The sequence below is a fragment of the Actinopolymorpha sp. B9G3 genome, assembly GCF_040120725.1.
GTDB lineage: Bacteria > Actinomycetota > Actinomycetes > Propionibacteriales > Actinopolymorphaceae > Thermasporomyces.
Genome location: NZ_JBEEAB010000007.1, coordinates 171,125 through 286,467 on the forward strand (window position 1 = coordinate 171,125; position 115,343 = coordinate 286,467).

Consider the following 115,343-nt stretch of genomic DNA (forward strand, 5'->3'; position numbering starts at 1 on the left):
CTGTGCCTGGTCTTCGCGTGGAACGACTACGCGTTCGCGCTGGTCTTCTCCGGGCCCAGCTCCCAGACGCTGCCGATCGCCGCGAGCCAGCTGGTGACCCAGACCGGCATCGACTGGGGACAGTTGTGCGCGATCGGTACGTTCGTGGTGGTCCCGATGATGCTCGCGGGGCTCGCCGTACGCCGGTGGCTCGTCACCGGCCTGACCCTCGGAGCAGTGACAGGTGAGTAAACCGGACACGATGCGGGCTGCCGTCCTGCGGGACGTGAAGGATCTCGTGCTCGAGGAGCAGCCGGTGCCGGAGCCGGGACCGCGGGAGGTGCTCATCCAGGTCACCTCCGTCGGCACCTGCGGCTCCGACATCCACTACTACGAGCACGGCCGGATCGGGGACTTCGTCGTCCGTTCGCCCCTGGTACTCGGGCACGAGGCGGGCGGCGTGGTGGTCGCCCGCGGGTCCGAGGCGCGGCGGCACGAGATCGGGCAGCGGGTGTCGATGGAGCCGGGAGTGCCCTGCTTCACCTGCGCGCAGTGCCGCGCCGGGCGCTACAACCTGTGCCCGGACATGCGGTTCTTCGCGACACCGCCGATCGACGGCGCCTTCTGCGAGTACGTCGTGCTGCACGAGGAGTTCGCCTACGCCGTTCCCGACTCCCTCTCCGACGACGCCGCGGCCCTGCTCGAACCCCTGTCGGTCGGTGTCTGGAGCGCCCGCAAGGCCCGGATCGCCCCTGGCACAAGGGTGCTGATCACCGGCGCCGGACCGATCGGGCTGGTCGCGTTGCAGGCCGCGCGGGTGTTCGGTGCCAGCGAGGTCGTGATCTCCGACGTACGCCCGCAACGGCTGGAGATGGCCCGCGCCCTCGGTGGTACGCCGATCGACGTGAGCACGACCTCGCTCGCCGACGCGGGTGTGGAGGCCGAGGTCCTGATCGAGTGCTCGGGCTTCCCGCCGGCGATCGGCGAGGCGATCCGGCGGGTGGGCCGCGCCGGACGGGTGGTGCTGGTCGGCATGGGTGGCGACGAGATCCCGCTCCCGCTGGCGCACGTCCAGGGGTACGAGATCGAGGTCACGGGCACCTTCCGGTACGCCAACACCTGGCCGACCGCGCTGGCCCTCGCGACGTCCGGCGAGGTGGACCTCGACCGGCTGGCCACGCACCACTTCGGGCTCGCCGACACCGAGGCCGCGCTCACCGTCACCGCGAACGACCCGACCACCATCAAGCCCATGGTTCATCCTCAGCAGTGATACCTCAGCAAGGGAGTTCAGCGTGAAGGCTGCCGTCATCAGCGAACCCGGCAAGGTCAGCGTCGAGTCAGTGCCCGACCCGTCGCCAGGTCCGCGGGACGTCGTCGTCGCTGTCGCCGGCTGCGGGATCTGTGGAACCGACCTGCACATCCTCGACGGCGAGTTCGCACCCACGCTGCCGGTCGTGCCGGGGCACGAGTTCGCCGGCGAGGTCGTCGCGGTCGGGCAGGACGTCACCGAGGTCGCGACGGGCGACCAGGTAGCTGTCAACCCGTCCTTGCACTGCGGCGAGTGCCACTACTGCCGCCGCGCCCGAGGCAACCTGTGCGAGAACTGGGCCGCGATCGGCGTGACGACAGCGGGCGGCGCCGCGGACTATGCCGTCGCACCGGTGAAGAACTGCTACCAGCTCCCCGAGGGGGTGGCGACCGCGGACGCCGCACTCATCGAGCCGCTGTCGTGTGCCGTTCGCGGTTTCGACGTACTCCCCCGCGTTCTCGCCGACCACTACCTCATCTACGGCGCCGGCACGATGGGGCTGATGATGATGGAGCTGGCGAAGCGTGCGGGTGCCGGCAGCGTCAGCGTCGTCGACATCAACCCGGCCCGCCTCGAAACCGCGCGGGAGCTCGGCTGCACCGCCACCGCGACAAGCGCCGACGAGCTGGCTCCGAGCCATCCGCGCGGCTGGGAGGTCGTCATCGACTGCACCGGTGTGGCCGCCGCGATCAGGGACGGGTTGGCGCGGGTCGACCGTGGCGGGACCTTCCTGCAGTTCGGCGTCTCGTCCTACGACGCACGGGTCGAGATCGAGCCGTACAAGATCTACAACCAGGAGATCACGATCACCGGGTCGATGGCGGTGCTGCACAGCTTCGAACGTGCGGGCGACCTGTTCGCGAGCGGTGTGCTGCGGCCAGACGTCATGATCAGCGACCGTCTCCCCCTCGCCGACTACGCCACCGCACTGGAGCAGTTCAAGGCCGGCGTGGGCCGCAAGATCCAGGTAGTTCCCACCGTGGAGCCGTGACCGCCGCTGGCCCGCGGGGCGCTACTCGTCCTCGGTGGTTGGACGGTGGTCGGCGTCATCCGCCGGCCGGGTTCCGGCCTCCCGCGCGACCTGGTGGCGGAGCCGCCGGCGGAACCGCCTGTCGGCCACGATCATCGGGTCGTTGCGCAGGTCACGGGCGAGGGCGACGCACAACCCGACCATGATCACGGCGAACGGTGCGCCCGCCAGGATCGTCAGTGTCTCCAGCCCGCTGAGAGCCTTCTCGCCTCCCAACAGCAACATCACGAAGGCGACCGCGCCGACCAGGACACCCCAGAACACCACCGCCCACCTCTGGGGCCGGTGGGTGCCGCGCTGGGAGAGCGTGCCGAGGACGAGGGAGGCGGCGTCGGCCCCGGAGACGAAGAAGATCGCCACCAGGATCACGACCAACGTGCTCGTCACGCCGGCCAGCGGGAACGTCCCCAGCAGCGCGAAGAGCTGGCCCTCCGGGTCCGCGACACCGGCAATGTCGCGACCGCCGCGTTGGGCGTCGATAGCCGCGCCGCCGAAGATCGCGAACCACGCCACGCTCACCAGACTGGGGACCGCGATCACTCCGAGGACGAACTGGCGGATGCTCCGACCGCGGCTGATCCGCGCGATGAACGTCCCGACGAAGGGCGCCCACGAGATCCACCACGCCCAATAGAAGATCGTCCATGTGGTCAGCCATCGGGTCACGTCCTCCCCACCGGCCGGGGTGCGGGCGGACATCGCCGCGAAGTCGCGGAAGTAGTCGCCGACGGCGGCGGGTACCAGGTTGAGGACGAAGGCGACCGGCCCGACGACGAACACGAAGACGGCGAGCAGGATCGCCAGCACCATGTTGGTGTTGGACAGCCACTGGATTCCTTTGGCGACCCCGGAGACCGCCGACGCCACGAAGGCCACCGTCAGGACCGCGATCAAAGAGCCGAGGACGAGCGATCCCGCCGTGCCCAGCCAGCCCAGCTCGACCAGGCCGGCACCGATCTGGAGAGCGCCGAGGCCGAGCGAGGCGGCCGAGCCGAACAGCGTCGCGAAGATCGCCAGGATGTCGATCACCCGTCCCGCCGGCCCCGTCGCGCGGCGCTCGCCCAAGAGCGGCGCGAACGCCGCACTGATGAGCTGCGGCCGCCCTTTCCGGAACGTGCCGTAGGCCAGGGCGAGACCGACGACGGCGTAGATCGCCCACGGGTGCAGGGTCCAGTGGAACAGCGTGGTCGCCATCGCGGTCCCGGCGCCCGGACGGGCATCTGGTGGAGTCTCGACGAAGTGGGTCAGCGGCTCACTGACCCCGAAGAACATCAGGCCGATGCCCATGCCCGCACTGAACATCATGGCGACCCAGGAGATCGTCCGAAACTCCGGCTTCTCCCCGTCCTGGCCGAGCGGAATCCGCCCGTATCGGCTGACTGCGAGCCAGACGGAGAAGACCACGAACCCCGTCGCCGCCACGACGAAGAACCACGCGAGGTTGTCGACGAGCCAGGTCAGCGATGCGTTCGCGGCTCTTGCGAGTGAGCCGGTGCCCCGCACACCCCAGGCGACGACGGCGACCGACACCGCGGCGGAGATTCCGAACACGACCCAGTCGGTAATGGGCGGTGGGCTCGTGACTGTCGGTGGTTGGCCGTCACCCTCGGGCTGGTGAGTCCGTTCCGGCTCAGGCTCCGCGTTGCTCTCCTGCTGATCGGACACGGGATCGCGACCCCTTTTAACCTCGGCGCGGCTGGCCTCATCGGAAACCAGGTGCAGACTGTCGGAACCCACGTGCCCCGCCGGTCGGATTACAACCTTTCAGTGCATCTTCCGGACGTACGACGCATTCAGGGTGCCTGTGCGGCCGGAACCTGTCCGTCGCCCGCGCTGCGGAGAACGGGAGCACCGGCGACTTCCTCACGAGTCACCTGGCGGGTCAGTCCTTCGATCAGGAAGGTGTGCGTCTCCCCTGGCAGCAACGTGACCAGCATGTCATCCACTCTCGCCGCTGGATCGAGCCGGTCGGCAAACAATGCCAGGTCACGGACGAAGGTCCGGGCTGCCACCCGCACCTGCGTGCCGCTGGGGTTCGGGACCACCTCAACGTCGAGCTCCGGCTGCGGGTAGGCGAGGTCCTTGTCCTCTGCGAAGTACCAGGTCGTACGCCGGTCTCCGGCCGTGACGACCAGCACCTCACTCGCCGCATCCACCGGTGTCGCGACGTCGGCAGGTATGCGGACCGCTGTCGTGTCTCGTGGATCGACCTCGAGCTTCGCCGTCCACTGCGCGTACACCTCGCCACCGAACGCACGACGCTCGACGACGACCTCGGCGTTCCACGCCTCCGCTCCGTCGTTGATCCCGATGATGTCGAGTCCGCCGTCGCGGGGCTGGACGGTCACCAGGCGAGGGTCATAGACCTTCCGCAAGGCGTACCACAACGGCTTGCGCCGGGCGTCACCGTCGACCGCGGCCCACGACGTCACCGGCCAACAGTCGTTGAGCTGCCAGATGACGGTGCCCATGCAGCGACCGCGATGCGAGCGGAAGTGCTCGATGCCGTACGTCAGCGCCCTCGCCTGGTTGAGCTGCGTGACCCAGTGCCAGTCGGCCACCGTCGTCGGCTCGTCGAAGTGCGGCGCCAGCCCGCGGGCGAGCTTGCCGTTGCCGTCGGTCGCCTTCTGGTGGCTCAACACCCCTGGCGAGTCGGACGCGAGCGGCTCGTCGTGCACGGCCCTTGTCAGCGTCGCCCAGGTCGGCGGGCCCTGCCAGCCGAACTCCGCCAGGAACCTCGGCACGTAATCGCGGTAGACCGCGTAGTCCTTCTGGTTCCAGGCGTCCCAGATGTGTGTGCAGCCGTGGTCGTCGGCGTTCGGATGGATGTCGAACGAACCGGAGTAGGGGCTGCCGGGCCAGTACGGCCGGGTCGGGTCGGTCTCGGCGACCACCCGGGCGAGCACGTCGAGGTAGTAACCCTTGCCCCAGGTCCGGCCGTCGAGCCTCGCCTGCCAACCCCAGTCGAAGTAACCCCAGATGTTCTCGTTGTTGCCGTTCCACAGGACGAGACTGGGGTGCGGCATCAGCCGGGCGACGTTCTCGCGGGCTTCGGCCTCGACCTCTTCCGCGATCGGCGACTCCTCCGGGTACGCCGCGCAGGCGAAGAGGAAGTCCTGCCAGACAAGGATGCCGAGCTCGTTAGCTGCGTCGTAGAACGCCTCCTGTTCGTAGATCCCGCCGCCCCAGACCCGCAGCAGGTCGATGTGGGCGTCCTTCGCCTGCTGCAGCCGCGCGCGGTAGCGCTCCGGACCGATCCGGCTGGGGAAGCAGTCGTCGGGGATCCAGTTGGCGCCGCGGGCGAAGATCGGCACCCCGTTCACGACGATGGTGAACGCCGAACCGGTCTCGTCCGGCGTGGTGTCAAGGCGTACGTGACGAAAGCCGATCCGGTGCGACCAGCTGTCCAACGCCGTACCGTCGCCCGCGGCCAGGGCGACATCGAGGTCATAGAGCGGCTGGTCGCCGTGGCCGTGCGGCCACCAGAGCCGGGGATCGGGGACTTCGAGCGCGACTGTTGCCGACGTCTCCCCGGGCGCGACGTCAACCCGCCCCCGCACCCCGGCCACCTCAGCGGTCAGCGTCAACGGTGCATTGACATCGGCCCGGTCCACCTCGACGACCGCCCGCACCTTGCCCACGCCGCCCTCGACCGTCACCAGCGGGCGTACCTTGGCCAGTCGTGCCGTCTGCCAGGAGTGCAGCCGGATCGGCTTCCAGATTCCGGCGGTGACGAGGATCGGTCCCCAGTCCCAACCGAAGTTGCAGGCCATCTTGCGGATGAAGTTGAACGGCTCGGGGGTGGCGGAGTTGGGTCCGGGCAGGTCACCGAGCTGGTCCTTGAGGTTCTCGGCGTACGCCTGGGCGGAGGTGAACGTCACCACCAACTCGTTCGCGCCCGGGCGGAGGTGCTGCCCGACATCGAACCGGTAGGACCGGTGCATGTTCTGCGTCGTGGCGACCGGCGACCCGTTGAGCTCGATCCTGGCCACCGTGTCGAGGCCGTCGCAGACCAGGTCCACCCGATCGGTGCCGCCCGGCTGCCAGTCGAAGGTCGTCGCATAGCGCCAGTCGGTCCGACCGATCCAGCGCAACTCGTGCTCGTTCCGGTCGAGGTACGGATCAGGGATGAGGCCGGCCGCCAGCAGGTCCGTGTGCACACAACCGGGCACGCTGGCGGGAACCGTCGCCGACGCCAGCGCCGCCGGGATCTTCGGTTCACCCCCGGTGCCGCCGGAAGCGACCGCGTTGAGCACCCAGTCCTGGTGCAGATCCCGCCACTCACCCATGTACGCCTCCTGTCGCAATGCCAGCTTGCTCCTCTACCCTCTCCCACGACCGACGGCCGGCCGCCTGCGCGGTGACCCGCACGCCGATTTCCGCCAACCGAAACTTTCGCCGCATCCGATCTCATGGGGGTTGCATGGCAAGGATCGCTGTCGACAGCGCAAGCCGAACGCCGCCCTGGCGGCAGGTACGCGACCAGATCCTCGCGCAGATCGACGAGGGGCACCTGGCAGTAGGCACCCGGCTCCCACCGATCCGCCAGCTCGCCGCCGACCTGGGAGTGGCGCCTGGCACGGTCGCACGTGCGTACAAGGAGCTCGAGGCCGAAGGGGTCCTGCACACCGCGCGCCGGCACGGCACGGTCGTCGCCGCGGCCCTACCGGGCCGCGACGATCCGCTCCGTACCGCCGCCGAGACCTACGCCGCAACCGCCCGCGAACTCGGCGTCGACGTGCGTACCGCCCTCGCCACCGTGCAGTGGGCGTTCGACCTCACCGCCGGGACTCCACCCAAGCGGCCAGCTCGGTGAGCTTGAGTCCCTCGCGGGTGCCTCATCTCTGCGCGCTCGGCGCCGAACTCACCGCGGTGCCGGGCACGGTTTCGGTCTGGTGCGGTCGCCCTGGCGCGGGTCCGGCGTACTCCCTGAACGCCGATCACACCCACTACGCCGCCAGCACGATGAAGGTCGCGGTCATGATCGCGGCGTACCAGCTGGCGGAGACAGGTGAGCTCGACCTCGACGCAGAGGTGGCCGTTCACGACGAGTTCGTCTCTGCGGCCGGGGGCGGGGCGACGTACCGGTCGACCGCCGACTACGACAGCGACCCTGAGCCGTGGCGGTTCCTCGGCGGGACCGCACCGCTGCGCTGGCTTGTCCGCCGGATGATCGTCAGGTCGAGCAACCTCGCCACCAACCTCGCCCTCGAACGCGTCGGCCTCGAGCCGGTCGCGGCGGCCTGGCGCGCCGCAGGTGCACGGCACGCAGTGGTCACCCGTGGCATCCAGGACGAGCCGGCCCAGCAGGCCGGCCTCGCCAATCTCGTCACGGCCAGCGACCTCGCCGGCCTGATGGGAGCGCTGGCCCTCGGCGCGGAGGCACGGACGCGGTGGGGCCACGTCTCCCCCGCCGGGTGCCGGGAGATGCTCGATGTGCTGCTCGCCCAGGAGATCACCGAAGACGTCGTACGCGGTCTTCCTCCCGGCACGCCGGTCGCGCACAAGAACGGCTGGGTCGACGGGATCCGGCACAGCGTGGCCCTCGTTCATCCTCCCGACGCGCCGGCGTACCTCCTGGTGAGCTGCACGACGGCGCCGCTCTCCCACGACGATGGTTGTGCGCTGGCCGCACGCGTGGCGGCCGCGAGTTGGGCCGACAGGTTCAGCCTCTGACCCTGGAAGCCAGGTGGCCCGGAGGGCCGGCGGTCCGTGATCGAATCGAGTCGGGATTCTGTCCCGTTTCGGTTGCGGAGATCATGCACTCTTGGTAGTCGTATGACCACCTAAAGTGCAAGATCGAGAGGGCGTGGGGTCCGTGCCACCGGTCAGACTCCGCGGAGACAATCTGACGAACCTGGTCTCGGAGCTGATCGTTCGCGTCTCAGGACGCGTCTGGCAGATCCGGGCCGGTCACCCGTTGCACTCCGCGCTGCCTGCCGACCGGCCGAGCGACCACCTGGTCGACCGCACAACCGACCACACGTCCGACCTGGTCGGTCCGCAGGACGGGGGCGGGGCCGCGGGTGGGACGCTGTACGTGTCCGCGACGCCTGAGTCGGTGCGGACCGTCTTCACGCGGGCCATCACCATCCTCGCCCGACGGCGGGTGCCCTTCTCGTTCGCGTCGACGGTCGAACGGGTGCGCTGGCTCGGACAACCCGACTGTCCCAAGGCCGACTTCGGCCGATGTCTTGCCGTCCACGCCCGCGACGACGCGGAGTTCGCCGACCTTGCAGAAGACCTGCACCTCACGACCGCCGGGCTCGCCGGACCGCGGATTCCGGGGGCTCGGCCCGTCCGGCCACGCAGCCTGGTGGCCGTCGCGGTCACCGCCGACGGCACAGGCGCCTGCGGTGGTTCGGGCGAGTTCACCGATCCCCGCCACCACGGCCTCGACGGCGCCATCGACGGCGGCATCGGCATCGGGCAACGCGTCGGCGCTCGGTACGTCGTGCACCGGACCCTTCGGTTCGATCCGACGGGTGGTGCGTACCTCGCGACCAACGAACGCCCGACAGCCGGCAGGTCCACCGTCGTGCTCACACATGCCCGCGCCCACGCCGACGTCGACGTCCACGGGCGCGACGCCCGCGCCCGACTCCTCCATGAGGTACGGCTCGCCGCTCGTGTCCACGGCAGCAGCCCGGTGCCGCTCCCCCTCGACCTCTTCGCGGTGGCGGGCGACCTGGTGAGTGTCCAGGAGCGCATGGCCGGCGTGCCCCTGCGTCAGTGGGTACGCCAGCACACAGGTGCCGGCGCGGGCCTGCCGGCCGAGCTGGCCCTCACCATGGCCCGCCGACTCCGCCTCCTCCTCGCCTCGGTGCACGACGCCGGACTCGTCCTGCGTGACCTCAATCCCGACCGGCTCCTTGTCAGCCCCGGCGGGGAGCCGATGCTCCGCGACCTCGCCGGAGCAACCGACCGGGGATCGGTGCTGTTGCACCGAGGAACACCGGGCTACACCGCACCCGAGTCGCGTACCCGCCATCTGCCCCTTCCCGCGGCACCGTCGGAGGATCTCTACAGTCTGGGCGGGCTGCTGTTCTACCTGGCAACCGGAAACGATCCGGTGCTGGCGGCCGACGCACCGGCGCAGCGACCGGTCCGCGAACGAGTGGCCACCTGGCTGGCTCTCGTCTCGCGCTACAACGACGCGGCCAGGGTCCTGCGGCCGGCGATCATGACCCTGCTGTCCGCGCAGCCGAGCGAACGCGGTGACCTGGCTCAGCTCGACCGGCTTCTCGCCGGCAGGTTGCCTGGTGGCGAGCTCGGGTCCGGAGACCGGGTCCTGCCTCGCGGTCAGGCACTGCCACCCGCCGAGGAACTGCTCGCCGATGGGCTCGACCACCTGACCGCCGCGATGTGTCCCGACGAAGAGACACTGTGGCCGCCTGGTCCGCACGGCGCACGCACGGATTCGGCGAGCATCCAACACGGAGCGGCGGGCGTCCTCGCGGTCCTGCTGCGTGCGCACAGCCAGGACGCGACCGACGACATCGCTCCGCTCGCGGTCGAGGCGGCTGCCCGCAAGGCCGCGTCCTGGCTGTCCGCCCGGTGCACACCCGCCGACACCCAACCTCCTGGTCTCCTCCACGGCCCCGCAGGTGTCGCATGGGTCCTCACGGACGCTTCAGCGGTCCTCGGCGAACCTCACCTGCACGCGCAGGCCGAACACATCGCGCTCACGCTGCCGACGAGTTGGCCCGACCCGGGACTTGCCGACGGGCTGGCAGGCGCTGCGTTGCTCCAGCTCCGCCTCGCCCGTCTCACCGGCCAGCGGCGTTGGCGGCGGGCAGGCGCCCATCCAGCCGGTCGAATGCGTCAGGACGGCGACAGCCGCTTCTGCGACCGCGCGGCCACTTATGCAGCGGCCCTCCGCGACACCGCCGTGCCGGGACCTGGTGGACCGACCTGGCCCGTCGGGTCAGGCACCCCACCCGACGCCAACGGCGCGCCGACCTCGCAGATCTCCAGCGGACGCCTCGGACTCACTCACGGCATCGCGGGCATCGGCTATGCCCTGCTCGCCGTCGGTACTGCGCTCGGCGACTCCAGCTACGTCACGTTGGCCGGTGAGGCCGGCTACACGCTCTGCCGCTCAGCGCGGATGGACGACGACGGTTCGGCATGGTGGTGCGGAGACCTCGATGGCACCACGTCGGATCGGCCACACCGGTGTGACGGTCCCGCGGGGATCGGGACGTTCCTGCTCAGGCTCGCCATGGTGACGGGCGAGCAGAGATTCGGTGAGTACGCGAGAGCCGCCGCCGGCGCCGTCCACCGGGCCCGCTGGACGTCACGGCCAGGGACCTGCCACGGCCTTGCCGGAGACGGGGAGTTCCTCCTCGATGCCGCGGACTTCCTCGCCGACGGCACCTACCGGGTCTGGGCCGAGGACATGGTCCCGCTGCTCGCCGTACGACACTGCCGCCGCGAGGGAAGGGTCCTGCTCCCGGACGACTCGCTCCAGGACGTCTCCGCCGGCTACGGAGGCGGTCTGGCAGGGACGCTGGCGTTCCTCCTGCGGCTCCGGCACCGCGGATCGCGACTCTTCCTCGTTGACGAGCTACTGACGGAGGACACCGCTCCCCCACCCGACCTCAACCGTTGTGGATGGCCCGGCTACCTCGGCGGCGTGCCCACCATCTATCCCACCTGATCTCCCTCGTCAGCTGCGTTGACCGGCCGGGTGCCTCGCTCACCTGGTCGCGACGGTGCGGAATCGCGAAGCCGAGGCTGGGAACCACGCCAGCGGTGGTGTCTCCGGTACCGTGACGCCATGTCAGCGCCTGACCTCTCCGTCGCGACAAGCACAGCGATCTGCGTTCCGGCCACCACCCTGTGGACCGACCCGGGCGCGGTGCGAGAGATCGACGCGCACATCGTGGCCCCTCTTGCCGACCCTCGACGGTGGGCCGAGAGCCTCGACGTGCCCGCCCGGCGAGACCTGCACGACCGGGTCCTCACCCAACTCCTGCTCGGCGAGCCGGTCGAGGTCATCGAGGAGCGAGGCGACTGGCTGAAGGTCGTCGCGCTCTGGCAACCCTCTGGCCTGGACCCGCGGGGTTACCCCGGCTGGGTTCCACGCGCCCACGTCGCGGCCGCGGCAGCGCCGTCGGACCGCGAGGCCGTCGTGGCGGTCGAGGCCACGCCGGTGCGTGCCGCACCCGAAGGCACGGCCACCCTCACCGAGGCTTCGTACGCCACCATCCTCGCGGTGACCGAAGAGGCCAGCGCCGGCGTCCGGGTCCGCCTCCCTGGGAACCGAGAGGGCTGGCTGGACACCTCGGCCTGCGTCGTACGTCCGTCCGGTGCGGGTCGATCGGTCGCCGGTCAGGGCGCGCCGGCGCCAGGACAGGCCGTCCTCACCGCGGCGCGCCGATTCATCGGGCTCGACTACCTCTGGGGTGGCATGTCCGCATTCGGGCTGGATTGTTCGGGGCTGGTCCACCTCACGTTCCGCGCCCTCGGGTTGATCGTTCCCAGGGACGCCCACGACCAGGCCGCTGCCGCCAAGCGAGTCCCGGCGGAGCGGGCGGTCGCTGGCGATCTCTATTTCTTCGTACGTCCTGACAAGCCGGTCCACCATGTCGGGTTCGCCATCGGTGAGGACCGGGTCATGCTGCACGCGCCCGCCACCGGCCAGCAGGTGGTCGAGGAGCCGCTCACAGCAGACCGTCGCCGCACGCTGGTCGGCGATGCCGGCCGGGTCATCTAGGGCTTGCTCTTGGGATCAGCTCGACGCCCCGGTGTCTGACCTCGCGCGTAAGGTCGTGGCATGTGCCGGAACATCACCGTCCTGCGAGGACTCGAGCCGCCCGCGACCAACGAAGAGATCCACGCCGCGGCTCTGCAGTACGTACGCAAGGTCACAGGCGTCGGGAGTCTGAGCAACGCCACTCGGGGCCCGATCGAGAAGGCCGCCGCCGAGGTCGCCAAGATCACCGAAGCTCTGCTCGAGGAGATGCCTCCGCGTCGGGTGCCACCTCAGAAGGCCCCTCCGTTGCGTCGGCTGAGGGCCGCGCGCGACTCAGGCTGACACCCCGCGGAACACCGCTCATCTAGCGCTGGTCGCTCTTGCTGAGACTTCGGCTTCTGACGAGGCTCGCCACCGTCGTGACCGCAAGCGTGCCGATGATGACGGTCAGGGACCATCCGATGCCGATGTCGGGAACGCCCTCGAGCGGCTTTCCGCCATTGATGAACGGCAGGGTGTTGTCGTGCACGGCATGCAGGATGAGCTTGACGCCGATGAAGCCGAGGATGACCGCGAGGCCGTAGGAAAGGTAGACCAACCGGTTGATCAGCCCGCCCAGGAGAAAGTACAGCTGCCGCAACCCCATCAGCGCGAAGACATTGGCCGTGAAGACGAGATAGGGCTCTTTGGTCAGGCCGTAGATCGCGGGAATGGAGTCGAGGGCGAAGAGCAGGTCGGTCGTACCCAACGCGATCATCACGATCAACATCGGTGTCGCCAGGCGCTTGCCGCCTTCGATGAGGGTGAGCCGGACGCCGTTGTACTGGTCGGTGATGGGGAGGTTCCTCTTCGCCCAGCGGATGACCACGTTCTCCTTGTAGTCCGACTCGTCCTGCTCGCCCTGGCGTACGAACTGGACCGCCGTATAGACCAGGAACGCGCCGAAGAGGTAGAAGACCCACGAGAACGCACTGATGGCCGCGGCACCCACGGCGATGAAAAACCCTCGCATCACGAGGGCCAGGATGATGCCGATCAGCAGTGCCGTCTGTTGGTACGCGCGAGGGACCCCGAACCTCGTCAGGATCACCAGGAAGACGAAGAGGTTGTCCACCGACAGGCTGTACTCGGTGATCCAACCGGCGAAGAACTCGGCGGCATACTGGCCGCCGGAAACAACGAACACGCCCAAGCCGAAGAGCATGGCGAGCGCCACGTACATCGAGATCCACATCGTGCACTCGCGCATCGACGGCTCATGAGGTCGCCGGCCGATCACGAACACGTCGACGGCGAGGATCAAGCCGAGAACACCGACTGTGGCGATCCAGACCCAGGGATGAATGCTCACGCGTCAACCTCCGAAGAAGAAAAATGTCGCTCCCTCGGAGGTCTCTTCCGCCTGAGGCGCTGAGGCCGCCGGCACCGGGTGCCGGACAACCTGCCCGGGAAACCGTGATGACGATGCCGCCGCGAAGGAATACTCCCCTCCTGCTGCCCGGACATTCTGTCCTACGTCCGGCCCACGGGCCCAACCGGGTGTCCAGGCCCACCGTAAAGTGGGCCCATGGTGGCCACGCTGCTCGAACTCGACCTCACCCAGCCGCTCCTGGAGGCTCCGCCCCAGGATCCGATCTCCGCCGCGCTGGCCCGACGCCGGCCGTTGCTGCGGGATCTGGTCGACGGTCTCCGCCTCGCCACCCGGGACCCTGACGTGGCCGGCCTCGTCGCGCATGTCGGCGGCCACCCCGCGTCGCTCGCGCAGGTGCAGGAGCTGCGGTCGGCGGTCCGAGCGTTCGCGGCGACCGGCAAGCCCACCGTGGCATGGGCTGAGTCCTTCGGCGAGTTCGGGCCGGGAACCGTCCCCTACTATCTCGCGACGGCCTTCGACGACATCTGGGTCCAGCCGTCCGGCGATGTCGGCCTCACCGGGTTGATCGCCGAAGCGGTCTTCGTCAAGGACGCCTTGGCGAAACTGGGCGTCCTGCCACAAATGTCCCAGCGCTACGAATACAAGAACGCCGCCGACACCTTCCTCGCCAGCGAGATGACCGACGCCCACCGCGAGGCCGCCGGCCGGTTGGCCGCCTCCGCCATGGAGCAGATCGTCGCCGGTATCGCCGACGGGCGAGGACTGGAGAGCGGCCAGGTCCGCGGGCTCGTCGACCGCGCTCCACTGTCGGCATCGCAAGCCAAGGACGCCGGACTGGTGGACGAGTTGGGCTACCGGGACGAGGTGTACGCGCAGCTGCGCCGCCGGTTGGGTGGGGTACGCCTGAGGTTCGTCCACCGCTACCGCCGCGCCCGTCAGCTGGAGCCCCGGCACGCGCTGAGCCGACTGTCCAAGGGTCCGGCCGTCACCGTCGTCCATGGCACCGGCGACATCCATCTCGGGCGGTCGACCCGGCGCGGCCTTGGCGGAACCTCGATCGGTTCGGACACGATGGGCGCCGCGCTTCGGGCCGCCGCGAGCGACTCCGATGTCCGTGCCGTGGTGCTGCGCGTGGACAGCCCTGGTGGTTCCTACGTCGCCTCCGACGCTATCCGGCGGGAGGTACGCAGGGTCCGCGACGCCGGCAAGCCGGTGATCGTGTCGATGGGGAGCGCGGCCGCGTCCGGCGGCTACTTCATCGCGATGGCGTCGGACACGATCGTCGCCCAGCCCAGCACCCTGACCGGCTCCATCGGCGTCCTCGGCGGCAAGGCCGTCGTCCGGGATCTGCTCGACCGGCTCGGCATCGCCCGCGACGGGGTCGCGGAAGGGCGGAACGCCTGGATGTTCTCGGCGTACCGGCAGTTCTCCGACGACGAGTGGCAGCGCCTCGAGAGCTGGCTCGACCAGGTCTACGACGACTTCACCGCCAAGGTCGCCTCCGACCGCGGGCTCTCCCGCGAGCATGTCGAGGGAGCCGCCCGCGGGCGGGTCTGGAGCGGCGCCGACGCGCAGGCCCGCGGTCTCGTCGACGAGCTGGGCGGTTTCGAGCGCGCGCTCGAGATCGCCTGTGCACACGTCGGCATCAGCCGGGACGAGGCCGATGTGCGCATCGCTCCCCGGCTCGGCATTCTCGAACGCATGCGGAGCCCGGAGTCGAGCGAGGACCTGGCCGCGGCGGCGGCGACGTCGGTTGGTCCCGGCGCGCTGCGTGGGGCGGTCGATCTCTTGACGGCCGCGTTCGGTGTACCGAGGATCGGTGTCCTCACCACCCCGGTGCTCTGGCAGCTCCGCTGAGACAAACCCCCTGCCCCCTTCAGCGCCCCCGGCCCCGTCCCCCGACGATGGCCGTCCCGACCTGGGGTGGAGAGAGAGCGCCCCGCTCGGCGGTGGCCACAAGGGGTCGGGAAGGATGACAGGCATGGCCACCCGCAACGATCTCCGCAATGTCGCGATCATCGCTCACGTCGACCACGGCAAGACCACGCTGGTCGACGCGATGCTGTGGCAGTCCGGGGTCTTCCGGGAGAACCAGGACGTCAACGAACGGGTCATGGACTCGATGGACCTCGAGCGCGAGAAAGGCATCACGATTCTCGCCAAGAACACCGCGGTCCGATGGGAGACCCCCGACGACGGGCCGGTGACGCTCAACATCGTCGACACCCCCGGCCACGCGGACTTCGGCGGCGAGGTCGAGCGGGCCCTTGAGATGGTCGACGGCGTACTCCTGCTCGTCGACGCCTCCGAAGGACCACTCCCCCAGACGAGATTCGTCCTTCGCAAGGCGCTCCGCAAGAAGCTCCCCGTCGTCCTCGTCGTCAACAAGGTCGACCGCCCCGACGCGCGGATCGCCGAGATCGTCGACCAGACCTACGAACTGTTCCTCGACCTGCTCGACGACCCGTCGACCGACACCTCCGCGCTGGACTTCCCGATCGTCTACGCCTCGGCGCGGGCTGGCCGGGCCACGCTCGAGCAGCCCGAGGACGGCACGATTCCCGCGAGCCCCGACCTGCGACCCCTGTTCGAGACGATCCTCGCGACAGTGCCGGCTCCTTCCTACGACGAGGGCGCACCACTGCAGGCACACGTCACGAACCTCGACGCGTCGCCATATCTCGGCAGGCTGGCGCTCTGCCGCGTCCACCAGGGCGAGCTCACCCGGGGCGCCACGGTGGCCTGGTGCCGGGCAAACGGCACCGTCGAACGGGTCAAGATCACCGATCTGTTGATGACGCAGGCCCTCGACCGCGTACCCGCGGACAAGGCCGGACCAGGTGACATCGCTGCGATTGCCGGCATTCCTGACATCACCATCGGTGAGACACTCGCCGATCTCCACGACCCGCGTCCGTTGCCGGTGATCCGCGTCGACGAGCCGTCGATCTCTGTCACGGTCGGCATCAACACGAGTCCGCTGTCGGGCAAGAGCGGCGGCAAGTTGACTGCCCGACTGGTCAAGAACCGCCTCGACGCGGAGATCGTCGGCAACGTGTCGATCAGGGTCCGGAACACCGAACGTCCCGATACCTGGGAGGTTCAGGGCCGTGGCGAACTGCAGCTGGCCGTCCTCGTCGAGCTGATGCGTCGCGAAGGCTTCGAGCTCACGGTCGGCAAGCCCCAGGTCGTCACCCAGGTGGTCGACGGCAAGGTCCACGAGCCGGTCGAACGCGTCACCATCGACGTACCCGAGGACTACGTCGGCGTCGTCACCCAGATGCTCGGCCTGCGTCGTGGTCGGCTGGAACAGATGGTCAACCACGGGACCGGATGGGTACGCCTGGACTACCTCGTACCGGCGCGTGGGCTCATCGGCTTCCGTACCGAGTTCCTCACCGAGACTCGCGGCACCGGGCTCATCCACCACGTGTTCGAGGGGTACGAACCGTGGGCGGGTGACCTGAGGACCCGGCCCCGCGGTTCGCTCGTCGCGGACCGGCGCGGGAGCGTCACCGCGTACGCCTGCTTCAACATGCAGGAGCGCGGGACGCTGTTCGTGAAGCCCGGCACCGAGGTGTACGAAGGAATGATCGTCGGCGAGAACTCCCGGCCGGAGGACATGGACGTCAACGCCTGCAGGGAGAAGAAGCTCACCAACGTCCGGTCGTCGACCGCCGAGGAGCTCGAGCGGCTGGTTCCGCCGAAGGAGATGGCCCTCGAACAGGGGCTGGAGTTCTGCCGCGAGGACGAGTGCGTGGAGGTCACGCCAGCGGCGATCCGGCTGCGCAAGTCGGTGCTGGCGCAGACCGACCGGGAGAAGCTCCGCGCCCGGGCCCGGAAGGCCTGACGCACCGCCCTGCGGCTCTGCCACGCAGATGAATGACCACGCTGCCCATCCTTGTGGTAGCCGGAACAGGTACCGACACCTGTCCGGACGCCACAAGCACGGGCAGCGTGGTCATCTGCGGCACGGCGAGCCCGGTCAGGGCTCGGTCGACGGAAGGCCCTCACAGCGCGCCGACACGACCATGACCGGGCTGTGCGCGTGTTGCAGGAGCGTCTGGCTGACGGAGCCGAGCAGCATGCCGGTGAAACCTCCCCGCCCACGTGCGCCGACGACCACGAGCACGGCTCGCTGCGACAGGTCGACGAGGGACCCCGCGGCATGACCGGACAGAACCCGCTCCTCGATGGGAAGGTCCGGGTGCTTCTCCCGCCATCCGGCGAGCACGCCGTTGAGCAGCCGGAGTCCGGCGGACGTGTCGGGCGCTCCGGACCGTGCCGAAAGACCATGACGTACAACGTGGACGGCGAGCAGCCGACCGCCTCTGCGGGCGGCCTCCTCGACGCCGAGCCCGATCGCGGCAGCGCCTAGCTGGGAACCGTCGACACCCACCACGACGAGCTCCTCCTCACGTGGGGAGAGATCGCCACGGACAACCACGACCGGGCTGTGTGACCGGCCGACGAGCTGGATGGTGGTCGAGCCGACGATCGCCCTGGCGACGGCGCCGGCTTCTCTGGTGCCGACGACGACCCAGGTCGCGTTCCTGCTCTCGTCCTCCAGCATCGGCAGGGCGAAGTCGGTACGGACCGCGGTCGTGATCTCCACACCCGGGGCGGTGACCTGTGCGGCCTCGGCGGCGTCGGCGAGCAGTTGTTCCGCGTGCGCACGCAGTCCACCCTCCGGTCCCATGCGCCACATGCCAGCGGGCACGTGCATGAGCGGCCAGGCGAACGCGTGGACGAGCCGCAGCGGGAGGTTCCGCCGATGCGCTTCGGCGGCGGCCCACCGTGCGGCGTCGAGCGATCCCGTCGACTCGTCGATCCCCACGACGAGCGGGAGTTCGGAGTTCGCGTCGTTTGCCGGCATGTTCCTCACCGTCCTTGGCTGGGGACGGACGGAAGGTCATCCCCGGCGCATCCGTCGTCGCCAGGTCCATCGCCTCTGGTCGCGCTGCTGCCTGCCACGTCGCCGGACGGCCGCTGCTCGTCGTCGAGGATGAACTCCTCGACTGGTCGCCTCGGCGTCGGTGCGACCTCGGGACCGTAGCCGAACCGGATCACCACCTGAGGTTCGATCCAGCCGGACGAGGGATCCCGGACGAGCCAGCGAAGTTCGGCGTGTTCGATCGGCTGGTTCACCAGCGAGGCGGCAAGCCCGTGGGTCGTCCCCACCACCAGGACACGCTGCAACGCCTGTCCCGCGCACACCCAGGTCTGCGGGTCGTCCCGCTCGGTCCACAGGACGGCGAGGGCCGGACGTGCCTCGAAGTGGGCGGACCCGCGCAGCTGATCGTGCGGTTCGACCGCCAGGTCGCGCACCGCTGACGGTTCCGCCGGCCGTGGCCCAAGGGCACTCGAGGGCACGCCGTCCCGGTCCCGATCCCCGCCCACCCACCGCTGCCGCTCCGCCAACCGGCGCGGGTCGTCGGCTTCGGCAATCTCGGCGTCTCTGGCGAGCTCGAGCAGCCAGCGGACCCGGTGGTCGTCCTCGACCCATTCGAGCTTGGCGCCCTCGCGTTCGGCGGCGTCGGACAGCTGCTCGCGAATCTCCGCAGGGATGGGCCGGTCGGCGAACGGCCATCTGTTGGTGTGGCGCCGGGAGAGGTAGGCGAACAGTTCGGCGGGGTCGGTCAGATCGCTGGTCGGTGGCTCGATCGTCACCTCGGCCGCGAGGGTGTCGCGCTCGGGATCAGGTGCCAGCCGGGTCGTGGTCTTGTGTCCGAGCGAGGCGGCCGCGACCCGGATGTTGAAGACGGCGGCACCCACGCCGATCATCGTCATCCGGCCCTCGGGGTCCTCGGCACGCAGTTCCCGGTCGGGGTCGCGGTGCACTTCGACGGTGCGGTGCCGGAAGCGGAACCGCCATGGCTGGGTGTTGTGCATGGACGGCGCAAGGATCGCCGCCGTGACGAGGATCTCGCGCTCGAGCGGCTCGAGTTCCTGGACGAGCACGATGACACCTCCACCGGGACCGGGACCACCGAGACAACCGAGCACGAAACTCAGGGACGGCCAAGCACGAATACCAGGGCGGCCGGCCTACTTCTGCAGGGTACGACGGTCAGGACCGACCTGACCCCCGAACGGACACGGCGGCGGAGCCGCCGTTGCGACGTTTCGCCCGATCCGGCCGAATCCGTTCACTTCCGTCCGTACGGGGTCACCCGCTCCGTGCCCTCCCGTCGTCCCGCCTCATCAGCGATGGTGGACGCCTCTCAGCGTCGTTCGGCGTGACTTCCTCGTTCAGCAGGCGAAGGTCCCACCCCGCCATGACCGAAGCCTCTGCGGTCCCGTCCCAGGACCCCACCACGCTAAGAAGGTGCGAAACGAGTCCCGGGCGATGACCGCTGCCCTGACCGCGCGGCGCTGAGGTCTGCACCTATGAGCAACAACTCTCCGACCCTTCACCTGGACCGCATCGACGCCGTACTGGTCGACGCCGACGACGTGGTGGTGGATACCGCACGTCTGCACGGCGCTGCATGGCAGAAGGTCTTCGACGGCTTCTTGCACCGTTACAACCAGCGGTCGGGCCTGGAGATACCCAGTTTCGAAATGTCGGCGGACTATTGGCGTTACGCCGACGGCCGTACCGGCACCGAAGCGGTCCGCAACTTCCTGACCGCCCGCGGCATCGCTCTGCGCGAGACCTCGACCGATCGCAACGCCGACACCGTGCAGTCACTGGCCGCCCGCAAGAACGCCAGGTTCCTCGAGGAACTCCGTGAATGGGGCGTGCGTACGTACGCCTCCGCGGTCGCACTGCTGCGCGACTTCAAGGATCGCGGGGTACGCACGGCGGCCATCTCGTCCAGCCGCAACTGCGCACAGGTTCTCGCCTGCGCCCACGCCACCGGGTTGTTCGACATCCGTGTGGACGGGATCGACGCCGCTCTTGCTGGTCTGCCAGCCGCTCCCGACCCGGCGACGCTGCTCGAAGCGACGCATCGTCTCGGTGTCTCGCCGCGACGCAGCGCGGTGGTCACCACGACTCCTCTCATGGTCGAGGCGGCTTGGAACGGCTGCTTCGAACCGATCATCGGGGTCGACCGGAGGGACGAGCGCAGCGAGCTCTACCGGCTGGGTGCTCACGTCGTGGTGAACGATCTCGACGAACTCACCGTCTCCGGTCGGCGTCAGCACCAGGTGCTCGCCCACCGGTAGTTCCGTCGCCGGCGGCCCGGAGCTCCCGCCACCTGCGACTTTCCCGTCATTGACCCGGCGTGCCGGGTCGCCCTCGGGTAAGGAGCAGCCGATGACAGCTGAGCAGCCTGCCATTCCGCTCGACCGGATCAGTGCGGTGGTTTTCGACACCGACGGCGTGGTCATCGACTCGGCGCGGGTCCATGCGGCGGCCTGGAAGCGAAGCTTCGACGAGTTCCTGCGCCGGCGGAACCGTGAGGCGGGCGCACGGCTGCGACCGTTCGACATCCGTACCGACTATCTCCACCACCTCCATGGCCGGCCCCACATGGACGGGGTCCGCGCCTTCCTGGCCTCACGTGGCATCACCCTGCCCGACGGGACCGCGCGGGCGATCGCGGCGCACGCGACACGGTATTTCCTGCAGGAGATCGACCGGTACGGCGTCGCCGCGTTCCGGAGTGCGGTCACACTCGTCCGTGAGGTGCGTGGCCGAGGCGCCCGCACCGCCGCCTTCTCCCCCAGCCCACACTGCGCCCGCGTCCTCGCGGCCGCCAAGGTGCAGAAGCTGTTCGATCTCCGGGTCGACGCCAGCACCACCGTCGGTCTCGACCCGACGGGCAGGCCGGAGGCTGTGCTGCTGCTCGAAACGGCCCGCCGGCTCGACCTCCCGCCACGCCAACTGGCCGTCGTCGCGGACTCCCTCGCCGGTGTGGAAGCCGCGCGGCGCGCAGAGTACGGCTTGGTCATCGCCGTCGCCCGCGACCCCGATCCCCCACGTCGCGACTGGGCGGCCACCCTCCGGGCGCGCGGTGCGCAGATCGTCGTACGTGATCTCGCCGAGCTCGCGGTCGTCGGCAGGAGACGTGACGTGGTGGTCCTTGACCCGTGACGGCGCTGGGCGGTCGGACGCAGGTCAGGCACACAGGTCACGGGCGCAGGACGTCGCACACCGGTCGGCGGGGAGTCGGAACCGGCCAACCTCCGACCGGGCGGCCGAACCGCAGGATGAGCTGCGGGAACCCCGGCAGGCCGAGCTCGTCCCTGACACGTGAGCGGAGGTCGGGCAGCTCGAGCGGTTGGTTGAAGTACGACGCCCCGAGGCCTTCCGCGGTCGCGGTCAGGAGTACGCGCAGCAACGCCTGACCCGCCCGCAACCAGTCCGCCGGCCGGTCGCCGCCAGTGGTGAGGACCGCCACCGTCGGTTCCGGCTCTGTCGGGTCGATCGCGGGCGTGGGGTGCGGTCGACCGCCGTGGTCCACTCCGCCGCGGACGTCCTGGCCAGCGGGCGTCATGTCGCCTCCGGCCGAAGCGTCCGGTCCGGGTGCTTCCGCCGGTATGCCCGAGCCGTACCTCGGCGCCTCGCCGCCCACCCAGCGGTCGAGTTCGGCACGGATCCGGGGGTCGGCCTGCTCGCGGCGATCGGCGAGGGCGACCAGATGGGCGAGATGTCGCCGCGCCTCAGGGTCACCGACCCAGCTGAGTGTCGCCGCCTCGAGCCTGGCGGCCGCGGTGAGGCCCTCGCGTACCGGTGCCGGAACCTGAGGAGTCATGCGTTCCCGGATCGTCCGGCGGGACGACACCTGCTCGGCGAGTAGCGTCTCCGCTTCGGTCGGCCGGTGCTCCGGTCCGACCGTCACCAGCGCGGCGAGATCACCGTGTTCGGCGCCGGGGAGCAAGGCGAGGCTTGGCTCTGCGCCGAGCACGCTGATGCCGAGCCGGATCGCGAAGACCGCGGCACCGACGCCGACCAGGAGCTGGCGGTCGTCGGGGTCGAGGACCGGAATGGCGCGCGAGCGGTCCGCATAGATCTCCACCGCGTTCGACCTGACCCGGAACGTCCAGGGTTGGGCGTTGTGGAGGGACGGAGCCATCCGCGCCTTGTCCACCAGGTCCTCCGCATGCTTGCGGAGGTCGAGGCTGACGAACATGCGTTCACCATGGTCGCGGCCCGCCGCAACCCGCCAGTGCCGAAGGTCCCTCAGGGTGTGTCCGCCACGGGCGTCCTCAGGTCCTGCCGGAGCAGGCTGCCGTTCCGGTTCCGCGGCAGACGTGGCACGAACTCCACCTCCGCCGGTGCGAGCGTGCTCAGTCGTTTCGCCGCGAACTCCAGCACCTCACTGCGCATGTCGTCATCTGGCGAGCGGTCCGGGTGGAGCGTGAGGTAGGCCTTGACGGCCTCGCCGCCGGCTGGATCGGGCTTCGCGACCACGGCGGCCTCGGCGACTGCCGGATGCTCGAGCAGGATGCGTTCGATGTCGTACGCACCGATCGGCGGCCCGCCGTCCCCGCCGGTGGCAATGGCGTCAGCCACCCGGCCGGCGTACCAGAAGTAGCCGTCGTTGTCCCGGCGGGCCAGGTCACCGGTGAGGTGCCATCCCGCTGTGAGGCAGGAGTCGATGCCCTCCGGTTCGCCGTCGCCGAGATAGCCGCGGAACAGCGACGGGCAACCCGGACGTACGGCGATCTCCCCCACCTCGTACGGGTCGTTGATCTCGCGTAGCTCACCGTCGACCAGCTCCGGGCGGCCGTCACTTCCGCGGCCCAGCAAGGCGACCTTGACACCGGGCATCGGCCGGCCCATCGACCCCGGCCGGATGTCCATGCTGGCGAAGTTGCTGATGGTGATCGTGCCGGTCTCCGTCTGGCACCAGGTGTCGTGCACGGGACGGCCGAACGCGTCCTGTCCCCACAACACCAACTCCGGATCCAGCGGTTCGCCCACGCTGGCGATGAAACGTAGCGCCGACAGGTCGTAGGACCGGGCGAGGTCGCTGCCCTCGTGCCGCATCGCACGCAGCGCCCCAGGTGTGGTGTACCAGACACTCACCCGCGCCTGCTGCAACAGTTCGTACGTCCCGCGTACGTCGAACGCGGTGGCGTCGGCCACTGCCGTCGCGCCGTGGGTCAGCGGGGCGACGATGCCGTAGGACACGCTGGCCGCCTCGACGCAGTCGGCGGCGCACCACACCACGTCACCCGCGTGCAAGTCCAGGGCGTACGCAGCCGTCGCATGCTGGGCGACCACGGCCTCGTGCGGGAAGAGCGTCGCCTTCGGGGGACCGGTCGTCCCTCCGGTGAAACAGACCAGGGCCGGATCGCTCTCGTCAGTGGGGGGAATCACGAACGACTCGTCCATGTCCGCGAGTGCCGCGTGCAGGTCGATCGTCTCGACACCCTCAGACTCGCCCACGACCAGAACGTGGGTCAGGTCCGGCAGACTGTCACGCATCGGCGCGATCCTGCGCTTGTACAGCTCTGCCGTCGTCACGAGCACCCGGACACCGGCGAGCTCCATCCGTGCACGGATCGCGTCGGAGTCGGAGTCAACGGGCAACGAACCGTAGACTCCACCGACCTTGAGGGCGCCGAGCGCGGTGAGATAGGTCTCCGGAACCTTTCCCAGCAACGAGAAGACCCGATGCCCCGCTTCGACGCCGAGAGTTTCCAGCAGACTGGCGAACCGGTTGGTCGACGTCCGCAGCTCCTCGTAGGTCAGCTCGGTCAGCTGGCCATGCGCGTCCCGGCAGCGCAGCGCCGCCTGCCGGGCGCGTTGCCCGGTGGCGTGCCGATCCACCGCCTCGTAGGCGATGTTGAGTCCGCGGCCCTCGGGGAGACCGGTCAGCCAGGTACGGGCGGCATCCCAGGAGAAGTCGCGCCGAACTCGTACATAGTCGCCCAGGTTGGGTTGCAGGCGCGCGCTGGCGGCCTTCGGCGCCCGCGGTCTCGGTATGCCCTGTCGCGGGACCGCTCTCAAGGCCATCCGTCACCTCCGGCGCCCTGCCTGCGTGGCAGGCGTGTGTGGATTGTCGGCGCAGCCTGCCTGCGTGGCACTGTGGCGGACGCCAACGCCAGGGTCCGTGCTGGGAGCGGGTGTCGGTAGAGACGAAGGTCCCCACGGGCCGGGAAGAGCCCCTGGCAGTTTCTCATCGGAGCTTCCTGGTCCAGCGCGGAGCGACCCGCTGCCATTCGGCCTCCCAGGAGGCGAGCCTGCGCCGGTCGAGCAGCCAGCGCAGCAGCAGGAAGCTCACCACCACGCCCAGCTCCATCGCCATCCAACTGGTCAGTCCGGTCGCGACGGCCTTGTCCGACACCTGGTCCGTACGGGGAGGGGGCCGGACGGCCTGGCCGGACTCGTTCACCCAGACGGGCACCTTCGTCCCGGCCGCCGTACCCGCCTTCGCCGGCACCTTCGCCTCGCGGAGTGACCCGTCGGGTGCCTTCCACCGCGCGCGGGCCAAGGTGGTGAGCGTGGTCGGCGCGGCCGGTTCGGACACCGCCGTCTCCGGGACGGTCTCGACCAGCGTCGCGCGAATCCAGTGCCCCGCCGCGGTCAGCTGCGCCGACTGCCGCAGGCCGTCGTCGTACGCCGTCCGTCCGACGCCGACCGCGAGCGGGATCGCCACGAGGGCGGCGACGAGCACGGTCAACAGGAGTAACCCCTCTACCCGGTCCGACGTGCGGTACATCGGGTTGCGCGTCCATGCGAGCCGCCGGGCGAAGGCCACCGCCCACCGGCCGCTCCGTCGACGAACCCGGCGTCGGACCATGACGACCTCCCCCGTCGCGCGCCTGTCGGCACACGCCCCCGAATCCAGCATTTCCCGACCGCCCGGGGCTCGAATGGGCCCAAGGTCTGCTCTGGGCCCGCCGAGGGACCCACGGACTCGCAACCCGCTCATATGGCCGGAGGCGGGTTGCGAGGCTGGGACCGACGGCGACTGACCTTTGGTGAGAGGAACACCCACATGCCGCGTCCGAACAGCAAACCGGCGATCGTGGTCGGGGTGGACGGTTCGGACAACGGCCTCCGGGCCCTCGACTGGGCCATCGACGAAGCCGCCCGACGCGGCGTCCGGGTGCGGATGGTGCATGCGTACCAGCGCACCGGAGTCCGCCACCACCTCAGTCCGCAGGCGAACATGAGCCAGATGTACGACGAGGGCAGGGAGGTCTTCACGGCGGCCCGGGCGCATCTCGCAGGAGGGCGGAATGCTGGTCGGGTCGTGGGAACGGCGCTGTACGAAGGGCCAGCGAGCGAGGTCCTGATCGACGCATCCAACCGATCGCCGCTCTGTGTCGTGGGGCGGCGTGGCCGCGGGCGGCTCGCGTCACGTGTCCTCGGCTCGACGTCGACGACGCTCGTGGCAAAGAGCGCGATCCCGCTGGTCGTCGTCCCGCCCGAGTGGGTTCCGGGCCAGGACGAGGGACGGCATGTGCTCGTCGGCGTCGACATCCCGCCTCACGACATCGGGCCGCTGGACTTCGCGTTCGCGGCGGCCCGGCAGGCCTCCGCGCCACTCGTCGTCCTGTGTGCGTGGGACCTGGGTGCCTCCGCAAGCCGCGGGGTGCGCAGTGCACTCGGCGATGTCCTCGGCGAGATCCTCGCGCCATGGCGGGCCAGGTTCGCCGACGTGGACGTGACGGTCGTCGTCGAGCACACCCATCCCGCGCCCGCGTTGGTCGCCCACGCCGAGCATGCACGCCTGCTGGTGCTGGGCACCTCCACCCGCCCACCCCGTCCGAGGTCGAGCCTCACCGCCCGGCCCGCGAGCCACTTCGGCGACCGGCAGGGCGGCGCGGTGGCCCGAGCCGTCCTGTGCGACGCGGCCGTACCTGTCGCGGTCGTACCGGCTCCGTGCGCAGTCGCTCCAGGTGCCCTGGGACAGGATGGCGTGACCCAGGAAGCCTTCCACCGGACCGACCCGCTGGCTCAGAGGGCCGGGTACTTCGCGAGGACCTCCTTGAGCCGGTCCACGAACGCGAGCGAGTCGTCGTAGGAGCGCTGCCAGATGTTCCGGCCGAAGATCAGGCCGACCGCGCCGGCCTCCATGGCGTGACGGGCCTTCTCCAGCATCGCTTCGTCGCCGGACTTCTCGCCGCCGGAGACGAGGACATAGGTGCGGTTCGCCGACCGGACAACAGCGTCGATCGCCTCCTGGGTGGAGAAGTCGCGGGCGTACTCCTGACGGACGGCCGTGTGCAGTTCGGGCCTCGGGAAGTTCACCTTCACGATGTCAGCGCCCAACTCGCTCGCCGTTCGTGCGGCGTAGTCGACCGCGTAGAAGGAGTCCTTGCCACCCTTGGAGTCGATCGCCGACCCGCGCGGATATGCCCACACGATCAGCGGAAGCCCGTAGTGGTGGGCGTCCTCACGGACCTGGTGGTACTGCGCGAAGTCCTGTTCCTGTGCGGGAGTGCCGACGTACATCGTGTATCCCACCGCGTCCGCGCCGAGCCGGACGGCGTCCGCCACGCTCGCGTGCACCGGTGAGAGGGCCTCGGCGTCGGACGGAATCTCGGTCTTGCCGTTGAGTTTCAGGATCAGCGGCACCTCGCCCGCGTAGTCCCAGTAGAACTTCTCGGCGAGACCGATCTGAAGAGCGATTCCGTTGAACCCGCCCTTCACCGCCAGCTTCGTGATGTAGGCGGGATCACCCGCTGCCGGGTTGACGAAGAAGTCGCGTGGGCCGTGTTCAAGACCCTGGTCGTAGGGCAGAAAGATGGCCGTCCCGTTGCCGAGACCGTGCCGGAAAAGGATGCGGTGCAGACGCGCCTTCTTGCCGGTGCTCAGACCGAGCTGGCGCAGTGGTGGACGGGTTGGCATCGCGTGGGCCTCCGGGTGCGGACTCGTGGTGCGGGTGTCCCCAGGTTTGTTGTCAGACAGGACTTCCCGCCAGGGGCGAAGGTCAGTGGTTCCCGGTCGTGTGTCCGGGCCGTTCGGCCCCTTGGCCTGGATCCGCGCCACCGAGGTCCATTCGGAAGGGTGGGTACTCGTCCCGCATCAGGAGTGCGTAGCCACTGACGCGGTAGATCCAGCGCTGCATGCCCATCTGGAAGTCGAAGAGACCGTCCGGATAGCGCGCCCGGAACAACAGGACGACGCCGGCGAACAGCGCCATCAGTCCGGTCAGGCCGATGTGCGCCGGCTGCCAGGGGGCGGACCACACGTGACCGTCCTCTGCGTACATTCCGCCGCCGGACCAGCCCGAGCTCACACCGTTGGTGAAGACACCGACCACCAGGTAGTGCGGTATCGCGAGCAGCCACCACTTCACCAGGACGAGCCCACGGGAAAGGCGCTGGGGATAGTCGACCGACAGGTCGGCCGGATAGTTCGGGTCACTGCCCAGCCGGAAAGGCGGATAACGGTCTGTGCCCAGCACAAAGGCGTAGAAGGTGACCCGCCAACTCCACCGGAGAACACCTTCGTTGAAATGAAAAATCTGCCACGGATAGCGGCCAGTCACAAGAATTGCGAACCACGCAACGATGGTCAGGACCAAGAACACGAACCACAGGACGAGCAGCACGATGTAGTGCGGCAGCGCGAGCAACCACTTCACGATCCACAGCCAGCGGCTCAGATCCACGTCACGCCGGCCCGCCAGGTGCACGGGATAATTCTGCATCTCATCGTTCCTTCCAGTCACGTGTCACGTCACTATTGCGACCGGCCGGATTCGACATCACTTCTCATCCCACATGGAGACATCCCTGGTGCTGCATCAAGCTACCGGGGTAATCGTCGCGATGTGCAACTGTCTGCCTGACTCGGACTTTCGTTTGAGGACACAAGCGCATCGGGCAGCGTTGAAACGTCAGCTGGAGCTGAGAAGAAGCTGAAAGAAAAAGGAGCGACAGAGCCTATGTCCAAGAAGTTCCTCGGCAGGATGGTCGCTGGCGCCGCACTGGCCGGTGCATGTCTGCTTAGCACTGCTCCGGGTGCCGCCGCCGCAACGGCCGACGGCGGCGGAGGCGATCATCACGAGAAGGGCATCATCAAGACCTTCCCGCAATGGGCGAAGCCGGGTCACGAGGTCAAGGTCCTGCAGATCTGCAGCAAGCCGCAGCCCAAGGCCTGGGCGTGGTCGGAGGTCACCGGCAAGGTCAAGCTGTGGCCGTGGAAGGGCCCTCTCCGGCCCGAGATGGTGGAAGAGTATGCCGCGCCGCCGAACGGCGATGCGATGTCTGAGCCCCGCAACGCCGTCCCCAACGGTGAGAAGAAGTGGGACAAGAAGAAGGCTGAGGCTAACGGCCTGAAGGACGGCGTCGGTGGCGACGAGGTCGACGGGCAGAAGGACGGCGTGAAGCGCAAGCACTTCGTCTACTGGGGAAGCGCGGAGATTCCCTCCTACGCTGACCCGGGCAAGTACAAGCTCAAGGGCTCCTGTGCATACGGTCACCTCTACGTCGTTCCCAACGGCGGGGTCGACGGTGGCGACGGTGGTACGAGCGACACCAACACCAGCCTTGCCGTGAGTGGAGCGGGCGTGCTCGCAGCGGCAGGCATTGGCGGCATCGTGATGATGCGGCGGCGTAGGACAGATGGCAGCATCGCCTAGCAAGGCGGCGCACAAGGCCGGCGCCGGTCATGGGTTCCCATGGCCGGCTGCCGGCGTCGCCGTCATCATCGCCCTCGCCATGGCCGGCACCGGTCTGCTGCTGGCGGCGTTCAACGCGCCCGTCCGCCAGCCACCCCAGCCCGTATCCGAAGCCGCGCCCACCGCATCCGCTGTCGCCGACGTCAACCGCGCGAAGGCAAAGCCCGCTGCTGGACTGGCCCGATCGGTGCCCATAGAGGTCACCATCCCGTCGATCGGCCTCGAGACGAGAATCATGACCCTCGGATTGAACGACGACGGCTCCGTGCAGGTCCCGCCCAGGAGCAAGGCCAACTTCGCCGGGTGGTACCAACGAGGAGCGAGCCCGGGCGAGATCGGTAACGCGGTCCTCGTCGGTCACGTCGACACGGCCAAGATGGGTCCGGCCGCGTTCTACAACCTCGGACTGTTGGAGCCTGGCGACACAGTTGAGATCACCCGCAAGGACGGCAAGGTCGTCGAGTTCACAGTCGACGGCGCTCAGTCCTACCCCAAGGACGAGTTCCCGTCCGGACTCGTCTACGGTCCGGCCGACCGGGCCCAGCTCCGATTGGTCACCTGTGGTGGCACCTGGTCAGAAGAAACCGCGTATCCGAACAATATCGTCGTTTTCGCCACCCAGACCGACGTGACGTCGTAGCAGCGCGTCGAGGGTGTCACGGTGCGTGCAAGGCCCACCTGCTCAGTAGTGCAGGTGGGCCGGTTCGGCCGTGACACTCTCGATGTCGTCGGCGGCGGCGTGGAGTAGTTGGTGTGACAGCTCCGACAGTGCCCTCGCGGCTGCCAGCTCGTCACCGATCATGGGCACGTTCCGGTCGCTCGGGTTGAGTCGGGCGGTGCCCTTCCCGGTGCGTGCGGTCCCGTTCGTCACCAGCCGCGCCACCGCACGGGTGCGGTTCTCGTGTTCGTCGATGGAGATCTCGACAGTCCAGGTCTTCGTGGCCGTCATGGTGATCGCCTCGTCCCTTCCTGGTCGACCGTCACGTGACGGGAGCGGGGTGGGCCGGATCGACGGTACGTCGATCCCGGAAAGGGAAGCGGGTGCGGCTCCGGTGTCGAAGCCGCACCCGCTGGCGCTGGTCGCCCCCCAGTGACCGGCGCGCTCCCTGGCACGGTGCCCATGTCCCATGCCACCGGGTATCTGTCCCCGTCACCCGGTGCCATGCCCCCCATCACCAGTGCCCTCCTCATGCCACCGGGCATCTGTCCCCGTCACCCGGTGCCATGCCCCGTTCCCCCGCTTCAGCTCCCGTCGCGCACCCTGCTGGTCGGTGCCCAGCTGGGAAGTGCCGTCCGTTCAGGCTGTTCGCTGCACGGGGTCGGCACGCGGCTCCGCTCGCTCCTCGTGGACGGGAACCGACATCTCGTGAAGGGCTGCAGATACGTCGTAGTGCGGAACTTCCGGGCATCGACCCCCGAGAAGGACATCGGGAGGCCAGACAGGTTGCGCCTGCCCGGACGTCGCATCGTCGCCATCTGTCATCCCTCCTCGTTCACGTGCCAGCCGACCACGGATGCGCTACCGCCCTTCAGGGGCGACAGGCCCGTCATGGTGGGCCTTTTGCCAGTCGGGCAGCCGCGACCGCTGCCTGCCCGAAGCTGATTCCTCCGTCGTTCGTGGGGATCCGCTCGTTGAGGAAGACGTCGAAGCCCTCAGCCCGAAGCGCGCCGACCACCGACGACGCGAGAAGGCCGTTGGTGAGGCACTCCCCCGAAACGCATACCGTGTGCAGGCCGGACTCCCGTCGGGCGTCGACGCACAATGCCGCCGTCACGGTGGCGAACGTCGCGTGCAGTCCGGCGGCCATCATGCTCGTGGGCGCACCGTCGGCGACTCCGGCAAGAACGGCGGCGAGGGTCGGTACCGGGTCGTACACCCGAAGCCCCGCCGCTGACACGATCCGCCACGGGAGTTCGGGCGCTCCGCCGCGCGCGGACAGCCCCCGCGCCGCGGCCTCGACGGCCACGGAGGGTTCATCGTGATACGTCGCGTCGTCGCGCAGTCCGAGCAGACTCGCCACCGCGGCGATGAGTTGGGCAGCGCTGGACCCTACAGGGCTGGAGCCGCCGGCGTGCAGCATCCTGCGTACCGTGTCGAGCTCTCGGACCGACAGCCGTTTCGTGAAGGTGTGGACGAGCTCGGGCGCGACCTGGGCACCACCCAACTGCTCGCCGGCGAGGAGGTAACCGAGCGCGAGACGAGCCGGACGCCGTACCGCTGCCTCCCCTCCTGGCAACGGTGCGGCGCCGAACCTCCCCACCCGCCGGTAACCGGAGAGATCGGCGATCAGCACCTCGCCGCCCCAGAACGTGCCGTCGTCACCCAGCCCGAGGCCGTCGTACGCCACGCCGATGAACGGACCGTCCAGCTCGTGCTCGGCCGCACACGAGGCGACATGCGCGTGATGGTGCTGGACCGCGATCCGTCGGTCGTCGGGCCACCGAGCCGCGTACTGGCTGGACAGGTAACCGGGGTGGAGGTCGTGCGCGACGATCGTCCCAGTCCCAGTCCCAGTCCCAGTCACGTCACCCGGTTCGGGTAGAGCACGCCCGGGTCCGCCTGGGACCCCGATCTGCGCGAGCCCGTCCTCGAAGACCTGCATCGTCGAAGCGTGGGACAGGTCGCCCTGCCGGCCGCCGATCGTCACCTCGTCATCGATCGCGACGGCGAAGGTGTGTTCGCGCTGGGAGCCGACGGCGAGGACAGGTTGTCCGACACCGTGACGCAGCCTGAACCGGCCGGGGACCTGGCCGCGACCACGACGAACGACGACCGGTCGGCCACCCACGACCGCGCCGACGCTTTCCTCGTGCGGCACCAGGACCGGCAGATCGTGTAGGAGGAACCCGTCCACGAACGCCGCCAGCCGGGCGAGCGCGTCGGCATCGTCGATCGCACGCGGCTCGTCCGTCCGGTTGCCGCTCGTGATCACCAGCGGGCGGTCGACGTCATGCACCAGCAGGTGCTGCAACGGCGAGAACGGAAGCATCAACCCAAGCCGGTCCGTCCCGGGGTTGGTCCCGGCGGCGAGCGGCACGTTTCCGGGCCGCGCCCTCACCAGTACGGTGGGGCGACCGCTGGAGACCAGCAGCCGTTCCTCGGCAGAGCTCAACCAGGCAAGGGATCTCGCACTCGCCAGGTCGCCAGCTAGCACCGCCAGCGGTCTCGTCCAGCTCCCCTTGGCCGCACGCAGGCGCGCCACCGCCCGGGGCACTGTCGCCGCGCATACCAGCTGGTAGCCCCCTGGGCCCTTCACCGCCACCACACCGCCGGCTTCGATCCGCTCGACCGCTGTGGAGACGGCTTCGTGGCCCCGGGGTTGGTCCGCATCCTCGGCGCCCTCGCGCCAGGTCGGCAGCGGTCCGCAGGCGGGGCAGGCGACGAAGCCGGCCTGGAAGCGTCTGCCCGTGGCCTCGTCGTGGTCGGCCTGGCAGTCACGACACATCTGACCCTGGGTGTGGGTGGACCCGGGCAGCGACGCGGGTCCGCACCTCGCGCAGGATACGAAGGGGTAGCGGTACCTCCGATCGCGCGGATCGAACATTTCGCGTACGCAGTCGGCACAGACCGGCCGCTCGGGTGCCGCCGCCGGTGGTGCTCCGCTCTGTCGGCGAGGAGCGGGGACGCGTGGGACACCGGTCAGCCGGGACGCGGCGAGACGCAGAGACTCGTCACGGCCGGTGTCCGCTCCGGCCGACAGCACCGGACTCACCACACTCCGGAAACCTGTGCCGGGCTGCGGTCCGTCACCGTTCAGCTCCGCGACCCCGATGGTCGACACCCGCGCCGGCGCGGGCGCGTCGGTCAACAGTCGCCGGTGCAGGTCGGACAGCGCACCCGCCGGTCCGGCCGCGTCGATCAGCACCTGGTCCCCGACCGTACGGACAGTCCCGTCGAGACCAAGCTCTCGAGCCAGCCGGCAGGTGAACGGGTGAAATCCCACGCCGTGCACGATCCCGCCGACCTCCAGCCGGGCATGCCGGCGAGGTTCGCTGCCGTTGGATGCCGCCCTGGATGACTCCTCGCAGGTCCCGCCCGCCTCGCCCGCCGTGCGCGCCTCGTCTGCCGGAGCCCCTCGGTGGCGCGGAGGTGGATGCACCGTGAAACCGCTCATCGCGACCGCACCGCCCCTGCCGGGTTGTGGGCGGCCTCGCGGACGAGGACGACCGGTCCAGCCGACTGGCAGAGCACCTCGTGCCCCACCTCTCCCAACCGTCCGAGGCGCCAGCCGGCCGTCCAGCCATCACCTGGTCCCAGCACCAGGAGGCTCGCCGTCACCGACTCCTTGACGAGGATCTCGGCCGGCTCCCCGTCGACGATCTCGGCAGTCATCGCCACAGACGGGAATGCCGCACGATAGGGCGTGAGGGCGTCGACCATCGCCAGCCAGCGCTCTCCTGTTGCCGCGCCCGGACCGTGACAGTGCAGGAACCGCAACGGAGCACCACGCACCAGAGCCTCGGCGAACACGAAGCCGAGGGTCTCGGGAGCGGGCCCTTCCGCATCCACCCCGACGACGATCGGTGCTCCCGGCGCCGCGTGCCCGCCCCCACGCGCCGGAACGGCGACCACCGGGCTCGACGGCTCCCGGGGACACCCGGCCGCCACCGAGCCGAGGACAGCCTGGGCGACCCGGCCGTGGGAGTGTCGACCCACGACGAGGAGCGCCGCGTCGCCGGCGATGTCGCTCAGCACCGCCACCGTCGCGCCGCACCGCGCGAACATGGCCACGGACAGCTCCGGGTACTCAGCCGCCAGCTGGGACGCCACCTGCTCCAGGCAACGCACCGCGCGATGCGCCGCCGCCCCCAACTCGTCGCCGTCAGCCCGGATCGAGCCCGAGGTGCCGGTCCAGCCCGTTCCTCCGGTCGACAAAGCACTCCCGTACGACGGCAGGAACGCATGGACCAACCACAACGGAACGCCGCGGATGAGCGCCTCCCTCGCCGCCCAACGCACCGGGGCGTCCAGCGTGGTCGGGCGCGACGCTCCGCCCGGAACGCCCACCACGATCGGCGTCCGAGCCCGTTCTCCGATCATCGACCAGGCCTCCCTGTCGCCGCGGCCTGTGCGGTCGTCCGTCGAGGCGCCCGGGCGATGTCGTGACGTGGGTAGCCGAGCCGCAGGACGATCTGCGGATGGTCGACGCCCATCGGCGTGCCGTGTACCCGTGCCCGCTCGCACAGTGGTTCGGCGGCGGAATCGAGGAAGACTCCGACGACTCCGTACAACAGTGCGGTGAGGAGTACGTGCTCGAGCGCCATGCCGGCGCGTACCCAGTCCGTGCGCGAATTGCCGGGCGTGGTGAGGACGGCCAGCGTGAGCTGCTGTTCGGCGCCCAGTTCGGCGAGCCGGGTTCCCGGCTGGGCGGGAATGAGGTGGTCACGCCCGGAGCGCGCGGTTTCGCCGGCCGACGCTGCTCCCGCAGCCTGTACCTCACCACCGGCAGATACGTCACCACCGGCCTTCGCGACCAGCTGGCGGACCCGCTCGAGCTCGGTCGAGGTGAGCACGCGGAAGTAGCCACCTTCGGCCTCTGCCGCGTCCTCGAGCCGAGTGATCAGCGAGAACGGCAGTCGCCAGTCGCGGTACGGCCCGGGATCGATCGGACGTTCCCGGATCGCGTCGTACAACGTGAGGTCCTCCGGCGCGGGCGGACGCCGGACACCGATGTGGACGACAGCGGCAAGATCGGCGACGGCCGGGGACGGCTGGACCTGGACCCACGCCTCGTGCCCGGCGGCCCGGATCGCGAGCGTCGCGTCGTATGTCGCGGCTCCGCACGAGATCGACCGGACGCGGCCGCTGGGATCGTCGCCTTTCGTGGGACCCTCCTGCCCCCATACCTCGAGGCGGTCATCGGCGAAGGCGAACCGCCACGGCGGGGGCGACTGGATCGGGGGTGTTCGGGAGGCGGCGTCAGTCGCCAGCTGTTCTTCCTGCGCGGTCAGGACATGGCGCCGAGGCATGTCTAGAAGCGTCCTCGGCGGACACGTCGAGCCCCCAGAGTCCCGAGGCTCTTGCCACCGGGGCGAAAGGCCCTCCTCAAGCCACTGCGACAGAGCCCCCAAGACGTACCTTCCGCCAGTGGTGATCAGGCTTCGTACGCCGGCGACAACGTCGCGTTGTGTGCCACCGCCCGGATCGCCGCTTCGAGCTCCTCGGCATCGCGTCCGTCGAGGTCAGCCTCCAACAGGGGCAGCACAATCTCGTCCTCGACCATGAAGTGCAGGCGAGCGACGGCATAGAGGCCGTAGAGGATGCGCCGCAGGTTGGTCCACGTGCCGTCGTTGTCACCGAGGGGCAACGCGCGTCGTGCCTCGTCCAGCTCCGCCGTCATCCGCGCCAAGCTGACATGCTCGGCCCGGAGGACGTCGACCGGTGTCGATGCCTCGGCCGCAACCTCCAACGCGGGATACAGGATCTCGTCCTCGACAGCAGTGAAGGGCAACAGCTCATGGGTGAGAAATCCGACGGCACACGTAAGTCGATCCCAGAGCTCCAGGACGGACCCGCTCTCCATCTGGTCGGCAGTATGGCGCAAGGCGTCCAAAGAGGCCGCGAACTCCGCATGCTTGCGGCGTAGCTCCATCAGCTGCACCATGGGTTCCTCCTTCGGGACCGGCCTTCGATCACTCTCAGCATCCGCCGTCACCGCACAGGCTTGCCGTGGTCGATGGTCCTGGTACGCCGGGCGATGGTCCTCCCCGAGGCGCCGATGGTCCCGTGTCAGGGCCGGATTGCCGGGTTCGCCAGATACCCCCCGGTCCCGTCCCCGGCTACGCTCCGCGACCGCGGCCGGAGCTGGCTGGGCCCGAGGGAGCCGTCAGGGACGTACAACGGCGACCGGGGAGGTGGCGTGATGCAGCACACCCTGGCTCACCGAGCCGAGCAGGAATCCGGGATGACCAAGACCGCCTCGGGCGCCTACGACGATCAGGCTCGCCTGCAGCCCTTCCTCGAGGAGACCGTCCACGGCATGGGACGGGCGGATGACCCGCTCGACCGGAACGTCGGGATACTTGTCCTGCCAGCTGGCCACGGCATCGAGCATCGCCGTCGTGGCCCGGTCACGGCAGTCGCCGGCGGGGCCCGGCTCGCGCAGCCGGCCGGGCGGCGGCCGGCGACACCACACCGCCCGCAGCGGCAGCCCGTACCGGCTCGCATGGTCGAACGCGTACTCGAGCACGCGGTCGGACTCCTCGCCACCGTCGATCCCCACCACCACGTGGCCTTCTGGATAGCCCGCCCTGCCGCGGACGACAATCACCGGACAGCACGCCGCGGCGGCGACCGCCGAACTGACCGAGCCCAGGACGGCACCCGTCAGCCGGCCGAGGCCGCGGGTACCCACCACCATGAGATCGGCGCGTGCGGACTCCATGAGCAGCGTGGGGACGCGCTCACCCTCGATCGTCGCGCCGCTGACGGACAGGTCTTCGGCGCGTCCGGCGGTCCTCGCGAGCGCGTCGGCCAGGATCTCGCCCGCCGCGGCCGCCAGCGCGTAGGGGCCGTAGGCCACGGGGACGTCCCACCCGTCCATCGCGGCGGGCCGGCCATAGACGTGGACAAGGCGCAGCGGCGCCCGCCGTGTCCGTGCCTCAGCGAGTCCCCAGCGAATCGCGGCCGCCGTTGCCGGCCCTCCGTCGACGCCCACCGTCACCGGCCGTTGCTGGCCCCCCATGGTGACTCCCCCCGTCCGGACAGCGCTTCAGTCCGAATGCCTGTGAACGCTACGAACGACAGGCGAGGGGATGGCAGGGGCGAAGGATGCCCGGGCGAGGGCCGGACGACCCGGCGCGCCGACGGGAGGGTCCGACGCGCCGATGCGGAGCAGTGGCCGTGCCTACTCAGGCGGGCCGAGAGCGCGGTCCTTCCGGCTGCGTTCCACAGCGAACACGGCCGCCTCGGTACGGCGTTCCATGCCAAGCTTGCGCAGCATCCCCGACACGTAGTTCTTCACCGTCTTCTCGGCCAGGAACATCGACTGGGCGATCTGCCGGTTGGTCATGCCGGCCGCGATCAGGTCGAGGATGCGGCGCTCCTGATCGGTGAGCGCGGCATAACGCGGGTCCTCCTGTTCCGGCCCCCTGCGCAGCCGCTCGAGCACGGCGGCGGTCAGTGCCGGATCGACCATCGACTCACCCGTGGCCAACCGGCGTACGGCACCCACCAGGTCGTTGCTGCTCACCTGCTTCAGCAGATAGCCCGCGGCCCCCGCCATGATCGCGTCGAAGAGCGCCTCGTCGTCGGAGAACGACGTGAGCATGAGACATGCCGGCGGCGGGTCCATGGACGACCGGATGTCCCGGCACACCGTCACGCCGTCACCATCTGGCAGGCGCACGTCGAGCACGGCGACGTCGGGACGCAGAGCCGGGACCCGGGCGCGCGCCTGTGACGCGGTCGACGCCTCGCCGACCACCTCGATGTCGTGCTCCTCTTCCAGGAGTTGGCGCAGCCCGACCCGAACCACCTCATGGTCGTCCAAGAGGAAGACCTTGATGGTCATCCGGTACCTCTTTTCTCCGTGTCCACGTCGTACCTCCGCTGCGACCGTTCCGCCGACCGCGTCGTCACCATGGCGCCACCGGGCTGATGGCCGGCAGGTCGTCACCGGGACGACGTGCCTGCGGCAGCCGTGGAGCGCCTTCGGCCGCCGGGTCGGCGGGTCGGACGCCGGTCCTGCGGACGGCGCCCGGCGCTCCCGCGGGCACCATCGTCGCCGGTCTTGGGGCGGCGGGTACGACGGCGATCGGCGCAGTGAGCCGTCGCATCGCACCGTACCCCAATGCCGCACCAAGACTCGCGATCGGCGGAGATTCCACCTGCTCTCCACCACCGCGCGCGATCTTCGGCTGGCGCAGCGGCGCGGAGGTGATCGGCATGCCCACGACGAGCAGCTCGGCATCCCGGGCGAGTGCCGTCAACGGTTCACCGACGTCGAGACCGGTCCCTGCCGTCGTGGCCGCGCCCACCGCCGGCCGACGCCTGTTTCGCTCGTCCATCACCGGTTGGGGAACGGGGCCCTCCCACACGTCCGCGCCCGACCGGGCAGCCTCGGACGTGGCGAACCGCCTCACGTCGGTGGCCGTCTCGCCGGTCACACTGGCAACGACGACTCGGCCTCCCCTTCGCCCCTGGTCACGGCGGCGGCCATTCCCCACACAACGGCGGAACACCCCGGTCCGGGACGGAACAGCCACGACCGGGCAGATCGGCATCGCGTCGGCGCGTGCCCACAGGCTCGCCAGCAGATCGCCGGCCAGCCGCCCATGCGCACGGAATCCGACCACGATGAGCTCGGGTTCGGCGACGGCGTCGGCAAGGACCATTGCTGGTGCTCCGGAGGCCACCCACGCCGTCGCCGCGACACCAGGCACCTCAGCTTTGGCGGTCCGGACCCAGTCCTGCGCCGTACGCCAGGCGCGGTTGCGTTCCGCGCACTCCAGCTCCCGCCCGGTGTGAGCCCTCCCGGGCTGGTAGGCGTGGCAGACGACGAGAGGACACCGGCGGTCCCGGGCCGCGCGTGCCGCCCAGATCACCGCTCCTCGTGCAGACGAACCGTCGTGGACACCGACGACGATCGCTCCCGGAGGCGGAAGCCCGCGACTGCCCATCGACTGCACCTCCTCCGACCGATACGTAGTCCTGGTGCCGTCGGTTCCTCGTACGCTCCTCGAGCGGGCTCGTTCCTCGCCGAGCACCCCGCTCACTCGGTCACCGACCGACACAACGGCCCAGCCGAAAGGCTTTCGTGAGAGAGTTCCCACCAATAGAGACCAAAGTCCCGCCGGCCGAGGCCATTGCGCGGTACCACGCGCGGGACCATCGCGGCGAGCGTTGGTCGCCAGACCTGGCGGGCGGCAGGAGCGTCGCTCGGCACCCGGTCACCGACTCACCTGGCTCCGCCAGGCGCGGCACGCGGTAGTTGGACCTTTTTCTCCCGCCCGGTGACCTTGGTCCCTGCGTTACCAGGACATCGGGGCGCACCGTGGAGAGCGAGATCGCCCGACATTTCTGGCGGTGACGAAGGAGCCGAATGTTCGAAAGCGCAGGGCTCGAGGTCCTCGAGCCCTCAGAGAGTCTCCGGCTGTTGGGTGACGTACCCATCGGCCGGATCGTCTTCACCGACCAGGCGATGCCTGCCGTCCAGCCGGTGAATTTCATCATCGACGGCGACGCCGTGCTCATTCGGACCGCTCCGGGCTCGAAGCTCGATGCCGCCGCCCGCAACGCCATCGTCGCGTTCGAGGTCGACGACATCGACCAGGACAACGAGCGTGGATGGAGTGTCACGGTGATCGGTCACGCTGAGATGGTGACCGACGAGGCGGAACTCGCACGGGTGTCGGGTCTGCCCCTGCGCAGCTGGTCGCCTGATGAGCGGAACCACCTGATCCGGATCCGGATGGAGATCATCCAGGGCCGCCGGATCGTGACCATGCCCGCGCGGCTGGTGCGATAGGCCGCCGACCACCTAGGGGCGTCGGGCTTGCGGGTACGGACTCAGACCAGCCAGCGCCGACCGCAGACGAACGGCTGCGCGGTCCACAGTCTGCCGACACCCCAGATCTCGCCGGCACCCGTGCTGGCCAGCACGACCAGCGCCAGCGGGTACACGAAGGGGAAGCCGCCGAACGGGCTGTCCCAGCCGGTCGCCCAGGCGTACATCGTGAAGGTCACGACGAGGAACGTCCCGACAGCCGCCGAGATCCGTAGCCCGATGCCGAGGGCAATGGCGATGCCCAGCGTCACGACCAGCCCGACCGCGACCACGGCAAGCAGACCCCACGCCACCGTGACCAGCCGGCTGTCCTCGGCGAACGCGTTGGCCGCCTGGAACCCTGCCCAGGCGAAAGCCCCACCAGTTGCCAGCCGAAGACCGGCGAGACCATGAGCCGCCGCGCCGCCGGGCCTGGTCAGCCATCCGATCGACGCACGACGCGACGCCGGAACGAAGACGCGGGTCGCCGAACGCTGCGCCGGTATGTGCGGCGTCGTCGGCATTTCCGCCGGCCGGTCGCGAAGCGACATGTGCCCTCTCCCTGCGAGAGACTCCTTTTCGTACCAGACCACTCTGGGGACCTCGACGTCACCGGCACCGCTGCCAGAGGTCACACGGGATCCGCCGATGGTCCATGAGGACAAGGACCGGCGCCCCAGGACGAACTTGGCATCCGTGCCGGACCCGACGAGATCAACAGGGAGGTATTTGTTCCTAAATGGGATGTTCGGCGAAGTCGTCAGGCCGGACAAGCGCGGGCGAGACGCTTTTCATCTTCGCCATTGCCGCACCTGGTACCGATACCAGAATTAGCGCGATGGTGCCCTGAACTGCGCGAATACGTTCATGGGACAGCACCGGGAACCTTTCTGTGCAATGGAAACCTGGGGTGCCCCAATTGGGCGTAGGTTTACGCACCGCGATCCTGCGGCGTGGTCTAGCCTGATGGTTGATTTAAGTCGTAGGAGGCTCCCATGGACTCCGACTCCTCGCCGGGTCCTGACCCCAGGGAGGCCCGGACCCTGCACGACCTGGTGCTGCCCGACCTGAGCCGGCTTCGCCTCGAGACGTTGTTGCGCGAGCTGGTCGATCGGGCTGACCAGTTGGTCGAGAATGAACGCCGCGTGCACCGGCTGCTCGACGCCGTGGTCTCGGTGTCGAGCAACCTCGCCTTGCCTGAGGTTCTCCACCGCATCGTGCGGTCCGCCTGCGATCTGGTCGGCGCCCAGTACGGAGCAATCGGGGTCATCGGCCCGGACCGGACGCTCATCGAGTTCACCACCACGGGAATCAGCGAGCAGAAGCGCGAGGAGATCGGCCATCTGCCGACCGGCAAGGGAATACTCGGCCTGCTGATCAACGAGCCGCATCCCTTGCGGCTGCACGACCTCACCCACCATCCCCATTCGTCGGGGTTCCCCGCGAACCATCCGCCGATGCGCTCGTTTCTCGGCGTACCAGTCCTCGTCCGCGGCGAGGCGTTCGGCAACCTCTACCTGACAGAGAAGCAGGGTGGCGGCGACTTCACCGACGAGGATGAGGAAGTCGTCATCGCGCTCGCCGCCGCGGCCGGCATCGCGATCGAGAACGCGCGGCTCTACGACGTGTCCCGGCGCCGCGAGAGCTGGCTTCTCGCCTCGACCGAGATCACCGCCCAGCTGCTGAGCGGCGCCTCACCCGGCGAGACGCTCGACCTGATCGTCGAGCGTGCCCGGGCGGTCGCGGGCGCGGAGTTGGCCATGCTCGCGCTCGTCGACGAGCAGGGCGGCGACCTCGTCCTGGAAGCCGTTGCCGGACCACAGGCGGAGCGCCTCCGCAAGGAACGGGTGCAGACGGTAGGGACCCCGATCGGCGACGTCATGCGCACCAGCCGGCCCTACGTCTTCGACGGAGATGCCGCCGCCTTCGGCTGGGACCATGACGGCGGCCGGGCATCCCAGCTCAAGGGCGGCTCCATGCTGCTCGTCCCACTGGCCTCAGGGCCGCACATGCTGGGCGTCCTGATCGTGACCCGGCCCGACATCCAGGGCGCGTTCGACCCGTCCGACATGCACATGGTCACGACGTTCGCCGGCCACGCCGCCCTTGCACTCGAGTTCGCCCGCGCGCAGGAGGACCGGGGCAGGCTCGCCGTCTTCGAAGACCGCGACCGGATCGCCCGCGACCTGCACGACCACGTGATCCAGCGACTCTTCGCCGTCGGGCTCGGCCTGCAGGGCATTTCCCGCCAGGTCGTACGCGTCGACCTGGCCGACCGGGTGAGCGGATACGTGCGCGACCTCGACACGACCATCCAGGAGATCCGGCGGACCATCTTCTCCCTCCAGGAACGCGCCGGTGACCGCCGCAGTCTCCGCGGGCAGGTGCTGGAGATCGCCCAGGACGCCGCGACGTCGCTGGGCTTCGAGCCGCGGGTTGCCCTCGAGGGCCCGCTCGACTCTGCGGTTCCCGACCCGATGCGCCCGGAAGTGCTGGCGACCCTGCGCGAGGCGCTCACCAACGTCGTTCGGCATGCGCACGCCAGCCACGCTGACGTGCTGATCCGAGCGGACGTCCTGCACCGGGTCTTCCAACTGCATGTGACCGACAACGGTGTCGGTGTGCCCACCGACCCGCCGCGCCGGAGCGGCCTCACGAACATGACAGAGCGTGCGACCCGACTCGGTGGTTATCTCACCATCGAGCCTCGCCCGCAGGGTGGCACCGTCCTCGTGTGGCAGGTTCCGCTGGAACCGTGAACACGGCCAACGGGCACCTCCGCGGATACGACTCACTTCCGCTGATACGACTGGAGCCGTGAGTAGCCCGGTCCGACCTACGCCGGTCGCCGGCGGGGCGGCGGGATGAGCACGACCGGGCAGTTCGCGCTCCGTGCGCATTCCTGTGCCACGTCGCCGAGCAGTAGACCTCGGTGGCGACCGGTCCCCTCCGCCCCGAGCACGAGCAGGTCCGCCCCCCGTGACACCTCGATCAACACCTGGTCGGGGCTTCCGTCACCCACCCGGCCGACCACGTCGATCTTCTGTTCCTGCAGGGCCGTCACCTGCTGCCAGAGCAGGCCCACCGTGTCCCTCAACGCCAGCGCGCCGTAGCGGCGGGAGTCGACGGTCATCACCGAGCCTTCAGGCTGTCGTACGTGCAGCAGCACCAGCTGGGCGCCGCGCCGGCGCGCCTCATCGGCCGCCCACTGGACCGCGGCATCTGAGGACTCCGATCCGTCGATCCCGACGACGATCGTCGCGCGTCGCGCTTCAGTGCCCCTGGATGACTCGCGAGTCATGGTCGCCTCAGACATGTCGTCAGGTCCTCCCACGAGGGACCATCGTTGGTGATACGTCTCTAATCTCCCGCACGCTCCGCTCCACCGCGAGTGACGAAGTACCTGCACGCCGAAGCCGATGGTCGTCCGTCCCACGGAGTTCGTCCGGTCCGCCGGCAATGGCGGAGTCCGACCAGAGTGTGCCGAGAATGCCAGGGCAGAACGGCAAATTCCGGCCGACAGGATCGTAGGTCCGAATTTCCTCCCCAGCGGTTCGAGCGCCGGGCGATGGCGTGGGTATAACCAGGATCGCGGGTGCACGTAATGCGTTGACGGAGGTGACCTGGCCCATGCTGTCGTCGAAAAGACTCTCAGATCCAACAGGCCGGGGCGCTCAGGGATTTCACTGGTGCCGAAGAGTGCTGGCGGGACTCTGCGTTCTGTTGCTGCTCGCTGCGTGCACCCGAGGGACAACTCCGTCGGTCAACGGCAACAGACCCGGCCAACCCGAGCGGGGCGGCACCCTGAACATGCTGGGGTCGGGGGATGTCGACTACATGGACCCCAACGTCAGCTACTACTCGATCGGCTATCTCGGTCTACGGATGTGGAGCCGACAGTTCTTCACCTATCCGGCGAAGGAAGGCCGGTCCACGTCGGCGGTTCCGGACCTTGCCACAACCCTGCCGAGCAAGGCGAACGGCGGCATCAGCGGCGACGGGAGGACCTACACCATCACCATCCGCGACGGCGCCAAGTGGAACACCGACCCGCAGCGGCAGGTGACCGCCGCCGATGCCGTACGCGGACTGAAGCGCACCTGCAACCCGATTCAGCCGTTCGGAGGAATACCGAACTTCAGAGACCTGATCGTCGGTTACGCGGCATTCTGCGATGGATTAGCCCGGGTACCGCAGAATGCCAAAGCCATTTCCGACTACATCAACAAGAATGACATTTCCGGCGTCACGGCAAAGGCCGAGCGCACAATTGTCTTCACGCTCACCCATCCAGCGACCTATTTCGTCGACATGCTCACGCTTCCCGCCTTCTCGCCGGCTCCGGTCGAATTCCTGCGGTATGCACCGGCCAGCCGGCAGTTGGCCCAGAACACCATCTCCAACGGGCCGTACCAGATCACGTCCTACACCCCGACCAAGCGGATCGAGTTCGAACGCAATCCGGCGTGGGATCCAGCCTCCGACCCCGTCCGCAAGGCCTATGTCGACCAGATAGTGGTCGACCAGACCGTGAGTCAGGAGTCCACCCAGCAACAACTGCAGACCGCCAGCGCCGGCGCGGACATGGAGTGGGACAACTACCCGCCGCCGTCAGCCCTGCCGGGACTCATCGCGAGGCAGGACCCCAACCTGCACCTGGGACCCACCGGCTCGACAAACCCGTACCTCGTCTTCAACACCCTCTCCCCCAACAACGGCAAGGCCCTCACCAAGCCCGTGGTCCGCCAGGCGATCGCGTACGCCATCCATCGGGGCAACCTCATCCAGGCCCTCGGCGGACCGAAGGTCAACAGGCCACTCACGCACGTCTTACCGTCGACAATCCTGGGGAGTACGAACTTCAACCTCTATCCGTACAACCCGGGCAACACCAGAAAGCTGTTCGAGAAGGCCAAGGTCCCACCGGGGATCACCCTGAAGATGCTGTACCGCAACGAGTCCGAGGGAGGCCGCAAGGTCTTCGCGACCCTCCAGCAGAATCTTCAGGAGGTCGGGATCCGCCTCGTCGGCGTCGCCGTGCCCAACGCCGACTTCTACACGAAGTACGTTCAGGTGCCGACGGTCGCACGGCGCGGCGTGTGGGACATCGCGCTCGCCAGCTGGGGACCGGACTGGTACGGCAACGCCGCACTGTCGTTCTTCGGGCCGCTGTTCGCCGGCGCCACGTCGTACCCGCCGACGGGCAGCAACTTCGGCTTCTACACCAGCAAGGCGACCAACCGGTTGGTCCAGCTGGCGGCCACCGCCACGACACCCGAGGCGGCGGCACAGCTGTGGGCGCAGGCGGATCGTCAGGTGATGAAGGAAGCTCCGGTCTATCCGATCACCAATCCACTGCAGCCCAACTACCACGCCTCCCAGGTGCGCAACGCGGTCTACATCCCGGCCCTGCAGAACTTCGACCCGACGAACGTCTGGCTGGAGCCGGGCAGGCGAGGTGGTTGACCCCGCTCCGCACCGCGAGGGTGTCGGTCCACTCCTTGCGGTGACGGACCTGCGGGTGGCGTTCCGTACCTCCGACGGGGTGCTCCACGCCGTGCGCGGGATCTCCTTCGACGTCGCCGCCGGACAGACGCTCGCGATCGTGGGCGAGTCGGGATCGGGGAAGAGTGTCGCGACCCAGGCCCTCGTCGGGCTCACTCGTGGCGCCGAGGTCAGTGGGCGGGCACTGTTCGCGGGAAGAGACATGGCGACGCGCGAGGATCGGTTGACAGCGGGCGACGGCGATCAGGGGGCCGGCAGGGACCTTCTGGCGATGGGCAAGGATGAGCTGCGGGATGTCCGGGGAGCCGAGATCGGCATGATCTTCCAGGACTCCCAGTCCAGCCTGCATCCGTACTATCGGGTCGGCTGGCAGATCGCGGAGATGGTCCGCGCACACGACCGGTCGGTGTCGCGGGCGGACGCACGCGAGCGCGCGATCCATCTGCTCGCCCGGGTAGGGATCCCCCGACCCGAACGACGGGTCGACGACTTCCCGCACCAGTTCTCCGGCGGCATGCGGCAGCGGGTCATGATCGCGATGGCCATGGCGCTCGGACCCGTCCTGCTCATCGCCGACGAACCCACCACGGCCCTGGACGTCACCGTGCAGGCACAGGTCCTGGAGGTGATCGCCGGACTGCGGCGCGAGTCCGGTATGGCGGTCCTCCTCATCACCCACGATCTCGGCGTCGTGGCCGAGGTCGCCGACGAGATCGTCGTGATGTACGCCGGTGCGGTCATGGAGCGCGCGGGCCGAAGGGATCTGTTCTACCGGTTCCACCACCCCTACACCGAGGGGCTGTTGAACTCGCTGCCCTCCGACCAGGCCGTACACCGGCGGCTGCGGCCGATCCCCGGCACGCCGCCGAGCCTGATCCAGATACCGGGAGGGTGCCCGTTCCATCCCCGTTGTCCGTACGTCTTCGACCGCTGTCGTACCGACGTCCCTCCGCTGCGCCCGGTCTACGGCGTGGACGCCCACCGGTCCGCGTGCTGGTTGCCTGTCGACGAGGCCGCAAGAGTCGCCGCCCGATCAGACCTGGAGAGCAGCGGCCATGGCAACTGACGGCCAACCGCCGCTCACGGACACACCGGCGCCAGCGAGCGATGCCGACGCCCTGCTGCGGTTGGAGAACGTCGTGAAGTGGTTTCCCCTGCGGTCGGACCGGTTCCTACGCCGGAGCACTGACCATGTGCAGGCGGTCGACGGCGTGAGCGTCTCGGTCCGACCCGGCGAGACCCTCGGCCTGGTCGGAGAGACCGGGTGCGGCAAGTCCACGCTCGCCCGCTGCATGGCCCGGCTGTACGACGTCACGTCGGGGCGGGTGGTCTTCGACGGCGACGAGATCACCACGATGGCGCGCCGAGATGTCCGCCGGCTGCGTCGGGAGATGCAGCTGGTCTTCCAGGATCCCTACGGTTCGCTCAACCCGAGGCGCCGGGTCGGCTCCATCATCGGCGACCCGTTCGCGATCCACCGGGTTGCGCGAGGGGCCGAACGCCGGCGCCGGGTCAGGGAGCTGATGAGGCTCGTGGGGCTCAACCCAGAGCACTACAACCGGTTCCCCGCGGAGTTCTCTGGTGGACAACGGCAGCGGATCGGGGTCGCCCGCGCCCTCGCTCTGCGGCCGAAGTTGCTCATCTGCGACGAACCCGTCTCTGCGCTCGACGTCTCGATCCAGGCGCAGATCATCAACCTGCTCGCCGACCTGCAGGCCGAACTCGCCCTCACCTACGTCTTCATCGCCCACGATCTCGCCGTCGTACGCCATGTCAGCGACCGGATCGCGGTGATGTACCTGGGCAGGATCGTCGAGATCGCCGACGCCGAGGGCTTGCACGCGCGGCCCCGGCATCCGTACACCGCGGCCCTGCTGTCGGCGGTGCCTGTGCCCGATCCTGACCTGGCCGACCAGCGGGAGCGGGTGATCCTGCGGGGCGACGTGCCCTCGCCGATCAACCCGCCGACCGGGTGCAGGTTCCACCCGCGTTGCCCCAAGGCGCGGGACCTCTGCGTGACCGAAGTGCCAGCGCTCATCCGCCGGGCCGGTGACCCGGCCAGCCACCTCACCGCCTGCCACTACCCGGTCGAGGCTGGGGAGCGGCTTGCGGCCGAGCGACCCCGACTCGCGGCCGAGCACACCGAATGGCGTGGCGACCCGAACGGTGGAGGTCCACCGTGACCGTCCCGGGTCAGCTCGACTTCGAGCTCGACGCGAACGAGCCCGCGGGCACGATCCAGGCCCGCAACCCGTGGCGGCTCGCGTGGGAGCGGCTGCGCCGGGACCGGGTGGCGATCGGGTCCGCCGTGGTCATCCTGCTCATCGTGGCGGTCGCGGCCGGAGCCCCCGTGTTCGCCCTGCTCACCGGGCACGGCGTCGACACGCAGTACCGGACGACCGGGCTCACGCCCGACGGACTGCCCACGCCGCCGAGCCGCGAGTTCTGGCTGGGAACCGACGATCTCGGGCGTGACCTCGTGGTCCGGATCGCGTACGGCGCCCGCATCTCGCTGCTCGTCGGCGTGGTCGCGACCCTGCTCACCGTGGCGACCGGCGTCGTGGTCGGGCTGGCGGCCGGCTACTTCGGCGGGGTCGTCGACACCGTGCTCGCCCGGCTGGTCGACGTGGTGCTGTCGTTCCCGTTCCTGCTCTTCGCGATCTCCCTGGTGTCGCTCACCGGGCCGAGCCTCGCCGTCGCTGTCCTGGCGATCAGCGCGTTCAGCTGGGCCGCGGTCGCGCGCATCGTGAGGGGCCAGGTGCTGTCCGTCCGCGAGCGGGAGTTCGTCGAGGCGGCGCGTTCGCTGGGGGCGAGCGACTGGCGGATCATCTTCGTCGACGTCCTGCCGAACGTCCTCGCGCCGATCATCGTCTACACCACCCTGCTCGTCCCGACCGTCATCGTGGTCGAGGCCACGCTGTCGTTCCTCGGTCTCGGCGTACCACCCCCGACCCCGACCTGGGGCGGCATGCTGAGCGACGCCGTGAACTACTACCAGGTGGCGTGGTGGTACATCGTCTTCCCAGGTGCCGCGCTCGTCCTCACCACTTTGGCGTTCAACCTGCTGGGGGACGGTGTCCGTGACGCCTTCGGGGGGACGGACCGCTGATGACGCGGTTCCTGATGCGGCGCATCTCCCACGGCGTACTCGTCCTGGTGCTCATCACCATGATGGTCTTCGCCCTCTTCTACGTCGCGCCCAACAACGTCGCGCGGACACTGGCTGGTCGGCAGGCGACTCCTGAGACCATCGCCCTGATCGAGCGGCGTCTCGGCCTCGACCAGCCCGTGTGGCGGCAGTACCTCGACTTCTGCTGGAACGCCCTGCACGGCGACCTCGGCTTCGACTACTACCACCAGGTCCCGGTCACCACGATCATCGCGCAGGCCCTACCTGCCACCCTGTCCCTGGCGCTCGGTGCGGCCGTCATCTGGATCCTGCTCGGCGTGGTCGGCGGTGTCCTGGCGGCCGTGCGCGCGCGATCGTGGGTCGACCGGGCGATCACCGGGTCCGCGCTCTTCTTCTACTCGATGCCGACGTTCCTGCTCGGGCTGCTGTTGCTCTTCGTCTGCTACTACGAGCTGACACTCGCGGGTCTCACGATCTTTCCGCCAGGCGGCTACTTTCCGTTCACCGAGAACCCGCTGGAATGGATGCGGCATCTGGTCCTGCCCTGGCTCACACTCGCGCTTGTCCTCGCCGCCACCTACACCCGGCTCACCCGCGGCTCGATGCTCGACGTCATGGACGAGGACTACATCAGAACCGCGCGGTCCAAGGGACTTCGCGAGCATCGGGTCATCTACCGACACGGGCTGCGCAGCGCGCTCACGCCGGTCGTCACGCAGTTCGGGATCGATCTCGGCCAGCTTGTCGGCGGCGTCATCGTCACCGAGACGGTGTTCAGCATCGACGGCCTCGGCAAGACCGCCATCGACGCGATCACCCAACAGGATCTACCGGTCATCATCGGGATCGTGATGTTCGCGGCGGTGGCGGTGGTCGTCGCCAACGTTCTGGTCGACCTCGCCTACGCCGTCCTCGACCCGCGGGTACGCCTGCACTGACCTCGACACCTGTTGTGCTCCGCGCTCGCGCGTGCCCCGACCATCCCGTGATCATGATCGTGATCATGAAGGATTCGCGGACCGATAGCCCCGTTTCCCTTCCTGGCCCGGATCCACTTCATGATCATGCGATGGGGCGACCAAGGTCCCGTGATCATGAAAGAGAACAGAACTGTGAAGCCAAAGAGGGCCATACGTCCGGCGAACCTTCGTGATCACGATCATGATCACCAGGATTTGGTCAGGCGTCGAGGGCGGGACGGATCTTCTGCTCGTACCAGGAGCGGAAGACGCCGTCGTAGAACTCCGGCGCGTTCTGCTGCCAGAACGCGTCGTGTGCCTCGTAGAACTTGCGCGCACCGGCCGTGAACTCCTCGTCCGCGATACTCGAGGTGAAGCTCTTCGCCTGGGTGTTGCGGACGTTCTCCGTACGCAACAGGTCGGCAGCGATGTCGACGTCGCCTCGTTCGTACCACCACTTCGAGAAGGCGTCGTCGACGGCTTCGGACGTCGGCCCGACCTGTTCCTCGACGGGGATGTACCACGCCGTGTTCGGCATCAGCTCGTGGTCGCCGGCCGCCCGGACCGCCTCCATGAACTCCGTGCCCCACGCCTCCTCCGGCGAGCCTGGCATCCCGTCGAGTGTGTCCTTCAACACCGGCGTGATCTTGTCGAAGTTGTAGACCTGCTTGAGATCGTTGGTCTCTTCGTACAGCATGTTCTTCTGCTTGACGAAGCCTTCGCCGATCATGTACACGTGCAGGTCGAAGATGGCCGACAGCTCGTCGTCGTCGAGGTCCGGGCTGAACGACACCGCGTCGATCTGGCCCTGGGACAGGTCCGGGCGGTACCCGTTGCGGCCCGTCGGCGGCGGTGCCCAGCCGACGACGTCCTCCAGTGGCTTGTCGAGCTTCTTCGCCAACGCCATGTGGGTCGTGTCGGCGGTCGGTTCGGCCGTGTAGAAGACGACGGTGTTCATGTGCATGCAGGCGTCACCACGGACGAAAGCGTTCCAGATCTCGCCGTCGCCGAAGGTGACGTCGGCCATCACCGACTCGTCCTCGAACCGCATGTCGCGCATCTCACCGATGATCCGCGCCCAGTGGTCGACGTTCGACGAATAGTCCCATGTCCAGTTCCACGGCGTCTCTGGCGCGGGAATCTCCGACAGCAGACCAAGCCCTTCCGCGGAGACACCACCCTGCAGCCCCCAGCTCTGCAGCGCGATGCCCTTACGTTTGCCCTCGGTCATGCCCTTGGCCAGCTCGCGGACGTCGGCCCAGGTCCATCCCGGCGCGGGCATCTTCAGACCCAGCTCGTTGACCAGGTCCTTGCGATAGTGGATGCCGACGCCGACGTTGTACGACGAAGGGGCTGCGTAGTAGCTGCCGTTGACGGTCCAGATCTTCTCCCAGATCGGCCGGGCATAGTCGGCGAGCCGCGGCAACAGCTTGCTTTCGTCGACGTGCTCGGTGACGTCGGCGGCAAGGCCCTGCAGGAAGGCAGACCGGATACCCGCCGCGTCCCAGCTCCCGATCACGTTGCTGACGAAAGCCGCCGGCGCCGTCCCACCGGTCAGGGCGGTGGTGATGGCTTCCTGGTCCCAGACGTTGACGCTCACCTTCTTGAACTGCACGCCAGGGTTCTTCTTGAGCCACGCCTGCAGTGATTCGGCGTAGGCAAGGCTGCCGATCGAGGCCTTCTGCTCCTTCTTCGTCGGCATCGGGCCGTAGGGCCCGTCCGCACTGACGTTCAGGGTCACGTCGCTCGATGACCCGCCGGGCCCGTCGCTGTTGCAGGCGCTGAGCACCGCGCCGCCGCCGAGCAACGCGCCGGCAGCACCGACGGCCTTGAGAAAGTTGCGCCGTGACGTGAATCCCGACCAGCTCGTCGCCGCACTCTCTGGCCCTGACTCGCCCATGGACTCACTCCTTCGCAGGAAACCTCACCGAAGGTGAGGAATCGTCCTCAGCTGTCCGGGATGGACACGACCACGCCGAAGGGGAAAGGTCCCCGATTGTCTTGGAGGTCACGCCTGTCACCGATGCACCCGGACGGTACCAGTTGGACCAGGCTCGTTCCATACCACGCATGACCAGTGCCGGTCGTCGCATCCGAAGCCGTACGAAGCGAACCCGCGGTCATCGTCGGGGGTCGACCGGGAAGGTCCGACGGCATCGCCTCGGAACTGATCCGGCCTGCCCCGGTTCCGGTCGATTCCCCCCATCTGCGCAGGCCCGTTCCTGCTCCCCGAGGCCAGTTCTTGACTACGGTCGTGAGTGGGGCACGCCCGCAGAGCAGGTGAGCTATGGATGCGTGGATCGTCTGGCTGGTCATCGCGCTGCTGCTCGGAGTCGCCGAGCTTCGCAGCCTCACCCTCTATCCCGCTATGGGCGCTGGAGCCGCCCTCACGACCATGATGGTGGCGGCGTTCGGTGCCTCGGCACCGTTCCAATTGGTCGCGTTCACGGTGAGTGCGCTGCTGCTTGTCGTATTCGTACGCCCGCTCGGACAGCACGCACTCCGCAAGGCTCCCCTCATTCGCTCCGGGGCGGCCGCACTGGTCGGCAAGGAGGCCCTGGTCCTGCACGAGATCACCCGGCACGCCGGACGGGTGCGAATCGGGGGCGAGGAGTGGACCGCCCGTCCGTACGACTCGTCCCTCGTCATCCCGGAAGGGACCACTGTCGAGATCTTCGCGATCGAGGGGGCCACCGCCCTCGTCCACCCGAACGAAGAGACCGTCCTCGACCAGTGACCAGCTTGCCTCTGACCCTGCTGGACGCAGGACGGTCCAGCCGTGGGGCGGCCGCCCTGTCGGCGATAAACCCGTCCGAGGCGACCGGCCAATGATGCGGTGAGGTCCGGGCCGCAGGAGCGGCCGGCGTCAACGATGTGGGCAGATCGAGTCCAGGCTTTCCCGCAGGTTCGCCGCGTTCGTCTCCACCTCGTTCACGGCGGACCTGACCTGCGGCCAGATCTCGGTCGGGCTCTCCCCATCCCGCACGCGCCGCACCGCGCTCCCGAGGTCGGCAACGCTGGCGGACAGGGCAGCGGCCTGCTGCCTGACCTCCCCGGAAGCCGACGCGCGCAGGCGGCGAAGGTCGGCCTGGAGGCGCTTGACCGCCGCCTCAGCGCCATTGATCCCGGTGAAGTCCCGACTCAGCAGGGAGTTCAGAGACTTCCAGACCGCCTCGGCATTCGCGCAGACGGCGTGTGTTCCGCTCGGCCTTGCCGTCGGCGTCACCATGGCACTCGCCGGACTCGCGGGACTCGAACGCTCGGTCGGCTCGGGGCCTTCGCAGGCCATCATCCCCGACCCCAACAAGGTCACCGCGGCAACTCCGGCGACAAGTCGTCGTCGGACACTCCGCGTGTCGTTCGTACCGCCGCCCGTACGACGCACCTCGTAGCCCATGCCACGCTCTCCCTCCACGAGACAGCGCCAGCGTCGAGGCGATCGACGCCGAAGTCGCCCTCCGCAGCGGGTGAGATGGGTCAGGACGTCGTGGCTACCACCGGTCGTGCACCTGTGGGCGGATCAGCTCGTCGTAGACAGCACGGACCGCCCCGTGCGTCGCCGTTGGCAGGGGGGCGAGTCCGGCCGCCCGCGCATTCGACCCGACCTGGGCAGGGTTGCGAGCCCCAGGGATGACGACGCTCACACCGGGCTGGTCGAGAATCCAGCGGAGTGCGAACTCCGCCATCGTGGTCTCGGGCGGCACCAGCGGCAGCAGCCGCGCCACGGCGGCGAGCCCCACCTCGAAGTCGACGCCGGAGAACGTCTCGCCGACATCGAACGCCGCGCCCTGCCGGTTGTAGGTACGGTGATCATCGGCGCCGAACCGGGTCGTTGTGTCGTACCTCCCCGACAGCAGTCCGCTGGCGAGCGGTACCCGGGCGATGATGCCGACGCCCGCTTCCCGCGCCGCCGGCAGCACCGCGTCGAGCGGTTTGAGGCGGAAGGCGTTGAGGATGATCTGGACACTCGCGACTCCCGGCCGCGCGATCGCGGCGAGTGCTTCCGCACACGTCTCCACGCTGACGCCGTACGCCGAGATCCGCCGTTCGGCGACCAGGGTGTCGAGGTCGTCGTAGACCCGCTGGGAGGAGAAGACCGGCGTTGGCGGACAGTGCAGCTGGACCAGGTCCAGGGTGTCCATGCGGAGGTTCTCCCGGGACCGGTCCGTCCAGGCCCGGAAGTTCGCCAACGTGTAGTGCGCCGGATCCTGGGCGACGCGGCGGCCCATCTTCGTCGCCACGGTGACGCCGGCATCAGGACGTTCCGCGAGAAACTGACCGATCAGTCGCTCGCTGCGCCCATCGCCATAGACATCCGCCGTGTCGATGAAGGTGATGCCCGCCTCAACCGCCGCCGCCAGCGTCGCCTGCGCGTCGGCGGTGCTGACGTCGCCCCAGCCACCACCGAGCTGCCACGCGCCCATGCCGACGACGCCGACCTTGCGACCGGTACGCCCGAGAATGCGTTCGTCCATGGTCGGAGCCTAGAGGACCCGGCGATACCGGCCCGCGGCACGGGTCAGGCCGCCCCGAGACGCCTCCGGCACGCCGTGTAGAGCCCCTTGACCAGAACGTCCACCAGAGCGGCCAACGCCGCGCCGGCCAGTGCGTACAAGACGGTTTCCACTGCGTGGCCTCCCTCGGCCTCTTCTGTCGTCTTCGGCCGTCGACACAGTGCTCGACGACAACGCTTGACGCTAAGGAGTGTGGGCGGCGAGCAAGGAGCCTTCAGGTGAACGGCAGGAGAATCCGGGTCGAACACAACTCGCCATCTCGGCTTCGAGGACCTTCGGCTCTACAGCATCGCGAACCGACCGTTGAGACTCGTGACGCGAAGGGGGCGGTCATGGCAGATACAACCACGCGTACGGCCAAGCGCTCGGCGAAGCGTCCGACCAAGAAGAGCGCGAACGGACGCACGGCACGGCGTACACCCGCGAAGCGGACCACAGCGAAGCGCGCGGGAGGTCAGCGTGTGGGAGCGAAGCGGGTAGGTGCGAAGCGCACCACCGCGAAGCGCACGACCGCGAAGCGACAGCCCGCCAAACGGGCCACGACCGGTAGAACGGCGAAGACCACGGCCAAAAAGTCCAGTGGGCGTCGCGGCGCCGCGAAACGAGCACAGCGGTTGTCCCCGAAGACATCGGGCAGACGGCCTTCTACAACGGTCGACGTGCCGGTTCCCCATCCGACCATGCCGCATCTGGACTTCTGGCACTTTCCGCTACCACGCTCCCTCGCAGGCTCGCTCGCCCGACTGCCACGTCCCTCGATGCCACGGATGCCACAGATGCCACGGATGCAGGTTCCGCGGATGCCGGACGGTAAGCCGAACGGGCGGGCCGGTCAGATGCTGTGGTACGGCGGGCTCGCGGCAGTCGCGGCCATGGGGGTCGTCGAGTGGCCGGTGGCCGCCGTGGTGGCGGCTGGCTCGTACGTCGTCGACCGGCGGATGAAGGCGGCTCGGCGGACGAAGCCGGCGGACGCCCAGAGAACTGGTAGGCGGAAAGAGTCCGGGACCCGAACGCGCACGCGCGCGGCGACTGGCAGGTCACGTCGTCCGCAGTAAGAACGGCCCGTCCCGGTATACAAGCATTGTCGCTGTCAACACACCGGGCAAACCTGGTCGGGATATTTTTGGACACGAGATGTTCATGTGTCCGTTTCTGATCCATCCCTCGAACTGGCTAATTGTCTCGCCTATTCTCCAGGGCTGTGATCACCCGGGGTCGGTGGTATCTCGTCGTCGTCGCCATGGCCTGTGCCGTGTGCGCGCCCACGTCCGCACTCGCTCATGTGCGTTCGTCAGAAGGGACCTCCGTCATCCGTCAGGATGGCGAGCACGTGCGGTTCGTCACGACTTTGGAGTACGACGTGCTCGCCGCGGCCGCCGGCCTGGCCGCTCCGGCGAGGGGCGACACCGACGCCGGACGTGCTCAGCGAATGGTGGATCGGCGCGAGGAGTTGGCGCGCTATCTCTCCGGTCGGGTGACAGTTTCACTGGACGGAGTTGAGTGCGAGGGCGAGTTCGAGAACGCCGGCCTGGTCCATCGCCAAGGGACGCCGTACATCGAAAGTGCCCTAGTATATCAGTGTCCCGGCAAGCCAGACGGCAGCTATCGCGTGCGTTACGGAGTCTTCTCCACCGAGGACGCTGTGGTCGACAATCACACCAATGTCGTCGACTACCAGATCGGTGGCACGAGCGGGGTGTTCGTCTTCGACCAGGGGCACCGGGAGCTCGAAGCGGGGCGTACTGCCGTCCTCACCGCACTCGGCCGGTTCGTCGTCATGGGGGTCGAGCACATTCTCGGTGGCTTCGACCATGTGCTCTTCCTCGCCGTCCTGCTGATCGGCGCGCGCGGCCTGGGCAGTGTCGTCAAGGTAGCCACCAGTTTCACCGTCGCCCACAGCCTCACCCTCGCGCTCGGCGCGGTCGGCCTGGTCGAGGTCCCGGGTCAGGTCGTCGAACCGCTGATCGCGTTGTCCATCGCCTACGTCGCGGCCGAGAACATTCTCGGTGGTGAGTCGCGCCATCGGCTGGGCATCGTGTTCGGGTTCGGGCTGCTGCACGGCCTCGGCTTCTCCAGCACCCTGAACTTCACCGACGGGTTGACGCCACGACTCATCGGTTCCCTCGCGAGCTTCAACCTCGGCATCGAGCTCGGCCAGGTCCTGCTCATCTGCGTTCTCTTTCCGCTGCTGCTGTTCATCCGTCGTTTCGCCTGGTCTTCCATCGCCCACACCGTCGCGACCACGGTGGCCGCGATGCTCGCCATGACCTGGTTCTTCCAGCGTCTCCTCACCTGATCGGAGCACCAGACATGGGAACGACAAACGGTCTCGGTGGCGTGCGCGGCGCGCCTGCGTCGGCGCGACTCGTGCTCGGAGCCAGCACAGGCATTCTGGCTGCGCTGGTCCTCGCCCCACCACTCACACCCGTGATCGCGCAAGCGGTCGACCCGACCGCCGCAGGGGTGACCGGCGTCGTCTACCGCGACAGCAACGGCAACGGCCAAAGGGACGCGGGCGAGCCCGGAATCCCGGACGTGAGCGTTTCCGACGGTGCCAGGACGGTCCAGACCGACGACCAGGGCGGCTACTCGCTCGATGTGGACGTCGACCGGCGGATCACCGACATCATCTACCTCAGCAAGCCGGCCGGCTACGCCGTGGCGACCGACGAGTTCAAGACACCGCAGTTCTACCGGACCCTCGGTGAGCTCGCCGACGGCGCGAGTGTCGAGGCGGACTTCGCGCTACGTCCCGACCCGAACTCGCGCCAAGGTGACTTCACCTTCGCCAACGTCGCGGACACCCACGTCAACCCCAACGTCGCCGCCCAACTCCAGCAGATCAACGACACCGCGCAGGACCTGGCGTTCGTCCAGATCAGTGGCGACCTCACCAACAACGCCACCGACGCGGAGTTCGAGTCCTACCTGCGGTCCACGGCCGCGTCGGCTCTACCGGTGTGGCCAGCGGTCGGCAACCACGAGTACTTCAACGGCGGCGAGCCGACCTACCCGGCGCGGATCGACAACTACCGCAGGCACGTCGGCCCGGAGTGGTACTCCTTCGGCTACGGCGACCGGCACTTCGTGGTGCTCGAGAACAACGGCGCAGCCCCGTTCGAGGAGCAGCACGCCTGGTTGCTGCAGGACCTCCAGACCCACGCGGAGGACAAGCGTGTCGTGGTGCTCATGCACCAGCCGATGAACGTGCCGTTCGGCTCGCCGACCGCCTACGACGCCTTCCAGCAGCTCTTCGAGTCCTACGACACCGAACTGGTCCTGGTCGGCCACGAGCACTCCAACCAGGCCGACCTGACCTGGGTCAAGGGCGCCCGCCACGTGCAGACGAACTCCAGCTCCTACACGATCGACCACAGCCCGCGTGGGTTCCGTTACGTCCACATGCGCGGGAAGGGCTCGGACAACCCGTTCCGGATGTACGGAGTGGACCGCGCGCTGACGGTCACCAACCCGGGGCCGGACAGTGAGGTGTCGGCGAGGGCGCTGAAGGAGATCCAGGTCAACGCGTACCACACCGCCGACGAGGTGCGGCAGGTCCGCTACCGGCTCGACGGCGGAGGCCAGTGGCGCGACCTCGCGCGCTCCGGCGATTTCACGTGGTACGGCGGCTACCCGTCCAGTGCTCGTTCGCCAGGCAAGCACCGGGTGGACGTCGAGGCCGTCGCGTCCGGTGGCGCACGGTGGAAGACAACGACGACGTACACGGTGACCGACGCGGCACCGCCCACGATCCAGGCGGGTGCCGACTGGCCGCAGTTCCATGGCGACCCGAGTCACAGCGGGGTCGCCTCCGAGGTGCTGGCACCGGGGCTCGACCTTGCCTGGACCTATCGCACGCCGGGCGCGATCCTCACCGGTTCCCCGGTCATCGCCGGGGGAATCGCCTATGTCGGCACGCGCGATGAGAACGACGTCAAGACCAACGCCGTCCATGCGGTCGACATGACGACGGGTAAGCGGGTCTGGTCCGCGCGCACCGATGCCTCGGTGCACGGCACTCCCGCGGTCGCCGACGGGTTGGTGTTCGTACCGACCCTGAATGCCACGCTGTACGCCTTCGATGCAAAGACCGGTGCGCTCCGGTGGAAGCGGGAGGCGGAGGCCGCGGATCCGCCGGCCATCCAGCGGAAGTACTCCTACTACTCCCCCGCGGTCGCCGACGGGAAGGTCTACTGGCCCTACCAGACGCGACACGGTGCGGCGAGCCGTGGCCTGCTGGCCGCCCTCGACACGAAGACCGGCACTCCGGTCTGGGAGTCACCGATGACCGGAGCGACGATGAGCGACGGGACCCCGGCGGTGGCGGACGGGCGCGTCTACGTCGGCAACGAGACCGCCGACCGCGTGATCGCCTACGACGCCGCCACCGGGCAGCAGTTGTGGGTCGCCACGGCCCGCCTCGGCGGCTGGCAGGACGGAACGCCGATGGTGGCCGGCAACCGGCTTTTCATCGGCTCGAACAACGGCCTCATCGCACGAGACGCGACGACGGGCGCCGACCTGTGGACCTACCGGAGCCCGGGGCCGTCGTTCATTCCACAGAACGCGACACCGGCGACACCGGCAGTTGTCGAGGACACTGCCTATGTCGGCTTCCCGGACGGCCGGGTGACGGCACTCGACGTCAGTACGGGTGCGGTCGTGTGGAGTGTTCTGCTGCCGGGCAAGCCGTACCTCGGTGGCGTCCTGTCGGCTCCCGCGGTCAGCGGTGACACGGTGTACGTCGGGTCCAACGGCGGACACGTCTACGCCCTCGACCGGGCGACGGGCAGTGAACAGTGGAGCTACGAGATCGGCACCTGGGTGGCGTCCGGTCCCGCGATCTCCGGAAACGCGCTGCTGGTCGGTGCCTGGGACGGCAACCTCTACGCCTTCGCGGCCAGGAAGTAGGCCAGGAAGCAAGCCAGGAAGCAAGCCAGGAAGCAAGCCAGGAAGTAAGCAGATCAGGAAGCCTCTCGTGCCCTGAATGACCACGTTCAGCATGCTTCTGCCCGTCTACACCGGTCTCGAACACCACGGTCAGATTACGTACGCATGCTGAACGTGGTCATGTGCACGCCGGTCCGAGCCGGTTCGCCGGGTGGGTGCCGGAGTGGTTGTCGGAGGTGGCGGTTAGCGTTTCGGGATGACGCCCAGAGCCGCGGTCGACGCTGCGTCGACCGCACCCGTCAATCAACGCAATCGGCACGAGTCCGCAAACGCTGCGTTAGCCGGACCGCTCAAGGGGCAAGCTGTGCAGGGATCCCGTCGGGAGGTTCAGCAGATGAACGGGTCGACGCAGGTCGCGTCCTGTGACGCCGTACACGGATATGTCGCCGCGATCTGTTTCAAGACCGGCCCTCCGGTGACTGTCGGCGCAGAGCTGGAATGGTGTGTCATCGACGCCACCGACCCCACCCGCGTGATCCCCCTCGACCGACTCCGGAACATCCTCGAGCAGGCCGGCCCCACCCCCGGTGGGAGCACGGTCACCTATGAACCCGGTGGGCAGCTGGAGCTCAGCTCGCCGCCCGCCTTCGGCGTCACCGCCTGCTGGCAAGGTCTTCGGGCCGACATCAGTCACATCGAGCGCATCCTGGCCGACGACGGCCTCACGCTCCTGTGGACCGGCATCGATCCGTACCGGCCACCCGTCCGCCAGATCTCTGACCTCCGCTACGACGCGATGGAGTCCTACTTCGACCGACGCGGCCCCGAAGGTCGGTTGATGATGTGCAGCACCGCGGCCGTCCAGGTCAATCTCGACGCGGGGACGGACGCCGCCGACATCGCTCGTCGCTGGCGCCTGCTCCATGCGGTCGGCCCACCACTCGTCGCGGCGTTCGCCAACTCCTCATGGCATGCCGGCCGGTCCGCCGGGTGCAGGTCGATGCGGCAGGTCGTCTGGCAACGCATCGACCCTGGCAGGACCCGCCCGCCCGTCGGTCCGGATCCGGTCACGGCGTGGGCTGACTACGCCCTCGACGCGGGTGTCATGGTGCGGCGAGGGGGTCCGGACCAGTGGGTCACCAATCCCGGGCACACCTTCCGGCAGTGGCTGACCGGGACGAACGGCAACGGCCACGTCAGCGGCGCGAGCAACGGTCACGGTGCGGGCAGTGTCAACGACAAGGGCCGTCTCAGCGACAAGGGCCGTCTGAGCGACAACGGCCGCGTCAGCGGCGCCAGCAACGGACACGTCCGTGCCGCGCCCACGATCGACGACCTCGACTATCACCTCACGACTCTCTTCCCGCCCGTACGCCCACGCGGCTGGTTCGAGGTGCGCTACATCGACGCGCAGCCGGCGGCGTACTGGCCCGTTCCGGTCGCTGTCCTCTCCGCACTGGTCAATACTCCGCGCGCAGGTGACGAGGTCATGGCAGCAGCGGAGCCCGTCGCCGACGCGTGGTGGGACGCCGCCCACCGGGGCCTGGCACATCCAGGGCTTTTCCGCGCCGCCACTGCCTGCTTCGAGACCGCGATCGACAGCCTGCGTGCTGACGGCACCGACACCGCACTCGTCGCTCTCGTCGAGTCCTATCTCGACCGTTACGTCGCGCGCCGCCGATGTCCCGCCGACGACGCCCACCCGTTCGCCCTCGCCCCCGCGAAGGAGTTCCGATGAGCCTGTCCGCCCGCCAGCCCGAGGTCCGTCCCGCGACACCTGCCGACGCGTCGGAGGATGCGTTCAAGGAACTCGTCGCGACCGAGCTCGAACGCGTCCGCACCCGCAGCTACGGACTCACCACCAGCGTCCTCGACGATGCGGAGCTGGTCCGGCAGCACTCCCGGCTGATGTCTCCCCTGGTGTGGGACCTCGCCCATGTCGGCAACTACGAAGAGCTGTGGCTCTTGCGCGAGGCCGCCGGCATCGATCCGATGCGACCGGAGATCGACACGCTGTACGACGCGTTCGAACATCCCCGCGCGGCCCGACCGTCGCTACCGTTGCTCGACCCGGCCGAAGCGCATGACTACATCGGCCTCGTCCGCCGCAAGGTGCTCGACTCGCTGGAGACCGTCCGCCTTCCCGGTGACTCCCCCGGCCAGACGCTGCTCTCCGACGGATTCGTCTACCGCATGGTGATCCAGCACGAGCATCAACACGACGAGACGATGCTGGCGACCCATCAGCTGCGGAAGGGCGATCCGGTTCTCCCGGCGACCGATGCCGAACCCGCACCTGTCGACGGCGGCCCGTTCCCGGAGGAAGTGTTCGTCGACGCCGGCGAGTTCGTCATGGGAACGTCGACCGACCCCTGGGCCTACGACAACGAACGTCCTGCGCACACCGTCGACCAACCGGCGTTCTGGATCGACACCACGCCGGTCTGCAACCGCGAGTTCCTCGCGTTCATCGTCGACGGCGGCTATGACGAACCGCGTTGGTGGACGGACACAGGGTGGGAGTGGCGGTGTCGGTCGGGCAAGCGGACTCCGGCGTTCTGGGTGCACGACGGTGACACGTGGCTGCGTCGCCGCTTCGGACACGCCGAGCTCCTGCCCATGGACGAACCCGTGCAGCACGTCTGCTGGTACGAAGCGGACGCCTACGCACGCTGGGCCGGCAAGCGGCTCCCCACTGAGGCGGAGTGGGAGAAGGCCGCCTCATGGGATCCGGTGCACGCGACGAAACGGCGCTTTCCTTGGGGCGACGACCCGGCCGGGAACGAACACGCCAACCTCGGTCAGGTCCGGTTCCACCCCGCGCCCGTCGGGTCCTACCCACGCGGCGCGTCACCGGTGGGTGCCCGGCAGATGCTGGGTGACGTGTGGGAGTGGACCTCGACGCAGTTCACCGGACACCCGGGCTTCTGTGTCTTTCCGTACCGCGAATACTCCGAAGCCTTCTTCGGTACGGACTACATGGTGTTGCGCGGCGGATCCTGGGCAACGGATCCGACCGCCTGCCGGGCCACGTTCCGCAACTGGGACTATCCGATCCGCCGGCAGATCTTCGCCGGCTTCCGTTGCGCACGCGACGCCTGACGAACAGAGGACCACCTCATGTGTCGACATCTCGGCTACCTCGGACGCCCAACGGCTCTGCACGACCTTCTCCTCGCGCCACCGCATTCGCTGTCCACACAGGCGTACGCACCCCGCCACCAGGAACACGGACTCGTCAACGTCGACGGCTTCGGTGCCGGTTGGTACGTTCCGGGCCGGACACCGCCCGTGCGCTACCGTCGTGCGGTGCCGATCTGGAGTGACCAGTCCTTCGCCAGCCTCGCACCGACGATCGAGTCCCGCTGCGTCGTTGCGGCCGTGCGTTCGGCCACACCGGGATTTCCGAGCGACGAATCCGGCGCCGCACCGTTCACGCATGACCGGTGGCTGTTCAGCCACAATGGCGCGCTCGCGGACTTTCGTCTTGCCCACAAGGTGTTTCGTGACTCTGCAAGCTGGGTGACCGACGCTCTCGCGCCGATGGACTCGGCCCTGCTGTTCGGTCTCGCGGTCGCACACTGGGAGGCCGGTGCCAGCCTCGGCGCGGGCCTCGCGCAGGTCGTGCACGACATCAGCGCACACGGCGGCGGTGGTCGGCTCAACCTCCTGGCAAGTGACGGCGAGCGCCTGGCGGCGACGACGTCGGGCGACAGCCTTTTCGCGCGTACAGACAACGGATCGGTGCTTCTCGCATCCGAACCGTGCGACACGCGTTCGGACTGGCATCAGGTGCCACCAAGCAGCCTGGTCGAGGCGGACGACGACGGGCTACGCATCATGCCGCTCTAGAAGGGGCACACGTCAACCAGGACCACCAAGAAGACATCCAGATCTGGACCTGTCCGGCAGCTGGCCCGACGATGGAGGATCGTGTGACAGCAATGGGCACCACCGATCGCATCAGCCGCTATCTCACAGCGCACGACCTTGCCGAGAACCTCGCCCGCGATGTCCGGCAGGGGTTGCGGAAGCGACCCAAGGTCCTCCCGCCGAAATACTTCTACGACGCACGCGGCAGTGCGATGTTCGAAGAGATCACCCGACTCGCCGAGTACTACCCGACGCGTGCCGAAGAAGCGATCCTGACCAACTGGGCCACGGAGATCGCCGAGCTTGCCGAGGGTGAGATGCTCGTCGAGCTCGGTTCGGGATCATCGACCAAGACCCGGCTGCTCCTGGACGCGATGCGCACGACCGGGCGCCTGCGGTGGTACGTACCCGTCGACGTCAGTGACACCGCCTTGCAGGGTGCCATGGAGGCCCTTGGCGCCGACTACCCCGACCTGCAGATGCACGGGGTCGTCGCCGATTTCGAGCAACATCTGGAGCACCTGCCGCAGGGCAGTCATCGGATGATCGCGTTCCTCGGCGGCACGATCGGCAACCTCGAACCCGCGCAGCGGGCGGCGTTCCTCGCCGCGGTCCGTGCCGGTCTCAACGACAGCGACCGACTCCTGCTCGGCACCGATCTCGTGAAAGACCCCGACCGCCTGGTCGCCGCCTACGACGATGCCGCGGGAGTCACGGCCAACTTCAACCGCAATGTCCTCTACGTCATCAACCGCGCGCTACGGGCGGATTTCGTTCCGTCCGCGTTCGAGCACGTCGCCGTCTGGGACACCAAGCACGAGTGGATCGAGATGCGGCTGCGTTCCACTTCGGCACAGACCGTCCGGATCCGCGACCTCGATCTCGAAGTCGTCTTCGAGGCGGGCGAGGAGATGCGAACGGAGGTCTCGGCGAAATTCCGCCAGGAGGGCGTTGAGAAGGAGCTGGCGGCCGCTGGGTTCGCCGTTGAGTCCTGGTGGACCGATCCGGGCAACGACTTCGCCGTGTCGCTTGCCGTGCCCGTGTGAGCCCCTTGCGGGACTCTCCCAGGTGTCCCACTGGTGCCCTGCTGTGGCCGGCCCGGCCACACCCCCGACCGCGACCGTGGGCGCCGCGACCGTGGCCGCTGCCGCCGTGAGGAGTGATCACGTTTACGTGATCATTCAACCGAAACGCGGCAAATCGGCCGCGCATCGTTGGTCATTGCTCGTGCACCGTGCCTCAGGCGTACCGGAGCAGACCCTCGGTTTCTCCGCGATCCGGGTCCATGCGCGCCGGTCGGTCAGGCGGCCTCGTCGATCTCACCGAGCCACTGCGAGAACCCGTCGTCACGTTCCTCCCAGTGGGAGAGCCCGCGGGCGAGTTCGGAGTCGGTCATGAGCACCCCGTCGAACGCCTCCCGCAGCCGCTCGCGCCCGTCGTCGATACCGGTGACAACGATCCGCGTCTGCGGGCTGGTCGCCGACCACCGTCCCACCGTGCCGATGCTGAGCTGGCCGCCGGCACTGTCCCAGCCGCAGACCGCGCGGGGACGGGTGGGCAGCCAGAACCAGCCCCGGCTGCGCTGCTGACCGCCGGCCAGGTCGACGATCCGGTCGTGGAGCCGGGCCGGGTGGACGGGTCGCCACGACGCGAGATCGAGCGTCCATACGCCGTTGTTCTCCCCAGCACCAGACAGCTCCGCCCGCCGGTAGTCCCCGCGGTGCGGGCCACGCGCACCGTGCGCCCGCGCCATCGCCTTCGCGACGTCGAGATCGTGCAGATCGGCGAGCTCCGCCGAGGTCGGGGCGAGGTGCCTGACGACCGTCGCCTCACGGCTGTCCGGGGACGGGCTGCCGGCACTGGCCACGATGTCGGCGCACTCGATCTGGTGGGCGATCACCTCACCCACCGCACGCCGGTCGTCGGTGGTCATCGCAAGGCCGCGCTCGACCAGCAGATCGTCGCCGAACAGATCGTCGACGAGCGAGGTGAGGTCGACAGTCGCGAGCACACCTGCCGGGCTGACCACTGACGCTGCGGACTGTCCGTCGACCACGGCGCCGTGGAGCGCGCTCAGGACCAGGTCCGGCTCCGCCGTGACGGGGAGCGCGAGGACCAGCCGGTCCCAGCGTCCGCTCCGCGCGAGCCGGACGAGCGTGGGCACGACGTCCTCGCGGAGGGCGCAGCTCAGGCAGGCGTGCTCGAGCGGGACAGCGGTGTTCTCCACCACGCCGTCCAGGTCGTAGACCACCCGCCGCAGCGCGTCGTCGCTCGCCAGCCCGTGAAGATCGTGCTGGACGACGACTGAGCGCGGCAGGTCGCAGAGCACGGCGGAGGCCGCGGTGCGCCGGAGTACGTCGTCCATGGACGCGACGACGGTGACTGGCAGCGGAGAAGCCATGAACACCTCCCGCCCGGGATGGAGAACCGGACGACCTCGACCGCTTCAGTCTCCAGTCCGGAACGCCTTCTGCGCAAGACATAAGAGTCCCGATCAACGGTGCCACACGTTGCGTACGCGTGGCTCAGTCGAAGAGGCGGCGGACGAGCGAGTGGAGCGCGGCCTTTCCCTCGATGCCGACGCCGGCACGCTCAGACAGGCGTACGCGCCCGGCCTCCACCGGAGCGTCGTCCGCGAACCCGCCGAAGGGTTCGAACACGCGGGGGTACGACTCGCACCCGCCGAGCCCGAACGCGCTCGCCACGGCGAGGTTGAACAGGTGCCCCCCGTGCGGCCAGCAGCGGTCAGCGCTCCAGCCGTGCGCGGCGAGGCAGTCGAGCATCGCGGCGTACTCCCCCGCGCCGTAGGAGAGCGACGGATCCATCTGGAGGACATCTCGGTCAGACCGGAGCCCGCCGTGGCGAAGGAGATTTCGTACGTCCTGGACCGCGAAGAGGTTCTCGCCCGTCGCGATCGTGCCGGGGTACGCCTCGGCGGCCACCGCATGGCCGAGATAGTCGAGCGGGTCGCAGGGCTCCTCGTACCACGCGAGGTCGTACGCCGACAACGCCTCCGCGTAGCGGAGCGCCGTGGCCAGGTCGAACCGTCCGTTGGCGTCGACGGCGAGGCGGCAGCCGGCGGGCAGGATCGCGAGGACACCCTCGATCCGGGCGAGGTCCTCGGCCAGCGGGGCCCCGCCGATCTTGACCTTCACCGTGCGGTAGCCAAGGTCGAGGTAGCTCTGGATCTCCTCCCGCAGCGAGCCCAGCGTGCTGTCGGGGTAGTAGTAGCCACCCGCGGCGTAGACCGCCACGTCCTGCGCCGGCGGACCGGGCAGCGCGAAGCGTTGGCGCAGGGCCCGGTGCAGCGGCTGACGGTCCGCCTTCGCGGCGGCGTCCCACAGCGCCATGTCGACGATCCCGGCCGCCACCGCCCGGTCGCCGTGTCCGCCGGGCTTCTCGTTGCTCCTCATGACCGCCCCAGCGGACCGGGTCGAGGGTGCCCGACTTGGCGTCGACGAGATCGCCAGGTGCGGCCGCACGGAGGCGCGGGAGCAGCCGCTCGGTGATGATCCCGGTCTGGGCGTAACGTCCGTTCGAGTTGAAGCCGTAGCCCACGACCCGTTCGCCGTCGACGATGGCATCGGTCTCCACCGCGACCACCGACACGGTCATGCGGGAGAAGTCGATCACCGCGTTGCTGAACTGCGAACCGATCGGAGCCTCGGCCACCTTGACATCAAGGATCTTCATGCTTGCATTCTCGGTGGTGCGCGTGTCGTGAACCGAGCGCGTGGGTGGCTGTCGGCGCTGACCGGCCACCCCCTCCGGCCGTCCACACCGGCGATTTCCGAGAGGGTGTCCGACCATGGCCATCTCCGCGACTGACAGCGACCTGACCGTCCGGGCCGAACGCGACGGGTTCTTCCTCGTCGAAGACCTCCTGGACAACGACGAATGCGAACAGTTCGCCAGCAGGCTGCACGACTACGCCGCTGGCGAGCGCCCCTTGCCGGGCGGCGTCTCGCTGCAGCGGGAGCCAGCGGTCGTCAGGAGCGGTTGCGACACCGAGCCCGGCGGCGACGTCCGGAAGATCAGTGGGCTGTTCGGCGACGATCTGTTCCGTACGCTCATCTCTCACCCGTCGGTGACGACCCGCCTGAACACCCTTCTCGGTGCGCCCCTTCGCCTGTTCCGGGCGGACGCCTTGATGAAGCCGGCGGCTGTGGGGTCGCAGAAGGGGGTCCACCAGGATTCGCCGTACTGGCCGATCGAGCCCATGTCGCTGTGGTCGTGCTGGGTTCCGTTCGATGACGCGGCGGCCGACAACGGTTGCCTCGTGGTCGCGCCGGGCAGCCACCGGGGCGGGCCGGCGCCGCACGTCTCCACGCAGGACGACTTCGTGATCCCCACCGAGCACCACGACCCGGCGAGGCTGGTCGAGGTACCGATGAGGCGCGGGACCGGGCTGTTCTTCCACAGCCTGCTCGTCCACGGCAGCGCCGCCAACACCTCCGGCCGCCCACGCAGGGCGGCGACGATGAGCTACTTCGGGCCGGGGCACAGGTTCACCGGCGAGGGCGAGGCACCGTCGTATCCGCTGATCGGCTGAGACCGGCACCCAGCCCGGCCGCCGCACGCCGTCTACCGGTACGAGCTCGCCTGCAGCGTGTAGAGGTCGGCGTACAAGCCGCCCGCGTCGATCAGCTCGTCATGGCTGCCCGCTTCGCTCACGGACGCGTCCTGGATGACGAGGATGAGGTCGGCCGTACGCACCGTGGAGAACCGGTGGGACACCAGGACGGTGATCATCCCGTTCGCCGCCCCGGCCCGGGCGGTCGTGGCGTAGCTCTCGAACAACGCGTGCTCGGTCGGCGCGTCCAGGCTCGCGGTCGGTTCGTCGAAGAACACCACCAACGGGTCGGTACGCATCAGAGCCCGGCCGAGGGCCAGCTTCTGCCACTGCCCGGTGGAGAGGTCGACGCCATCGGCCCAGCTCGACCCGAGCTGCGTGTCGATACCGCCGGGCAGGGTGGGTACGACGTCGGCGGCACCGGCTCTGCTCAGGGCCGAGGTCACCGCCGCGTCGTCGTCGCGGTGCGCCAGGTCGCCCAGCCCCACGGCCTCGCGGGCAACCAGCTCGAACCGGGCGAAGTCCTGGAACGCCGCCGAGAGGCGGGCCCGCCACTTCCGCACGTCGAGGGTGGCGAGGTCGGCACCGTCGACGAGGATCCGGCCCCGGGTCGGTTCGTACATCCGGGTGAGGAGTTTGACCAGGGTGGTCTTGCCGGCGCCGTTCTCGCCGACGACGGCGACGACGGAGCCCGCCGGCAGCGTCAAGGAGACGTTGCGCAGGACCCACGCCTCGGTGCCGGGATACCGGAACCACACGTCCTCGAACACGATGCCGGCGGTCAGGCGTTCCGGCGCGGGCTCGGCACCGGCCCGTCTCGCCTCGTGGCTCTCGGCGAAGTCCTGCAGCCACAGCAGCCGCCCGGCCGCGCGCAGCGTCGCGCCGAACCTCGCGGCCATGTTGATCGGCCACATCACGTAGGTCTGCAGCTGCTGGCAGAGCACGATCGTCGCCGCGACCTCCCCCAGGCTGGCCTCGCCGCGGGTCGCCCGCCACACCATGAAGAGCAACGCCGCGCCGAAGCCCACCGCGAAGACGAGGTCACGGAAGCTGACCGCCAGGCCCCAGCGTCGTGCCGCCCGCAGGACAGGTCCACGGGCCGAGACCCAGGTGTCACGCACCCGCCGAGCGATCTCGTCCTGGAGGCCGAAGACCCGGATCTCCATGCCCGCGTTCCGGTCGTAGGAAAGCCTCCGAAGGTGTCGGGCGAGTCGGCTGGGGGTCGCGGAGCGCTCCTCCGCGGTGCGCTGCCAGCGCTGGTTCCACACGGCGAGCGGCAACCCCGGGAGGACGAAGAGCACGAGGACCAGCAGCAACGGATGGAGGTAGAGCAGGACCACCAGGCTCGACACGCCCACGACGAAGGCGTTGGCGGCGTTGACGAGGCTGTTCATCGAGGCGCCGAGCACACCCTGGTTCTGGCGCAGCAGCTCGAGCCGGTCCTGGTAGTCCGCGCGTTCGTGGTGGTCCAGCCCCGGCAACGCCGCAGTGAGTCTCGCGATCTCCCGGTCGAAGGCGAACCCGACCCGCTCGGACAGGACCAGGCGCAGCTCGTTTCCGACCGAGGTCAGCCCCTGGAACATCGCCTGTGAGGCCACGATCGCGGTAAGGGCCACCACGGCCTGGGCCGCGTCCTTGTCGACCACCGCGTCGACGAGGAGCCCGATCAACAGGGCGAGGAACGCGTTGGCTACCTGACCGAGCGGCTCCAGCAAGGCACCGACCGACAGCCACCGGCCGGCCCGGAAGGCCGTACGCACCAGCAGGACGAAGCCCCGCCACCTATCCCGCATCACTCGCCACCTCCTCCCCCTGCGGCTGGCCGTCGGGGTCGGGCGCGGCGGCGAAACGCTGCGCCTGCAGGGCGAACATCCGTGCGTACCGTCCACCCGAGGCGAGCAGCTCGTCATGCGTACCGTCCTCGCACACCCTGCCGCCGGCGATGACGACGATCCGGTCGGCATGCCGCACGCTGGCGAGCCGGTGCGACACGAGGATGGTCGTGACGTCGCGCGTCAGGTCCAGGAAGCGGTCGAAGAGCTCGGTCTCGGCGCGGACGTCGAGGGCCGCCGTGGGTTCGTCGAGGACGAGCAGGCCGGCGCCGCCCTGGATCGCGAGCAGGGCACGGGCGAGGGCGACCTTCTGCCACTGCCCGCCCGACAGATCCTGGCCGTTGTCGTAGCCCCTGGACAGCACCGTGTCCCAGCCGACCGGCAGCTGGTCGGGGAGTTCGCCCCCGCCGGCCGCGGAAAGGGCGTCGTCCAGGGCCTGCTGGTCTGTTGTCAAGGCGAGGTTGCCGAAACCGACGTTGGCGCGCAGCGGCAGTTCGTAGCGTACGAAGTCCTGGAAGATCACGCCGATCCTGCCCACGCCGGCGGGATCGCTCGGAGCGACGCCGGAGGAGTCCACGCGGGCCCGAGTGTTCGTCAGCATGATCCGGCCGGCATCGGGGTCGTACAACCCACAGAGGAGTTTGATCAGCGTGGTCTTACCGGCGCCGTTCTCGCCGACGATCGCGAGCGACTGGCCGGCCGGGATCTCCAGATCCAGGCCGTCAAGGACGGGTTGCGTCCGGGCGCGGTAGGTGAAGCGCACACCCTCGAACCGCACTCCCACCGGACCGCGCCGAGCGGCGCCACGCGCAGGCGCCCCGCCTGGTTCGAGACCTCCGCCAGCGAGCTGGTCCTCGAGATCCTTGACCTGCCGGGCTGCCACCGCGGCGCGCCCGATGGCCCACTGCGGATCGCCGACCACGCCCACGCCGTCTGAGTTCATGATCGCCTGGGCGTACACCACCACGAGTGCCACCGAAACCCCACCATGGAACGCCGACCAACCGAGCCAGCCGTAGGCGGCCGCCTGGGCCACGACCAACGCGGCAAGGGGTGGCAGGATCTCGCGCATCGAGGCCCGGCGGCAACGCCACACGTCACCCATCGCCGCCAGCCAGGTCTCGGCATACCGTCCGACCAGCCAGTCGGCGAGGCCGAAGATCCTGATCTCCTTGGCCGGTGCGGGTTCGATCGCCAGGCTCCTCAGGTAGCGCGACCGGCGCATGCTCGTGCTCGCGATCGCCGCGCCGAGCTCCCCTCCGTGGGCGACCCAGGAGACGAAGCCCGCATTGAGGATCCGCCAGCCGACCAGCAGGACCAAGGGCACCCACCAGGCAAGACCGAACAACAGCGCCAGTGCGGCCGCACCCGTGACGCGGTACTGCACGACGAACCGGAGGTTCTGCACTGTGGTCAGGTGACCGTCCGCGCGTTCGACCTCCTCGAGCGCCGCGATCTCGCCCGCGACCGTCGGGTCCTCCAACCCGGCGATCCCGCGTACTCGCAGGGTGGCGCGAGCAACCGTCTCGTGGACGGCCAGGGCGTAGCGGTCGTCCAGCGTCTTCGCGCGGTACTCCGCGAGCGCACCGACCACCGAGCCCGCCGCGAACGCCGCCACCACCAGTGCGATGGCGAGCACGACGCGAGCACCGGCCGGCGAGTTCAGGCCCTCCCGAACCGCACCGGGCACGGCGTCGACGAGCAGGCCCGTCGCGAGCATGACCGCGATGGGCAGCAGGCCCTGCAGGACCGTCAGCAGGCCGAGGGCGACGGTACGCCCGCGTCCAGCCCGCCACAGCAGACCGAGCAGCGCCTGCCAGCGTCGCCGGCGGTCGAGTCTCACAACCCACCAGTCGTGCATTCGGCGCCGCATCGCCGATCCTCCTCACCAGCTGGGCACCCGCCGCGCCAGCCTTTCAGCGTTGCGGCATGCCAGGACAGTGTTGGTCCTCGGCCGAGCCGTCCATATCCGGTCACCGGACCGTCCGGACGACTTACCGTGGGCTGAGGCACACCGCGGCGGATCGAGGGTTCGCGCGGGTGAGGGGGTCCGGTGGTACACGGTCGGGGCACGTTGGCCTGGATGCTGGGCGCCTTCCTCGTGACGTTCATCCTGACCCGTGTCGTCACGCGGCTGATCAGGGCCGGACGCGGCCCCTTCGGCAACGCCAAGATCGGCAACGTCCACGTCCACCACGACGTGTACGGCATCTTCCTGATGATGTGTGCCGGCGCCGGAGAGTTCGTCTACCGGCCACCGCCGCCGTGGCTGCAGGTTCTCGCCGTCGCCTTCGCGTGCGGCGCCGCTCTCACGCTCGACGAGCTGGCGTTGTGGCTCTACGTGAAGGACGTCTACTGGGCGCGGGAAGGGCGTACGTCCGTCGATGCGGTCCTCGTCGCCGCCTGCGTAGGTGGCCTGCTGCTCCTTGGCGCCAACCCCTTGAGCGACGAAGCCGAGACCCACCCGAGCGTCTGGGCCGCGACGACGACCATCGTCGGCAATCTCGCGTTCTCGTTCGTTGCCCTCATGAAGGGAAAGATCAGCACCGGCCTGATCGGCATCGTCGTACCGCTGATCGCTCTGGTCGGAGCGATTCGCGTCGCGAAACCGCACTCGCCGTGGGCACGGAAGTGGTACCACGCGGGCTCGAGCCGACTGTCCAGATCGCGGGAGCGGTTCCCGGCGGACGAACGGACGTGGTGGGAGTCGGTCAAGGACAAGATCGGCGGCTTCACCCAGACCTGACATGGGAAGCGCGACCTAGGCCGTGGCTGGGTCGAGTTCACGGTCTCCGGCTTGTCGGAGCGGCACTGGTGATCGCCGGATTCCACGTCGGCCGAGCTATCCAACTCACCGACCGAGCCGCCGTCGAGATCGGCGCGCTACTCTCCGAAGCGGCCCAGACCATCCGTGCCAGCGGAGTTCACACTGTCGTGGCAGAGGCCGGCCCGACATTTCGCGTGGAACCTGACCTTGTACTCGAGGTCAGCGCGGACGCCGCCAGGGGCCTGCATGCGAGGGCGGCCAGACGTGCGCCGCGTCACGCCGCCTTGATTCTCATAGCGAGGCAGTTCCCAGAACCGTGGCCGGCCAGCGGGGGCCTGTTCTTCACGTACGGGGTGACGCCGAAGTCGTCCATACGCGGCAGGTGCAGCAGCATCGTGTACCTGCTGGTGCGTTCGACCACGTGATTGGGTGGCCGATTTTCAAAGAGCGCCAGTGGCCTGCTCTTCAAAGAGTCCTGACAGCTTCGGGGCTGGGCCGGTAGATGCGCGGATGACTAGTTCGCTGGCGACATGTGTCTGGTTGGGGACTTGGCCGCCGTCGATGATTTCCAGCAGTGCGCGCGTGGCGGTTTGACCCCACACTTCGAGGTCGCGTCGGACGGTAGTGAGCCCGGGCGAGGAGTAGGCGGCGAGGTTGATCTCGCTGTATCCAGTGATCGAGACGTCGCCTGGTACTGCCAGGTTGTTGTCGGTGAGGGCTGACATTCCGCCGATGGCCATCAGGTCGTTGCCGTAGAAGATGGCGGTGGGTGGATCGTCCGCGCGAAGCAGCCGTACGGTGGCGGCCGCACCACTAGCGGCAGTGAAGTCTCCCTCCACTTCCGCCTCCGGTTGGAGGCCGGCTTGGCGAAGTGCGGCGCGCCAGGCCGTCCGCCGGACGCGGGAGTGGATGTAGGCCAGTGGTCCGGATACGTGGGCGATTCGGGTGTGTCCCAGGTCGATGAGATGTTGGACGAGTTCCGTCGTCATGCGGCGGTCGTCGGGGCCTACGACGGGGAAAGGGCAGGAGCGGCCGGCCGGGCCCAGGGCGACAGTGGGGACACCCAGCTGCGACAGCAGCGAAATCCGCGGATCCTTCCATCGAGTGTCGGTGAGGATGAATCCGTCGACTCTCCGACCTCCGACTAGACTGCGGTAGGCGTGATCCTCCTGCTCTGCACTCTCGACGACACGGAGCAGGAGTGCGTAGTCGTGGCGGGCGAGGACGTGCTCCACTCCGGCGATGAACCCGGCGAAGAAAGGGTCGGCAGCCAGCAGGTGGGCTGGCCGACTGAGGACGATCCCCACCGCGTACGAACGCATACTGGACAGGCTCCGGGCACCAGCGTTGGGAACCCACCCGAGCTCGGCTGCTGCCGCGCGGATGCGTTCCGCGGTGGCGCGCCCGACCCCTGGACGGTCACCGAAAACCAGGGAGACGGCGCCATTCGATACCCCGGCACGCCGCGCAACATCCCCGATGGTCGGTCGCCGACCGCGGGTGCCGGTGATTACGGCCGATCCGGTGTGCGCCTTCTGTGGCGCCGCCCCCTCGGGTCCGACGACCTGGTTCATGGCCACCCACCCACTTCCCCGATGCACTGAAGGGTCTAGCCCTTTTCACTGTAGACGGCGGCCAAGGTCATTGGCGGGGGTGGCATCCGACGCGCTGACAGCCTCGGCTCGATTGCCGGGTTAACGAATGGGAAGTCACCGGCCGGACGCCGTGGTCTTCACTTTCGCCCGATCCGTGAGGTCGTCGGAGTAAGCGATGAGATCTGTCCCCTCAAAACGCTGCGGAGCCACAGCTAAGTGGGAGGGGCACGGTTTCGCCGACTGCGACCGCAACTTCCCGACAATCGGGAATCTCGCGTACGAGGCTGCCGCCGCACCGCACCGTACCTGACTCTGGTTCGACACGGAGGTTCAGTGTTCGGCCGCGAAGGCGCAGGTTCGACACGCCACCTTCACCGGAGTGGAATCGGACCAGGTGCGGCCAGCCTTGGTCCATTCGGTAGCCGTTGTTCATCATCACCATGTCCATGGCGAAGCCGGCACCGAAGAAGGATGGCCTTACACCGCGCGGTTCGGGGAACTCCCATTCGAAATACACCTCGGCGAACATGTTCGCTCTGGTGGTGTCACGTACCGCCACGTTGGCCAGCTGAAGAGCCTCACCGTGCATGCCTTGGTCGAGCAAACCGTAGATGGTGTAGCTGATGTCGGAGTACTTGGGGTAGGCGAAGTTGCCGAATGGCTCCTGCGGTTTGAACTCGGCGGTGAACCGTCGCTTGAGCCCATCGAGTTGGCGCTGGCTGTTGTCGTTCCATAGGTCCAGATGCAGTCCGCTGGTGATCCACAACGTACCGCCGCGGTTCCGCGCCCCGGTGTCTGTGTAGTAGTACTCGACCGGTTCGCTATCGGGAGTCTCCCAGAACCATGCAAGGTACTCGTTGAAGTACTCTCGTCGCTGGCTCTCCCAGAACTCGATGTCCTCATCGAATTCCAGTATGTCCGCGATGTCACGAGCATACTTCATGTCGATGAGAACGGAAACGACGAAACCGGCGTCCTTCTCATGTGGGTTGTCGTGGTCGCCGTGGATCCAGCGGGGGTTATCCTTCTTCCAAATAAGGTGTCGCTTCAGTGAGGGGTAGATGTCCCTCAACCTGTTCTGGTCGCCGCTCAGGTGGTAGAGAACCATCGCCGTCTGCGCGGCGCGAGTAGGTAGCACCTCACCCGCCAGGGCCCCTGTTTCGTCGACGAGGGACATCAAACCGCGGAAGGCGTTCCACGCCACTGCAGGGTCTGCATAACCGTAGAACTGTATCTGCAGCATGCTCTCCCAGGTTGCGGACGCGCTCGCTTGAGGAGCGCCAAAGGCCCACATAGACGGCTTCCCCGTTGCGAGCTGGGGGTATGGGAAGTCGACCTCTGGCATGGGTGGCAGCACGTTGGCTGCGGCGAAGATCCATGCTTTGTAGTAGGTGTCTCGGACCTGATCAGGGGTAACCTCTGGGCAGCCTTCTCGTGGGCAGCCCGCAGGTGCGGCCACGAGGTCAAAGACGGCGGGATGCGGCACCTGGCACTGCAGGTACCTGGTCCAGGAACGCTCCTGCATAGCGCGCAGGATGGTCCAGTCACCGCGGCGAGCTGTCGCAGTAGCTCGCCCTACCGCCACGTCGGCACCTTCCTGGCTTGTCGCGAAGCCCAGCGCTATGGGAAGCGGTCCATCGGACGCCGCCGTCAGCTCCACCGCCCAGTATCCCTCACTGCCTGGGGAATCCACGGCACCTGTGTCGCTGAGAAAGTCAACCAGGCGCGGGTAGTACTCGAGCTTCCCCGACGACGCGTCAGGAAGTGCCACTGCATAGGTGTAAGCGTCGGCCGCCACGGTGAGCACGCGGGCACTCCCGTCCCAGGACACATCACCCTTGTACCGGCCACCAATCAACCAACCCAGATCCGTCGGGTCTGCGAGATCGAATGACAGTGACCGAAGTAGCGTGTTCTCATCAGCGAAGTAGTCGTGCAACTCGACCGAGGCGCCACTTTCGTACTCTGCGGTGGCGGGAAGCTCATGCGGCAGCCAGGCGGTCTCGAACGACTGAGCGTCCTCAACGGCACTGCGTACGCCGACGATTCGGACGTAGTCGAACTTCGCAGGCTTCTCCCATACGGCGACGACCAGGCGGACTCGGAACCGTTTCGTGCCCCGCCATCCGGTGAGCTTACGTAGGTCATAGGTGAATTGGCCTTGGTCGTTGGTGTCGCCTTGGATGGTGATGTCGGCGCCGCCGTCGTTGACACGCAGCGCCCAAGCGTCGGCCAGTTCAGTGATCGATACCTCGATATACGGGCTCTCGTCCAGGTCAACCTCGACCCAGCGCTGAACTGAGCCCCACCAGTTGCTGGCATCCGCACTGAGATTGAGGCGCAACTGACCGTCTGAGACAGTCGCCTCCAGATCCGGATCGGCGATCCAGTCCTCGCTAAGGCTCTCAAACTCGTCCGCCCAGGCCACGTCGAGTCCGCCGGTGCGTCCTTCCGGCTTCCGGTACAACATCAGCGTGTCGAGGAGGCGGTGCGCACGAGCGGCCGCGTAGTAGCCCACATGAAGTGGAAGGTGTGAGCCGTTGTTGTACTCCGCCGGCCGAAGGCTCGTGTTGAAGTCGAACGGATTGACCACCAGGCGGCTGCCGGAAAGGCTCATCCATCGCCTTTGCAGGTCGCCCGTCTCACGAAGGTCCGCACTGCGCGGCGGCTTCGACAGTGAACCCGCAGACGTCGCATCGGCATCCGCCCAGGCGGACCATGGACGCGCCAGACCACCCAAGGCCAACAAGGCAGAAGCTGCACCGGTCCGCGCCACGAAGGTCCGTCGCGTGGTGCGCGCTCGTCCGCCTGCTGTTGGTGAAGTCACGTCAGCTCCTAGCCGTGGTAGCTGCGGCAGGCGGCGGCTCAAGCACGGCTCCGCACCGGCGCACAACTGGCTCACTTAAGCGTTTTAGTAGTTGGTGTTTAGGGAACGTAGAAGGGCTTTCAGCCACTGTCAACGGCCGCCGCGTCAACGTCCAACAACGGACGCGAGGCAACACCCCGGCCAGCTGCCTCAGCGGCTGACAATCGGCAGCGAGCGCGAGCAGTCTCCCTCCCGCAACGACGCTCTCGCACGCAAGGATGCCGTCAGGAACCGACAGGTAGGCCTGCCGCAAGATCTGGCTAGACCGCCGCCACTGAAGGGAACGGCGGTCATGGGACCGAGCAGCCAGAGCAACCACTGGCAACGCAGAGATGACAAGCACGTCGTGATCGCCACGATCAAGCAGTCATGTTCCGTCTGTGGCTGGGCGATCGGCCCAGGGGACCAGATCGTGCGGATCTCGTTCGGAGAATGGGTGCATACCGACCGCAGGGGCTGGGACGCCACCGTCGAGTCGGACCCGGCTGGGTCATCGCACAAGAGCCCGCTCCGCCGCAGAGTCACACCTGGCCGGGATAACAGGCTGACTTGACTCGCCATCGACCTCACGAGACCGCCCTCGCCGCGGTTGGGATGCCCTCGGGGTCGCTCAACTCGCCAACGAGGACGATCGGAGCGACCTCGTCGCCTGCCACGTACGCGCGGACGTGAACGAACCCGCCGTACTCGCCTCCGAATGGCAGCACGCCGTCGTGCTTGAAAGTCCATGTCTCTGACATGGCCGATCCCCTGATGGGCGCGTCTAGTCATCGTGATCGGTTTCTGCGACGGTCGAGTTTCCATGGATGAAGCCACAGCCGTCGCGCTCCCTCCCGAGGACCACGGCGCCGACTGAGGTTATGACGGCTACGCCCCAGCCCGTCGAGACGTGCTGGCCCGCTAGGACCCGGCTGAGCATGAGTACGCCCGAGCAGTCCCCGGCATCGGCTGCCCTGGCACGACAGCGATGTGGTGGCCGGGCTCGACCGGCGGGCTCCTGCGTACCTCGCGGCTGCCGAGCTCACCTTCCGTTACTACCGCATCGGGCACATCCTTGCCTTCGAGCCGCCCGTTGCTGCACGTCCCGGCATCTTCCGGCCTCGTGTGCTCGGCGTACACCCATATCCGTGGGTGATCTGGCTGGGCTGGGAGCTCGAGGAGCGTTGGCGCGTGCTGGCGTCCGCCGCACGTCGCGCCGACACCACGATGCCGGCGTACGACGAAGCCTTGGCCACCGAGTTCGCCGGACTCGCCGGTTGGGACAGCCACGACGCCGTATACGGCGGCGCCGGCCTGGTCACGCCCGCCCTCGCGGCCGGAGTCGCGGATGTCGTCGGCCACGCCAGTCGGCACGACCGGCAACGGTTGAAGCCGCACGCGCCGCCGAGCGGATCGTCAACAGCAGTGTCTGGCCGTGGTTCGAAACCGCTTGGCAGAAACATCGCCTGACCCGGCGCGCAGGACCTGCACAACATCCGCAGAGCAGTGAACGTGGCTGCCAGGTCTATACCGGGTGACGTTCGACGGTCGTGGCTAGTTCACCCGAGGCGTTCACGGATATGAAAGGTCCTTGACCCCTGGGTCCCGCTCATCAAAGCTCCGCGTCAATCGGGGTGAGGAAGCGCCTTTCAAGGGGGGCTCATGAAGCGCCGTACGTTCCTCTCCGGTGTCGCCGCGGCTGGCATTCTTGCATGTGAGATACCTGCCGTGCACGCATCCGACAGTGTGGAGTTATCGGCAGCACTCTTCGATGACTCACGGCTCGTCGGCCTGACAGCCGATGGGGACGGGTACGAAAGCGCGGCGAAGCGCCTGATCCGTTGCCACGATGGCGGGCTGTGGTTGGAGGCGATGGCTAGTGCGGAGTACGACCGGCCACGCCAGCCGGGTGAACCATGGCCACACCTTCTCGTGGAACAGGTGTGGGGCGCCGCTGGAGTCCGGCTGGTCGACCTGGCCAAGCTGCAGTTCGGGTTGACCGCTCGTGTGGACCACGTCGTCAACTGCATGAGCCCGGCGGAGTACGACCCTGGCCTGCATGCCGCCCAGGTCACGGCGTACTTCACGCTCCAGAATCGCAACGAGAGTTCACCTGACTACGGGAACCTGGTGTGGTTCGGCGTGCCCGTCGTCGACAACCGGTACGACATCCCACCGGCCCATTACGCCGAGGACGCGGGCCACACCGGCCCGACCAACCAGTTCATCGCAGTGATGCCTGGCAGCGAGTTCTGGGATCGCAGCATCAAGGACGGCCGTTGGCACTCGATCCGAACCGATCTATTGCCGTTTCTGCACCATGCCTTTTCTGTCGCCCAGCAAGGTGGATATCTCCCGCGTACCCGTGTCGAGGAACTGAGGATCACCACGTTCAATTTCGGTTGGGAGCTTCCTGGCGCATTCGACGTCGCCCTGCAAGTGAAGCCACTGACCGCCGTCGCCGTGGTGCGGTAACACCTATCGGAGGTCTCTCATGTCCGTACCATCGACGTTCCCGCCTGACGTCCGGTCACCGAGTCGACGCGGCGTGCTCCGCTGGCCCGGTCCGTTCGGTCTAGCGGTGCTGGTCAGCATACTCGTCAGCGCGATGACCAGCCCTGGTCTTGGCGCCGCGGCGTCGACATCTCCGGAACGACGTGTCAGCGAGGCCCCAGTGATCGAGAACATCGACGCGACGCCGGGGCCTTTCGAATTCGGCTACCTAGCTGGCACCGACGACCTCGGACGAGAGTTGTCGCACCACGGCGAGGTGCCTGCTCCGCGCGAGGATCGGCACGTCGGACTCTTCTACTTCCTCTGGCTCGGACAGCACACTCGCACCGGGCCGTACAACATCACAAAGATCCTCGCCGAGACCCCTGAGGCGGCATACGACCCCGACCACCCGGCGTGGGGGCCGCGCGGGGCGTTCCACCACTGGGGGGAGTCACTGTTCGACTACTACTTCAGCGATGACGCGTGGGTGTTACGCAAGCACGCCCAAATGCTGGCCATCGCCCAGGTCGACTTCCTGGTCTTCGACACGACGAACGCATTCACCTACAAAGGCGTGTACGACAAGCTGTTGGGTGTCTTCGACGACGTTCGCCGCCAGGGCTGGGACGTGCCACAGGTCGTCTTCTACACGAACGCCCGCTCCGGAGAGACGATCGAGAACATCTACGCGGACCTGTACGAGCCGCGGCGCTATCCGGAACTGTGGTTCGAGTTGGACGGCAAACCGTTGATCATCGGTGATCCCGATCAGGTGTCCGACGAGGTCCGCGAATTCTTTACCTTCCGGCGCAACCAGTGGCCGATCGAGCCGATGAAGCCGTACGGCTTCCCATGGATCAGCTTCACCCGACCGCAGGAGGTGTTCTACGTCGACGGCGAGCCGGACGTGGTCAACGTCGCCGTCGGCATTCACAACAACCTTCCGTTCAGTGACCAGCCATTCTACGGCTACGGCAACAACTGGTCGCGCAGCTTCCACGACGGCGCGCTCGACCCGGACCCCAACGCCTACCTGCATGGCTACAACTTCACCGAACAGTGGGAGCACGCCCTCGCGGTCGATCCGAGGATGGTAATGGTCACCGGCTGGAACGAGTGGGTGGCACAACGCTTCGACGGACCGCCGGAACGACCGATCTTCTTCGTCGACCAGGCAACCGTCGAGTTCAGCCGCGACGCAGAACCGATGAAGGGCGGCTACAACGACAACTATTACCTGCAACTGGTCGACTTCATCCGGCAGTACAAGGGCCTCGGCACCCAGGCGTCACCAGGCAATGAGCGTTCGATCGACATCGATGGTCCGTTCTCGCAGTGGAACGACGTGCAGCCCGCCTACCGCGACTTCACCGGAGATACCGTGGAGCGTAACCACCCTGGATTCGGCGGCGCGACATATACCAACGACACCGGCCGTAACGACTTCGCGGAGCTCAAGGTTGCCCGCGACGACCGATACGTCTACTTCTACGCGCGCGCCGCTGAAGCGATCACCGGTGCGGACGCGAACCGGAACTGGATGACCTTGCTCGTCAATGTCGATGGCGACGGAACCAACGGATGGAAGGGCTTCGACGTTGCGGTCAACCGCATCGGCGCCGACCGCCACCGAACCTGGCTCGAACGAACCAATCGCGGCTGGGCCTGGCAGAAGGTCGAGAAGGTCGACGTCCGCGTCTCCGGCAGCGAGATTCAGATCGCAGTGCCACGACGGTTCCTCCGGCTCGCTGTAGACGACCACGGACGGCTGCAGCTCGAGTTCAAGTGGGCGGACAACATGCAGAACGATGGCGACGTCATGGACTTCTACCTGCACGGTGACGCCGCACCCGACGGCCGGTTCAGCTACGTCTACACCGAGGACCCACACCTGCTGCCTCGACCATGAGTCGGCGAAACGCCACGCACAATTGCCGACACCATGTCTCGCCCCACCGCAGGGGCCGTCGCAGCAGTCACTGGCGAGCGCCGGCACTGTCGCGGCGCGGAATTCACTGCCGCGTGCCACAAGTGCGTAGATCGCGAGGATGCCTCTACCGATCATGATCAACGACCAGATCGGCATCGCGGGGTGAGGAAGTTCGCCAACACCAAAACCGACGCCAGGAAGATGCCGGCGTACCGAGCCGGAGCCACACGGCCGAGACCTGCCAGACCGGTCAGCCCGGTCAGCCCGGTCAGAACTGCCATTCCGATGAGGATCCAGCTCCAGACGGTGTAGTTCCAGGTGATGCCCAAGCCGGTCGACGCCACCAGGAACATCGTGGTTCTGAGCAGACCGGCGAGTCCCCAGATCAGCTGCAGTCCAGCCAACACGACCAGGAGGGTGCCGGCGAACATCGACCCCATCAGCCCGACGCCGCCTACGCCCTGCAGGGCACGCAAGCCGATCAACTCCAGCGTCGACCGGGACTCGCCCGCACAGGACCGAACCCACGAGGAAGATCACGATGGCGCCCTTGAACAGGCGCTTGCGACCGTACTGGTCACCGAGCTTGCCCCAGCACGACACCGGCCTGGGGCTGGACCGGGGCGTGAACGGCATCGGCACGAAACTCCTTCACATCGGAGTCGGATCCGCGACCGACAGTACTAATGCAAGCCCTCGACGCGCCGTAAGCCCTCGGGCCTTTACGAAGCGTAGGTGTCGCTCCCGGTTTCAGGCACAGAGGCCGCCAGGGTGAGGACGGACAGCACCAAGGCACCGGCCGCGCGTAGCTCCCGTACGGCGCGATCTATCAGCGCTCGGCCGAGACCGCGCCGACGGAATCCCGCCCGCACGGCCATCCAGGTGATTTCAGGAGCCGATGGCAGCGGATAGTCCACAACGAGGAAAACGTTCACTTGCCCGCACTCTTCGGCGACCCAACCGCGCTGGGTCCTGACGGCCCGCGCACAGGCAACCACGCCCACGTCGCTGCCGAAGAAGTACGGCAGGCTCTGCACGATGTCGTCACAGGCCCTGAAATCCCCTGAGCGAAGATGTCGTACAACGGTCTCGGTGTTGGGGGTACGCACACGCGCGCAGCGTAACGCGATCCCTGACACTTCTCTCCTTGAGACTCTGGTCAACCACGTGTGCGAAACCCAAGGCCGGTGTCACGGAGAGGACTGGCCCGCCTCTGCGCGCATCGCGTCGATGGTGCGCAGAATCTCCGCGGCCGCGAGTTCGTGCCCCGCCTTGTTGGGGTGGTAGTAGTGGCTGAGGAGCGACTCCTTCGGCGTCCCCGAGTCCAGCGCCTCCTGCCACCGGGCGCTCACGTCCGCGACGGGGATGTCGTAGTCCCCGCCCAGGCGCCGAATCAACTCAGCCCGGATGCTGAGCGGGTCGTCCGGGTTGCTGAGGTCATGGGGCACGGTTCCGGTCGGGGTGAGGAGCACGAGGGGGACGTGGTTCCTACGCGCCACCGTGATCATGTCGCGCCAGGCTCTCTCCACCTCGTCGAGAGGGAGGTTTGTGTCGTTGATGGCGTAGTCGATCAGCAGCAGATCCGGCTGGTGCCTCAGAACGTCGCGGCGGAAGCGCGCTGCTCCCTGCACGGAGTTTTCGCCACCGATCGACGTGGTGATGGTGTTCATCACTGCGGTCGGGAACCGCGCGTTCAGGCCCTGGTACACCATGAAGGGGTAGGACTCGAAGGGCTTGACCTGCGGTGTCTGGTGATAGCCGGACGGGACGCTGTGGCCGTGAACAACGACATTGATGGTCCGGTTGGCCGGCCACTCCTTGGTCAGCTCTGTGAAGAGTCGCCGCACATCCGCAGTGTGGTCCGGCAGGGCGCCTTCGGGCTCGGTTGCTCCCGCCGCCGTCGTGTGATCCGCTCGGGCCTGCGCCCCCGCCACACCAATCGAGCCGATGAGTACGGCGAGCATCGTCAGCATGGTGATCGCCAGGGTGCGACTTGAGACAGTGATAGTCACCTTCGCTCCTTCTCAGCTGCCAACTCGACCACCAAAGACGCGAGTGGACGAGTGAGTCCTCTTCGCAGATACATGGGCACGTTCGGTCCGTTCGCGCCGTGACACCCTTCGCGTATTGTCATACTTAATGGAGGGTAAGTTGTCATACTTATCCGCGCTTGGCAACGCCGGCGCGCGAAACCGGTGACCAGGGTCGGTCAGAGAGCCAGAACCGCCCCACGCGCACGCACTCCATCGCACCCACCGCAACCTCGGGCACCCGGAGGCTCAACCGCTCACTTCTCAGGGAGAGGTCGACCGCCGCAGCTTCCCCGCCGAGGGCGCGGAACCCGTACCGCCGCGCCAAGCGTTGCCCAGACGTCGTACCAACCAGAGGAGGCATTGTGGCGTCATCGCTACTCGACCGGATCGTGCAGCTGTTCCGAAGTCGCCAGGGCGAGAAGGTGATGGCAGAGGCGCAGCGGCTGGTGCGTCACCCTCGTACGCAGAGCTACCTCCATACCGCGCAGGCCAGGGTGGAGCAGGTCGCAAAGGACCCGCGAATCCAGCAGGCGGTCACGAAGGCGCAGGACCGGCTGCAGGCAGCAGCCAGCGACCCACGTACTCAGGCAAAGATCCGCGCCATCGTGTCGAAACTCAACAAGCGCTAGATGGCCATCTAGATCGCCTGACCGGATCATCCCGGACATTGGCGTACGCTCGGGTCATGCTAGAGATGCTCGTTGGCGCCGGCATCTTCGCGGCAGGGGTGGCCATTGGTCGGTTCCTACCCAATCGGCGACGCCGCGGCGAACTTGGCGAGCGCAAGCCCGTCTGCGCGTGTGGACACGCCGTGTCGTTCCACGGCGAGGACGGCTGCTGCCGAGCGACCAAAGAGGTCAGCAAGTGGGACGGCGGCCGTTGGGTCGGGAACGTGCAAGAGCCCTGCGAGTGTCAGAGGTACACGGGGCCGCAGCCCCTGCCGAGTTTCTACGCCCCGGAAATCAGCGACTGAAGCGGCACCAGCCACCGGGCCGCAGGGGGCCAGGCCGTCCTCGCCCTCAACACCGCGATCCGGCACGACTGGACCGTCGACGCACCTGTCAAGCGATCCCTCATCGCCTACGATCACCGAGCTGATTGCCAGCCCGAATTTCCGATTCAACGATCTAGGGGTCCGTCGTCGCGCTGCCGGCGTGGCTCGCGTGGGTCCGTCACGGGCCAGGATCCTCGCGGTTCCCGGCCGCCCCTGCCTGGACCCTCGTCCGGACAGGGCGCCGCCAGATAGCCGCCGGAGCGTGGCCGCGCCTCATGCAACGCGTCAGGCAGCTCGTGTCCGCGAAGGCGCTGGGTGAGCCACTGGGACCGGGTGTGGATCAACAGGATTCCGCCAGCGACGACGAGCAATGAGACCACCTCGCCGACGGTCGCCGCGGGGCCACCACGGATCGACTCCCCCAACCACGCGATACCGACCCCGATCGAGACCGCCGGGTCCCCCACCGTGATGGTCGCGACCGCGAGGGTGCCGAGGAGGCCCTTCTGGTAGGCCTGCTGGTTGAGTGAGAACCCCGCCACACCGACAACAGCAAGGGCGTAGAGTTGCCATCTCCCCGCCAGGGCGAACAGGTCGCCGTCGAACTCGGAGGCGAGACTGCGCAGCAGGCCGGCCGCGACGCCGTAACAGACCGCCGTCGCGACGGCGAGGGGAAGGACCCGCGCATCACCGCTCAGCCGCGTCGCCAACACCAGGCACACGCCGACGACGGCGACCATGCCCACCGCGAACGGCAAGGCGCCGGCGGTGTCGAAGTGGGCCGCGCCGGTCTCCGGCCGGGCCACGAGGATGAACGCCGTCAACCCGGCGAGCGCGAGCGATGCCGCCAGCACCAGGACGACATCCACCGGACGTCGATTCAGATAGCAGGCGAACCCGATGAAGAACAGCGTTCCGGTGATCAGCAACGGCTGGACCAGCGTCAGCGGGCCGAACGCCAACGCCATGCCCTGCAGGACGAAACCCATCGCCGCCAGGCCGATGCTGGGGACGAACCCCTCCTGCCGGAGCAGGTCCCGCAGGAGTCGGGTACTCGTCAGGCGGGCTTCGGGGACCCGTCGGGCCGCCCGTTGCTGCAGGGCCGCCGCCGCACCGAACGACGCCGCCGCACAGATCGCCAGAGGCACAGAGATGGCGACGCTTGTGTGCGGCATGTCAGGACTCCACCAGCTCCGCGTAGGCCTGCCCCAAGGTCTTGGCCACGGTCGCGCGGTCGAGGCCCAGAGCCGGGTCGGCGAGGATGCCCACACCCGCCGTCTCGTCGGTCGTGATCACCCCGATCGACAGCGGAACCCTGCGGGTCAGCGGGGCCACCGGATAGAGGGCGTGCACGCGCGCGCCGGCCATCCGGTGCGTACCCCTCGGGCCGGGGAGGTAGGACACCACGAGGTTGAGATACCGATCGGAGTACGTCGTACGTGCGAACCATCCATGAAGAGCACCCGGGAGCAGGCCCACCGCACGCATGACGAGTCCGGCGGCGAGGGCTTCGCCGCGTGACACGCCCAGGCGTAGTTCGCTCCGGATCCGTGCGAGGCGCTCGGCCGGCCGCATCGGACCCATCGCAAGCTCCACCGGGACCGCCGTCGTCCAGTTGCCGAAGATCCGTTCGTCCGACCGCGGCCGGCCACTGAGCGGGACGAACGCCCGCAGCGGTCCACTGCCGAGCAGGCCCGCCGGACGCAGAAGGCGGTCGAGGGTCTCGGCCACGAGGGCGAGAACGAGTTCGAACGTACGGACATCGAGGCGACGCGCGGCCTTGCGGAGCTCGGCGGCGGGCAGTGGGACAGTCAGCACCGCGCGATGGGACGGGTGCCGGTTGAGCGGGTGCCGGGGGGCACGACCGCGCGTCGCGAGGTGCCAGAGTCCATGCAGAGCATCGACCGCGTTGGTGGTCGGTCGGTCTGCGTGCCGGTCGCCTGGTGTGGCACCCGCACCTGCACCCGGGTCCGTGTCGAACAGCCAGGTGAGGAGCCCGAGGGCCGACAACCCGTCGCCGAGGCTGTGATGGACCTTCATCACCAGCGTGCTCCGTCCGCCCGCCGGCGGGTGGATCAGGACCATCCGCCAGACCGGCCGGTCGCGTGGCAACCTCGTGGAGAAGACCTCGTCGAGAATGTCCGCGACGTCCTCGTCCGACCGGGCGTACCGCTCTGTGATGAGTGCGGCGACGTCGACGTCTCTGCGTACCGCCCAACCCCACTGATGACCGCGGCGCATCGGCTGCCACTGGAGCGGCGGAAGATGCGGGACCCGCGCCGCGACCGTCGCCCTGATCTGGTCGAGCGTCACCGCCCGCCCGTCGGAGAGACGGTCCAGTTCGACGACGACGCCGATCTCCTGGGGTGGCCCGCCGTCCTCGACCCGGGCAAAGAATGCGTCCGCCGGGCGCATCGGCCACGGCCGCGACGGTGCCGCGCAGAAGGACGTCGCCGAGGGCTCATCGGTCAATTCGGCGGTCAGCTCACCGGTCACGGCAGTGCCGCGTACACCGGTCGCTGGCATGTCGTTCGTCGGCGGGTCGGCGTGGGACCGGCCGGCGTCGGCCGCCGGACCAACTCCGGGCGGCCCACTCCAGCCGGTGAGAGCCGCACGTACGCGGGCCGCGAGCTGCTCCTGCGACATGCACAGTTCGGCGAGTCCGGCGACCGTCATCAGGCTCGCGTTCGCGATGCCGTGTGCGGGAATCGGCTCGGCCATGATCACCGGCCTACCGCTCGCGACGGCTTCGAGTGCTGTCACGCCTCCGGCGTTCGTCACCACCACGTCGGCCGCCTGGTTGAGCCGGGGCATGTCGTCCACCCAGCCGAGGGGCAGCAGTTGGTCGTGCGGATAGCCGAGGCTTCGCAGCCGGGTCAACACCGTGTCGTTGCGCCCACACACCGCGACGACCTGGACCCGTGGGTCCGCCGCGAGCAGCGTCCGCAGCATCGAGTCGCGCATACCGAAGGCGAACGTGCCACAGGCGATGAGGACGACGAACGCGTCCGCGCGTAGCCCGAAATGCTGCCGGGCGCTCGCCGCGTCACCGGGCCGGAACGCCTTCTCCACGGGCAGCGCCGACACCGCGACGCGGGCGGAGGCGTCGGCAAGGCGGGCACCCGCGACCGCCGCCTCGTGGACAACGTACGTCGTGTCGATCCCGCCGTGGACCCAGAACGGGTGTGGTGCGAAGTCGCTCACCCACGCCGCTGTGGGCGCCGCGAGCCCGCGATGATGACGAAGCCAGGACAGGCCGGCGCTGCCCAGCGGGTAGGTGCTGAGGATGATGCCGGGAACGAACGCATCGATCTCGCCGGCCAACCTTCGCCCCGCCCAGCTACCGGTGAAGCGCTTGGAGCCGCGCGCCAGAAAGCGAAGGCGCCAGCTCGCGCCGTAGAAGAAGTCGTACAGCCAGGGTGCGCGCTCGACGCTGGAGGTGTAGATCCAGCAGAAGCCCGGGCCGACGCCCGGCCCCATCCGGTCGAGGGTGTCGACCCAGCGGATCTCGCTGCCCGGCCAGCGCTGGAGCACCGCTTCACGAAGCGCCCGGCCGGCGGCATCGTGCCCGCCGCCGATCTTCGCCGACACGATCATGACGCGGCGCCGCGTGAACCCTCCGCCGTCCATGCCGGTGTGGGCAGGAGCGACACCGATCACGTTGGCCCCCCTCAGCCGAGATCACGCCTCGTGCGTGGGCTGCCCTGCGGCAGCGGCACCAGGAACGTCGCGCAGGCGCCCTGCTACCTGGGGATCTCCTGCCGTGATGTGCGGCATATGAAACCAACCGCCTACGGCGACAACCGGCCTGCAGTCTACCCGCGCACCCCTCCTCGGCCCTGACAAAAGGGTAAAGCGCGCGATTCCCCCAACCCATGCCTTCGAGGAGAGTTTTCTCATCACGGGCAAGGGATTCCCACTCTCCTCCCCAACGGATTCGTACACTCCGCGCTCCGAGGTTCGCGCTCACCTGCGTGTGCAACGGCGCCAGCAGGTGCAGGACGACGAACGGCACTCCCCTGACGCCGAGCAGAGCCTCGAACGGGTGTCCGTGGTCCAGGAACATCGCGGGATCCGCCTTTGGCGGCCCTATAGTGGCCGGGCATGCTGGAGCCATACCTGTCACCGTCGCGCGGCGCGTCCTTGCTGAGGCCTCGGCCATGACCGAGCGGGTCAATCACATCGCAGACTCCCTCGACCTGCAGGTGGTCGAACAGCTGGCCGGTGGATACTTCGGGGCTTTCCACATCCACACCACGGCAGGAGCCTGTGCGGTGTTGAAAGTGCTTCCTGCCTGGCCCGAACTGGCTCTGGACAAGGTGCAGTGCGCGGTGGGTCTCGTTGCCCTGTTGAGAGAGCGTGGCTACCCGGCGCCGCGCTACCTGGATGTGGGAGTCGTCGATGCCGACGTCTACACCGTGCAGGAGTTCCTCTCCGGGAGCGTTCCCGATCGACTCACGCCAACGACGGCCAGCGAGTTGGTCCGCCTCTGGCGTACGCACGAGGGCGCGGCACCACCCGTGGCCGACAACCAGTGGGGCAGGGCACTGATCGCCAGAGTCCAGAGGGGCGAGGAGCTACGCTCGGCGACCAACGACCCTCAGGTGCTCGCGGTCCTCGACCGGGCGCTCGAAGTGGCCGCTGCTGCCGATCCCGAGGTATTCCGCGTCGGCGACATCGTGCATGGCGACTTCCATCTCGGCAACCTGCTCGTCCGCGACGGTGGGATAGCTGCCGTGTTCGACTGGGAAGGGGCGCGGGCGGGCGACTCGCGCGCAGACCTGCTCCGGATGTACGCCGTCGCCGCGACCTGGGAGCGGGCCGACTCGGAGGTCGTCGCCCTGCTTCGCAAGGAGCTTGACGATACGACGCCGCCCGACGTCCGGCTTCCGATCGGGGCCGAGATCGCGGTCGAACACCTCCGCTATGGCCTCTTCGCCAGGCCGAGCGAGATGGGCTGGGTGCTCCGCGAGGCGAGGGTCCTCCTCTCCGCCGCGGGGTAGCCGCCGGTTGGCTTGGGCCCGACTTGGCGGCGACGTCAGTGCGCACGTTGCGGCAGTTCCGTGGCGATCTCCTCGACGATCGCCGGATCGTACGCGCCGTGCGGATGGCGCAGGCAATCCTGGCTCGGTCCGAGGCTGTCGCCGGTCAGGTGCCGGTCGCAACTTCGCTGGTGAGTGCGGTGGCGAACGGTTCGATGATCGAGTCGTTGACGGGACGCCACATGAGGGCGAGTTCGAGGCGGGGTGCCGCCAGGAGCGGGACGGCGGTGACGGTACGCGGAAGCGGTGGCAAGGGACCCGGAAGGATCGCGATGCCGGCACCGGCACCAGCGAGCGCGGCGGCCGAGGGCGCGTCCCAGGCGTCGTAGATGCGGACCGGCCAGCGGGCAAGGCTGAGACGCTCTCGTGCGAGCCACCCGTCCAACAGGCTCCGAAGCCCGGGCCCCTCCTGCTCCGGATAGAGCACCAGGTGTTCACCGGCAAGGTCGGAGGGTTCGACGGCATCCGACCTGGCTGCCGAGTGCCGCCTGGGGACCACGGCGTGGAGGGTGTCTCGCGACAGGACGGCGGATCGTAGTCCGACCGGATTGGCCGTAGCGGAGGACGGGCGCACCACACCGGCGTCGAGCCGGTGGTCGTGAAGGGCCTCGAGCTGGCGGATCGTCGGTGCCGCCTGCAGCTCGACGTCGACCTTCCGTCGCCGTGCCACAGCCAGCAGACGGGCCACCCATCCGAAGGTCGCGGACTGGACGTATCCGATCCGGATCGTCCCACCCTGTCCGTCGAGGAGCGCCCGCACCTGTCGCGTAGCGCGATCGGCGGTCCCGACGACGGTCCGCGCATGCTCGGCGATGATCCGGCCGGCGGCAGAAGGAGCGATCGGACGGGCGGAACGGTCGAGGAGCTGACAGTCCAGCTCCGCCTCGAGGCGCTGGATCCGGCGAGTGAGCGTCGACTGCGGAATCCGGAGGCTGGTCGCCGCCATTCCGAGGTGCCCGTGCTCCACGACCGCGACGAAACCGCGCAGGTTCTCGATCTCCATTCGTGTCCCTCCGATGCTGGAAGTGCATCGGATTCCACCACATCATCCACAATGTTCGACAGCCGAGTAGCGGCCTGCGAACGTTCAGCGCCATGACAACCGAGCCCTCGCGCGTCGCGGACGAGCTCCGCGTGCTCTTCTGCATCGGCGTACTCCCGGACTTCTGTGCCCAGCCGGCCGTGGACTTCGACTGGTTGCTCGAACCGTTCGCCACGCGTGTCGGCCCACCGCTGGACTTCGTGAGCGCGTGATGTCGGTGCCGACGTTCGGGATCCTGCACGACTTCCGGCAGCCTCTCCCTCACAGGCAGACCACGGCCGCCTACCTCGCCGAGTGTCTGGAGGAAGTGGCCGAGGCGGATCGACTCGGCTTCGACGCTGTCTGGATGTCAGAACATCACCTCACCCCGGACGGACTCCTCCCGTCACCGCTGGTCATGGCCGGGGCCATCGCGGCACGGACGACGAAGATCCAGATCGGAACCAACATCCTCGTCCTCCCGCTGCATCATCCGCTCCGCGTCGCGGAGGATGCCGCCGTCGTCGATCTGATCTCGGGCGGTCGGTTGGTCCTGGGGGTCGGGCAAGGCTACGCAGAACGCGAGTTCGCCGCGTTCTGCGTCAACCGTCGCTTTCGACCGTCCCTGCTCGAGGAGGGCCTGGAGGTGGTCCGGCAGGCCCTCACCGACGGGCGCGTACGCATGCGGGGCAGGCGTTGGTCGATCGACGACGTTCCGATCACGCCGAGCCCGCGGCGCCCCGTGCCCATCCTCGTCGGCGGAGTGAGCCAGCAAGCGCTCGCACGGGCCGCCCACCTCGGCGACGGCGTTCTCCTCTACTGCGCGACTCCCCGCGATCTGCGGGCCCGATGTCGTGTCCTCGACCGGGTGCTGGGCGAGAGCGATCCGACCAGCTCTCCGGATGGGACTCGACGCGGGGCCCGGCGCCGCCTCGCCCGCGTGTGCACCGGGATACTCCACGTGGCTGAGGATGCCGAGCAGGCCTGGGCAGAAGCCGGAGCGGGAATCGCCTACATGGAGCGCAGCATCGCCTCCTACTCCACGCCGGACGCCGGGACCGACCTCTGGTCGACGACGTCGCTCGACCCATCGGACTATCTGGTCGGCACTCCCGAACAGGTGGCCGACAGGCTGGTCGACCTTCATGCGGAGACGGGCTTCGACCACTTCGCCCACTGGGTACGTCTCCCCGGGATCTCCCATACCCGCGCGATGGAGTCCCTTCACCTCATCAACTCAAGGCTCCTCCCCGCGGTACGCGAACGGATCACGCGACGTCAGGCATCGACGGGTCGGGTCCCGCCGCCGACGACGCCTACTCGGCGTCCTCCGGGCAGTGCTCCTTGAGCCAACCACGCAGGGGCACGTCCTCGTCGGTCGGCGAGTAGTAGCCGTTCGCATTGACACCGGCACCAAGCAACTGCTGGCGGATCGGGCCGCTCGTCGGCCACAGGTCCTGGACGGTCATGTCGTCCTTCGTACGGATCCACCGGAAGCCGTAGCCGTAGAAGAGCACCTTGCGGGTGACGTCGGACCAGTTCGGGCTGGCCGCGTGCCACATCCGCCGGTCGAAGAACACGGCGGTCCCTGGCTTGGCCAGAACGGGAACCGCACCCGCGGGCTGGCCCTGCCCATCGGGGATGTCCATGTCGTCGTGCTTGTGGCTGCCCGGGATCACCCAGAAGTTGCCGCGACCCTCGACGCTGGTGTCGGAGAGGAAGTACGCCACCTTGATCGACAGGCGCGGACGTGGATGGGAGTCGATGTCCCGGTTGACCCGGCCAGAGTCCTGGTGCCATCCGAACGTCTTGTCCGTGCGAGCCTGCCCCGACTGCGGCGTCACGATGAGGTGGGCGTGGTAGAGCGAGATGTTCCAGCCGAGGATCCCCCACACCTTGGGCAGGATCGGCGCATAGTCGACGAGGTCGGTGAACGCCGGGTCCTCCGGAATGAAGTTCGGGTAGAACATCGCCTTGTCCGCGGGCTTGCCGGCCGCGAGATGATCCGCGTGCAGGCGGTCGGCTGCCGCGGTGAGCTGTTCGACCTGCTGCGGGCTCAGTGCGTCCTCGATCTGCAACAGGCCATGTTCGTCGAAGGTCTGCCGTTCCTCATCCGTAAGCCGGTGTTTCAGGCACGACGGATCCATGTCAGTTCTCTCCTTGAGGCGTTGCGGCTTGGGGCATGGACCTCGACCGGCTCCTTCGACAGACGACATCCTCATCCAAGATGCGGAATCATTGTTCGCCTGTACGGAAAGTAGTCGGACACCGAAACACCGTCAAGGAGACGGCCGGCGCAGGACACCCGTCGCCCGGTGCCGGCACTCAGGCAACGCCGGCGGGCCTGAACGCCCGCAGCGACGGCAGCGCCCGTCCGGAGAAGTCCCACATGGTGAGGTTGTCGTTCGGCGTGCCAGCTCCTGGTTCCCAGCCCACTCCCGGGAGCCATCCCGGTTCCCAGTCGATGAAGCCAAGGCCGTGGCCACCTGGCACACCCAGCAGGATCTCGCGCAGCGCGTCGAAGAACGCGGCCTGCCCTTGCGGCGTGGCGGGGTAGGTGTCCTCGTCCGGCAGAGGCTCGGCAAGTGGGTAGAAGTTCGGTAGGTCGTCGCCGTTGTCCGCGGTCCACGGGTAGGCGGTCTCGACCACCACGATGTCCTTGTCGTAGCGGGGGGCGAGATCGCCCAGGTTTGCCTCGAGGTCGGCTAGCGATCCGTGCCAGATCGGGTAGTACGACTCGCCGATCAGGTCGAAGGGCACCTCGAACTCGAGCATGTGGTCGAAGAACCACACCGAGCCACCGTTGTCGCCTCCACGGTCGATGTGCAGCATGATCTTCGGCTGTCGGACACCGTGCGCACCCTGCCGCGCGCCGGTGGCTCCCGCCTTGAGCAGGGTGGTGAACGCCTCCCACTGCTGCGGTCGCCCGTCGGTCGGATACAGCTCCCCGATGGGATGGAGCATGCCGGAGGTGACCTCGTTGCCGATCTGCACCATGTCGACCGGTGAACCCTGCGCCGCGAACGCCGCGACCGCATGGGTGGTGTAGCGCCGGACCGTGTCGGCAAGCGTGGGCAGATCCTGTCCCTGCCAGGCCTCGGGGGTCGGCTGCTTTCCCGGGTCGGCCCAGAAGTCGGAGTAGTGCAGGTTGAGCAGGATCTTCAGGCCCGCCCGATGAGCGCGTCGCCCAAGCTCCAGCGCCGAGTCCAGGGTGCTGTAACCGGCCGGCGGGTTCGTCCACACCCGCAACCGGACGTGCGTCGCGCCCTGGCCCTCGAGGATCTTCTCGATCGGACGCACCTTCCCCCGCGGGTCGCGAAGCTGGTTGCCGATCGCCTCCTCCTGCAGGGTGAACCCGATGTCGGCGCCGCGCACGCTCAGCGCACGTCCCATTCCTCCATGGGCATGGGCCACTGGCACTCCGAGAGCACCGACAACAGGGGCCGTGACCGCCGAGGCAAGCAGGAACCGCCGTGGAAACAACGCCCGCATGGTCATACCTCATCCTCATCCGGACCAGGAATCTGTGAGCGGTCACACTAACTGTCCACAGAGTCGCGAGGCAGCTCCTCACGCAACCGGCGGCCAAAGTGGCCACCACTGGCGGAGCTTCGCAGGAATTGACAGGAAGGACGCAGGCCGGCGACCCTGTGATCGCTCACAGACCGCGGATGCCGACCGTCCATTCCCACTGGAGACCTCCGTGACCGGACCCGACCTTCGGCGCGGCCCGAACGAGACGTTGGGCGCCGCGGGCCCCACGCCGACGCACCGCAGGATGCCGACGATCGACGACGTGGCGAAGCTTGCCGGGGTCTCCAGGGGCACCGTGTCGCGGGTACTCAACGGCGGGCACTACGTGAGTCCGGGCGCGCTCGCCGCGGTCCAGCGGGCGGTCCGCGACTCCGGCTACATGGTCAACGCCAGCGCCCGGAGCCTCGTGACCAAGCGGTCGAACGCGGTCGCCTTCGTACTCTCCGAACCGCAGGAGCGGCTGTTCACCGACCCGAACTTCAGCGTCCTGCTCCCGGCGTGCACCCAGGCACTCGCCGCGGAGGGCCTCAGCCTCATCCTCATGGTCGCCGCCGACGAGGAGGAGCGGAACCGCGTCCTCCGCTATGTCCACAGCCGCCATGTCGACGGAGTCCTGCTGGTCTCCACCCACGGCGGCGACCCGGTCTTCGGCGCTCTCCAGCGGAGTCAGATCCCGGCCGTGGCCTGTGGCCGTCCGCTCGACCATGAGGTGACGATTCCCTTCGTCTCAGCCGACGATCGGGAAGGCGGCCGGCAGATGACCCGCTACCTCCGTGAACGCGGGCACCAGCACATCGCCATCATCGGCGGCCCACAGGACACCGCTGGCGGTTACGACCGGCTCCAGGGTTACCGCGACATCCTTGGGCGCAGGGCGCTGAAACGGTTGACGGTCTGCACTCCCGACTTCGGCTACGAGGCCGGCAAGCGCGCGATGCGTGAGCTGATCGGTGCCAATCCGGACATCGACGCGGTGTTCGCGGCGTCCGACCTGCTTGCCTCGGGCGCCCTCACGACCCTGCGCCGGTCGGGTCGCCGGGTGCCAGACGACGTAGCGGTCGGCGGGTTCGACGACTCGAGCATCGCGGCCACCTCGGATCCGCCGTTGACGACGATCCGGCAGCCGCTGGAACAGGTGGCGAAGGAGATGGTCGAGGTCCTTCTCGCACTCATCCGCCACGAGCCTGCGTCGTCACGGGTCCTGCCGACGCAACTGGTCGTACGATCCTCGGCGTGAGTGGCCGCCCATGAGCGGCGGTGTCGACGGAGCCGTCGGGCCCTACCGCGACTGTGCTCGCCGGGTGGCAGCTGGCCCGGAGCTACTTCTTCGTCCGGTGTCCGAAGCCGAGCCGTTCACGCAGACCGCCGGCCTCCTCGCCCGCGGTCCGCTGCCTCGGTGGACCCTCGGCGGCGGGCCTGTCTGCGCCTGCTTCCCCGGTGTCGCCTCTCTCCGCCCCTTCACCGGTGCCACGGCCCGTGTCCGCGCCGGCGGCGCCAGCCGTGCCGGATGCGGCCTCGAGCCGTTCACGCTCGGCGCGTTCCTTCTCCAGCTCACCGGAGAGCTTCTCTTCCCGCTCCCGGAACTCCTTCGCCTCGCGACGCCTGCCCCGGAGTTCGCGGCGCCGCGTCCGCTGCCTGGCGAGGCTGCGGACCATGATCCCGAGCCCGATCAGCCCCACCGCACCCACGACGACACCGAACAGGAACAGCCAGCCGGTGTAAGCGCCCACGGAAAAGCCAAAGATGGTGAAATCGCCGGTCATCGCTGCCGCGGAACCGAGATTCGTCACGACACCGACCACCGCGACGATGGCGGCAATGACGAGAAGAACCAATCCGATGACGAACATGGCGTCGCCTCCACACGTACGGGAAACCCCTTTACCCGTAGGACTGCTGCAAGCGAGGCAACGGATGCCAGTGCCACCGTGTCACGTCGCCGCGGACCTACGGCGCGTCTAGAAGTCAACGCCGCAGCGCAGGTGAGCGTCAAGGCGTGTCAGTCCCTAATGAGGTCCCGACATTTCCTGCCAGCCAACAACCGATGATTTTTCGTTATTTCGTGGGCTTTTCGGCATCAGCGCCATGTCGCGGCTCGCGCTCGATCCTCTCGACACTCCTACGTCAACCGCGCACGGCGCCGGCGACTCCTTCGACGAAGTAGCGCTGCAGGAGTAGGAAGATGACGACGATCGGCAGCAGGCTGATCGTCGACGCCGCCGCCATTCCCGACCAGTCGGTCATGTTCTCCCCCTGGAACGAATAGACGCCGACGGCGAGGGTCCGCAGCTCCGGCCTGGCCAGTGTGAGGACAAGCGGGATGAGGAAGCTGTTCCAGACCCGCATCAGCGACAGGATGATGGCGGTGGCGATCGCCGGCTTGGCGAGCGGAAGCATGACCTGCCAGAAGATCCGGAAGAATCCCGCGCCGTCGATCCGTGCGGCCTCCTCCAGCTCCTTCGGTAGCTGGCGGAAGTAGCCGGCGAAAAGGAAGACCATGATGACGTGGGCGCCGCCGGACTCAGCCAGGATGATTCCCCAGATCGAGCCGGACAGTCCGAGCCTGTTGATCAGCTCGAACACCGGGATGATGGTGTAGCCCTCCGGCAGGAACAGCGTCGCGACGAAAGCGATGACGAGGACCTTCTTGCCAGGAAAGCTGTAGCGGCCGAGTACGTAGCCGATCATCGCCGTCGTCACGGTCACTATGGCGATGGAGGCGATCGTGATGATGACCGTGTTCCAGAAGTACGGCCCGATGTTGGCTTCGTACCACGCCCGCGTGTAGTTCTCCCACTGGACTTCTTCGGGAATCAGTCCGACCGTCCCGAAGATCTCGTTGTCGGTCTTCAACGAGGCGCTGACCATCCACAGGAACGGATAGATCCAGACCAGGCACACCGGCAGGAGGGCGAGGGTGACGACGACCTCGCGGACGTAGCCCCGTCGTCTCCGTCGGAGTGACGCCGGCCCCGGCTCGGGCGCGTCGAGCTCACGGGTCGCGACCTGCGGGACAGCGGTCACCGGCGCCCACTCCTCAACTCGCGTTGGGTCGCCGCTGCCCGGCGCAGCCCCCATGCCTGGGCGAGCGTGAGCGCAAGGACCGTGAGGCCGAAGAAGACCGCGACCGCCGACGCGTATCCCAGGCGGGGTTGGTGTTCCGCGGCGAACGCCAGGCGGAAGATGTAGACCTCGACGAGCTCGGTCGAGAACGCCGGCCCACCTCCGGTCATCGCCTGCACCAGCGGGAAGGTCTGTAACGCACCGACGAATCCGATCAGTGTGATGATGATCGCGAACGGCATGATCAGCGGAATGGTGATGTGCCGATGGACCTTCGACCGCGAGGCACCGTCGACCTGGGCGGCTTCGTACAACTCCGGTGGCACGGTCTGCAACGCGACCAGCCAGTAGATCATCGAGATCCCCATCCACTTCCAGACATAGACGCCCGCGACCGCCCACAACGACAGATCCGGGTCACCGAGGAAGTCGACGGGTGCGTCGATGAGCCCGAGCGTCAACAGGGCGGCGTTGAGCGGACCGTCGAACGGATTCAGGACGAGCGACATGACGATGCCGACGATCGCCGTCGTCGTCACGACCGGCAGGAAGAACATCGTCCGGAACACCGCCCGCATCCGCAGCGACTGGTCGTTGAGCAACAGCGCGGCGAAGAGCGCGAGGATGATCGTGCCGGGAACCGTCACCGCCGCGAACGCGAAGGTCCGGCCGAACGCCTGCCAGAAGTAGGGATCCCGAACCGCCTCGGCGTAGTTGGCGAAGCCGACCCATTCCCGGTCCGAGTCCAGACCTGACCAGTCGAGGAAGGAGATGTACCACGACGCGACCAGCGGATAGAACGTGAAGAGCAGGGCAAGCAGCAGGGTCGGCGCCATGAACAGGTAGCACCAGCGCGCCGCCCAGATGCGTTCGCGCAGCGTTCCAGCGTGCGGACCGTCACTTCGATCGGTGCCGAGCCGACCGAGCCGCGGGCTCTGGCCGAGTACCGCCAACGTCAACCTCCGCTTTCGCTGCCGCCTGGCCTCCCCCGCGTCAGCGCGCCTGGTAGTCCTCCGACGTGTAGTCCTTGAACGGATCCCAGTTGGGGAATGCCCAGTCGTCGGTGGAGACCTTCGCGCCCTTCTTCACCGCTGCGGCGATCGCCTGGTCCCGCGTACGCATTGCCCTGTCCTTGAGGTCGCGCAAGGCCTCCTTGACGTCGGGGGTCTTGCCGACCAGCGCCGACTGGATGATCTGACCGAAGTCCGGCGACAGCGGCTTGAGCTCGCGGTTGACGAGCTCGATGTCGGGGTTGCCGACCAGCAGGTTGGGCGCGGCGACCATGCCCGCTGCCAGCTTCTGGCACATCGTGGCCTCTCGGCTGAGACCGGACTCGATGGCCTTGTTCGCCCCTTCGAGAATGGGTGGGTTTCCCACACCGACGATCTTTCCCCACGCCGTCTGACCGGCCATGCTCGTGACGTAGGACAGGACGTCGCCCGCGACCTCCTTGACCTTGCTCTTCGAGAAGACGACCACGCCGTCGGTCCCGGTGAGGGCGTAGCCCTGCGGTTTCGGGTTCGAGCCATCCATCGGGACCTCGGCGACACCGAACTCGAAGTCGGGTTCCTGGGTGTTCCACGCCACGGTGACCCACGGCCCCGCGAAGACCGTTCCGGCGTTGCCCCGCACCACCCGCGGCCACGACTCGGGCGCGGTCAGCGAAGCGGATCCGGGGAAGATGCTGCCGTCACTCTGCAGCGCCATCAGGAGCTCGATCGCACCGGCGATCTCGTCGGCGTCGTAGATGTACTCCCCCGTCTTCGGGTCGAAGTCACCGACCGCCGCGAGCCCTGCCGAAACCGCGAGGTAGCGCACGATGCCGGTCAGGCGGGGCGGCTGCCCGATCTCGAGGACGAGTCCGTACGCACGACCCCGGCCGTTCTTGGTGATCTTCTTGGCCGCGTCGCGGTAGTCGTCCCACGTGAGCGGTTTGGCCTGGGGGTCGTACCCAGCGTCGCCCATGAGCTCGGTGCTGTAGTGGAGCGCCGAGATGTAGCGGCGGTCGCTCGCGAGCGGCACGGAGTAGAGCTTGTCGTCGAAGACCTGGACGCCTTCGACGAAGGTGCCTTCGGGAAAGGACGCCTTCCAGGCGTCGAAGTCCGGGATCAGGTCGTCGACCGGCGACACCCAGCCCTCGGCCACCGCCTGGGTCAGCGGAATCGTCGGCGGAAGCTGCAGCACGTCGTGTGCGGTGCCGTTGCGGATACCGAGAGGGGCGACCTCCTCGATCCGGTTCCAGGGAAGTCCGTCGTAGGTGCACTCGATGTTGGAGTGCTTCTCCTGGTAGGCGGTGAAGAACTCCTCCCAGAAGGGAGCCTTGGTGTCGTTGGAGTCCATCAACCGGAACTGCACGTCGTCCTTCGGCAAGGCGACCTTCGAATCCGGGATCTTCATTCCCGCCTCGGGCACGCCACCATCGCCAGAGCCGGTGCCGCCGTCGCCGCCTCCAGGGTCACCGCACCCCGCCAGAGCGCCGACCGCGGCTCCCGCCACGATGCCGCCAGTCCCCGCCAGCAGTCGGCGCCGGCTCAGTCCTGCAGGGGTGGACGTGAACGAGCTCCTCGCCATCCGGCTTCCCTTCTCACACCAGGAATCAGGTCTCACCAGGGCTCAGTCGGACTTTCAGACCGGCTCGGCTTTCGGCACAGGTGGTCCAGAAGTGGTAAGAGGTTAGACGACTGGACTTCGCACGGTCAACGGAATGGAAGGTCAGTCCACAGTGGTCTGCGCATTTGTAGGATGGGCTGAGCCATAGCATCGCGATCGGGCGGTCGCCGCGGTTGACGCGTCGGCAGTGCCCGGACGGTGCTCGAAGCGAGGAGGGCCAGCGGATGTGGCAACCGGTTGCACAACAAGGCAGCCTTTCTGAACGCATCGTCGCCCAGGTCGAACTGCTACTGCGCGACGAGCGACTCAAGGTCGGCGACCGGTTACCCCCCGAACGCGAGATGGCCCAACTGCTCGGAGTGAGTCGGCCCTCACTGCGCGAGGCGGTCCGGATCCTGCAGGCCCGCGGCCGGCTCGTGGTCAAGCATGGCCAGGGCGTGTTCGTGGCCGAGCCCCAGTCCGGCAAGGATCTGCGGGCCGCGCTCCACCGTGCGGAGGTCAACCTCCACGAACTCTTTGCCATGCGGGAGGTCCTCGAGGTTCCGGCGGCGAGCTGGGCCGCGGAGCGGATCACGCCCGAAGAGCTCAGCGACCTGCGGACCACCCTCGACGAGCTCGACGCGGCTTTCGACGAGGAGACACCGGACTTCGAACGTCTCGCCAACCTCGACGCGGCGTTTCATCTCGGCATCGCGCGCTCGGCGGGCAACCAGTTCCTGCAGCAGACCAGCAACGTCCTCCACGACATCCTGCTGTCGGGCATGGAGACCACGCTGCTCATTCCCGGCCGGCGGGAGAAGTCACGACGCGAGCACCAGAAGATTCTCGAGTCCCTGACGGCCGGCAACGCGCCGGCGGCCGGGCGCGCGGCACGGGCACACGTCCGCAGTGCTCGTGGGGCCGCACTGGCCCGGATGGCCACCGACCAGGCCCGTGCCGAGTCCTGACGACGTGGGCCCATCTGACCAGCCGGACCAGCCGAGCGAGGGAGCCGGCCGTCCGTCCGCGGATCTCGACCTGGCCGGGCGGCGCGCCGTGGTCACCGGCGCGGGCATCGGCATCGGCCGCGCGACCGCGCGACTGTTCGCTCTGCGTGGCGCCCGCGTGTGGGCCGTCGACGTCTCGCCCGAGGTCATGCGCCTCTCCGACGATCTCCCCGAACTGGTCCGCGCGCGGATCGAGCCTCGCATCGTCGACCTCGCTGACAGCACCGAAGCCGACCGGCTCGCCCGTGACATCGCCGACCGAGCGCCGTACGACGCCATCGACACACTCGTCAACTGCGCCGCGGCGTATCCCCCCGGCGGTCTGCTCGACAGCCAGGACGCTGACTGGGTACGCGTCCTGGCTGTCAACGTGGTCGCCGCGTCGGCGCTCTGTCGGGCGATGGCGCGGCGCCTCATCGACCTCGGGCGTACGAACGACCCTCGTCGTACGGCGTCGATCGTCAACGTCGGAAGCGTCCAGGAAGGGTTGCCCCTGCCCGGCCACGCGGCCTATGTCGCGTCCAAGGGCGCGCTCACCGCGCTGACGTACGCACTGGCCGTCGAACTCGGTGACCATCAGATCAGGGTCAACGAGGTCGCGCCCGGCGTGGTGGACAGCCCGTCGGCACGAACGAAGCTGGGTGGCACGGGCTGGGCGGACGGCCCTCCGCCTCCCAGCCTGCTCGGGCGTTCCGGCACCGTCGACGAGGTGGCCGACGCGATCGCCTACCTCGCCTCCGACGCCGCGTCGTTCATCACCGGCGCGGTGCTCGCGGTCGACGGTGGTCGCCGGCTGAGCCGACGGCGGGACATACAGGTCGAGAAGGTGCTTCCCACCGATCCCCGCACGGCCACGGCACCCGTGTCCACCCTGCACGTCGTGTCTCCCGACGCGACCGCGTCGGAGACCTGATGCGCGTCACCGAGGTCCGGCCGTTCTGCGTACCACCGCGGTGGATCTTCGTCCGGCTCACGACCGACGACGGCGGCGTCGGATGGGGCGAGGCGATCGTCCCCAAACGCCGGAACGCCGTGCTCGGCGCGCTGGCCGACCTCGCCGCGAACCTCGACGGCGCCGATGCCAACCTCATCGAGGAACTCTGGCATCGCATGCGCCGCGGCGCGTTCTTCCGCGGCGGGCCGGTGCTCGCGACCGCGACCGCGGCCGTCGAGCAGGCACTGTGGGACGTCAAGGCACGCCGGCTCGGCGTTCCCGTCCACGAGCTCCTCGGCGGCCGCGTCCGCGACCACATCCCGGTGTACGCCTGGATCGGCGGCGACCGGCCGCGCGACGTCGTGGAGGGCGCGAGGTCGCGGCTGGAGCAGGGCTTCCGGGTCGTGAAGCTGAACGCGACCGAGGAGCTGGACCATGTGGCGAGCACGGCGGACGTCGATGCCGTGGTCGCCCGCGTGGCGGCGCTGCGGGACACGTTCGGCGACCAACTCGACATCGCGCTCGACTTCCACGGTCGGGTACACCGGGCGATGGCCCGACCCCTGCTGCTCGAGCTCGAACAGTTCCGGGTGCTCTGGGTCGAGGAACCGCTCGCGCCGGGCCACGAGGACCTGCTGCCCGACCTCGCGCGGGTGGCGGGCCGCACCAGGATCGCCACCGGTGAACGGCTGCTGTCCCGGTGGGACTTCCGCAAGCTCCTCGACACCGGCGGTGTCGACATCCTGCAGGCGGACGTGTCACTCACCGGACTCTTCGAGCTGGAGAAGATCTGCCGGATGGCGGAGGCGTACGACCTGCCGGTGGTACCGCACTGCCCCAACGGGCCTGTCTCGTTGGCGGCCTCCCTCCAGGTGGCGAGCGCCTGTCTCAACGTACCGATGCACGAGCAGAGCCTCGGACTCCACTACCACCGCGACGCAGCCGGGAGGCCGGCCGGTGAGCTGGGTGACTATCTCGTCGACGCAAGCGTGCTGACCCCCGTCAACGGTGCCTTGACAGTGCCGGCGGCACCGGGGCTCGGGATCGAGCTCGACGCCGATCTCGTGCGTACGCGGGAAAGCGACTGGCGGGTCGCCGATCCCGACTGGCGCCATCCCGACGGCCGCATCGCCGAGTGGTGAGCGGCGGAGCTCCGCCGCAGCCGGCCGGCTCAGGTGACCAGCAGGATCCCGACCAGGCCCACCACCGCGGCGAACGTGGTGGACACCGCCCCGAGGGCGAGTGAGATCGGCGCCGCCGCCCGGAGGTTGCCGAACTTGACGCCTGTCCCCAGGCCGAACAGTGCCGCCGTGAGCAGCAGCATCGAGACGAGACGGGCGGCGTTCAACACCTCCGTCGGTACCACTCCCGCGCTCCGGAGCGCCGCCATCGCCAGGAAGCCGATCACGAACAACGGGACAACGTGCTCATGCCGCCGAGCCGTGGCCCCGTGGGTACGCCGCCTCCTGCGGAGCAGGAGCGAGGTTCCGGCGACAAGTGGGGCCAACATCGCGACCCGGGTGAGCTTGACGACGAGCGCGGCGGTGCCCGCCGCAGGCCCCGCCGGAGCCGCGGCCGCCACCACCTGGGCCACCTCGTGGACACTCACGCCCACCCACTGGCCGTACGCCACGGCCGCGAGGCCCAGCGGTTCGCGCAGGAGAGGCAGCGCGACGATGCACACCGTCCCGAAGATCGTGACGAGAGCGACGGCCGCGGCGACATCCTCGTCGTCGTTGTCGGCCACGCGGTCCATGGCGGCCACGGCTGAGGCCCCGCAGACCGCGAATCCGGCCGCCACGAGGAGTGACTGGCCTTCACCGACCCCCATGCGGACGCCCGCCCACCAGGTGAACGCGAACGTCGCACCCACGGTCGCCACCACGACGACCAGCACAGGACCGCCGAGCCGCGCGAGGTCGACGATCGAGAGCTGGAGTCCGAGCAGGACGACACCCGCGCGCAGGAGTCGCCGTGACGCGAGCCGGGTGCCGGGGTGGAGGGCCGGTCGGTTCCATGGACTGTTCGCCAGGAGGACGCCGAGCGCCAAGGCGATGATGAGTGCACTCACCGCAGGAAGCAACCGGTTCACCGCAGCGGCGACGGCGATCGCGAGCGCGGTGACCGCGAGACCGGGAACAACCCGGACAGGGCCTGTGCGGACCGTCCGCTCGCCGGAATCGATGAGAACCTCTTCCTGGATCAGTGGTCAGTCCTCTGGACACTATGGTCGCGTGGGCGGGCGCGCGTCAATCATGATCGGAGCACTTTGACCGGAGCGGACCCGATCACCTACGCTCCCTTCGCAGTTAGGTCAGACCTCTGGGGTCAGGAGTCCGAGCCATGGTGACGGCAGCGACCACTCCGGCACGCGATGCCGAGAAGACCCTGATCGCGGGCAGGTGGACCGACTCGCCCGACCCGCGTGAGGTGCGCAACCCCGCCGACGGATCGGTGGTGGCCACGATCGGCTACGGCGGCGCACGCGAAGCCCGTGCCGCCGGCGACGCTGCCGCCGATGCGTTCGGATCATGGAGTCGTACGACGGGACGCGAACGGGCCGAGGTCCTCGCCCGGTGCGCCGAGTTCCTGCACGCGGACGCCGAGCCGATCGGGCGGCTGCTCTGCCTCGAGACCGGCAAGCTGCTGGCCGAGGCGGTCGCCGAGATCCGGTTCGCCGCGGAGTACTTCCGCTACTTCGCCGAGCGCGCCCGCGACCCGCAGGGCGAGGTCCTGACTCCCGAGGCACCGGACCGTCGGCAGCGCACGTTCCGCCGTCCCGCTGGCGTCGTCGCGTGCCTGACCCCCTGGAACTTCCCTGTCTCCATCCAGGCCCGCAAGGTCGCTCCCGCCCTCGCCGCTGGATGCACAGTGGTGTCGCGCCCGTCGGAGAAGGCACCGCTCGCCGTCGCGAAGATGTTCCGCTGCCTCGTCGCCGCCGGATTCCCACCTGGCGTGGTGAACCTCGTCCACGGTGCGGCGGCGGAGGTCACCGAGGCTCTGCTGGCGCACCCCGCCGTCCGCGTGGTCTCCTTCACCGGATCGACCGAGGTCGGGCGCCGGGTCATGCGACTCGCCTCGGAGCGCATCGTGCGTCCCGCCCTCGAACTCGGTGGGGACGCGCCGTTCGTGGTCTTCGACGACGCCGACCTCGACCAGGCGGTGGCGGGGGCGATGGTGGCGAAGTTCAGGAACAACGGGCAGTCCTGCATCGCGGCCAACCGGTTCCTCGTTCACGACCGCGTCCGTACAGAGTTCGTCGACCGACTCACCGCCGCGATCGACGAGCTGACCGTCGGCGACCCGCTAGGCACTCCGGCTCCCACCCTGGGGCCGCTGATCGACGAGGCCCGCGTCAACGCCGTCAACGGGATCGTCGACGAGGCGCTGAGTGCAGGTGCGCGGCGCACGACCAGGCACGACTTCCCGCTCCCCCGGTCCGGGACCTACGCCCCACCGGCGCTCCTCGTCGACGTACCCGACCACGTGGCTCTCGCGCGCTCCGAGGTCTTCGGCCCGGTGGCAGGGGTCTTCGGGTTCGAAAGCGACGAGGACCTGCTCGCCCGCGCGAACGCGACCGAGATGGGCCTCGCGGCCTACGTCTACACCCGCGACCTCGGCCGGGCCGAGCGGATACCGGAATGTCTCGAGGCCGGAATCGTCGGCGTCAACACACCCTTGCCTTCGGTGGCGTACGCACCCCTGGGTGGCGTCAAGCAGAGCGGCCTCGGCCGCGAAGGCGGCCCACACGGCCTGGAGGAGTTCCAGCAGACCCGCTACGTCGCGGTCAACATCTAGCGCAGGTGAGGATGCCACCACCCGACTACGCCCTGGCCGTCGTCGAGGACGTCTGGGGCGAGCCCTTCGACGCCTTCGCGGCCGAACATCCGGTGTTGCGCCGCCCGGACGCCTGGTCCGACCGAGACGCGCTCCGCTTCGCGTCCAGGGCCGCACGGGCGCTCGCGATCCGCAACCGGACCCGGGTCGACGCCGCGCTGATGGACAGCGCACCCCACCTGCGGGTCCTGCTACGGGCCGGTGTCGGACTGGACAACATCGACCTCGACGCCGCCGACGCGCGGGGGGTCGTCGTCGTCTCGCCCCGTTCGGCGAACGCACAGAGCGTCGCCGAACACACGCTCGCGCTCGCCCTCTGCCTCGCCCGTGACCTCGTCCGACATGACACCTCGATCCGGGACGGACGGTGGGAACGTACGCCGGGCAGCGAAATCGGCGGCGGCGTCTGGGGGCTGCTCGGCGCGGGAGCCACCGCCCGGGCGGTTGCCCGGCTCGCCCGAGGGCTGGACATGCACATTCGTGCGTACGATCCGTTCATCGACTCCGCTACGGCGGAGCGGGCCGGCATCGAACTCTGCGACCTCGCCGAGGTCGCCGCGACCGCCGACGTCCTGAGCATCCACCTTCCCGCTGATGACGGCACCCGCGGGATCGTCGGTGAGGATCTGCTGGCGCGGCTGCGGCCGACCTGCCTCCTGGTCAACGTCGGGCGCGGTGAGACCGTCGACGAGGAGGCGCTCGCCTCGGCGCTTCACCGTCGCCAGCTCGCGGGTGCCGCGCTCGACGTCCGCGCCACCGAGCCACCAGGTCCCGGACCGCTGGACGACGCGCCGAACCTCGTCCTGTCACCACATGTCGCGGGGATCACCCGGCAGAGCCAGAATCGGATTGCCCACGCGCTCATCGCGAACCTGCGTGCGCTGCTGCGGGGTGAAGGCGCACCGGACGCCGTCGGCGCCGTGCGTCGGGTCACGGACTGGGCCGCCCGCTGAGGGGCCGAGGCGATCCACGGCTTCCCGGTGTCACTCGCCTCGAGTCTGGTACGCGGGATGGTCCGGCGACAACGGCAGATCGACGCCCGAGGATGTCCGCGCGGAGTGGTAGACCGCCGCGGCGAGTGAGATCGCTGCGTGCGCGTCGGCAAGGCTCACCGGTGGGTCCGCATCGCCGGACAGGGCTGGCGCAAGCGCCTCGAACAAGCCCGCGAAGCCGTTCCGGCGGGGACGGTCACCTGTCTTGACGAGGGCGTCGAGCTCACCTTGCCGGGCGGGATCGCGTGCCGTGAAGGTCCAGGGGTCCTCACCCGGCGCATAGGGTGCCGTACCGCTCTGTGCGGTGAGGCCGGCGAAGACGAACCGGTAGCGACTGGTGTTGCCCGCCGCGCCGATCGTCGCCGATGACGACACGAGGGCGCCGTTTTCGAGGCGCATCGTCACCGCGGCGGTGTCCTCGACCTCGACCTGATGGACGAGCGTCGCGACCTCGGCCTGGACGCGGACGACCGGGCCCGCGAGGTAGGTCAACAGGTCGTGGGCATGGATCAGGTGGCTCATCACCGTTCCACCGAGCTCGGTCTCCCGCCGGCCCCGCCACGGCACCGCGTAGTAGTCGGCGCCGCGGTCCCAGTGCACCTCGAGCGAGGCGGCGACCGGAGGGCCCGCCAGGTCAGCGGCGATCAGCCGCCGCAGCAGCCGCGGCCCCCGCGCGAAGCGGTACTGGAACACCGGGACCACCACCCGCCCCGCCGCCGTCCCCGCGGCCGCCAGCTGGTCGACCTCGGCCGGCGACGCCGCGACGGGTTTCTCGACGACCACATGCTTGCCCGCCTCGAGCGCGCGCAGGGCAAGGTCGAGATGGGTGAACGGCGGGGTGCACACCGACACCAGGTCGATCGTGGGATCGGCCAGGACCTGGTCGACGTCTGTCGCCGATCGCGCCGTCGACACCATGCCAGCCAGGCCCTCGCCGCGCTGCCGGTCGAGGTCGCAGATCGTGGTGACGTCGTACGCACGCGGATTCAGCAGGTAACCGACCAGGTGCTCGGCACCGACGCCCGCGCCGATGATCGCGACCCGGAGGCGGCGCTTCACCGGAGGTTCCCCAACCTGGCCGCGTCGCTCTGGGCCGTGAGCGCGAGCTCGGTCGCCGTGAGAACCAGGTCCTGCGGGATCGCGGTCAACGGCGTGCGGCGATGCCGGACGTCGTCGACGACAGCGCGGAAGTAGGGCAGTTCGACGTCGAAGCTTTCCAGGTGACGCGTGCCCTGGCCGTCGACCAGGAAGAGATGGTCGCCACCTTCGCGGGCGCCGCCGAGGTCGATGTTCTTGCGGATCTCGATGTAGCCTTCGGTGCCCAGGATCGTGAGCCGGACGTCGCCCCAGACGCCGAGCCCGTCCGGGGTGTACCAGTCGACGCGGGCGTAACCCTGCGCGTGGTCACTGCGCAGGAGCATCTCGCCGAAGTCCTCGAACCCCGGCCGGTCGGGATGTGCGAAGTTGCCGACCGACGACGAGACGACCTCCGCCGACGTCGAACCGGTGAGGTACAGGAACTGGTCGACCTGATGGGAGGCGAGGTCGGCGAGGATCCCGCCGGCCAGCGCAGGGTCGAAGGTCCATGCCGGCCGGGTCTGCGGACGCAGGTGGTGGGGGCCGAGTCCAATGGTCTGGACGACCTGCCCGATCGCGCCGTCCTCGATCAGTCGCCGGGCATGGAGCGTGGCCCGCGATGCCGTGCGTTCGGAGAAGGCCACCGACCAGAACCGACCGCTCTCGGCGACCGCGACGCGGACCTGCGCCAGCTGGTCGAGGGTGATCGCTCCCGGCTTGTCGGCCACGACGTCCTTGCCGTGCCGCAACGCTTCGACGGCGATCTCGGCGCGGCGCGCCGGTACGGCCGCGGTGACGATCAGGTCAATGGCAGGATTCTCCAGCAGCTCGGCAGACTCGGAGACCCGCGGGAGGTACGGTGCCTGTTGGGCGACGACGTCGGTCCAGGGGGTGTCGGTCTCGCTCCAGTAGCCCGCGCACTCAGCGCCCGCGCCCAGCAGTCCGAGGACCAGGCTGACCACGTGGCCGTGGTCGAGGCCCACGACTCCGAACGTCACCGCGGTGCCATTCTCGTCAGTGCTCGTCATGCGCTCAGTCTGGCGTACCGCCGGCCGCCTGGCTTCCTCGCCGGGACACGGAGCGTCGAGGGTGGATTGCCGGATGCCACCCGGGGTAGTTCATCGTCCATGTCGGGGGATGTGAAGGTCACCGTTGTCGTGCCGGTCTTCAACGCGCGTACCTGTCTGGACGCGTGCCTGCAGTCCGTGCTCGGGCAGACGCTCGCGCCGCATGCGTACGACGTGGTGTTCGTCGACGACGGTTCGACCGACGGAACGTCGCAACGTCTCGACGGTCTCGCCGCCGAGCACGCCCACATTCGCGTCCTCCACCTCAGCAGGAGCGGCGGTCCAGGCAGGCCGCGCAACGTCGGCGCCGACAACGCCCGCGGGGAGTACATCTACTTCCTCGACCAGGACGACTGGCTCGCCCCGAACGCCCTCGAACGACTGCACGCCATGGCGGTCCGCTGCGGCTCCGACATCGTCATCGGCAAGGTCGTCGGCCACGGCGGCAGAGGCGTGCCGGCAAGCATGTTCACCCGCTCACGCGACCGCGCCGACATCCTGGCCGACCGGCTTCTCGGCTTCCTCACACCGCACAAGCTGTTCCGGACGGCTTTCCTGCGCGAGCATGGCCTGCGGTTTCCCGAAGGTCCGGCCTGGTTGGAAGACCACCGGATGGTCGTTCGTGCGTACTTCCTGGCAAGGACGATCAGCGTGCTCGCCGACGACGTGTGCTGCCACTGGGTCAAGCTGCCGCGCCGTGCCCACCACTCCGCGCGCCGCTTCGACCCGGTGGCGTACTACCGGGCGTTGCGCGAGGTCCTGGACATCGTCGACGCGCACACCTCGCCGGGCGACGACCGGGACCGGATGTACGCGTCGTGGTACCACGCCAAGATGCTCCGCCTCATTACTGGGCACTCGCTCGCCAACCTGCCGCTGCGGTGGAGCCGGTACGTCCACCATCGCGAGATCCGCCGGCTGGCCGACGAACGCTTTGCCGTCGGTGTCGACAGGTTCCTGCCGGTGTCGATGCGGGTGCGGTCGCGGTTGTTGCGAGCCGGTGCGTACGGCGCCATCACCAGGCTGGCGGCCGCGGAATGCGGACTCACCATCGTCGCGGCCCTCGACGATGTCGACTGGGACGGCACGGACCTCGTCGTGCGGGCGAGCGCCCGCCTGGTGTACGCGGACGGCAGGCCGGTGACCCTCCGGCGTACTGGTGGTCGGCTGCACTGGATCCCGCCGTGCCGCCTGCGGACCACGCTGCCCGACAACGCGTACGACGTGACCGACCTGATCGCGGACAGCCGTCTCGACGTCTACGTACAGAACCGCGAGGACAGGGGCGCCTACCCGCTGCCGACCCGCAGCCACCTCGTCCCCGACGGCGAAGGTTCCGTCGAACGCATCCGGCTGCGGGCCACAGCGCGGCTCGACGCGCGTACCGCGAAGCTGGGCCGGCCGCTCGACCCGGGCGTCTGGGACTGCTTCGTCCGCGCCGAGACCTGCGGATGGGGTCCCCAACGGCGGCTGGCCCGGCCGACCACCTGGCCAGACCGCCCGCCCGCGGACAAGCGCATTCTGGCCGACGACGGGAGCGGGCCTGACCGGACCGTCGAGCCGTACTGGACGGCGCTCGGCAACCTCAGCCTCCGGATTTGCCGGAAGCCGTCCCGACGTGGCGTAGCGTCGGAAGAGTGGGGAGCCCAGAGTCCGGCATGAGGGTCGTGTCGTTGCTGCCGTCTGCTACGGAGATCCTGTTCGCGCTCGGCGCCGGCGACGACGTGGTGGGTGTGACGTTCGAATGCGACCACCCGCCGCAGGCCCGGACCCGCCGGGTCGTCTCGACCAGCGCACTGCCGGAGGGGCTGCCACCGGCGGAGATCGACGCCCTGGTGTCGGCGCGGATGGCGGCCGGCGAGGACCTCTACCACCTCGACGAGGGAGCGTTGCGCGACCTCGACGCCGACCTGGTGGTGACGCAGGACCTGTGCGCGGTGTGTGCGGTCGACGTCTCCGTCGTCGACGACGCCCTGGCCTACCTCGGCAGCCGCGCCGACGTCCTCACCCTCGACCCGCAGGACCTCGGTCAGGTGCTCAACTCGGTCACCCTTCTCGGCCGCGCGGTGGGGTGTGAGGCGGCTGCGGTACGCCTCCTCGCCGGCCTCCGCACCCGCCTCGACGCCGTAGCGACAGCCGTACGCGACCGGCCGCCCGTCCCGACGATGGTTCTCGAGTGGACCGATCCGCCGTTCGCGCCGGGGCACTGGGTACCCGAGATGGTCACCACCGCAGGCGGGACACCGGTCATCGGGACGGCAGGGAAGCGGTCCGAACGCATCACCTGGCAGGAGGTCGCGGCGTCCGCTCCGGAGGTGATCGTGTGCGCGCCCTGCGGGTTCGACCTCGCCGGGTCCGTACCGCTGGCGGAGGCCGTCGTCACCAGCGGGCGGCTGCCACCGGGGCTGCCGGTGTGGGCCGTGGACGCGAACGCCTCTTTCGCGCGACCCGGCCCGCGTCTGGTCGACGGGGTGGAAGCGCTCGCGGCGATCCTGCACCCGGACGCCGGGGTGCCGCTGGACACCCGCCTGGCCCGCCGAATCGCCTGACGGGGAATCCTCAGGCGCAACTCCGGCGGCCGAGCAACTGGTCCATCACCCACGCCGTGCGCGCGCCGGTCTCCCCCGTGCTCCGGCACCGGCCCGTACCGTTCAGCTCGTCCACGATCGTCTGCACGAGCGGCTGGTGGACGTGCGGAGGGTCCGCGATCGGTAGCTCCCGCTGCTCGCCGTCGCAGGTCAGCCGGAGCGGGACCGGCCTCGAGGTCGAGAAGGCCAGCTGACCTTTCGAACCGACGATCACGGTCGTGTCCTCGTCACCGTCGGAGGCGTAGCACCACAATCCGCTGCCAAGGACCCCGCTCTCGTACCGGAACGTCGCGCAGATCGTGTCCACGACGTCGTTCGCCCGGCTCCGGTTGGTGGCCCCGCTGACCTCGACGACCGGGCCGAGGAGCAGGTCGAGGAAGTCCAGCGTGTGACACGCGCTGTCGAAGAACACACCGCCCTTGGACAGGCTGGGGTCCAGCTGCCACGGCGCGGGACCTGCGGTGGAGCCGGAGGGCCGGGCATACCGTTCGGTACGTACGGCATAGATCTCACCGATCACGCCTTCTCCCAGCAGTTTCTCGACCGCGGTGAACCGCGGCAGCTCCCGCCGGTAGTAGCCCACCCACAGCGGTACGCCCGCCGACCGGCATGCCGCGATCATGTCCAGGCATTCCTCGTGGTCGATGGCCATGGGCTTCTCGACGTAGACGGGCTTGCCGGCTTCGGCGCAGCGCAGGACGTACTCGTGGTGGGAGTTGGGGTGGGTGGCGACGTACACCGCGTCGATGTCGTCGGCGTGGATGATCGCGTCCGCGTCGTCATGCCACCGCGGTACGCCGTGCCGCCGGGCGTAGTCCTCGGCGAGCGAGCCGGTCCTGCGCATCACCGCGACCAGGCAGGAGTTGTCGGCCCGCTGGAAGGCCGGCCCGCTCTTGACCTCAGTGACATCGCCGCAGCCGATGATGCCCCATCGAATCGTCGCCATGACGGGCAGCGTGCCAGCCGGTTCGCCGTCCTCGCAAACCCGCGCGCGGACTCAGATGCCGCCGAGGGCGGAGGCGGTGATGCCCTCGACGAACCTGCGGCTGCAGGGCGAGGAACACGATCAACATCGGCATGAGCATCATCAATCCTGCCGCCCCGATCAGGTAGATCTGGCTGAACCCCTGCTGGAACGAGAAGAATCCGGTGGCCACCGGAAGGTACTCGGGGCTCTGGATGAAAGGTCACCGCGAGCAGGAACTCGTTGTAGGCCGCCAGTGCCGTCGTGAGCGCGATGGTGAGGAAGCCGGGCCACGACAGCGGCAGCGCCACCCGTACCAGCACCACTCCGATGGCCCACAGGCACGAGCGCGACGGGGACTGGTGACCTCGTTCCCGAATCGACCCATGCGACACGACCACGCACCGCACCGGGGCATGTCGGTGCAGCACAGGTCGGGCGAACCCACCAGGACCTCGATAGGTGATTTCCGGCCGGACAGGTGCACCTTCCTACCATGGTGTCGTGACCCTCCCGCCGCCGATGCATACTCAGCCGCCGGACCTTGCGCGCGACTACGGGCTCGTCGCCACTGAACTCCACCCGCATCCCGGTGGGTTCGAGAGCGACTGCTGGGTCGCCGACGGCTTGTGGTTCGTCAAGGTGTGGCGAGGCAGTGCGCCGCCCGCCCGTCTGGATCTACTGAACGATCTCGGCGCTGCTGGCCTGCCCGTACCAGCGCCGGTTCCGACCGTCACCGGCGAGCTCTACGCGACGTTGGGTGCGAGGCCGTACGCGCTCTTCCCGTTCGTCCAGGGGCGGAGGTGTCACGGTGATGATTGGCGCGAGACGGCACGGGCTCTGAGACGTGTCCACGAACTCGACGGCATCCGCCTGCCGCGAAGCACGATGGACGAGCCGGAGATCTGGCAGCTGAGAGAGCGGCTCGACCATGGGTGGATCAAGGACCGCCGACGCGAAGTGGCCGACAGCATCCTCCGACTGGAACGAACGATCGACCGAGCGAGCCTGAAGGCCGTGCGGCACGTTGTCTGCCACCGGGATTTCGGCGGCTCCAACCTCATCGTCGACGACGGCGAGGTCGTGGCCATGCTGGACTGGGAACAGGCCGTCCTCGGTCCTCGGGAACACGACCTGTGGATCGCGGCGGAAAGCACGAACACGGAGTCGTTCCTCGCTGAGTACGGCGCTCGCGACCTCGACCTGGATCACATCGAGTACGCCCTCCTGGCGCGAGCGTTGCGCGACATGGCGGCTCGCGTCCTGGGCGAGACAGATCGGCCAGGCGTGGAAACCTGGGGGTTCCAGCGCATCGCCAGACTCGAGCGCGACCTCGAGTTGTTCCATCCGTTCTGCACGTAACTGGCGCCCTCGACGGCAATCTCACGGCGGTTTGCAGACGTCCCAGAGCCGTGCGAAAACCTGATCAGCAGGTAAAACCGGTTGCTGTCGGCAAGTGCCCACGATGGGGTTGACCGTATGGCTGACCGGAGTGCCGACGAATTGCCGGAGCACGCGCGTCGCAACCGAGAGGTGTGGGATTCAGAGCTCAGCGCGGGGTTCGCTGCGCGGGCACGAAAGCAGTGGGCCGCCGATCCACACTGGGGTATCTGGGCGGTACCGCAGACCGACCTGCCCCTCCTTCCCTCCGACCTCGCCGGTAAAGACGTGGTCGAGCTCGGCTGCGGCACGGCGTACGTCTCCTCATGGATCGCCCGGTCCGGTGGGCAACCCGTCGGGATCGACAACTCTGAGCGACAGCTGGCTGCGGCCCGCGCCATGCAGAATGAGTTCAACGTCCATTTCCCGCTGCTGCATGGCAATGCTGAGCAGGTTCCATATCCGGACTCAAGCTTCGACCTAGCCATAAGCGAGCACGGCGCTGCTGCATGGTGTGACCCCTACAGGTGGATTCCCGAGGCCGCTCGACTTCTCCGTCCTGGTGGTGAGCTGGTCTTCCTGCGCAGTTCGGAGTTGCTCGTCCTGTGCATGCCCGACGAGGGACGAGCCGACAGAGTGCTCCGGCGACCTCAGTTCGGGCTGTCCCGGATCGAACATTCGAACGGCGCCGTTACCTTTCACCTGCCGCACGGTCCCATGATCCAGCTGCTACGCCAGTGCGGCTTTGTCGTCGAAGACCTGCAAGAGGTTCGGCCAGCGCAGAACGCCCCGACCGAGTTCGACTACGTTGACCTGGACTGGGCACACCAGTGGCCAAGCGAAGAGGTCTGGAAAGCACGCCGCATCGACGCAGGATGACCGATCCATCGCATGAGTGACCCCCTCCGCCGCGTGACCGGGCGTCTGCCAAAGCCGACAATGAGTGGACGTCGGGTGAAGCTCGTGACTCCGCGGCGGCCCTGCGTTTGCGGGCTTGGGCACTCAGCCGTCCACCGTCGTAGGGCGAGTTGCCTCTCCCTCAGCGGTACCGGAAGCCGTCGATGAACCGGCGGAAGAGCCCGCCTTTTCGGGGCAGGGGCGGGGCGGGCCGGGGCGCGGTGGGCCGCTGTGAGGCGATCGGCTTGTCGTAATCGGTCCGGAGGATTGCGTCGATGATCTGCTGCTCGGTGTAGGTCTCGGAGCCTTCGATAGCAGGGACGTACCCGACCAGTACGCCATCGCGCATCACCTGGGCTTCGAGCGCGGCCGTGCCGTCGGAGTCCCACGTCGCCTCACGACCATCGGAGAGCTTGACGCTGACCCCGAACTGGTAGAGGCCAACCCGGGCCAGGTCGGCGTCTGTGCCACGATCGCGTAGGGCGTCGACGACGCGGCGTGCCTTGTTCTCCTCCATCGCGATCGAGAGTACTCGCTGTGTGGAGTGAGCTGGACCGGTTGGCTCAGTTCGTCTGGTTGGCCCAGCCAGGAACCGACCGATCACCCTCTTTGGCATGGGGCTATCGGGTCAGCCGCTGGGCAGACTCGGTGGTTCGACAGCGGCCGTTGGGAGAGCACGCTTGAGGAGACCATCTGAACATGATCGGGAGGGCAACTTCCGCGGTGATCCGAACCAGTTGATGGAGCGCTATGACGACGCGCACCTGTCCGTGACTAACTGGGGCACACCGGGTGATGTTCCGCCTGCCATGTGCTCTGCTCGATTCCGATGTCGTCGAGGACTACTGCGTCGACGACCAGTTGAGCGACTGGACCGCCGCCGAGTTCATCGTGCTCGACTTCACCTGCGAGGACCACACCGGTGAGCCTGACTTCGACTACGACGCCGAAGCGTGGCTGTTGGCGATCGTCGCTGCCCTGCTCCACCGAGGTGGCAAGCCGAACACCTGGGAGCGTGCACACCATGGACGCACTGCGCACCGAGTTCGCTCGACCGTCGACCCGCCTGACCCCGAGGTCTGCGAGTTCGCCCGCTGCTAAGCAACGGGAACAACTGCAGTCCAGTACCTACCTCGACGAGGCGCCCGTGCGGCAAACCTGGTGACGAATCGAGTCTGGTTTTGCCACAGTGTCCGGATGAACTCGGAGTTCGACACCCGCGACCGGACGGGGCCGCGCCTGGTCATGCTCTCCGGATCCTGTGCGGGCGTCGGCAAGTCGACCCTCGCCGAAGGGCTCGCACACAGACTCGAGGAAGCAGGTGCGACCGTCGACCTGTTCGGCGAGCACCAGATCTTCACCCGAGCCGACTTCGCCGACGTCGCGGAAGCCTTCCGCAGCAGGGAGTTTCCGACACCCGAGCGATTCCTGCCCACGTATGCGCGGATCTTCGACGGCTTCCGGTCCACGAGCGCCTGGGGCGTGTTCGACTGGGACTGCGCAGGCATGGCGGCCGACCTTCCGTGGGCCATGCGGGACCACGGTCGGCTCACGCGACTCTGCCTGGACGTACGCGAGCTCGCAGACGACATGGATCCCGTCCTCCTGGACCTGGTCGGTGACGTACGGACGGCGACCGAACGCGCGCTTGCCCAACGCGGTGACGTCTGGGCGAAGCGCTACGCTCGCATCGCCAGCGACGCGGGTCACACCACCGGAAGCATCGCCGAGCGGATCGCGGCGTGGTCGCGAGATCAGCTGGGCGCACTGAGGGAACAGGAGCTCACGGCCATGCGGTCGGCAGGCTGGCCGATCATCGAGCTGGACGCGATGGCATCGGCCGCCGAGGTCCTGGAGCAGGCGTTGGATGCTCTGGGGCTCGACCGGCCCACAGCGCTACCGTCCACGCCCGGAACAAGATAGGGCTCCGAGCGGTGTAGAGAGAACGGGCGACTCTGGCTCTAGCAGAAGTGGCCCGCTGACCTGGGCTTTTGCCCGG

General features: G+C 68.4%; 98 protein-coding genes (1 of these 98 cut by a window edge). 51 read left to right on the plus strand and 47 right to left on the minus strand.

Annotated features, from left to right (window positions below; genetic code table 11):
- The 3 genes in view from ABNF93_RS14975 to ABNF93_RS14985 are tightly spaced (at most 22 nt apart) and all read left to right on the plus strand, a layout consistent with a single transcriptional unit that may run on beyond the window.
- Positions 1–231, plus strand: partial view of a carbohydrate ABC transporter permease gene (locus ABNF93_RS14975; RefSeq protein ID WP_349328629.1) — the 3' portion only. It extends 684 nt beyond the left edge of the window; only the last 231 of its 915 coding nucleotides appear in the window; its start codon lies off the left edge, out of view; its stop codon occupies positions 229–231.
- Positions 224–1,252, plus strand: coding sequence for an NAD(P)-dependent alcohol dehydrogenase (locus ABNF93_RS14980; RefSeq protein ID WP_349328630.1), 1,029 nt, complete (start codon positions 224–226; stop codon positions 1,250–1,252). Before ABNF93_RS14975 ends, ABNF93_RS14980 begins: the two co-directional genes overlap by 8 nt.
- A 22-nt stretch (positions 1,253–1,274) precedes the next feature.
- The gene (locus ABNF93_RS14985) at positions 1,275–2,282 is read left to right on the plus strand and encodes a zinc-dependent alcohol dehydrogenase family protein (protein ID WP_349328631.1); all 1,008 of its coding nucleotides are present in this window, start codon (positions 1,275–1,277) and stop codon (positions 2,280–2,282) included.
- Positions 2,283–2,303: 21 nt separating this feature from the next.
- Here the strand turns inward: ABNF93_RS14985 and ABNF93_RS14990 are convergent, their stop codons facing one another.
- Together ABNF93_RS14990 and ABNF93_RS14995 are read right to left on the minus strand one after the other, a co-directional pair.
- Positions 2,304–3,986, minus strand: a complete 1,683-nt coding sequence (locus ABNF93_RS14990) for a BCCT family transporter (protein ID WP_349328632.1) — start codon at positions 3,984–3,986, stop codon at positions 2,304–2,306.
- A gap of 128 nt (positions 3,987–4,114) precedes the next feature.
- Positions 4,115–6,610: a glycoside hydrolase family 2 protein gene (locus tag ABNF93_RS14995; protein WP_349328633.1), complete on the minus strand. Its 2,496-nt coding sequence runs from the start codon at positions 6,608–6,610 to the stop codon at positions 4,115–4,117.
- Between the two features lie 134 nt (positions 6,611–6,744).
- Between ABNF93_RS14995 and ABNF93_RS15000 the strand changes: the two genes are divergently transcribed.
- From ABNF93_RS15000 to ABNF93_RS15020, 5 genes are all read left to right on the plus strand, one after another.
- On the plus strand, positions 6,745–7,137 hold the full coding sequence (locus ABNF93_RS15000) for a GntR family transcriptional regulator (protein ID WP_349328634.1): 393 nt from the start codon (positions 6,745–6,747) through the stop codon (positions 7,135–7,137).
- Positions 7,138–7,154: 17 nt separating this feature from the next.
- Positions 7,155–7,997, plus strand: a complete 843-nt coding sequence (locus ABNF93_RS15005) for a serine hydrolase (protein ID WP_349328635.1) — start codon at positions 7,155–7,157, stop codon at positions 7,995–7,997.
- A 142-nt stretch (positions 7,998–8,139) separates the two neighbouring features.
- Positions 8,140–10,983, plus strand: a complete 2,844-nt coding sequence (locus ABNF93_RS15010) for a protein kinase/lanthionine synthetase C family protein (protein ID WP_349328636.1) — start codon at positions 8,140–8,142, stop codon at positions 10,981–10,983.
- 120 nt (positions 10,984–11,103) lie between these two features.
- On the plus strand, positions 11,104–12,042 hold the full coding sequence (locus tag ABNF93_RS15015; RefSeq protein ID WP_349328637.1) for a C40 family peptidase: 939 nt from the start codon (positions 11,104–11,106) through the stop codon (positions 12,040–12,042).
- A 60-nt stretch (positions 12,043–12,102) separates the two neighbouring features.
- On the plus strand, positions 12,103–12,363 hold the full coding sequence (locus ABNF93_RS15020; RefSeq protein WP_349328638.1) for a DUF2277 domain-containing protein: 261 nt from the start codon (positions 12,103–12,105) through the stop codon (positions 12,361–12,363).
- A 22-nt stretch (positions 12,364–12,385) separates the two neighbouring features.
- Here ABNF93_RS15020 and ABNF93_RS15025 read toward each other — a convergent pair whose 3' ends face one another.
- Positions 12,386–13,372: a TerC family protein gene (locus ABNF93_RS15025; protein ID WP_349328639.1), complete on the minus strand. Its 987-nt coding sequence runs from the start codon at positions 13,370–13,372 to the stop codon at positions 12,386–12,388.
- Positions 13,373–13,588: 216 nt separating this feature from the next.
- On the opposite strand from ABNF93_RS15025, the gene sppA reads away from it, so the two are divergent.
- Entirely contained in the window at positions 13,589–15,250 is a 1,662-nt protein-coding gene (sppA, locus tag ABNF93_RS15030) for a signal peptide peptidase SppA (RefSeq protein ID WP_349328640.1), read from the plus strand.
- A 124-nt stretch (positions 15,251–15,374) separates the two neighbouring features.
- On the plus strand, positions 15,375–17,243 hold the full coding sequence (gene typA / locus ABNF93_RS15035; RefSeq protein ID WP_349328641.1) for a translational GTPase TypA: 1,869 nt from the start codon (positions 15,375–15,377) through the stop codon (positions 17,241–17,243).
- 135 nt (positions 17,244–17,378) lie between these two features.
- Here the strand turns inward: typA and ABNF93_RS15040 are convergent, their stop codons facing one another.
- Together ABNF93_RS15040 and ABNF93_RS15045 are read right to left on the minus strand one after the other, a co-directional pair.
- Positions 17,379–18,269, minus strand: coding sequence for a universal stress protein (locus ABNF93_RS15040; RefSeq protein WP_349328642.1), 891 nt, complete (start codon positions 18,267–18,269; stop codon positions 17,379–17,381).
- Between the two features lie 5 nt (positions 18,270–18,274).
- Positions 18,275–19,354 carry an Acg family FMN-binding oxidoreductase gene (locus ABNF93_RS15045; RefSeq protein WP_349328643.1) on the minus strand — a complete coding sequence of 360 codons (1,080 nt, stop codon included), beginning with the start codon at positions 19,352–19,354 and terminating at the stop codon, positions 18,275–18,277.
- Between the two features lie 429 nt (positions 19,355–19,783).
- On the opposite strand from ABNF93_RS15045, the gene ABNF93_RS15050 reads away from it, so the two are divergent.
- Complete coding sequence (locus tag ABNF93_RS15050) at positions 19,784–20,566, plus strand: HAD family hydrolase (RefSeq protein ID WP_349328644.1); 783 nt, start codon at positions 19,784–19,786, stop codon at positions 20,564–20,566.
- Positions 20,567–20,657: 91 nt separating this feature from the next.
- A complete protein-coding gene (locus ABNF93_RS15055; RefSeq protein WP_349328645.1) occupies positions 20,658–21,437 on the plus strand; it encodes an HAD family hydrolase in 780 nt (259 codons plus the stop codon).
- Positions 21,438–21,474: 37 nt separating this feature from the next.
- Here ABNF93_RS15055 and ABNF93_RS15060 read toward each other — a convergent pair whose 3' ends face one another.
- The 3 genes from ABNF93_RS15060 to ABNF93_RS15070 form a co-directional block, all read right to left on the minus strand.
- Entirely contained in the window at positions 21,475–22,476 is a 1,002-nt protein-coding gene (locus tag ABNF93_RS15060; RefSeq protein WP_349328647.1) for an Acg family FMN-binding oxidoreductase, read from the minus strand.
- Positions 22,477–22,526: 50 nt separating this feature from the next.
- Entirely contained in the window at positions 22,527–24,308 is a 1,782-nt protein-coding gene (locus ABNF93_RS15065; protein ID WP_349328648.1) for an AMP-binding protein, read from the minus strand.
- A 163-nt stretch (positions 24,309–24,471) separates the two neighbouring features.
- Positions 24,472–25,095, minus strand: coding sequence for an Rv1733c family protein (locus tag ABNF93_RS15070; RefSeq protein ID WP_349328649.1), 624 nt, complete (start codon positions 25,093–25,095; stop codon positions 24,472–24,474).
- A 198-nt stretch (positions 25,096–25,293) separates the two neighbouring features.
- Here ABNF93_RS15070 and ABNF93_RS15075 point away from each other — a divergent pair, with 198 nt between their 5' ends.
- Entirely contained in the window at positions 25,294–26,325 is a 1,032-nt protein-coding gene (locus tag ABNF93_RS15075; RefSeq protein ID WP_349328650.1) for a universal stress protein, read from the plus strand.
- On the opposite strand, the gene ABNF93_RS15080 is transcribed toward ABNF93_RS15075, so the two are convergent.
- Positions 26,259–27,152, minus strand: a complete 894-nt coding sequence (locus ABNF93_RS15080; RefSeq protein WP_349328651.1) for a class I fructose-bisphosphate aldolase — start codon at positions 27,150–27,152, stop codon at positions 26,259–26,261. The two genes, ABNF93_RS15075 and ABNF93_RS15080, sit on opposite strands and share 67 nt — an antisense overlap.
- Positions 27,153–27,234: 82 nt before the next feature.
- Complete coding sequence (locus ABNF93_RS15085; protein WP_349328652.1) at positions 27,235–27,957, minus strand: DUF4389 domain-containing protein; 723 nt, start codon at positions 27,955–27,957, stop codon at positions 27,235–27,237.
- A gap of 237 nt (positions 27,958–28,194) precedes the next feature.
- Between ABNF93_RS15085 and ABNF93_RS15090 the strand changes: the two genes are divergently transcribed.
- A complete protein-coding gene (locus tag ABNF93_RS15090) occupies positions 28,195–28,890 on the plus strand; it encodes a GVDTG sorting domain-containing protein (protein WP_349328653.1) in 696 nt (231 codons plus the stop codon).
- Positions 28,874–29,569 carry a class F sortase gene (locus ABNF93_RS15095; RefSeq protein ID WP_349328654.1) on the plus strand — a complete coding sequence of 232 codons (696 nt, stop codon included), beginning with the start codon at positions 28,874–28,876 and terminating at the stop codon, positions 29,567–29,569. The genes ABNF93_RS15090 and ABNF93_RS15095 overlap by 17 nt, the downstream gene beginning before the upstream one ends.
- A gap of 42 nt (positions 29,570–29,611) precedes the next feature.
- Here the strand turns inward: ABNF93_RS15095 and ABNF93_RS15100 are convergent, their stop codons facing one another.
- From ABNF93_RS15100 to ABNF93_RS15135, 8 genes are all read right to left on the minus strand, one after another.
- A complete protein-coding gene (locus tag ABNF93_RS15100) occupies positions 29,612–29,878 on the minus strand; it encodes a DUF1876 domain-containing protein (RefSeq protein WP_349328655.1) in 267 nt (88 codons plus the stop codon).
- A 598-nt stretch (positions 29,879–30,476) separates the two neighbouring features.
- Positions 30,477–33,044: a Kae1-like domain-containing protein gene (locus ABNF93_RS15105; protein ID WP_349328656.1), complete on the minus strand. Its 2,568-nt coding sequence runs from the start codon at positions 33,042–33,044 to the stop codon at positions 30,477–30,479.
- Entirely contained in the window at positions 33,041–33,970 is a 930-nt protein-coding gene (locus ABNF93_RS15110; RefSeq protein WP_349328657.1) for a universal stress protein, read from the minus strand. The genes ABNF93_RS15105 and ABNF93_RS15110 overlap by 4 nt, the downstream gene beginning before the upstream one ends.
- Positions 33,967–34,899 (minus strand): nitroreductase family protein, encoded by a 933-nt coding sequence (locus ABNF93_RS15115; RefSeq protein ID WP_349328658.1) that lies wholly within the window; start codon positions 34,897–34,899, stop codon positions 33,967–33,969. Before ABNF93_RS15115 ends, ABNF93_RS15110 begins: the two co-directional genes overlap by 4 nt.
- A 125-nt stretch (positions 34,900–35,024) precedes the next feature.
- Positions 35,025–35,534 (minus strand): hemerythrin domain-containing protein, encoded by a 510-nt coding sequence (locus tag ABNF93_RS15120; RefSeq protein ID WP_349328659.1) that lies wholly within the window; start codon positions 35,532–35,534, stop codon positions 35,025–35,027.
- A gap of 222 nt (positions 35,535–35,756) precedes the next feature.
- Positions 35,757–36,614 (minus strand): universal stress protein, encoded by an 858-nt coding sequence (locus tag ABNF93_RS15125; RefSeq protein WP_349328660.1) that lies wholly within the window; start codon positions 36,612–36,614, stop codon positions 35,757–35,759.
- A 162-nt stretch (positions 36,615–36,776) separates the two neighbouring features.
- Positions 36,777–37,442, minus strand: coding sequence for a response regulator (locus ABNF93_RS15130; RefSeq protein WP_349328661.1), 666 nt, complete (start codon positions 37,440–37,442; stop codon positions 36,777–36,779).
- A gap of 64 nt (positions 37,443–37,506) precedes the next feature.
- Positions 37,507–38,550 (minus strand): universal stress protein, encoded by a 1,044-nt coding sequence (locus ABNF93_RS15135; protein WP_349328662.1) that lies wholly within the window; start codon positions 38,548–38,550, stop codon positions 37,507–37,509.
- Positions 38,551–38,972: 422 nt separating this feature from the next.
- Here ABNF93_RS15135 and ABNF93_RS15140 point away from each other — a divergent pair, with 422 nt between their 5' ends.
- The gene (locus ABNF93_RS15140) at positions 38,973–39,398 is read left to right on the plus strand and encodes a pyridoxamine 5'-phosphate oxidase family protein (RefSeq protein WP_349328663.1); all 426 of its coding nucleotides are present in this window, start codon (positions 38,973–38,975) and stop codon (positions 39,396–39,398) included.
- A 41-nt stretch (positions 39,399–39,439) separates the two neighbouring features.
- Here ABNF93_RS15140 and ABNF93_RS15145 read toward each other — a convergent pair whose 3' ends face one another.
- Positions 39,440–39,967, minus strand: a complete 528-nt coding sequence (locus tag ABNF93_RS15145; RefSeq protein WP_349328664.1) for a hypothetical protein — start codon at positions 39,965–39,967, stop codon at positions 39,440–39,442.
- Between the two features lie 444 nt (positions 39,968–40,411).
- On the opposite strand from ABNF93_RS15145, the gene ABNF93_RS15150 reads away from it, so the two are divergent.
- Positions 40,412–42,175 carry a GAF domain-containing sensor histidine kinase gene (locus ABNF93_RS15150; protein WP_349328665.1) on the plus strand — a complete coding sequence of 588 codons (1,764 nt, stop codon included), beginning with the start codon at positions 40,412–40,414 and terminating at the stop codon, positions 42,173–42,175.
- A gap of 77 nt (positions 42,176–42,252) precedes the next feature.
- Here ABNF93_RS15150 and ABNF93_RS15155 read toward each other — a convergent pair whose 3' ends face one another.
- Entirely contained in the window at positions 42,253–42,732 is a 480-nt protein-coding gene (locus ABNF93_RS15155) for a universal stress protein (protein ID WP_349328666.1), read from the minus strand.
- Positions 42,733–43,115: 383 nt separating this feature from the next.
- Between ABNF93_RS15155 and ABNF93_RS15160 the strand changes: the two genes are divergently transcribed.
- Genes ABNF93_RS15160 through ABNF93_RS15180 form a run of 5 tightly spaced genes read left to right on the plus strand, consistent with a single transcriptional unit; the run spans position 43,116 to position 48,989 of the window.
- Positions 43,116–44,882: an ABC transporter substrate-binding protein gene (locus ABNF93_RS15160; RefSeq protein WP_349328668.1), complete on the plus strand. Its 1,767-nt coding sequence runs from the start codon at positions 43,116–43,118 to the stop codon at positions 44,880–44,882.
- Between the two features lie 40 nt (positions 44,883–44,922).
- Positions 44,923–45,987 (plus strand): ABC transporter ATP-binding protein, encoded by a 1,065-nt coding sequence (locus tag ABNF93_RS15165; protein WP_349328669.1) that lies wholly within the window; start codon positions 44,923–44,925, stop codon positions 45,985–45,987.
- Positions 45,977–47,104, plus strand: coding sequence for an ABC transporter ATP-binding protein (locus ABNF93_RS15170; protein WP_349328671.1), 1,128 nt, complete (start codon positions 45,977–45,979; stop codon positions 47,102–47,104). Before ABNF93_RS15165 ends, ABNF93_RS15170 begins: the two co-directional genes overlap by 11 nt.
- A complete protein-coding gene (locus ABNF93_RS15175; protein WP_349328672.1) occupies positions 47,101–48,030 on the plus strand; it encodes an ABC transporter permease in 930 nt (309 codons plus the stop codon). Before ABNF93_RS15170 ends, ABNF93_RS15175 begins: the two co-directional genes overlap by 4 nt.
- Positions 48,030–48,989 carry an ABC transporter permease gene (locus ABNF93_RS15180; protein ID WP_349328673.1) on the plus strand — a complete coding sequence of 320 codons (960 nt, stop codon included), beginning with the start codon at positions 48,030–48,032 and terminating at the stop codon, positions 48,987–48,989. Before ABNF93_RS15175 ends, ABNF93_RS15180 begins: the two co-directional genes overlap by 1 nt.
- Positions 48,990–49,230: 241 nt before the next feature.
- Here ABNF93_RS15180 and ABNF93_RS15185 read toward each other — a convergent pair whose 3' ends face one another.
- Positions 49,231–50,910, minus strand: coding sequence for an ABC transporter substrate-binding protein (locus ABNF93_RS15185; RefSeq protein WP_349328674.1), 1,680 nt, complete (start codon positions 50,908–50,910; stop codon positions 49,231–49,233).
- Between the two features lie 387 nt (positions 50,911–51,297).
- Between ABNF93_RS15185 and ABNF93_RS15190 the strand changes: the two genes are divergently transcribed.
- Positions 51,298–51,747, plus strand: coding sequence for an NfeD family protein (locus tag ABNF93_RS15190; protein ID WP_349328676.1), 450 nt, complete (start codon positions 51,298–51,300; stop codon positions 51,745–51,747).
- Positions 51,748–51,876: 129 nt separating this feature from the next.
- On the opposite strand, the gene ABNF93_RS15195 is transcribed toward ABNF93_RS15190, so the two are convergent.
- Positions 51,877–52,407, minus strand: a complete 531-nt coding sequence (locus ABNF93_RS15195) for a hypothetical protein (protein WP_349328677.1) — start codon at positions 52,405–52,407, stop codon at positions 51,877–51,879.
- Between the two features lie 94 nt (positions 52,408–52,501).
- Positions 52,502–53,485 carry an aldo/keto reductase gene (locus ABNF93_RS15200; RefSeq protein WP_349328678.1) on the minus strand — a complete coding sequence of 328 codons (984 nt, stop codon included), beginning with the start codon at positions 53,483–53,485 and terminating at the stop codon, positions 52,502–52,504.
- 815 nt (positions 53,486–54,300) lie between these two features.
- Between ABNF93_RS15200 and ABNF93_RS15205 the strand changes: the two genes are divergently transcribed.
- From ABNF93_RS15205 to egtD, 7 genes are all read left to right on the plus strand, one after another.
- The gene (locus tag ABNF93_RS15205; RefSeq protein ID WP_349328680.1) at positions 54,301–54,579 is read left to right on the plus strand and encodes a hypothetical protein; all 279 of its coding nucleotides are present in this window, start codon (positions 54,301–54,303) and stop codon (positions 54,577–54,579) included.
- A 146-nt stretch (positions 54,580–54,725) separates the two neighbouring features.
- On the plus strand, positions 54,726–55,820 hold the full coding sequence (locus ABNF93_RS15210; protein ID WP_349328681.1) for a HupE/UreJ family protein: 1,095 nt from the start codon (positions 54,726–54,728) through the stop codon (positions 55,818–55,820).
- A 14-nt stretch (positions 55,821–55,834) separates the two neighbouring features.
- The gene (locus ABNF93_RS15215; RefSeq protein ID WP_349328682.1) at positions 55,835–58,435 is read left to right on the plus strand and encodes an outer membrane protein assembly factor BamB family protein; all 2,601 of its coding nucleotides are present in this window, start codon (positions 55,835–55,837) and stop codon (positions 58,433–58,435) included.
- Between the two features lie 373 nt (positions 58,436–58,808).
- A complete protein-coding gene (locus tag ABNF93_RS15220; RefSeq protein WP_349328684.1) occupies positions 58,809–60,152 on the plus strand; it encodes a glutamate-cysteine ligase family protein in 1,344 nt (447 codons plus the stop codon).
- Positions 60,149–61,516: an ergothioneine biosynthesis protein EgtB gene (gene egtB / locus ABNF93_RS15225; RefSeq protein WP_349328685.1), complete on the plus strand. Its 1,368-nt coding sequence runs from the start codon at positions 60,149–60,151 to the stop codon at positions 61,514–61,516. The genes ABNF93_RS15220 and egtB overlap by 4 nt, the downstream gene beginning before the upstream one ends.
- A gap of 18 nt (positions 61,517–61,534) precedes the next feature.
- Complete coding sequence (gene egtC, locus ABNF93_RS15230; protein ID WP_349328686.1) at positions 61,535–62,266, plus strand: ergothioneine biosynthesis protein EgtC; 732 nt, start codon at positions 61,535–61,537, stop codon at positions 62,264–62,266.
- Positions 62,267–62,358: 92 nt separating this feature from the next.
- Complete coding sequence (gene egtD, locus ABNF93_RS15235; protein ID WP_349328688.1) at positions 62,359–63,333, plus strand: L-histidine N(alpha)-methyltransferase; 975 nt, start codon at positions 62,359–62,361, stop codon at positions 63,331–63,333.
- A gap of 254 nt (positions 63,334–63,587) precedes the next feature.
- Here egtD and ABNF93_RS15240 read toward each other — a convergent pair whose 3' ends face one another.
- Positions 63,588–64,688 (minus strand): CobW family GTP-binding protein, encoded by a 1,101-nt coding sequence (locus ABNF93_RS15240; protein WP_349328689.1) that lies wholly within the window; start codon positions 64,686–64,688, stop codon positions 63,588–63,590.
- A gap of 124 nt (positions 64,689–64,812) precedes the next feature.
- Complete coding sequence (locus tag ABNF93_RS15245) at positions 64,813–65,700, minus strand: enolase C-terminal domain-like protein (RefSeq protein WP_349328691.1); 888 nt, start codon at positions 65,698–65,700, stop codon at positions 64,813–64,815.
- Between the two features lie 395 nt (positions 65,701–66,095).
- Here ABNF93_RS15245 and ABNF93_RS15250 point away from each other — a divergent pair, with 395 nt between their 5' ends.
- A complete protein-coding gene (locus ABNF93_RS15250) occupies positions 66,096–66,839 on the plus strand; it encodes a phytanoyl-CoA dioxygenase family protein (RefSeq protein WP_349328692.1) in 744 nt (247 codons plus the stop codon).
- Between the two features lie 32 nt (positions 66,840–66,871).
- On the opposite strand, the gene ABNF93_RS15255 is transcribed toward ABNF93_RS15250, so the two are convergent.
- The gene (locus tag ABNF93_RS15255; protein ID WP_349328693.1) at positions 66,872–68,653 is read right to left on the minus strand and encodes an ABC transporter ATP-binding protein; all 1,782 of its coding nucleotides are present in this window, start codon (positions 68,651–68,653) and stop codon (positions 66,872–66,874) included.
- On the minus strand, positions 68,643–70,565 hold the full coding sequence (locus tag ABNF93_RS15260; protein ID WP_349328695.1) for an ABC transporter ATP-binding protein: 1,923 nt from the start codon (positions 70,563–70,565) through the stop codon (positions 68,643–68,645). The genes ABNF93_RS15255 and ABNF93_RS15260 overlap by 11 nt, the downstream gene beginning before the upstream one ends.
- 210 nt (positions 70,566–70,775) lie before the next feature.
- Here ABNF93_RS15260 and ABNF93_RS15265 point away from each other — a divergent pair, with 210 nt between their 5' ends.
- Positions 70,776–71,438, plus strand: coding sequence for a hypothetical protein (locus ABNF93_RS15265; RefSeq protein WP_349328696.1), 663 nt, complete (start codon positions 70,776–70,778; stop codon positions 71,436–71,438).
- A gap of 461 nt (positions 71,439–71,899) precedes the next feature.
- On the opposite strand, the gene ABNF93_RS15270 is transcribed toward ABNF93_RS15265, so the two are convergent.
- The 3 genes from ABNF93_RS15270 to ABNF93_RS15280 all read right to left on the minus strand — a co-directional run bounded on the left by ABNF93_RS15270 (position 71,900) and on the right by ABNF93_RS15280 (position 76,660).
- On the minus strand, positions 71,900–73,033 hold the full coding sequence (locus ABNF93_RS15270) for a LacI family DNA-binding transcriptional regulator (protein ID WP_349328698.1): 1,134 nt from the start codon (positions 73,031–73,033) through the stop codon (positions 71,900–71,902).
- 211 nt (positions 73,034–73,244) lie between these two features.
- Positions 73,245–75,881, minus strand: a complete 2,637-nt coding sequence (locus tag ABNF93_RS15275; protein WP_349328699.1) for a hypothetical protein — start codon at positions 75,879–75,881, stop codon at positions 73,245–73,247.
- 605 nt (positions 75,882–76,486) lie between these two features.
- The gene (locus ABNF93_RS15280; RefSeq protein WP_349328700.1) at positions 76,487–76,660 is read right to left on the minus strand and encodes a hypothetical protein; all 174 of its coding nucleotides are present in this window, start codon (positions 76,658–76,660) and stop codon (positions 76,487–76,489) included.
- A 232-nt stretch (positions 76,661–76,892) separates the two neighbouring features.
- Between ABNF93_RS15280 and ABNF93_RS15285 the strand changes: the two genes are divergently transcribed.
- The 3 genes from ABNF93_RS15285 (at position 76,893) to ABNF93_RS15295 (ending at position 80,304) form a co-directional block, all read left to right on the plus strand.
- On the plus strand, positions 76,893–77,369 hold the full coding sequence (locus ABNF93_RS15285; protein WP_349328702.1) for a hypothetical protein: 477 nt from the start codon (positions 76,893–76,895) through the stop codon (positions 77,367–77,369).
- Positions 77,370–77,561: 192 nt separating this feature from the next.
- Positions 77,562–78,374 carry a hypothetical protein gene (locus ABNF93_RS15290; protein ID WP_349328703.1) on the plus strand — a complete coding sequence of 271 codons (813 nt, stop codon included), beginning with the start codon at positions 77,562–77,564 and terminating at the stop codon, positions 78,372–78,374.
- 199 nt (positions 78,375–78,573) lie between these two features.
- Positions 78,574–80,304, plus strand: a complete 1,731-nt coding sequence (locus ABNF93_RS15295) for a hypothetical protein (protein ID WP_349328704.1) — start codon at positions 78,574–78,576, stop codon at positions 80,302–80,304.
- A 158-nt stretch (positions 80,305–80,462) separates the two neighbouring features.
- On the opposite strand, the gene ABNF93_RS15300 is transcribed toward ABNF93_RS15295, so the two are convergent.
- The 3 genes from ABNF93_RS15300 to ABNF93_RS15310 all read right to left on the minus strand — a co-directional run bounded on the left by ABNF93_RS15300 (position 80,463) and on the right by ABNF93_RS15310 (position 82,337).
- Positions 80,463–80,801 carry a DUF7144 family membrane protein gene (locus ABNF93_RS15300; RefSeq protein ID WP_349328705.1) on the minus strand — a complete coding sequence of 113 codons (339 nt, stop codon included), beginning with the start codon at positions 80,799–80,801 and terminating at the stop codon, positions 80,463–80,465.
- A gap of 246 nt (positions 80,802–81,047) precedes the next feature.
- Positions 81,048–81,464, minus strand: a complete 417-nt coding sequence (locus ABNF93_RS15305) for a GNAT family N-acetyltransferase (protein ID WP_349328707.1) — start codon at positions 81,462–81,464, stop codon at positions 81,048–81,050.
- Positions 81,465–81,515: 51 nt separating this feature from the next.
- Positions 81,516–82,337 carry an SGNH/GDSL hydrolase family protein gene (locus ABNF93_RS15310; RefSeq protein ID WP_349328708.1) on the minus strand — a complete coding sequence of 274 codons (822 nt, stop codon included), beginning with the start codon at positions 82,335–82,337 and terminating at the stop codon, positions 81,516–81,518.
- A gap of 383 nt (positions 82,338–82,720) precedes the next feature.
- On the opposite strand from ABNF93_RS15310, the gene ABNF93_RS15315 reads away from it, so the two are divergent.
- A complete protein-coding gene (locus tag ABNF93_RS15315) occupies positions 82,721–82,987 on the plus strand; it encodes a hypothetical protein (protein WP_349328709.1) in 267 nt (88 codons plus the stop codon).
- 490 nt (positions 82,988–83,477) lie between these two features.
- Here the strand turns inward: ABNF93_RS15315 and ABNF93_RS15320 are convergent, their stop codons facing one another.
- Together ABNF93_RS15320 and ABNF93_RS15325 are read right to left on the minus strand one after the other, a co-directional pair.
- Positions 83,478–84,527: a DMT family transporter gene (locus ABNF93_RS15320; RefSeq protein ID WP_349328711.1), complete on the minus strand. Its 1,050-nt coding sequence runs from the start codon at positions 84,525–84,527 to the stop codon at positions 83,478–83,480.
- Position 84,528: 1 nt separating this feature from the next.
- Positions 84,529–87,012, minus strand: coding sequence for a wax ester/triacylglycerol synthase domain-containing protein (locus ABNF93_RS15325; RefSeq protein WP_349328712.1), 2,484 nt, complete (start codon positions 87,010–87,012; stop codon positions 84,529–84,531).
- A 500-nt stretch (positions 87,013–87,512) separates the two neighbouring features.
- Here ABNF93_RS15325 and ABNF93_RS15330 point away from each other — a divergent pair, with 500 nt between their 5' ends.
- Positions 87,513–88,355, plus strand: coding sequence for a phosphotransferase family protein (locus ABNF93_RS15330; protein WP_349328713.1), 843 nt, complete (start codon positions 87,513–87,515; stop codon positions 88,353–88,355).
- 145 nt (positions 88,356–88,500) lie between these two features.
- Here ABNF93_RS15330 and ABNF93_RS15335 read toward each other — a convergent pair whose 3' ends face one another.
- Positions 88,501–89,397, minus strand: coding sequence for a LysR family transcriptional regulator (locus tag ABNF93_RS15335; protein WP_349328715.1), 897 nt, complete (start codon positions 89,395–89,397; stop codon positions 88,501–88,503).
- Positions 89,398–89,489: 92 nt separating this feature from the next.
- On the opposite strand from ABNF93_RS15335, the gene ABNF93_RS15340 reads away from it, so the two are divergent.
- Both ABNF93_RS15340 and ABNF93_RS15345 read left to right on the plus strand, forming a co-directional pair.
- Positions 89,490–89,648 carry a hypothetical protein gene (locus ABNF93_RS15340; protein WP_349328716.1) on the plus strand — a complete coding sequence of 53 codons (159 nt, stop codon included), beginning with the start codon at positions 89,490–89,492 and terminating at the stop codon, positions 89,646–89,648.
- Positions 89,648–90,763, plus strand: a complete 1,116-nt coding sequence (locus ABNF93_RS15345) for an LLM class flavin-dependent oxidoreductase (RefSeq protein WP_349328718.1) — start codon at positions 89,648–89,650, stop codon at positions 90,761–90,763. Before ABNF93_RS15340 ends, ABNF93_RS15345 begins: the two co-directional genes overlap by 1 nt.
- On the opposite strand, the gene ABNF93_RS15350 is transcribed toward ABNF93_RS15345, so the two are convergent.
- Together ABNF93_RS15350 and ABNF93_RS15355 are read right to left on the minus strand one after the other, a co-directional pair.
- Positions 90,732–91,562 (minus strand): phytanoyl-CoA dioxygenase family protein, encoded by an 831-nt coding sequence (locus ABNF93_RS15350; protein ID WP_349328719.1) that lies wholly within the window; start codon positions 91,560–91,562, stop codon positions 90,732–90,734. The genes ABNF93_RS15345 and ABNF93_RS15350 overlap by 32 nt on opposite strands.
- 178 nt (positions 91,563–91,740) lie before the next feature.
- Positions 91,741–92,808, minus strand: a complete 1,068-nt coding sequence (locus tag ABNF93_RS15355) for a glycoside hydrolase family 53 protein (RefSeq protein WP_349328721.1) — start codon at positions 92,806–92,808, stop codon at positions 91,741–91,743.
- Between the two features lie 310 nt (positions 92,809–93,118).
- Here ABNF93_RS15355 and ABNF93_RS15360 point away from each other — a divergent pair, with 310 nt between their 5' ends.
- Positions 93,119–94,186: a LacI family DNA-binding transcriptional regulator gene (locus ABNF93_RS15360; protein WP_349328722.1), complete on the plus strand. Its 1,068-nt coding sequence runs from the start codon at positions 93,119–93,121 to the stop codon at positions 94,184–94,186.
- A gap of 82 nt (positions 94,187–94,268) precedes the next feature.
- On the opposite strand, the gene ABNF93_RS15365 is transcribed toward ABNF93_RS15360, so the two are convergent.
- From ABNF93_RS15365 to ABNF93_RS15380, 4 genes are all read right to left on the minus strand, one after another.
- Positions 94,269–94,799 (minus strand): hypothetical protein, encoded by a 531-nt coding sequence (locus ABNF93_RS15365; RefSeq protein ID WP_349328724.1) that lies wholly within the window; start codon positions 94,797–94,799, stop codon positions 94,269–94,271.
- Positions 94,800–95,073: 274 nt separating this feature from the next.
- The gene (locus tag ABNF93_RS15370) at positions 95,074–95,973 is read right to left on the minus strand and encodes a carbohydrate ABC transporter permease (protein ID WP_349328726.1); all 900 of its coding nucleotides are present in this window, start codon (positions 95,971–95,973) and stop codon (positions 95,074–95,076) included.
- Positions 95,970–96,965, minus strand: a complete 996-nt coding sequence (locus tag ABNF93_RS15375; RefSeq protein ID WP_349328728.1) for a carbohydrate ABC transporter permease — start codon at positions 96,963–96,965, stop codon at positions 95,970–95,972. The genes ABNF93_RS15370 and ABNF93_RS15375 overlap by 4 nt, the downstream gene beginning before the upstream one ends.
- Before the next feature lie 40 nt (positions 96,966–97,005).
- Positions 97,006–98,583, minus strand: coding sequence for an ABC transporter substrate-binding protein (locus ABNF93_RS15380; RefSeq protein WP_349328729.1), 1,578 nt, complete (start codon positions 98,581–98,583; stop codon positions 97,006–97,008).
- Positions 98,584–98,846: 263 nt separating this feature from the next.
- On the opposite strand from ABNF93_RS15380, the gene ABNF93_RS15385 reads away from it, so the two are divergent.
- From ABNF93_RS15385 to dgoD, 3 genes are read left to right on the plus strand one after another with little or no spacing between them, the layout of a single operon-like run.
- Entirely contained in the window at positions 98,847–99,569 is a 723-nt protein-coding gene (locus ABNF93_RS15385) for a FadR/GntR family transcriptional regulator (RefSeq protein ID WP_349328731.1), read from the plus strand.
- Positions 99,556–100,521: an SDR family NAD(P)-dependent oxidoreductase gene (locus ABNF93_RS15390; protein WP_349328733.1), complete on the plus strand. Its 966-nt coding sequence runs from the start codon at positions 99,556–99,558 to the stop codon at positions 100,519–100,521. Before ABNF93_RS15385 ends, ABNF93_RS15390 begins: the two co-directional genes overlap by 14 nt.
- Entirely contained in the window at positions 100,521–101,684 is a 1,164-nt protein-coding gene (gene dgoD / locus ABNF93_RS15395; RefSeq protein WP_349328735.1) for a galactonate dehydratase, read from the plus strand. Before ABNF93_RS15390 ends, dgoD begins: the two co-directional genes overlap by 1 nt.
- Positions 101,685–101,713: 29 nt before the next feature.
- On the opposite strand, the gene ABNF93_RS15400 is transcribed toward dgoD, so the two are convergent.
- A complete protein-coding gene (locus tag ABNF93_RS15400; protein ID WP_349328772.1) occupies positions 101,714–102,748 on the minus strand; it encodes a YeiH family protein in 1,035 nt (344 codons plus the stop codon).
- A 137-nt stretch (positions 102,749–102,885) separates the two neighbouring features.
- Here ABNF93_RS15400 and ABNF93_RS15405 point away from each other — a divergent pair, with 137 nt between their 5' ends.
- Entirely contained in the window at positions 102,886–104,340 is a 1,455-nt protein-coding gene (locus ABNF93_RS15405) for an NAD-dependent succinate-semialdehyde dehydrogenase (RefSeq protein ID WP_349328737.1), read from the plus strand.
- Positions 104,341–104,351: 11 nt separating this feature from the next.
- Complete coding sequence (locus ABNF93_RS15410) at positions 104,352–105,332, plus strand: NAD(P)-dependent oxidoreductase (RefSeq protein WP_349328773.1); 981 nt, start codon at positions 104,352–104,354, stop codon at positions 105,330–105,332.
- 30 nt (positions 105,333–105,362) lie between these two features.
- On the opposite strand, the gene ABNF93_RS15415 is transcribed toward ABNF93_RS15410, so the two are convergent.
- Positions 105,363–106,430 (minus strand): Gfo/Idh/MocA family protein, encoded by a 1,068-nt coding sequence (locus tag ABNF93_RS15415; RefSeq protein ID WP_349328738.1) that lies wholly within the window; start codon positions 106,428–106,430, stop codon positions 105,363–105,365.
- The gene (locus ABNF93_RS15420) at positions 106,427–107,476 is read right to left on the minus strand and encodes a Gfo/Idh/MocA family protein (protein ID WP_349328740.1); all 1,050 of its coding nucleotides are present in this window, start codon (positions 107,474–107,476) and stop codon (positions 106,427–106,429) included. Before ABNF93_RS15420 ends, ABNF93_RS15415 begins: the two co-directional genes overlap by 4 nt.
- A 99-nt stretch (positions 107,477–107,575) precedes the next feature.
- Here ABNF93_RS15420 and ABNF93_RS15425 point away from each other — a divergent pair, with 99 nt between their 5' ends.
- Both ABNF93_RS15425 and ABNF93_RS15430 read left to right on the plus strand, forming a co-directional pair.
- Positions 107,576–109,177, plus strand: coding sequence for a glycosyltransferase family 2 protein (locus ABNF93_RS15425; RefSeq protein ID WP_349328742.1), 1,602 nt, complete (start codon positions 107,576–107,578; stop codon positions 109,175–109,177).
- On the plus strand, positions 109,153–110,064 hold the full coding sequence (locus ABNF93_RS15430) for a cobalamin-binding protein (protein ID WP_349328743.1): 912 nt from the start codon (positions 109,153–109,155) through the stop codon (positions 110,062–110,064). Before ABNF93_RS15425 ends, ABNF93_RS15430 begins: the two co-directional genes overlap by 25 nt.
- Before the next feature lie 10 nt (positions 110,065–110,074).
- Here ABNF93_RS15430 and ABNF93_RS15435 read toward each other — a convergent pair whose 3' ends face one another.
- On the minus strand, positions 110,075–111,049 hold the full coding sequence (locus tag ABNF93_RS15435) for a Gfo/Idh/MocA family protein (RefSeq protein WP_349328745.1): 975 nt from the start codon (positions 111,047–111,049) through the stop codon (positions 110,075–110,077).
- Positions 111,050–111,571: 522 nt separating this feature from the next.
- On the opposite strand from ABNF93_RS15435, the gene ABNF93_RS15440 reads away from it, so the two are divergent.
- Positions 111,572–112,429: a phosphotransferase enzyme family protein gene (locus ABNF93_RS15440; RefSeq protein ID WP_349328746.1), complete on the plus strand. Its 858-nt coding sequence runs from the start codon at positions 111,572–111,574 to the stop codon at positions 112,427–112,429.
- 117 nt (positions 112,430–112,546) lie between these two features.
- Complete coding sequence (locus ABNF93_RS15445; protein ID WP_349328747.1) at positions 112,547–113,326, plus strand: class I SAM-dependent methyltransferase; 780 nt, start codon at positions 112,547–112,549, stop codon at positions 113,324–113,326.
- A 160-nt stretch (positions 113,327–113,486) separates the two neighbouring features.
- Here the strand turns inward: ABNF93_RS15445 and ABNF93_RS15450 are convergent, their stop codons facing one another.
- The gene (locus tag ABNF93_RS15450) at positions 113,487–113,861 is read right to left on the minus strand and encodes a hypothetical protein (protein ID WP_349328748.1); all 375 of its coding nucleotides are present in this window, start codon (positions 113,859–113,861) and stop codon (positions 113,487–113,489) included.
- 278 nt (positions 113,862–114,139) lie between these two features.
- On the opposite strand from ABNF93_RS15450, the gene ABNF93_RS15455 reads away from it, so the two are divergent.
- A complete protein-coding gene (locus ABNF93_RS15455; protein ID WP_349328749.1) occupies positions 114,140–114,445 on the plus strand; it encodes a hypothetical protein in 306 nt (101 codons plus the stop codon).
- Positions 114,446–114,541: 96 nt separating this feature from the next.
- Complete coding sequence (locus tag ABNF93_RS15460) at positions 114,542–115,267, plus strand: P-loop NTPase family protein (RefSeq protein ID WP_349328750.1); 726 nt, start codon at positions 114,542–114,544, stop codon at positions 115,265–115,267.
- Positions 115,268–115,343 lie beyond the last annotated feature (76 nt).

Coding starts and splice junctions, on each gene's coding strand:
- ABNF93_RS14995 (WP_349328633.1), bottom strand. CDS start 6,610: ATGGGTGAGTGGCGGGATCTGCACCAGGACTGGGTGCTCAACGCGGTC.
- ABNF93_RS15000 (WP_349328634.1), top strand. CDS start 6,745: ATGGCAAGGATCGCTGTCGACAGCGCAAGCCGAACGCCGCCCTGGCGG.
- ABNF93_RS15015 (WP_349328637.1), top strand. CDS start 11,104: ATGTCAGCGCCTGACCTCTCCGTCGCGACAAGCACAGCGATCTGCGTT.
- ABNF93_RS15020 (WP_349328638.1), top strand. CDS start 12,103: ATGTGCCGGAACATCACCGTCCTGCGAGGACTCGAGCCGCCCGCGACC.
- sppA (WP_349328640.1), top strand. CDS start 13,589: ATGGTGGCCACGCTGCTCGAACTCGACCTCACCCAGCCGCTCCTGGAG.
- typA (WP_349328641.1), top strand. CDS start 15,375: ATGGCCACCCGCAACGATCTCCGCAATGTCGCGATCATCGCTCACGTC.
- ABNF93_RS15040 (WP_349328642.1), bottom strand. CDS start 18,269: ATGCCGGCAAACGACGCGAACTCCGAACTCCCGCTCGTCGTGGGGATC.
- ABNF93_RS15050 (WP_349328644.1), top strand. CDS start 19,784: ATGAGCAACAACTCTCCGACCCTTCACCTGGACCGCATCGACGCCGTA.
- ABNF93_RS15055 (WP_349328645.1), top strand. CDS start 20,658: ATGACAGCTGAGCAGCCTGCCATTCCGCTCGACCGGATCAGTGCGGTG.
- ABNF93_RS15060 (WP_349328647.1), bottom strand. CDS start 22,476: ATGTTCGTCAGCCTCGACCTCCGCAAGCATGCGGAGGACCTGGTGGAC.
- ABNF93_RS15065 (WP_349328648.1), bottom strand. CDS start 24,308: ATGGCCTTGAGAGCGGTCCCGCGACAGGGCATACCGAGACCGCGGGCG.
- ABNF93_RS15070 (WP_349328649.1), bottom strand. CDS start 25,095: ATGGTCCGACGCCGGGTTCGTCGACGGAGCGGCCGGTGGGCGGTGGCC.
- ABNF93_RS15075 (WP_349328650.1), top strand. CDS start 25,294: ATGCCGCGTCCGAACAGCAAACCGGCGATCGTGGTCGGGGTGGACGGT.
- ABNF93_RS15080 (WP_349328651.1), bottom strand. CDS start 27,152: ATGCCAACCCGTCCACCACTGCGCCAGCTCGGTCTGAGCACCGGCAAG.
- ABNF93_RS15085 (WP_349328652.1), bottom strand. CDS start 27,957: ATGCAGAATTATCCCGTGCACCTGGCGGGCCGGCGTGACGTGGATCTG.
- ABNF93_RS15090 (WP_349328653.1), top strand. CDS start 28,195: ATGTCCAAGAAGTTCCTCGGCAGGATGGTCGCTGGCGCCGCACTGGCC.
- ABNF93_RS15095 (WP_349328654.1), top strand. CDS start 28,874: ATGGCAGCATCGCCTAGCAAGGCGGCGCACAAGGCCGGCGCCGGTCAT.
- ABNF93_RS15100 (WP_349328655.1), bottom strand. CDS start 29,878: ATGACGGCCACGAAGACCTGGACTGTCGAGATCTCCATCGACGAACAC.
- ABNF93_RS15105 (WP_349328656.1), bottom strand. CDS start 33,044: ATGAGCGGTTTCACGGTGCATCCACCTCCGCGCCACCGAGGGGCTCCG.
- ABNF93_RS15110 (WP_349328657.1), bottom strand. CDS start 33,970: ATGATCGGAGAACGGGCTCGGACGCCGATCGTGGTGGGCGTTCCGGGC.
- ABNF93_RS15115 (WP_349328658.1), bottom strand. CDS start 34,899: ATGCCTCGGCGCCATGTCCTGACCGCGCAGGAAGAACAGCTGGCGACT.
- ABNF93_RS15120 (WP_349328659.1), bottom strand. CDS start 35,534: ATGGTGCAGCTGATGGAGCTACGCCGCAAGCATGCGGAGTTCGCGGCC.
- ABNF93_RS15125 (WP_349328660.1), bottom strand. CDS start 36,614: ATGGGGGGCCAGCAACGGCCGGTGACGGTGGGCGTCGACGGAGGGCCG.
- ABNF93_RS15130 (WP_349328661.1), bottom strand. CDS start 37,442: ATGACCATCAAGGTCTTCCTCTTGGACGACCATGAGGTGGTTCGGGTC.
- ABNF93_RS15135 (WP_349328662.1), bottom strand. CDS start 38,550: ATGGGCAGTCGCGGGCTTCCGCCTCCGGGAGCGATCGTCGTCGGTGTC.
- ABNF93_RS15140 (WP_349328663.1), top strand. CDS start 38,973: ATGTTCGAAAGCGCAGGGCTCGAGGTCCTCGAGCCCTCAGAGAGTCTC.
- ABNF93_RS15145 (WP_349328664.1), bottom strand. CDS start 39,967: ATGTCGCTTCGCGACCGGCCGGCGGAAATGCCGACGACGCCGCACATA.
- ABNF93_RS15150 (WP_349328665.1), top strand. CDS start 40,412: ATGGACTCCGACTCCTCGCCGGGTCCTGACCCCAGGGAGGCCCGGACC.
- ABNF93_RS15155 (WP_349328666.1), bottom strand. CDS start 42,732: ATGTCTGAGGCGACCATGACTCGCGAGTCATCCAGGGGCACTGAAGCG.
- ABNF93_RS15170 (WP_349328671.1), top strand. CDS start 45,977: ATGGCAACTGACGGCCAACCGCCGCTCACGGACACACCGGCGCCAGCG.
- ABNF93_RS15180 (WP_349328673.1), top strand. CDS start 48,030: ATGACGCGGTTCCTGATGCGGCGCATCTCCCACGGCGTACTCGTCCTG.
- ABNF93_RS15185 (WP_349328674.1), bottom strand. CDS start 50,910: ATGGGCGAGTCAGGGCCAGAGAGTGCGGCGACGAGCTGGTCGGGATTC.
- ABNF93_RS15190 (WP_349328676.1), top strand. CDS start 51,298: ATGGATGCGTGGATCGTCTGGCTGGTCATCGCGCTGCTGCTCGGAGTC.
- ABNF93_RS15195 (WP_349328677.1), bottom strand. CDS start 52,407: ATGGGCTACGAGGTGCGTCGTACGGGCGGCGGTACGAACGACACGCGG.
- ABNF93_RS15200 (WP_349328678.1), bottom strand. CDS start 53,485: ATGGACGAACGCATTCTCGGGCGTACCGGTCGCAAGGTCGGCGTCGTC.
- ABNF93_RS15205 (WP_349328680.1), top strand. CDS start 54,301: ATGCCACGGATGCAGGTTCCGCGGATGCCGGACGGTAAGCCGAACGGG.
- ABNF93_RS15215 (WP_349328682.1), top strand. CDS start 55,835: ATGGGAACGACAAACGGTCTCGGTGGCGTGCGCGGCGCGCCTGCGTCG.
- ABNF93_RS15220 (WP_349328684.1), top strand. CDS start 58,809: ATGAACGGGTCGACGCAGGTCGCGTCCTGTGACGCCGTACACGGATAT.
- egtB (WP_349328685.1), top strand. CDS start 60,149: ATGAGCCTGTCCGCCCGCCAGCCCGAGGTCCGTCCCGCGACACCTGCC.
- egtC (WP_349328686.1), top strand. CDS start 61,535: ATGTGTCGACATCTCGGCTACCTCGGACGCCCAACGGCTCTGCACGAC.
- egtD (WP_349328688.1), top strand. CDS start 62,359: ATGGGCACCACCGATCGCATCAGCCGCTATCTCACAGCGCACGACCTT.
- ABNF93_RS15240 (WP_349328689.1), bottom strand. CDS start 64,688: ATGGCTTCTCCGCTGCCAGTCACCGTCGTCGCGTCCATGGACGACGTA.
- ABNF93_RS15245 (WP_349328691.1), bottom strand. CDS start 65,700: ATGAGGAGCAACGAGAAGCCCGGCGGACACGGCGACCGGGCGGTGGCG.
- ABNF93_RS15250 (WP_349328692.1), top strand. CDS start 66,096: ATGGCCATCTCCGCGACTGACAGCGACCTGACCGTCCGGGCCGAACGC.
- ABNF93_RS15255 (WP_349328693.1), bottom strand. CDS start 68,653: ATGCGGGATAGGTGGCGGGGCTTCGTCCTGCTGGTGCGTACGGCCTTC.
- ABNF93_RS15260 (WP_349328695.1), bottom strand. CDS start 70,565: ATGCGGCGCCGAATGCACGACTGGTGGGTTGTGAGACTCGACCGCCGG.
- ABNF93_RS15265 (WP_349328696.1), top strand. CDS start 70,776: ATGCTGGGCGCCTTCCTCGTGACGTTCATCCTGACCCGTGTCGTCACG.
- ABNF93_RS15270 (WP_349328698.1), bottom strand. CDS start 73,033: ATGAACCAGGTCGTCGGACCCGAGGGGGCGGCGCCACAGAAGGCGCAC.
- ABNF93_RS15280 (WP_349328700.1), bottom strand. CDS start 76,660: ATGTCAGAGACATGGACTTTCAAGCACGACGGCGTGCTGCCATTCGGA.
- ABNF93_RS15290 (WP_349328703.1), top strand. CDS start 77,562: ATGAAGCGCCGTACGTTCCTCTCCGGTGTCGCCGCGGCTGGCATTCTT.
- ABNF93_RS15320 (WP_349328711.1), bottom strand. CDS start 84,527: ATGCCGCACACAAGCGTCGCCATCTCTGTGCCTCTGGCGATCTGTGCG.
- ABNF93_RS15330 (WP_349328713.1), top strand. CDS start 87,513: ATGACCGAGCGGGTCAATCACATCGCAGACTCCCTCGACCTGCAGGTG.
- ABNF93_RS15335 (WP_349328715.1), bottom strand. CDS start 89,397: ATGGAGATCGAGAACCTGCGCGGTTTCGTCGCGGTCGTGGAGCACGGG.
- ABNF93_RS15340 (WP_349328716.1), top strand. CDS start 89,490: ATGACAACCGAGCCCTCGCGCGTCGCGGACGAGCTCCGCGTGCTCTTC.
- ABNF93_RS15345 (WP_349328718.1), top strand. CDS start 89,648: ATGTCGGTGCCGACGTTCGGGATCCTGCACGACTTCCGGCAGCCTCTC.
- ABNF93_RS15350 (WP_349328719.1), bottom strand. CDS start 91,562: ATGGATCCGTCGTGCCTGAAACACCGGCTTACGGATGAGGAACGGCAG.
- ABNF93_RS15355 (WP_349328721.1), bottom strand. CDS start 92,808: ATGGGACGTGCGCTGAGCGTGCGCGGCGCCGACATCGGGTTCACCCTG.
- ABNF93_RS15365 (WP_349328724.1), bottom strand. CDS start 94,799: ATGTTCGTCATCGGATTGGTTCTTCTCGTCATTGCCGCCATCGTCGCG.
- ABNF93_RS15380 (WP_349328729.1), bottom strand. CDS start 98,583: ATGGCGAGGAGCTCGTTCACGTCCACCCCTGCAGGACTGAGCCGGCGC.
- ABNF93_RS15385 (WP_349328731.1), top strand. CDS start 98,847: ATGTGGCAACCGGTTGCACAACAAGGCAGCCTTTCTGAACGCATCGTC.
- dgoD (WP_349328735.1), top strand. CDS start 100,521: ATGCGCGTCACCGAGGTCCGGCCGTTCTGCGTACCACCGCGGTGGATC.
- ABNF93_RS15405 (WP_349328737.1), top strand. CDS start 102,886: ATGGTGACGGCAGCGACCACTCCGGCACGCGATGCCGAGAAGACCCTG.
- ABNF93_RS15410 (WP_349328773.1), top strand. CDS start 104,352: ATGCCACCACCCGACTACGCCCTGGCCGTCGTCGAGGACGTCTGGGGC.
- ABNF93_RS15420 (WP_349328740.1), bottom strand. CDS start 107,476: ATGACGAGCACTGACGAGAATGGCACCGCGGTGACGTTCGGAGTCGTG.
- ABNF93_RS15425 (WP_349328742.1), top strand. CDS start 107,576: ATGTCGGGGGATGTGAAGGTCACCGTTGTCGTGCCGGTCTTCAACGCG.
- ABNF93_RS15435 (WP_349328745.1), bottom strand. CDS start 111,049: ATGGCGACGATTCGATGGGGCATCATCGGCTGCGGCGATGTCACTGAG.
- ABNF93_RS15445 (WP_349328747.1), top strand. CDS start 112,547: ATGGCTGACCGGAGTGCCGACGAATTGCCGGAGCACGCGCGTCGCAAC.
- ABNF93_RS15450 (WP_349328748.1), bottom strand. CDS start 113,861: ATGGAGGAGAACAAGGCACGCCGCGTCGTCGACGCCCTACGCGATCGT.
- ABNF93_RS15455 (WP_349328749.1), top strand. CDS start 114,140: ATGTTCCGCCTGCCATGTGCTCTGCTCGATTCCGATGTCGTCGAGGAC.
- ABNF93_RS15460 (WP_349328750.1), top strand. CDS start 114,542: ATGAACTCGGAGTTCGACACCCGCGACCGGACGGGGCCGCGCCTGGTC.